The sequence below is a fragment of the Paraburkholderia sp. GAS33 genome (assembly GCF_050436645.1).
GTDB classification, from domain to species: Bacteria; Pseudomonadota; Gammaproteobacteria; order Burkholderiales; family Burkholderiaceae; genus Paraburkholderia; species Paraburkholderia phenazinium_B.
The window spans coordinates 519,043-634,385 of the sequence record NZ_JBNDMP010000004.1 but is presented as its reverse complement, the minus strand read 5'-3'; the positions used below and the strand labels follow the sequence as shown (position 1 = coordinate 634,385).

The window sequence follows — 115,343 nt, the reverse complement described above, 5'->3', positions numbered from 1 at the left end:
GGTATGGACGCGTACCGGGCGCTCGCCGCCGAAGCGGAACGCGATTACGAAGGCTTCTGGGGACGTCTCGCGAAAGAGACGTTGAGCTGGAACAAGCCCTTCACCAAGGTACTCGACGAGTCGAAGGCGCCGTTCTATACGTGGTTCGAGGACGGCGAACTGAACGCGTCGTACAACAGCCTTGACCGCCACGTCGAAGCCGGTAACGGCGAGCGCGTCGCGATCGTCTTCGAGGCCGACGACGGCACCGTCACCAACGTCACCTATCAGGACCTGCTGCAGCGCGTGAGCCGCTTCGCCAATGCGCTGAAAAAGCGCGGCGTGAAGAAGGGCGACCGCGTGGTGATCTATATGCCGATGTCGATCGAAGGCATCGTCGCCATGCAGGCTTGCGCGCGGATCGGCGCGACGCACTCGGTGGTGTTCGGCGGCTTCTCGTCGAAGTCGCTGAATGAGCGTCTCGTCGACGTAGGCGCCGTGGCGCTGGTGACGTCTGACGAACAGATGCGCGGCGGCAAGGCATTGCCGCTGAAGAACATCGCCGATGAAGCGCTTGCGATGGGCGGCTGCGAAGCGGTCAAGAGCGTGATCGTCTACAGGCGCACCGGCGGCAAGATTGCGTGGAACGAAGGCCGCGACCTGTGGATGCATGAACTGACCGAGGCCGAGTCCGACCAATGCGCGCCGGAGTGGGTCAGCGCTGAGCATCCGCTCTTTATCCTCTACACCTCGGGTTCGACCGGCAAGCCGAAGGGCGTGCAGCACAGCACCGGTGGCTACCTGCTGTGGGCCACGCAGACGCTGAAGTGGACATTCGACTGGAAGCCCACGGATGTGTTCTGGTGTACCGCCGACATCGGCTGGATCACCGGCCACAGCTACATTGCATATGGTCCGCTGGCGCTCGGCGGCACCCAGGTGGTGTTCGAAGGCGTGCCGACTTATCCGAATGCGGGACGCTTCTGGGACATGATCGCGAAGCACAAGGTCTCGCTGTTCTATACGGCGCCTACCGCGATCCGTTCGCTGATCAAATACGCTGAAGCCGATGCGAAGGTGCATCCGAAGAGCTACGACCTGTCGTCGCTGCGCGTGATCGGCACGGTCGGCGAGCCGATCAATCCGGAAGCGTGGATGTGGTACCACGAGAACGTCGGTGGCGGCCGTTGCCCGATTGTCGATACATGGTGGCAGACGGAGACGGGCGGTCACATGATCACGCCGCTGCCGGGCGCGACGCCGCTGGTGCCGGGTTCGTGCACGCTGCCGCTGCCGGGCATCATGGCGGCGGTGGTCGACGAGACCGGCCAGGATGTGCCGAACGGGCAGGGCGGGATTCTGGTGGTCAAACGTCCGTGGCCTTCCATGCTGCGTAACGTGTGGGGCGACCCGGAGCGCTACAAGAAGAGCTATTTCCCGGAAGAACTCGGCGGCAAGCTGTACCTCGCCGGCGACGGCGCAGTGCGCGACAAGGAAACCGGCTACTTCACGATCATGGGCCGTATCGACGACGTCCTCAACGTGTCGGGCCACCGGCTCGGCACGATGGAGATCGAGTCGGCGCTGGTGTCCAATCCGATCGTCGCGGAAGCGGCGGTGGTGGGGCGTCCGGACGATACGACTGGCGAAGCCGTGTGTGCCTTCGTGGTGCTGAAGCGCTCGCGTCCGGAAGGCGAGGAAGCGGCGAAGATTGCCAACGAACTGCGTGCGTGGGTTGGCAAGGAGATTGGACCGATCGCCAAGCCGAAGGACATCCGATTCGGCGACAATCTGCCGAAGACGCGCTCGGGCAAGATCATGCGCCGCCTGCTGCGCTCGCTGGCCAAGGGCGAGGAGATCACGCAGGACGTATCGACGCTGGAGAACCCGGCGATTCTCGATCAGCTTGGCGAGTCGCTGTGAGTGTAGTGTGAGCTTCTGAGGACACCGCGCGGACAACCCCGATTGCCTGCGCGGTTCCTTTTTGATACATAGGCGCATGGCCGCGCCGCATCCCCCCTCTCAATCCGCGCTTCATCCGCTTCCCGAACCGCCTCCGGTCTCGGCGGCGATGGCGCGCGCGCATCGACGCTACTGGCGTTTCAACCTGCTGTCGATCGGCGTATTGATGGCCCTCGGCTTTCTCGTTTCGTTCGTGGTGCCGCTGGCCGCGCCTGCATTGTCGAAGGTCCGTTTCGCCGGTTTCAGCCTGCCGTTTTACGTCGGCGCTCAAGGGGCGATCCTGATCTACGTGGCGTTGATCGTCGTCTATATCGTGCTGATGCAGCGTGCCGATCGTACGCTGCAACGCGCGTTCGATGCGGACGCAAACGTCGACCCTGGCACGACGCCGGCCAGCCCCACCACAGCGCGAGGAAACTGAGCCGATGACGCTCACGCATCGGCTCATCCGCTCATACGCGTTCTACACGCTAGGGTTTCTGGCCTTCATTTACGTGATGTGGCGCATCGAGAACGTGACGGGGCCGGGCGTGTGGATCGGCTATGTGTTCCTGTTCGTGCCGATCGCTGTGTATGCAGTCATCGGTCTGCTGTCGCGCACCTCCGATCTGGTGGAGTACTACGTCGCGGGACGGCGCGTGCCGTCCGCTTTCAACGGTATGGCGACTGCGGCGGACTGGTTGTCGGCGGCGTCGTTCATCGGTCTCGCGGGTTCGATCTACGCGACGGGCTACGACGGTCTCGCGTATCTGATGGGCTGGACCGGCGGCTATTGCCTGACCGCGTTCCTGCTCGCGCCGTATGTTCGCAAGCTGGCGCGCTACACGATTCCAGACTTTCTCGGGACGCGCTTCTCGAGCAACGCAGTGCGCGGACTCGCTGCGCTGTCCGCCATCCTGTGTTCGTTCGTCTATCTGGTGGCACAGATCCAGGGCGTGGGACTGATTGCGACGCGCTTTATCGGGGTCGATTTTGCGGTGGGGATTTTCTGCGGACTGGCGGGCATTCTGGTGTGCTCGTTCCTCGGCGGCATGCGCGCGGTGACGTGGACCCAGGTGGCACAGTACGTCATCCTGATCTTTGCGATTCTGATTCCCGTATCGATGATCGCGCATAAGGATGGCCTCGGCTGGGTGCCGCAATTTAACTACGGACGACTCATGTCGCGTGTCGAGATTCTGGAGCGCCAGGTGCGCGACTCGCCGCTGGACCAGAACGTACGCGAGAACTACCGGATGCAGGCGGCGCAGTTGCAGACGCAGATCGACAGGCTGCCGCAATCGTTCACGGAAGCGAAGCAGCAACTGACGCAGCAGGTGGCTGACTTGCGCCGGCATAACGGTCCGTTGCGCGACATCAACACCGGCGAGCGGGCGCTTGAACTGTTTCCGCGCGACGCCGATGCCGCGAGGATCGTGTGGACGCAACAGCGCGAGGCGTTGCTGATGCGCGCGTCGTCGCCGGTGCCGATGGCCGAGCCGTTTCCGGCGATCAGCGCCGAAGACCGGCAGACGCATGAGCGCAATTTTTTGTCGCTGCTGCTGTGTCTGTCGCTGGGGACGGCGAGCTTGCCGCATATCCTGACGCGCTATAACACGACCACGTCAGTGGCCTCGGCGCGACGCTCGGTCGGTTGGACGCTGTTCTTTGTCGCGCTGTTTTATCTGACCGTGCCGGTGCTATCGGTGCTGATCAAGTACGAGATCCTCGCGAATCTCGTGAATCATCCGTTTGCCGATTTGCCGCAGTGGTTGACGCAGTGGCTGAGGATCGAACCGAACCTGATCAGCGTCGCCGATACGAATCACGATGGCCTCGTGCAGTGGAGCGAGATCCAGATGCAGCCGGATATGGTGGTGCTGGCGGCGCCGGAGATTGCGGGGCTGCCGTATGTGATGTCGGGCTTGATCGCGGCGGGGGCGCTGGCGGCCGCGCTTTCGACGGCGGATGGACTGCTGTTGACGATTGCGAATGCGCTCTCGCACGATGTCTACTATCACATGGTCGATCCGGCAGCGTCGAGCCAGCGGCGGGTGACGATCTCGAAGATTTTGCTGCTGGGGGTGGCGCTGTTTGCGTCGTACGTGGCGTCGCTGAATACGGGGAATATTCTGTTTCTGGTGGGGGCGGCGTTTTCGCTGGCGGCGTCGAGCCTGTTTCCGGTGCTGGTGCTTGGGGTGTTCTGGAAGCGTACGACCCGGCTTGGGGCGGTGGCAGGGATGGTGGCGGGGCTGGTGGTGTGCATTTACTACATCGTCTCGACATATCCGTTTTTCACGCAGATGACGGGGTTCGTCGGGGCGCGGTGGTTTGGGATCGAGCCGATCAGCTCGGGCGTGTTTGGCGTGCCGGCGGGGTTTCTGGTGGCGATTCTGGTGAGTCTCGTGGATCGGAAACCGGACGCTTATACGCGGGCGCTGGTGGACTATATCCGGCATCCGTAAGGCGGCTGGATCGGCCTCTGGCGGGCGTTTGAGCGGTGTTCGAGGTCCGTTTCAGGACAGGGGTGGCGCGGGCTCCGGATTTTGCTATAATTCGGCTCCCGCCGGAGAGATGGATGAGCGGTTTAAGTCGCACGCCTGGAAAGCGTGTATAGGTTAATAACCTATCCGGGGTTCGAATCCCCGTCTCTCCGCCAGAATGGAACATCAAAACCCTGTAAGTTCAATGGCTTACAGGGTTTTTGTTTTTTCTGGCCCATCAAATGGCCCATCATCGGGCAGTGTTTCACGGCTGGCCAATGATGCCACTCGGCGTTTGACGCCCGTCTCTCATTCGTCACTCTCCTCCAGAATCCGGCTATGTCCGGTGCGCGACGAGGGAGGCCGTAACGAGCAAGCGGTGGTGAGCAGACGATTCTTGCGAGACCGCCCAAAGCCCACTCAAGATTGGCCATCCAGGCTCGTCCGCTGTTGGACAGCGCTTAGTGATTTTGCCTTGACAACAAATGACAAATTCTGTGCCTCTGACTCGTAGAATCGGGACGGATCGCGCGGTAAAAACCTTCAGGGGTTGAACTGGCCTCGCATCGCGGCCTACCAATCTAAGCAGTCCTGATGCACCGCAGGCCGCGCCTCTAAAAACAATCATCGAGGAGGGCAGCCTATGGCGGACTTGCAAGACGCGCCGCAAGCCATACCAGGCAGACAGGCGTATCACCTCACCGTGCCGGGCGCAGATAGCGCGGTGGTGCTGTCGGTCGTGTCGTTCACCGCGACCGAAAAAATGGGCGCACCCAATGAGGTGCGTGTCATGTTGACCCACCCATTGCAGCTTGCGCGTGCTGACTACCTGAACCGCGAAGCGTCGTTTTCAATCGAGGCAGACGACGGGACCATACGCAGGTTCTCCGGGTTCATCGCGCGCTTTTCGACGTTGCAAACCACGAAGGATTTCGTCGCGTACGAAATCGTGCTCAGGTCGCATATCGCGCGGCTTGAGGCCGTCACGCGTAACAGGATTTTCCAGCACGGCACGACGCCGGACATCCTGAAGGCCATCGCGCAGGGCCAAGGCATGCGGCCCGAGCAGATGTCGTTTCGCTTGCGCAGGCAGTATCCCCAGCACGCGTTCCGCATGCAGTACGGAATGTCGGACGCGGCCTACGCCCATATGCTGATGGAAAAGGCGGGTATCTACAGCTATATCGTCGAAACGGAATACGGCGACCAGACGGTCTATGGCGACGACATCGACCACTATATCTACGACCCGCAGTTGATCGTGCCGTACCGCGAGGCAGCCGGACTTGAAGCGGGCGGCATCGAGGCGGTCACGTCGATCAGTACGCATACCTCGACAGTGCCGAGGTCGTTCATGGTCGCGGACTACAATCCGGATGCGGCTTGGGAGCGCTTCAGGGACGAAGCCAACATCGCGCCGCAGGACGACACGACCTATGGCCAGGCCTATGTCTATGGTACGCACCATCTTGACCAGGCGGGCGCGCAGTGGGAGGCACAACTTCGCCACGAAGCGGCCATCGCCCGCCAGGTTGTCTACGAAGGCGAGAGCAACGTGCTTGCGTTGCAGTGCGGCCGTGTGCTGGAAATCGATGCGGTCCTGGTCGATGCGCCAAAGGGCATGGTCATCATCGAGATTACGCACAGCGGCGCGCGTGACAAGGCTTATTCCAACACCTTCAGGGCGATTCCCGCCGACCGGCGCTTCAGGCTCGAACTGAAGCCGCAGACGTGGGCCAAAGTGAGCGGCACCCTGTCGGGGCGAATTTGCAGTCCGGACAGCTACACCTATTCGTACATCAACGCAGACGGGCGCTATATCGTTCGTTTCGATTCAGACTTCGAGACGTGGCCCAATGGCGGCGAGAGCGTACCGCTGCGCCTGGCAAAACCGTTCGCGGGCAAGGGGCGAACCGGCATGCACTTCCCCGCGCTTGACGATGCCGAAGCGGTGATTACCTGCCGTGATGGCGATCCGGATAAGCCCGAAATCAGCGCCTTCCATCACCATAGCCAGGCGCGCGACCTGGTGACGAGCGACCGGCGCTGGCTCTCGCGCAACATGATCCGCACGCAGAAGAATAACAAGCTGCGTTTCGAAGACTGGTCGGGCCAGGAAGGGGCCAAGCTGAGCACGGAACATTCGGGCAAGTCGCAGCTGAATCTCGGCTACCTGGTCAATAACAAGCTGGAATACAGGGGCGAAGGCTATGAGCTTCGCACTTCGGGTTACGGCGTGAACCGCGCGGGCAAGGGAATGATGGTCACGACCTATGACCGCCCTGGCGCGACCGGCCAGCAACTGGACATGCAGGAAACCATCGCGCAGCTTGAGAGTGCGCTGGTGATCGCGAAGGCGCTGGCCGCTTCGGCCGCGAGCGCGAAGGCCGAGCCAGCAGACACAGACGCCCAGCAGCAGATGAAAAACGACCTGGACGGCCTGAAGAAGCCGGGCCTGCTGATGAGCACGCCCACCTCCACTGCCATTGTCGCGGGCCAAGGCATGCAGTTCGCGGCGCAGGAGAACATTAGCGCCGTCGCGGGGAAGAATGCCGACACGAGCGTGCTGAAACGCTTCACGGTCGCAGCGGGCGAAAAGCTCTCGCTGTTCGCGCAGAAGTTCGGCATCAAGATTTTTGCAGCCAAGGGTCCAGTCGAGATTCAGGCGCAAAGCGGCCCGATGTCTTTTATTGCGGACAAGGACGTGAACGTCGCCAGCGTCAACGGCAAGGTCGACCTGTCCGCCGCGAAGGAAATCATCCTGGAGTGCGGCGGCGCGTTCGTGCAAATCAAGGACGGCAGCATCACCGTCGGCGGTCCCGGCGATCTGTTCCTCAAGACCATTACCGTGCAGAAGCAGGCCAAGGCGTCGATGAATACGCCCATGCCGTCCCTGCCCCGCTCCGCGCCCGCTGTCACCGATCTGGAATTCCGGCGCATCTATCCCGATGGCTCGCCGGTCGCGGGATGCCGCTATGTGGCGCGGCTCGACAATTACCGCCAGCAGCGCGGCATGCTCGACGCGGACGGGTATGTGCGCTTAAGCGGCCTGTCGGCAGGAACCGGAGGCCGTATCCGGTATCTCGACGACCCGAACCCCCATAGCAGTATCCATACCGTCGCCGTTGACGACGACCTGGCCGAACTGGTGTCATCGGCCGGGAGGAAGGCATGAGCGTGTTGGGGGATGTATGGGATGAGGCTGTAGGCACGCTTGAATGGCTGAAGTCGCTGACGCTTGGGGAGTTCGCAGAAGACCGGCCCACAAGTGTGATCGTGACGGACATGCTGGTAGCCATCGCGGTTCCGGGCGCGGTGGTCGTCACAAGCGCGCGCGATCTGGCGGCGGTGAGTCTGCGGCTCGGCAAACGGTACGACGGTGGTTCGACCGATGCGGAGAATGCCGCGCATCCCGAATGGCAGGAATGGGTGATCCTTGTCGCGTCGGCGCTGGGCGTGTTCGGTCCGGCGCTCTGCGCGGCGGTCGGCGGCCTGGCGGGCGCGATGGTCGGTGACGAGGCCGCAGCGGTGATCCGCGCGGTGTGCCTGTTGCTGATCGAAAAGAGTGGCCTGGTGCTGGAAAGGGTCGTTGGCTTTCTGGCGCGCTTCACGAAAGGCAATATCGTCAAGCTGCTGGCGAAGATACGCTTTGCCGACTACGGCGACCCGCTGGTGAAGAACCTCGACAAGTTTTTCAAGTGGGTGCTGGCGAAAATCCAGTATGCGCAGGCGCTTCTGAGCCGGATCGAGTACATCGGTCGGGCGCGCGAACTGCTTGCGGAACTGGAGCGCATGGAGAAGCGTTTCTATGCGGTGCAGGTCAATGCCGTGAAGCAGGTTCCGCAGGCGCTGGCGAAGCTGGACGAGGCGTTGCAGAAGCTGCTCAAGGAGACAATGCCGCCGACGTATCATCCGGCGTATGCGGGCGTCCCCGCGCCGAAGCCTGAAGTGGTTGCGCCGCCGAAGGTGCGCGTGAGTCCGGGCATTGGCGAGCCGCCGAAGGTGCTGCCGATGAAGCGCGACGGCGCGGAGGGTGTTGGCGGTGGTGGCCCGTTGCCCGAGCCGCAGGAGGCGGTGCCGGGTAGCAGCAACGTCCATCGCGACGACGTGGCGGAGATGAGCCGAGCGCAGAAGGGTATCTTTGGCGAGAAGGTGAGCGATGATTTCATGACGGTGCGGCGGTACCGGTCGGAACTGTCGGCGAACCGCCAGATGCGGCTGCTGGAGCAGCAACCGATGGGCCGCGGCATCGACGGTGTATACATGAAGCCGTGGAGCGAGCCGCCTCCCCCTTACGTCGTGACGGAGACGAAGTTTCGGACGGGCGGCAAGTTCGAGGCCAAGAATCTGCCGAATACTCGATCCGGCAAACAGATGAGTGATGACTGGGTCGAAGACAGACTTGTCGACGCGGTGGGTCGGAAGACTGCTGCCGATATTAGCAAGGCAGGATACGACAAATGGCTGATGGTTGTAGATGAATCGGGCACGGTCGTGGACATTGCCAAGCTGGATAGCAATGCCAACGCGATTGGCAAAATACCCATTTGAGGCAGGACATGAGTGAATTGTTTGATCAGGTGAAGCGCGAGCCATTGCTCCCGAAGAGCCACTACGATGAGACGTTGGATTTCTACGAAAACCTTCTGGTCGATCCGGAAATCGATCAGATTCTGGCCGACCCGACAAAAGACGAAGGGCACAAAAAACGACTGTCTTGGGAGCGAACCGGTACATCGCTTCGAATATTGATTGCGCGTTACTCGGCCGGCGAGGATGTGGCGTCGCTCAGACCCTACACCGTGCGCATGTTCGAATTGTACAGAGTGCATCGTGAACGGTTTGCTACGTACAACAAGTTACGGCTGTGGGAACCCGACGCTTACCAGTACACGATGTGGCTGCTGTCGCTGGCGGTGCTGCTCGGGCTGAAGGAATGGGTGCCGACTATCGCGACGTGGATCAGCACCGATCGCGAGGACGGCCAGGACGTGCTGGTGAGCCACCTGTTTGGCCGCCTGGGCGTTTCCTTGCCGGGTGAATCGCCAATCCATGAGAAGCCGTATGCCGACCTGTTGCGTGCTACCGAAACGCAGGGTGAAGCACAACAAAAGGCGATGGCCGACTACCTGAAGCGCTGGTATGGCGGCATGAAGGATTGCTACTGGCACGACCGGCATAAGCGCCTGAATGGGTTCTTCTTTGGCTACTGGGCCTTCGAGGCTGGGCTCGTAACGCTGCTCTGGAACATTGACGACCGCAGCTACCGCGACATGCGGTTCTATCCGAAGGACCTGGTGGATTTCGCGCGCAAGCAGGCGACCGCTCCGCAGGGTGAAATGCAAAAGCCACACATCTCGCGAAAGACCGGCGAGCGATGCCCGTACGCAGGCCGCTGGGGTGTGCTCGAGTCGCCGGGCGCGTTCGTGCAGGAGCGCATGTTCAAGGAGGGCGACGTGTTCCCCGAGGGCATTGGTCGCGACCGTATCGAAGGACCGGTCACATGGATCGTGATGTCCCGCGAGGATGGCGGACCAACCCGCGAAGCGTAAGCGAATGATCGAGGGCAAATCACGGCACCCGGACGCGATGCCGTTTTTCGTTTCACGCCAGCCAAGGCTGTTACGGTGCCAGTGAATTGAACGGCCCTGATGGGAAATCCACACAAAAGGAACGGCTACCAAAATGAGTGAAGCATTCGACAAACTGAGGCGTGAGCCTTTGCTTCCAGAGCATCACTACCGAGAGAAGTTGGAGTACAAGGAAGGCCGGTTAGTGAAGCTTGAACAGATGCTTGTTGCTCCAGAAAAATTCCCTGGCCACAAGCGCGGTCTATCTTGGGACAGGGGCACTATTTCGTTAGAGATTCTGATTGCCCGCTATTCAGCCGGTGAAGCCGTGGTTTCACTCAAAGCTGACATGACCCGTTGCATGGAATTGTTCAAGTCCCACTATGAGTCATATCCAGACTACGGACGACTGCGCCTTTGGGAGCCCGACGCTTACCGATACGTGATGTGGCTGCTGTCGCTAGCGGCGCTGCTCGGACTCAAGGAATGGGTGCCAACTATTGCGACGTGGATTAGCACTGATCCCGACGACGGCCAGGACGTGCTGATGAGCCGCCTGTTTGACCGCTTTGGCGTTTCCCTGTCGGGCGCTTCGCTGATACACGCGAAACCCTATACCGACCTGCTGCGCGCAACCGAAACGCAGGGTGAGGCACAGCAACAAGCAATGGCCGACTATCTGAAGTACTGGTATGGCGGCATGAAGGATTGCTATTGGTACGACGGTCACAAAAGTCTTGGCGTGTTCTTTTTCGGCTATTGGGCTTTCGAGGCCGGGCTGGTAACGCTGCTCTGGAACATTGACGACCGCAGCTATCGCGACATGCGGTTCTATCCGAAGGACCTGGTGGACTTTGCCCGTGAGCAGAAAGATGCCCCGCAAGGGGAAGTGCAAAAGCCACACATCTCGCGAAAGACCGGCGAACGCTGCCCGCACGCAGGCCGCTGGGGTGTGCTCGAATCGCCGGGCGCGTTCGTGCAGGAGCGCATGTTCAAGGAGGGCGACGTGTTCCCCGAGGGCATTGGTCGCGACCGTATCGAAGGACCGGTCACATGGATCGTGATGTCCCGCGAGGATCGCGGACCAACCCGCGAAGCGTGAACGAATGATTGAGAGAAAATCACGGCACCCGGACGCGATGCCGTTTTTCGCTTCACCGCCAGCGTGGGTTCTCGTTCACGAGGCCGCGCGCTTCGCGCAGCTAGGGCAGGCGTATCACGTCATGGCCGCCGCGCAACTCGCGGCAGCCTGTTTCGGGACCCGATCATAGTTGTGGCCGACAACTCAACCTGCGACGGGGCGGGACTGTTTGACCCGGAGTTCGGACAGTGGCACGTTGTTACCCCTCCTGAGTGTTGAGCTCATCGGATGATACGGATACCCTCAACCGCTTAACACCGCAGCACCCTTATCCGCATACGCCTGCAGCAGATGATGGGCAATAGCGAACGGCTTCGGCGCCGACAGCCCGCTCGCGCTCGTACCCGCGAGCATCGCCGCGACCTCTGAGCGCGAAAACCAGCGGGCGTCTTCGAGTTCCTCTGTATCGACCACGATCTGGGTATCGCTCGCCTGCGCAAAGCAGCCGATCATCAGCGATGAAGGGAATGGCCACGGCTGTGACGCGAAATAGACAACCTGTGCGCACCTCACGCGAGCCTCCTCCATGACTTCGCGCCGCACGGCGTCTTCCGTGGTTTCCCCCGGTTCGACGAACCCGGCAAGCGCCGAATACATCCCCGGGGCGAAATGGCGCTGGCGCCCAAGTAAGCATCGTTCACCGTCAATGACGAGCATGATCACGACCGGGTCCACCCGCGGGAAGTGGCGTGCGCCGCAAACATCGCAGATGCGTTGCCAGCCGGCCGCCGCGATGCGGCTCGGCGAGCCGCAGTTTGCGCAGTAGGAGTGGCGGCGCTGCCAGTCGAGCATCGACTTCGCCTGACCGAGCATTCCCAGTGTCGCAGTGCCGACAAGACCCTGCAGCGCGATAGAGCGAAGCTCGATGCGCTCGTGGAGCGTGTCTCCCGACGGATCGTCCGCGGCGGGGTTGAGTGTGAAGCCGAGCGCAAAGCGTCCGCTGCCGTCGCTTTCCTCGCCGAGAAACACGCTGTGAAGCGGCTCGCCGAAGGCCGCCGTTTCACTCGCGATGTACCACGGGTCATGCTCGGTGCCTCGCTTGAGCAAGGGAGCGTCTCCGTCGAAGACGAGAAATCGCGTAGCCGGGTTGTTGCGTAGCGCTTCGATGAAGGCGTGATCGTCGCGTCTTTCGGAGCGGCGCTCGAGCGTATTGTGGTTAAAACCGATGGACGTGGAAGAGGTGGTCATCGTCAACAGGAAATATGGGCCATATGTTCGGGAAGTATGGCACGGTGTTCCGCTTGATGTATCGGACCACGATCCGGAAAGCCGTCGTTGGCTCATTGACCGAGGGAACCGCCCATGGCCGGTTTGGCTAGAATGAAGCTTGTGCAGATTTTTCTTGGCACGCGATACCGAAGTCATGATCGCCTCGTACGGCGAACCCAGCGGCACGTCGCTTGCGACCGCATGCAAGACCGTCACCCCCGAACCTATCCCTGTCGCCATGGCCAAGCCCTCACGGTCCTCCACTCCCAAGCATTCGGTTGATCTTCCCGAGTCGTCCACTTTTGTGCCGCGCGGCTTCGTCCAGGTTCGCGGCGCGCGGGAGCACAACCTGAAGAACGTCGACGTCGACATTCCCCGCGATGCGTTGGTGGTGTTCACCGGCGTGTCTGGTTCCGGCAAGTCGTCGCTTGCGTTCGGCACGCTGTACGCGGAAGCGCAGCGGCGTTATTTCGAGTCGGTCGCGCCATACGCGCGGCGGCTGATCGAGCAGGTCGGCGCGCCCGATGTCGATGCGATCGAAGGCTTGCCGCCCGCGGTCGCCTTGCGGCAGCAGCGCGGCACGCCGAGCGCGCGTTCGTCGGTGGGTAGCGTGACGACGCTGTCGAGCCTCGTCCGCATGATGTATTCGCGAACCGGCAGCTATCCGCCGAAGCAGCCAATGCTGTATGCGGAGGACTTCTCGCCGAACACGGTACAGGGCGCCTGCCCGACTTGCCACGGGCTCGGCCGCGTCTATAGCGTGACCGAACGCTCGCTGGTCCCCGACGATTCGCTCACGATCCGCGAGCGCGCGATCGCCGCATGGCCGCCCGCATGGCACGGCCAGAATCTGCGCGATATCCTTGTCACGCTCGGTTACGACGTCGACACGCCGTGGCGCGATCTGCCGAAGAAAGACCGCGACTGGATTCTGTTTACCGACGAACAGCCCACGGTGCCGGTCTACGCGGGCTTCACGCCGAAGGAGACACGCGCCGCCCTCAGACGCAAGGCAGAGCCCAGCTATCAGGGCACGTTCACCGGCGCGCGCCGGTACGTGTTGCATACCTTCGCCAATACGCAGAGCGCGTTGATGAAGAAACGCGTGTCGCAGTTCATGCTCGGCAGTGAATGCCCATCGTGCCACGGCAAGCGGCTGAAGGCGGAAGCGCTCTCGGTGACGTTCGCCGGTATGGATATCGGCGAGCTCTCGCAGCTACCCATCGCACGGCTGGCTGCCTTGCTCGAACCCGTCTCGCGCGGCCAGTGGCCGTCTTCCAGCACGTCCGCTGATGGCGAAGTTATGGACAAGGCCAGCCGGCGCGAAGCGGTCGCGCGCCGTGTCGCGGCCGGCGGACAGGCTCACCAGGCTGCCCCTGACGTGCGCCGTACGCCCAACCTGTCCGACGAGAAGCGCGTGGCCGCGCAGCGGCTTGCGATCGAACTGCTCGAACGTCTGAAAACCCTCATCGACCTCGGCCTCGGCTATCTTGCGCTGGACCGCGCGACGCCGACTCTGTCCTCCGGGGAGCTGCAGCGGCTGCGGCTCGCCACACAGCTGTCGTCACAGCTGTTCGGCGTTGTCTACGTGCTCGACGAGCCGTCTGCCGGACTGCATCCCGCGGATGGCGATGCGCTGCTGGAAGCTTTGCAGCGCCTGAAGGACGCGGGCAATTCGCTGTTCGTGGTCGAGCACGACATTAGCGTGATGCAGCGCGCCGACTGGCTCGTCGACGTGGGCCCGGATGCCGGCGAGGCGGGCGGACGTGTGATCTACAGCGGACCACCCGCAGGCCTTGCGGATGTCGAAAGCTCGCGCACACGCCGCTACCTGTTTGCGCAGGGCGAGTCAGACGCTCAGGCGAGCGAGGCCGCGCCCCGTCCGCGCCGCGAGCCCCGCGGCTGGCTGCGGCTCGAAGGCGTGACGCGCAACAATCTGCACAAGCTTGCGGCGGATTTTCCACTGGGTTGCATGACCGCGGTGACGGGCATCTCGGGATCCGGCAAGTCCAGCCTGGTGAGCCAGGCGCTGACGGAACTCGTGGCGGAACATCTCGGGCGCGTACCCGATCTTGCCGAAGACGACGAAGTCGATCCGCTTTTTGCGGCCCCGCCTGTCACGACCGACGGCCGGATCACAGCCGGCATGGACAGGATCAAGCGCCTTGTGCGCGTCGACCAGAAGCCGATTGGCCGTACGCCGCGCTCGAATCTCGCGACCTATTGTGGCTTGTTCGACACCGTGCGCAAGCTGTTTGCCGCCACTCCCGCTGCACGCAAGCGTCGCTACAGCGCCGGCCGGTTTTCGTTCAACGTCGCGCAAGGACGCTGCCCGACGTGCGAAGGCGAAGGCTTCGTGATGGTCGAGCTGCTGTTCTTGCCAAGCGTCTACGCGCCTTGTTCGACGTGCCATGGCAGCCGCTACAACCCGCAGACGCTCGAGATCCGCTGGCGCGATCGCAACATCGCTGAAGTGCTGGCGATGACCGTGGACACCGCATGCGACTTCTTCGTCGACGAAGCGCAGGTGATGCGCTCGCTGACCGTGCTTCGCGACATCGGCCTGGGCTATCTGCGGCTGGGACAGCCGGCCACGGAGCTATCCGGAGGCGAGGCGCAACGCATCAAGCTTGCGACCGAGCTGCAGCGTGCGCAACGTGGCGATACGCTGTACATCCTCGACGAGCCGACTACGGGTCTACATCCCGTCGACACCGATCGCCTGATGGTGCACCTGCATGGCCTTGTCGATGCTGGCAATACCGTGGTGCTGGTCGAGCACGACATGCGCGTCGCGGCGCAAAGCGACTGGATCCTCGATGTGGGCCCAGGGGCTGGAGAGGAGGGTGGCCGGATCGTTGTGAGCGGCCAGCCTGAGACGGTGGCGCTCGCCGAGGACAGTCGTACCGCGAGCTATCTGCGGGCCGTATTCGACGCCAGGTCGAAGAGGCCGCCACTCAAGAAATCGAATACCGGTTCTGCGGACCGCTGACATACCGCTTCCGGGCGATCTCCAGAAGCTTTTCCCGAAACTGGTCGAACGCCCCGAGTATCGACCGCTCGTCGGAGCCCGCACCCGGCTGCAGATTCCTGATCACCGCGTCATCCACCAGGAAGGTGATTTCGCGCGAATTGTCGTATCCCCAGAAACACACACAATGCCTCGCGGCATCGTAGCTCCGGCTGGGATTGGGGAATTCAAGTGCCACGATCAGCCCTTTACGCTTGCAACTGAGTAACGCCATTTACTGGCATTCGAATCAATTGAAGCAAAACTGACGCGTCTCTGTTCCGCGCGCAGCGCATCGGCTGTTTCGAGGACAAGGGCGTGCGTCCTGCGCTCGAGAGTGTACGCACTCGAACCGCTGGTGACTGTAGAAGCTGATTTGGTCTGTACTGGCATGATGGATCCCTGAGCACGCGGCCGCGAGACGCAGCCAGCCGTCTCCCCACTGTATACCCTTCGCGAGCCGCCAGCGTCTTTTATTCCGCGGGGTCTTCGCGGACCTGCCCGCGATTCGCTTTCCTTTCCTGCTCAAAACGCCCGATTCGTATCGCAATGTATCTGGTCGCCACGGTGATACACGACGTTGCAATCGGCCCGTTTTCCGACACAAGCCAGATACGTCGCCGGGGCTTAATGCATCAACGCCGGATGACAGACTCACGCACCGCCGTAGATCCAAACGTAAACCGAGGAAATAACCATCATGACCCAGCTCAAGAAAGTGCTTTACACAGGAAAAACCCATACTGCCGGTGGCCGGGACGGAGCGTCCCGCAGTTCCGACGGCCGGCTCGACGTCAAACTATCGGCGCCCGGTTCATCCGGCACCGGCACGAATCCGGAACAGCTGTTTGCGGCAGGCTGGTCTGCCTGTTTCATCGGCGCGATGCGACGCGCAGCTGCCAGCATGAAGATTGCGCTGCCGGCAGACACCGCCGTCGATGCAGAGGTGGACCTGTGTGTAACTGACGACGCTTACTCCTTGCAGGCTCGTCTGAACGTCAGCCTGCCGGGCGTGGAGCGTGAAGTTGCCGAAGCATTGGCGAATGCGGCACACCAGATCTGCCCATACTCCAAGGCCACACGCGGCAACATCGACGTCGTGATCAACGTGGCCTAGGTCGGCCCAGATTCGGCCAGTCGACACGGGGAAGTGGATCGCAGACAATCGCAACCAGAGGCCGGGGCCTATGACGCCTCCGGCCGGTTGCGATCCGCCTTGACCGAAAGTCAACGCGCATAAAAGCAAAAAGACCGACCGATGCTCATTACTTACGATACTTGAAATGCGCCATTTCCCCGACAACCTGGGTCTCGCTACCGATCTGTTGCTGCACGCAGAGACCGGGATCGTCGAGTCGCGGGATGACTACATCGTCGTCCGCACCCCCGATGCACCCGAATACTTTTTCGGCAATATGCTCGTCTTGCCGCGGCAACCCGCGGGAAGTGACCTGAAACGGTTGGAGCATGACTTTGCCCACCTCGTCGGCAAACCGCCTTCGATTGCACACCGCACGTTTACGTGGCCGGAGAGCGTCGACAGCGTCGTCACCCTCGACGCATTCGTCGAGCAAGGCTATGACGCGACGGTCTGTCGTGTGCTGGCGGCGCATCCTGATGACCTGCGTCCGGTCGCGACAAGCGCGCTGGTTGAAGTGCGCCCGTTTGCCGTCCAGCAGGATTGGGACGACTGGTCCCGAATGCAACTCGCCGACATGCCCAATCCCGAGGAGATCACTTCACAACGTTACATGGCGCATCAACAGACGGCCTACAAAACGCTGATCGACCGCGGTCTGGGAAACTGGTGGGGAGCTTTTATTGGTGACGAACAAGTCGGAAGTCTGGGCTTGTTTTTTCTGGACGGGATCGCGCGTTTTCAGTCAGTGATCACCGCGCCTCAACATCGAAACCGGAATGTCTGCAAGTCCCTGATGGCCGAGGTTATCCGGCGCACCGCTGGACGATCGCACCAGTTTGTTATTGTTGCAGATGAGGCTTACCACGCGGGCGAAATATACGAGGCAATGGGTTTTCAGCGACAAGGGCGCGTCGCCAGTTTGTGTCAGGAGCCGCGTAACATAACTGAGCGCTGAGCGCATACAGAACGGTCTAATCTCCTGAGAAATGCCCTCGGGGTTCTCACACATACGCAGGGACACATCATGTCAAGCGAGTGGACGCGCCGCGCCAAGCTGTTTATCCAGCGTTTCTGGCAACCTACCAGCGCATGTATGACCTGCATGCCGGGGAGTTGGGGCAACGTCATGAGCCTTGGCCACTGGACGATTGCATTCCACACCGGTCTGCTCACGGGTCTTCTCGCTGTGCTGCTCACGTTCACACCTGCTGCGAAGCTTTACACGAATCGGTATGGCAATGCGCTTATCGTGGGAGTCCTGACCATGTTAGGCGACGTCTACTCACACACGAGTCATTATCGTATTCCCTACCTCGAACACATCATGACGGGAGTGATTTCAGGCCTGCTGACACTCGTCGCTTCATATCTCTTCGAAGATCGTGCGCGACGCATTCGGACAGCATGGGGACGTGTTTTCGGGTAGTTCGCGGCCCGACGGGTCGCCCGCAGTCTTGGCGTTGACCACCGCCGAACTCCGGTTGGCGTCTATCACCTCATCCGCAAAACGCGCTTCCTGTTAGAAGCGAGAAGAGCGCGGCGGGCGTAAGGTAGCCCACGAAGCACACTGCCACGATCGCCAGCCCAAGGAGTGCGGCCACGCTTGCGATCAGAGCCTTCCGAAGAGGTTTCGGCGAGTTCATCAAAGCTCTCGTGATGATCCTTAGGCCCCCCATACTTCTCACACCGGCTGCGCAAGCGGCCTGGCGAGACGATCGACTCGTTCATCGTTAATTGGCAAGTGCAAGAGGCCCGCGATGACGCCAAGCGTGATCGCCCCATACCAAAGCAGATCGTAGGCGTGGGTCGCGTCGTACACGATGCCGCCGAGCCAGACACCGAGAAAGCTCCCCAACTGATGTCCGAAGAACACAAAGCCGAACAGCGTTGCGATATAACGCACTCCGAAGACCTGCGATACGAGGCTGTTTGTCAGCGGCACCGTGCCGAGCCAGATCAGGCCCATCACGAACGAGAATGCGTAGACGCTTGCCGGCGTGAGGGGCGCGAAAAAGAACGCCGCCATCGCCGCGGACCGGATGAAGTAGATCGCCGAGAGCACGTACTTCCGGCGCATGAAGTCGCCGACATATCCGCACACGTACGTGCCGATCACGTTGGCAAGCGCGATCAGGGCTAGCGCTGCGCTCGCATTGCGTGCGCTCAGGCCTTTGTCCAGCAGATACGCCGGCATGTGCGCGGCGATGAATGCGAGCTGGAAACCGCATGCCAGAAAGCCGAAGTTCAACAGCCAGAATCCTCGATGCGAGAGCGCTTCGCGAATCGCCGCGCCCATCGATTGCGCGGACGCGTCGCCGGGGACATGGCGCACGGGGCGATCGCGCAACCAGGCCGAGAGCGGCGCGAGCAGGACCATCACCGTGGCCAGCACGACGAGCGTCGAAACCCAGCCGATGCCGCTCATCAGGTTTTGCACGAACGGCACGGTGCAGAACTGGCCAAGGCCGCCGATCGCGCCCGTGACGCCGAGTGCCCAACTGCGATGCCCGGCGGGAAAGATCCGCGAGAGCGCGCCGTACACAGCGCCGAATGCGGAGCCCGAGAGTCCGACGCCGACCAGCACGCCGGTGCCGAGCGTATAGATGCCAGGAGTACCTGCATACGCCATGACGAGGAGGCCGAGCGCATAGACAAGCATGCCGGCGAGTATCACCCGGGCGGAACCGAAGCGGTCGGCGATCATCCCCGCGAACGGCTGCGCGATGCCCCAGAGCAGATTCTGCAGCGCTAGCGCCAGACCGAACGTTTCGCGCGACCAGCCGTGGTCGATCGTGACCGGTGTCAGGAAGAGCCCCTGCACGTGCCGCACGCCCAAAGCGGCGCCCATTACAACGCCGCCGGCAATCACTGGTTGCCAGCGGTTTCGCCAGATGTCCTGTTGTCCGCTCACTGCCGCTCCTCCGCGTAGTGTGGGTGGCGCGCTTGCTGCTCATCGCGCCTTCGCTGCGGGCGCCGCACGGCGCGGCCCCACGTGACGTTTGCGGATGTCACGCGTCCGCATACCATGCAGGGCATTAAATGCCGGCGAGCGGCGCGCTTCAATCAATGTTTTGGACGCGTTCGCATGCATGCCATGCATGCGAGAGGAAACGCTACACGCCGGTCTGTGCCGCCAGCGCCTCCTTGACCACTGCCTCCACGGCGCGGGCCTCCGACCGGATCCACTCGACGACGTCGAGCACGTCCTGACGCGGTTGTGTCTCAGCCTGATAGAGCCAATAACCGTACGTACTCGTGCGCACGGCGGCGCCCTCGGCAAGCGCGACGAGCCGTCCGTCGGCGAGGAGCGGCTCGATCAGCGCGATGCGGCCCAGCGCGATGCCCTGGCCGGCAAGCGCCGCGGCGATGACCTGGTCATACTGGTTGAAACGGAGCATTCTGACCGGCTGCGCGTGGGCGAGTCCCATTGCGGCGAGCTGATCGGACCACCGCAGGAGCGGCCTGCGCGGCCCCTCGAATTCGAGCAGCGCCTGAGGCCCCAGTAACGCGGCCTCGTCGAGCCGTACGAGCCCGAGCGAGGGATGCGCGACGGGCACGACGGCCTCCTCGAAGAGGCGCACGGCGCCCGGAGGCGCATTCGTGGCCGGGCAATAGCGGATGCCGAGATCGATCCCTTCGGCGCGCAAATCGACGTTTCTGTCGATCGCCGCCATACGCAGGTCGACATTCGGGTAACGTCTTTGGAATCCGTTGATCCGCGGTAGTAGCCAGAGGCCCGTCACGCCGATACTGGCGGTGATCGTCACGGGCAGCCCTTCCTGAGCGTGGCCCAGGACTTCGAAGACTTCCTGCAATTGCTGGACGGCGGCATCGGCGGTGCGAAAGAGGCGTTCGCCTTCGGGCGTGAAGGAAATCGACCGGTAGCCGCGCTGAAACAGCACGAAGCCGAGCCAATCCTCGAGCGCGCGAACCTGGCGGCTCAACGCCGACTGCGTGAGGCACAGGTCCTGTGCGGCGAGCGTGATGCTCATGCGGCGGCCGACCGCGACAAAGCCGCGAATCAGGTCGAGCGGCGCGAGTTTGACAAGCGGTACTGGCATGCATGCACCTCATGCGAAAGATGCGAGAAGGTTGGTTGAGCCGGGCGCATGAGTCAAGTGGAATGTGGATGTACACGAATTCGGGCAATCGGAAATCGACTCATCTGGAGATACGATGCAGGACACGAAAACCACCGCACTCGAACCTGAGGCAATCGCGCTCGTTGCCGCGGACGGCTGCCCGATTCGCGGCTTCGTCTGGCGTCATGGCGAACGCCATGCTGGCGACTGCGGCGTCGTGCACGAATCCAACGCAGGCGTGCGGCCGGTGGTGATCGTCAACGCGGCGACCTCAGTGCGTTGCCGTTACTACTTCCGGTTCGCGGCATTCCTCTTCAGCCACGGTTACGACGCGATTGTCTACGACTACCGCGGCATCGGCGAGTCGCGGCCGCGGTCGCTACGCGGCTTTAGCGCGTCGTGGCTTGACTGGGGGCAGCTCGATTTCGAGGCGGTGTTGCAATACGCGGCGCGCGAATTTCCGGGCCAACCGGTTGACGTCGTCGCGCACAGCGTCGGTGGTGTCGTCGTCGGGCTCGCGCCGTCGAACGAGATGATCCGGCGGGTCGTCACGATGGGCGCGCAGTACGCACATTGGCGCGACTACGCGCCGGGCCGCAAGCTCGCGATGCTGTGGCGCTGGCATGTGCTGATGCCGGTTCTCGCGATACTCGCCGGCTATGTGCCGGCCAGGCGTCTCGGCTGGATGGAGGACACCCCCAAGGGCGTAGCTTTATCGTGGAGCTGCAGCAAGGCGCGTTTCGAAGACACTTTCAGGCGCGGGGCGTTCGCCCTCGGCGAGGCAGAACGCGCGCGGCTTGTCGCACAGTTCTCGGCGGTGCATGCACCGATCCTCGCGATTAGCGTTACCGACGACGAGTTCGGCACCGTGCCCGCAATTGAAAGGCTGCTTCGCTATTTCACGGGCAGTGCGCTCACGCATCTGCGCATTGCGCCGAGGCAGATCGGGCAGCCGGCGATCGGGCATTTCGCGTTTTTTCACAGCCGCTTTGAAGACAGCCTCTGGCCGATTGCGCTCGCGTGGTTGAAGTTGGGGGCGTTGCGGGAGGGAGGGCCGGGCAGCGTCGTATTTCGGTGCGCTGGGAGTTCGACGCACTGCTAAGGGCAGGGAAGTCCTTCTTGAACGCAGATACGTCGTAGTCGAAGCGGTTCAATATCAGAATCCACCTAGCTGGCCGAATAAATATTCGGCCGATGCACCTCCATGTACTTCTCCGGATGCGCAAGCTTGTCAAACCCATACCGGCGATACAGACCGTGTGCATTCGAAGTCACAAGCACGATGCGTCGGAGTCCCTGCAGCACGTCCGAATCGACGACGTGCTGCATCAATAACGCCGCATAGCCGCGCGACTGGAATTCGGGCAGCACGAACACGTCACAGAGATAGCCGAACGTGACGAAGTCGGTGATGACGCGCGCAAAACCAACCTGCCGTTTGCCGAGATAGGCGCCAAAGCACAACGAACCTTCGATTGCCCGCTCGACGGTATGCCGCGCGATGCCGATCGACCACGGCGCCTGGTCATGGAGGAATGCATGAATCATGTCGAGATCAAGTTCATGCTTGTTTGTCGAGATGTGCAGTACGTCGGTGTCCACGGCTACCTCAGATTTTCTCGCGATCGATTCGCGATCGTAACGTCTAGCTCCGTCCTGTTGCAAGACGTACGTGTTTGAGGTGCTTGATCGCTCGCCGGCTAACAGCCGAGGGTGAGTTAGTATTCGAAAATTGCGGCTATTCCTCACCATTTCGAATCACCCTATCGTGGAGGAGAGACGATGCGTGGATTCAGTCGACGGGACCTGTTGAAGATCGCGGCAAGCGCCGCTGCCACCGCGGCCGTTCCCGCACTGACGGCATGCGCGACCAACGCCGGAGCCGCTGGGGATAGAGCGATGCGGCGCCGCCGCCCGTCGGATGCGGACTGGCCCACGGAGAGCGATTGGGCCGCGCTCAATGATCGAGTCGGCGGCCGGCTGAGCCGGTTGTCGGCGCCGCTCTCCGTCTGCCAGCAGGCGCCCGACGGTACGACTTGCCAGGGACTGCTTCACGAACTGAAGAACCCGTACTACCTCGGCGATGAACCGGCGCTGACGCAGACATCGGGCTGGGTAGACGCGTGGATGTCCACGCCGAGCGCCTATGCTGTCGCGGCCAGCGATTCGCGGGACATTTCCGAAGCGATCAGTTTCGCTCGCGAGCGCAACCTGCGGCTGGTGATCAAAGGTGGTGGACACAGCTATCAGGGGACATCCAATTCGCCCGACTCGCTGTTGATCTGGACGCGGCACATGCGTGCAATCGAAATGCATGACGGATTTACCCCTCAAGGCGGAGAGGGCCGGCAAGCAGCTCGGCCAGCAGTCACCGTGGGAGCAGGGGCCATCTGGATGCACGTCTACGATGCGGTGACCACACGCGGTGGCCGATACGTTCAAGGGGGAGGCTGCGCGACGGTCGGCGTCGCCGGACTTGTCCTGGGCGGTGGTTTTGGAAGTTTCTCAAAACGCTACGGGAGCGCCGCCGGATCGCTGCTGCAGGCGGAAGTGGTGACGGCCGACGGCGCCGTCCGCGTCGTCAACGCTTATCGGGAACCGGACCTGTTCTGGGCGCTGAAAGGCGGGGGCGGCGGAAGTTTTGTTGCTGTCGCGAGTGTGACGCTCGAAACCCATCCGTTGCCCGAGTACTTCGGCGTGGTCTTTGCAAACATCAACACGCACTCGCCGGAGGCGTTCCGGCAACTGATTGCGAGGTTCGTTGCTTTCTACGCACAGACTCTCCTGAACGAGCATTGGGGCGAAACGGTGTCGCTACGCGCAGATGGCACTTTGCGAATCTCCATGATGTTTCAGGGGCTGAGCCGCGATCAGGCGGCGGCCATGTGGCAGCCATTCTTCGACTGGGTATCCAGCGCCGCCTCGGGATGTTCATTGGCTTCCTCGCCGCAGATCCTCGCCGCGCCGGCACAGCGGCTATGGGATCCCGCCTACATCATGCAGCACGTGCCCGGCGCGATGATGACCGACGACAGGCCCGGTGCCACCGCCGGCGATGTGTTCTGGTCTGCGAATCAGGGCGAGGCGGGACAGTTTATCTATGGCTACGAATCCGCGTGGCTGCCGGTATCGTTGCTGACACAGTCCGCGCAAGCCCAACTCGTGGATATGCTGTTCGAAATCACCCGTCACTGGTCGATCGGTTTGCACTTCAACAAGGGACTTGGCGGCGGATCTCCTGAGGCACGTCAGCGGACAGCGGAGACCGCCATGAACCCGGCCGTGCTCGACGCCTTTGCGCTCGCGATTATCGCGGGCGAAGCCGCTCCCGCGTTCAGGGGCATGCCTGGGGATGGTCCCGATCTCGCACGGGCCCGGCAGGCCTCGGTGAGGATCCGTGAGGCGGCAGACGTGCTACGGCGCGCGGTACCGAATGCAGGTGCCTACATTTCAGAAAGCAGCTTTTTTCAATCCGACTGGCAACATGCGTACTGGGGAACGCATTACGACCGGCTCCGCGAGGTGAAGCACCGATACGATCCCGATGGCCTGTTCTTCATTCACCGAGGCGTGAATTCCGACGCGTGGAGCGCGGACGGCTTCACGCGGCTGGCGACGTGAACATCAGCGTGGCCGTGCAGCTGCCGCGCGAGTAACCCACAACATCAGTGACGGACGTAAATCGAATTCAGACCTACGTCAGCGGCGGGATTGAATCCAGCATCGGAAAGTGTGCTTGAGTGCGAGCCAACGGGATCGCTCAGCGTGCTGCTGTGGTCCTGCACTGCCGCGGAATCCGGACCGGCAGCCTCGTACGCGACCATCTCAACCTGGGTTTCATCGACCTGCATGACCGATTGCGCAAACGCCGCTGTGGGCAAGACGAATATAGCGGCAAGCAGTGCGGAGCGAAAAAGTGTGTTCATGGCAATTCTCCTGAGAGTTATCGAGCTTCGTTGCGGGGCAGAGGACGTGACCCATGAAAGCGATGGTAGGCAGGGAGAATTAGGTCAAAATGAGCGCGGCGCGCCGCTATGTTTTGGCCAGGAGTTTTTTCCAGGAAGTCCCTCATCTTGACGACATAGCCGTGCCTGGCAGTTCGCAATATCTGGGAATTTTTTCAGGGCGGTTTGCCGACGGAAACTGGCGCCATCCGCCGTTTAACGGGAGCGTAGGAGATGACTATCGTCATCTTCTGTCTAAACGTCGCAACCGTTAAACGAGAAAGGGACTGGACAATGCTACAAGGCGTCAAGGTAACCATAGGCTGCATTCTGGCGTTGACGTGCGCAGTGGCTCAGTCGGACGCGGTGTTCTCCGACACCGGATATGCTGCTGACGCTTACGGTGCCGCAGACCACTATCCCGTGCCCGCACCGGGGCAGTCGAGAACACAAAGGCAGTTTGTCGGCTACTACAGTCACTTTGACGAAGTTCATCCAGCTGATCCGATTGCCAGGGCCGGTGCTCCGTCCACACTCAAAACCTCCGCACACGAACTCACCCTGAACTATCCGTACGGAGGTCAGTACCGCAACATTAACGATTATCTCGATCGCAACCCGGTGACCGGCCTGCTGATCGCGCGCGACGACACCATTCTTTACGAGCACTATCGCTACGCCCGTACGGACGCCGACCGGTTCATGTCGCAGTCTATGGCGAAGACTTTCGTCGGAATGCTGATTGGTATCGCCATATCGGAAGGCGCGATTCACTCGATTGACGATCTCGCGGATGCCTATGTGCCGGAGTTGGCTAACAATGCTTATGGGCAAACTTCAATTCGCGATTTGCTGCATATGTCTTCCGGTGTCCATTTCTTTGAAGACAGCAATCCCGGCGACGATCGCGACAAGCTAGGTCATGACCTTTTGAGCACGCACGGCGTAGGGGCAATCGAAGCCGTCAAGCGCTTCGACAAACGCGAGCGCGCACCTGGCACGCATTTCAGCTACGCAAGTATCGAAACGGAAGTGCTGGGCCTGGTTTTGAGCCACGCAACGCATATGTCCGTGGCTCAGTACGCGAGTGAGCGCATCTGGAAGACGATGGGCATGGAGTCGGATGCGTCATGGGGGCGCGATCCAACCGGACAGGACATTACCTACTGCTGCGTAAGCGCGACGCTGCGCGATTGGGCGCGGCTGGGTCTGATGCTCGCGCACGACGGCGCGTGGAACGGCAAGCAGATCGTCCCGCGCGACTGGCTTTTACAGGCAACGACGGTCGAGTCATCGTCGAGCTTTCTCGCGCCGGGAATAGCCAATCCGATCTTCGGCTATGGATATCAGGTTTGGATACTTCCGGGTGAGCGGCGCATGTTCGCATTACAAGGCATGGATGGCCAACGAATCATTGTCGATCCGCGTTCGAAACTCGTACTTGTGCAAACGGCGGTATGGACCAGCGATCACGATCCAGGCATGCGGGAAATCTACGCCTTGTGGTACTCGCTCGTCGCGCAATATGGATGAGTGCGGGCCACACCGTCGACCTGGTGTTAGTTCGCGCGATCTTCGAACACGGAAACAATACCGTCAATCATTGCCGCAATGCGCGCGGTATGCCGAAGGTCCTGATGCGTGACGAGCCAGATTTCATAGACGGCCCCACGTGCGGGTTCAGGCCATATCTGCACGAGGCCGTCGTGTTCAGCCAGATGTATCGGAAGCTCACCGATGCCGATGCCGGCCTTTACCGCGGTACGCAGCATGAGGCTGGAATTGAAGGTCGATACGGTGCGCCCCGCGTGTATCGGTTCGCCGGCAAGCGTTGGCGATCGATTGCCGGTCCAGTTGCCCTGATAGACGACGAGATCGTGGCCCGCAAATGCAGAGCCAGGGACGGGCTTGCCGTGCTGCTGGAGATAAGCATTCGATGCAAAGAGCGCCATGGGCCAGCGAGCCAGGCGCCGCGCGACAAGATCGGGATTGTCCGGCCGCACTGAGCGGACCGCGATATCCGCTTCACGCTTTGCCAGATTCAGCATGCGCGTCGACGTGTCCAGCAGGACGCGCACTTCGGGATGCGCAGCATGCAGGCGTTCGATGGCGGGCAGCAAAAATTCGAGCGCGATCGAGTCGGTACTGGTGACCCTGACGTCCCCCGCAAGCCGTGTGTCCGTGCCTTGAGTTCGTCTGATGAGTTCGTTTGCGGAGTGTTCCATTTTCTCCGCTGATTTCAGCGCAGCCTCGCCCGCGGCGGTCAACGCGTAACCCTCGGAAGTGCGCAGAAAGAGCGTGGCACGCAGGGCGTGCTCCAGTGCCGCAATCCGTCTGCCGACCGTCGCCTGATCGAGATTGAGTGTCCTGGCTGCGCCACGGAGCGTTTTTTCGCGCTCCACCGCGAGAAACACTCGCGCGTCATCCCAGTTCATCGTGCCGCCCTCCTGATGCAAATTTGCATCTATCGACGTGAATAATGCTGCACATATGCAGCAATGTCGAGACCTATACTGAGCGCAAGAGTTTCTCGTTCAATGATCCTCCCGGATCAATCGAGCCTCATCTATAGAAGGAATGGTATTCATGTCTGCCTCAACTTATCGTGTGCCGTCGTCCATGACGGCCATTGAGATCAAACAGCCCGGTGGTCCCGAAGTCCTCGTGCCGACTACGCGTCCGGTGCCGATGCCGGACGCCGATCAGGTTCTGATCCGTATCCACGCAGCGGCGGTGAACGGCCCGGACGTCTTCCAGCGCAAAGGGCTGTATGATCCGCCCGCTGGGGCTTCGGACATTCCGGGGCTGGAAGTGGCCGGTCAAGTGGTTGCCGTCGGCTCCAACGTGTCCCGATTCCGGATCGGCGAACTCGTGTGTGCATTGATTCCTGGCGGCGGCTACGCGGAGTATGCAGTCGCGCACGCCGACAACGTGATGCATATCCCCAAAGGCCTGACGTTGGTGGAAGCGGGGGCCATGCCCGAAACGTTCATGACGGTATGGCTGAACCTGTTCCAGCGCGGCAAGCTGGTTGCCGGCGAATCGGTGTTGATCCATGGCGGCGCGTCGGGCATCGGTACCACGGCGACCATGCTGGCGAAGGCATTCGGCGCTGCGAAAATCATCACGACAGTGGGCTCGCAAGCGCATCGGGAGGCCAGCGTGGCGCTAGGCGCAGACCTCGCGATCAATTACCGCGAGGAAGATTTCGTCGCCGAAGCGAAGCGGCTTACCGATGGAAAAGGTGTCGACGTGATCCTCGACATCATCGCAGGCGACTACGTGGCCAGAAACTATGAAGCCGCAGCCATGGACGGAAGGATTCTGCAGGTGGGCGTGATCAAGGGGCCGGCAAAGAATCTCGACATCTTGCCGATGTTGACGAAACGTCTGACGCATATGGGGTCGACATTGCGATCACGCTCATCCGGGGACAAGGCGGCTATCGTCAAGGAACTGGAGCGGGAGGTCTGGCCGCACATTGAGAGCGGCAAGGTCAAGCCGGTTGTCTACAAGACCTTTGCGCTTGCCGACGCTCGCGGCGCTCATGAGTTGATCGATTCAGGCGCACACTTTGGAAAGATTGTCCTGACGACGGGCGCGGATCTTATTGGCTGAAGCCTGGCTTGCCGCATGCCATGTCTGAGGTGTCATCTGCAGACGGTAGCCACAGCGGACGCGACCGCGCGCCAGGAAAAAAATAGTCAGCCGCGCTGTAACCGCGCGTCCTTCTCCAACGAACTACAAAGAGAGCGCGGCGATGCAGTCCCTGGCTGCGTTGCCCGCTGTTCTTTGCTAACGTCCGTCCGGAGACCCTTGCGCATGAACACTGCACGACACCTGCTTCGTTTCACCGATCCCGCCCAGCTGACCCACCGCTGGGGTCTCGCGCGATGGACCCCGTTGCCACTACGGCTGATCACCGGTTACGGATTCATGGAACACGGCTACGCAAAAATCGTCAAGAACCCAGATGTGTTTGCCGGGATTTTGCATACGCTCGGCGTGCCGGCACCTCACTTCATGGCGTGGGCGACCATTCTCACTGAACTGGTCGGTGGCATTGCGGTCATGGTCGGCGCATTCGTGCCGCTCGTCAGTCTGCCAATGATCGCGGTGCTGATGGTGGCGACACTGACCGTGCATCTTCAGTACGGGTTCTCGTCGATCAAGCTGCTGGCCGTCACGTCAGCCGGTGCGCAGTTCGGGCCGCCTGGCTACGAGACCGATCTGCTTTATCTCGCGTGTCTTGCCGCTCTGGTGCTGGGCGGATCGGGACCGTTCGCCGTCGATGGCTGGCTTGCCCGTCGCGGGCGGAAATAGGGGAGGGTGATGGCAAGCGAGGGGCGAACGGAGCAGGCATCTCGCAACTGAAGACAGCGGGTACCGATGCTCGGTAGACTGTGCTCTTTTCTTGCAACAGTTTCCACGAGGGGGACCGCATGGACCGCATGACGGCGATGGAAACGTTCGTGACCGTGGTGGACGCGGGTTCATTTTCTGCCGCCGCTCGCCGGCTCAAGTTGGGCCAGCCGGCAGTCTCGAAGGCCATTGCGCAACTGGAAGAGCACCTCGGCGCGCGGCTTCTGCTGCGTTCGACACGAGGCCTGGCGCCGACCGATGCAGGGCAGCGATTCTACGAGCACGCTCGCCGTGCGATCGATGAAGCGGATCAGGCCGAACAGGTCGTGCGCGAATCGTCGGACGGTCTATCGGGGCGCTTGCGGATCAGTGCGGCCGTCACGTTCGCGCGACTGCATGTTCTGCCCGCGCTCAAGACCTTCCTCGACCAGCATCCGAAACTGAGTATCGACATCGTCCTCGACGACCGTTCTATCGATCTGCTCGAGCACGGCGTCGACGTGGCGCTCCGTATGGGAGCGCTCGACGATTCGACAATGACCGCGAAACGCCTCCTGCGAGGAAGGCGACTGGTGGTCGGGACGCCGCGCTACTTCGCGGAGGCCGGTATTCCCACGACACCGGCAGACCTGAGCCGGCACCAGGCGATTGTCTATTCGTTGCGCGGCGGCGGCGAGTCCTGGTCATTCCGCGGCAACGACGGTACCGAAGTCTCTGTAGCTGTGTCGGGGCGGGTCAGCGTGAGTGCCGCCGAGGGCATGCGCACGGCGGTGCTGGGGCACATGGGTCTCGCGGTCGCATCGGAATGGATGTTTTCCCCTGAGCTTGCCGACGGCACCGTGCAAGCCGTTCTCACCGAATGGACTTTACCGACCATCGACGTCTGGGCCGTCTTCCCGTCCGGCCGCATGGCGACAACGAAGGCGCGTGCCTTCGTCGCGTTCGTCGAGCACCTGCTGGGTGAGAACGGCGGCATTGAGACCCAGAAGGGCGTTCAGCGGCGATAACACCTATTCCTCGCAGATGACTACCCTGCCTCGCGACGGTGGCGGACGATACGCATCAACCAATGCATGAATGTGTTGGCACATATGCAGATCGTTCAAAACTCACTATCGAGGTAATCATGACTCAAGCTCTGAAAGGCAAACTGGCACTTGTGACCGGCGCTTCCCGTGGCATCGGCGCTGCCATCGCAACGCGTCTTGCGCGCGATGGCGCATCGGTCATCGTCCACTACGCGTCGAGCTCGGCGCGTGCAGAGGCCGTGGTCCAGGCGATTCGCGATGCAGGTGGCGACGCGGAAGCAGTCGGCGCCAATCTGGCGAAGCCCGAGGGTGTCACGGCGTTGATCAACTCGCTGAACGGCGTCTTCGGCGGCCGCTTCGAAGGCCGGCTCGACATCCTCGTCAATAATGCAGGTACCGTCGAATACGGACCGTTCCTCGACTCGTCAGAAACGTCGTATGACACGCATTTCAATCTGAACGTGCGCGCGCCGATCGAACTGGCGAAGGACGCCGCGCAGCGCATGATCAAGACCGGCTGGGGCCGCATTGTCAACGTGGGTTCGGCTTTCGGCGAGGCAGCGCCGCTGCCGGGCGTGACCCTTTATATCGCCTCGAAATTTGCCATTCGAGGCTTCACGCGTGGTCTTTCGCGTGAACTCGGGAAGTATGGCGTGACCGTCAATGCGGTTCAGCCCGGTCCGATCGACACCGAATTGGCTCCGCAACCCGGAACGGAAGACCACGCAACGATGACGAAGCTCGCGAGCGTGGGTCGCTTCGGCAAGCCCGAAGAAATTGCCGCGGCAGTCTCGTATCTGGCAAGTCCTGAAGCAGGCTACACCACCGGTGAAAGTCTGACGGTCGATGGGGGATGGATTGCCTGAGTAAGCCGGCAAGGCGCTTCCGCGAGCACGCTGTGCGCCTGCTGTCTCATCCTGGTCGTGCATGTCATGAGCGATTCGTTCAAATGGCAGCGTCACGACGCCAGCTAGTTCGACGAACGGCAACGATGCATTTTTCTGTCCGGTCGACTACAGTTGGCATTCGCTACGATCAGGGGAGAAAAACATGCGTCTCGCACGAAGGGGCTTTCTGGCGCTACTTTGGCTGTGCGGTACTGTGACCGGTTCCGCATCGGCCTCCGATGCTCCGCAATCCCAGGTATTCCCGCTTTCGATCGTCGACAATCGCCCCTTCATTGCCGTGCAGGTCGATGGCAAAGGGCCGTTCTCTTTCATCGTGGATACGGGTTCGTCCAGCTCGACCGTCAGTACCGCACTGGCGGCAAAGCTGAAGCTTGCGCCCACGAGCGCCGGCACCGGAACGGGCGCCGGCGAGCAGCAACTGTCTTTCAAGATCGTTCACCTTAACGATCTGGGCGTGGGTCCATTCTCGGTCGGCGCTCTGGATATCCCGGCAATGGACACGAGCCAGCTCAATCGTGTCATCGGATTTCAGCATTTCGACGGCGTGCTTGGGACGGAGATATTCCGGAAGTATGTTTTAACGTTAGATGCCGCCCGAGAGCAGGTGACCATCCAGGACGCGGATCGATTCAGGCCGGCGGCGGATGCGATACCGATCCCCTTTTCGCTCGACGAGAACGACATGCCCGTTGTGACAGCGTCGGTGGCAGGAATAACCGGGATGTTTCAGATCGATACGGGTGACCGGTTCAGCCTGACGCTGTTCGGCGCCTTCTGGCGCGCCTATCGATTGGACGGGCAAATGGGGACTACCGTCGAGGCGATGACCGGCTACGGCGGCGGAGGCCCGATCCGCGGCATCGTGGGGCGGCCGACGCGCTTTTCGATCGGCGATCTTGCCGTGCCGGCACCTGTTACGCGTTTGTCGCTTCAGAAGGCAGGTGCTTTCACCCGGGGTGATCGGGCAGGGAGCATCGGCATGGGAATCCTGAAGCGATTTACGGTCTCTTTCGATTACGGCCATCATGTGATGTGGCTCTCGAAGAGCACCGGGTTCGACGCTCCCGAGCCCTATGACCGGAGCGGCATGTGGTTAGGACTATCCGGACAGCGAGGGCTTCGCGTCATCGACGTGACGGCGAATGGACCGGCGGCACAGGCCGGCATCCACGCCGGTGACATCGTTATCAAAGTTGGCGCGCTTCCCGCTGAGGCGAGCACCTTGTTCAGGATACGAGCGCTGCTTCAGGAGCCGGGCAACGCGAGCGTTCCCATCCTCGTGAACCGGGCGAGCGGCGATCAACGAGTGCGTCTGGTACTTCAGGATCTGATCTCGCCGTAGCAACTGACAGCTGACAAAACCCCTCGATCAGAATTCGGCAAACGCCCGCGCGGTCGAGGCTGCATTGCAGCAACCCTGCTTTTTTGGCAAAGGAGGCGTCGGAATCTATCACTTGTTACCCCGTTTTTGAATCCATACGATCGGTTCGAACCGTCGGGAATGGCGTTGTCGTCACGATGCACGCCGCTTCAGGCCTGCCGCGCCCAGGCAGCCGCCCATCAGTGCTCTTACCGGATCTGGACAATGATTGCTGGAACTGAACCCCGCACCAAACGGACGCTGGTTTTTATCCTGCTCTATGTCGGCTACTGCATTTCTTACATAGACCGGTCGGCCGTATCGTTGTCGCTGGTACATATCGGTGGCGATTTCCATTTGAATCCGGCGCAACTCGGCGTGATCCTCAGTGCGTTCTATCTGAGCTATTCGATCATGCAGATTCCGGGCGGCTGGCTCGCCGACCGCTTCGGCAGCAAGGTCGTGGTGGTGGTGTCGATAGCGTTCTGGTCCTTGTTCACCGCGCTGACGGGCCTTGCGTGGTCTCTGGCGTCGCTGGTTGCGATCCGTTTTATCTTCGGTCTCGGTGAAGGCGGCTATCCGGCGTCGGCGGTCAAAGGCGTGGTCGAAGCGTATCCGCGCGCCGAACGCCCCAGGATGTCGTCGCTGCTGATTTCGTCCAACTACGTAGGCAGCTTTATTGCGCCCCTGGTCATTGCGCCGCTGATCCTGTATCTCGGCTGGCGTCATGCGTTCGTCGCGATTGGCGTCGCCGGTGTGGTGTTCGCGCTGGTCTATCTGGTATTCGTCAAGGCGCCTCGCATGAGTCGCGACGAGGCGACCGCGCAGGCGCTCCTGAACAGCGGCAAGGGTGGGAGGGGCGGCACCAGGGATCTGCTGAAGATGCCCTTGATGTGGAAGATATTGACGGTGTGGTTCGGTCTGAGCATCGTCAACAAGGGGCTTGACGCGTGGATGCCCGCGTATCTGCTGACCGCGCGCCACCTCGATCTGAAAGCGGTCGGAATGCTGACGCCACTGCCGTTCATCACCGCGAGTATCGCGACCGCCATCGGCGGCTGGGTCATGACCCGCTTCTTCGACGGACGCGAAAAGTATCTGATGATGAGTTGCTGCGCAATCACTGGCATGTTCCTGTACCTGATGTACACCGCGCAAACGGTGGCCGGCGTGATTACGTATCAGTCGATCGTCTACTTCTTCAAGTCGTTCGTGTTCGCCACTGCATTCGCACTGCCAACCAAGATTCTGCCGCAGCGCCTCGTCGGAACGGGTGTCGGGATGGTCAACTTTGGCGGACAGGTGGCCGGGTTCGTTGCGCCGCTCGTGATCGGCTTGCTGGTCTCGCACTATGACAGCTACGACGCTGCGTTCATGTTCCTGATTGCATCCACGGCGATGGCGACGCTGGTCAGTCTGACCATCAATGCGTCGAGAATCCGCGACGTGCAACTTGCGAACGAAGCGGAAGCCTGAGCACGGCGATAGCGCTGGCCCACAGTCTCCGGGCTATCATTGAGCGGTCGATCACTTGTCCCGCCGCCCAATGAACCCGCGCATCCTGCAAGAAGCCGCCGTCCGCTATTTCCTCGAAGTCGTCAATACCGGCTCGATCAGCGATGCCGCGGCCAAGCTGCACGTGGTGCCCTCAGCGGTCAGCCGTCAGATCAGCTGCCTCGAAAGCGAGCTGAACGCGACGCTGTTCGAGCGCCAGTCGCGTGGCATGGTGCCGAGCCGTGCAGGCGAATTGCTGGCTGCGTATGCGCGACGTTCGCTGCTTGACGCCGAGCACGTCAGCGCCGAACTGGACGCATTGCGCGCCGATACCGAGACCACCATCCGCATTGCCTGCACTGAAGGCTTCGCCACCGAATTCCTGCCGCGCGTGATGACGCAATTCCGTCGCGACCATCCGTCGGCGCGCTTCAACCTGGCGGTGGCGGCTGCATCGGTGGTCACGCGCCAGGTCCGCGAAGCCGAAGTCGATCTCGGCTTGACGTTTAGCCTCGGCCCGGCCCGCGATATCCACGTCAAGTATTCCCAACCTGCGCCGATGCTAGCCGTCGTCGCGCCCAGCCATGTGCTCGCGCGGCGCAGCGAAGTGTCGTTGCGCGAACTGTTCGAACATCCTCTCGCTTTGCCCGGACCGAATTCGACGCTGCGTCAGTTGCTGGACATCTATTGCAGCCGCGAGGGCATCAATTACAAGAGCGTGCTCGACAGCGAGACACTCGAAACGCTGCTCAATTTCTCGCTGTCCGGCGAGGTAGTTACGTTCTCCGGCGAACTGTTTCTGCGCAGCCGTCTCGCTCGCGGTCAACTGGTGGCGTTGCCTGTGCCCGAACTGCATGTCAGCGATCGCAATATTGAAGTGCAAACATTGGCCCGCCGCGATTTGCCCCCACTGATGGAAGCGTTCATCGCAACTGTTAAGGTATGGTTGCCGGCGCCTTCCGCGCAATAAACCGGCATACAGTCTGCTGTTGTCCAAAAGGGAAATCGCCTTTCTATATTCGTCAATAGCCGCGTACGCACGACTCGGCTACATTCATTCGCATCGTTCTTCAACGCAGCGAAAGGTAAGCGAACCGTGTCCCATACAGACGAGCTGGTGAGTCAAAGTGCAGTCGAATTGAAAAAACGTCTCGACGCCCGCGAGATATCGCCGGTTGAACTGCTCGACGCGTGTATCGAGCGCATCGAGACGCTGAATCCGAAGATCAATGCGTTCTCGGCGACCTGTTTCGACCGCGCGCGTGCCGAAGCGCGCGAGGCCGAACGCGATCTCGCGAATGGCAATCGCCAGGGCATTTTGCAAGGTCTGCCTATTGGCATTAAAGACCTCGAAGAAACCGCAGGCGTGCTGACCACGTACGGCTCGCCGCTGTTTCGCTCCAACGTCCCGTCAGAAGACAACACCCTGGTGCAACGCCTGCGTGGCGCAGGCGCGATTGTCGTCGGCAAGACCAATGTGCCGGAAATGGGCGCGGGCGCCAACAGCTTCAATCCGGTCTGGGGTGCGACCGGCAATCCGTTCAACCCGGAGCTGAATGCAGGGGGTTCGTCGGGCGGCTCGGCGGCGGCGCTGGCAGTCGATATGGTGCCGTTGTGCAGCGGCTCGGATACGGGCGGATCGCTGCGGATTCCGGCGGCGAAATGCGGCGTGGTCGGTCTGCGAACCTCGCCGGGGTTGGTGCCGAGCGAGCGCAAGCAACTCGGCTGGACGCCTCTTGCCGTAGTCGGTCCAATGGGGCGTGACGTCGCCGATACATGGCTGCAACTCGCCGCCACCGCCGGCGCATCCGGCACGGATCCGCTGAGTTACCCTTTCACGATGCCGCCGTCCATCGACAGCGCACGGCCCGCCGATCTGTCGCGACTGCGAGTCGGCTACACGGAAGACTTTGGCGTCTGCGAAGTGGACGACGAGATCCGCGCGGTATTTCGCAAGAAAATCGACGCACTGCGCAGCGCTTTTGCGGTCTGCGAGCCTGTCGAAGTGCAGATGAAAGACGCGCACGCCTGTTTCGACGTGCTGCGCGCGGAAGCCTTCGTCATGAGCTTGCAGAAAGCCTATGACAAAGATCCCGACCTGCTCGGGCCGAACCCGCGCGCGAACTATGAAATGGGCGCGAGCCTGAAGTTGAAAGACTGCGTGCGCGCACATAACGAACAGACGCTGATCTTCCGCGCATTCCAGAAGCTGTTTGATCGCTACGACGTGATCCTGTCGCCGACCACGCCGGTGTCGCCGTTTCCGTGGACGCAACCGTACCTCAAGTCGGTCAATGGCGTCGCGCTCGAAAATTACTACAGGTGGCTGTCGCTAACGTACGTGGTGACGCTCGCGACCAATCCGGCGCTATCGCTGCCGGTCGGCACAGATCATCGCGGCATGCCGTTCGGCCTGCAGATGATCGGCCGCTTTCGCGGCGACCTGGAATTGCTGCTCGCAGCGCATGCTGTCGAGGCGGTGTGCGAAGGCTCGCCCGAGCTGCGTCGTCCGAAGCCGGATTTGCAAGCGCTGTCCAAAACCCAGGTGGACTTGCGGGCGATCGTCACGCATCCGCCGGTGCTCGGCGCGTCCGCTGCTGCACATGGCGAGCGTCCTGCCGTTTGATTGCTCTGCGATACGATTGATTCCGACACCTGACATGACTGAAACGCTCTACGGCAAGCCGCTTTCGACGTGGCGAGCCGAATTCCCGCTGCTCGAACCTTTGATGCAACATCGACCAGTCGCGTGGTTCAATCCCGCCATTGCACCGCTGGCCGACGCGCTCGCCGACATCTCGCTGAACGCCGCTGACGTTCGCGATGCAAGCGATCGCCTGACGCGTTTCGCGCCGTTCATTGCCCAGGCGTTTCCCGATGTAGCGCCTGCGAACGGCATCATCGAATCGCCTTTGACGCCGGTTCCCGCCTTCGCGGACGCCGTACGCGCACGTTACGGCGTCTCGGAGCCGGTACGAATGCTGTTGAAGAAAGACAGCCATCTGCCGATTTCGGGCTCGATCAAGGCTCGCGGCGGCATCTATGAAGTGCTGTTCCATGCGGAAAAGCTCGCCCTCGCACAGGGTTTGCTGAAGCTCGACGACGACTACCGCGTACTCGCCGACGCGCCGTGTCAGGCGCTGTTCCGTGCGCACAAGATTGCGGTCGGATCGACAGGCAACCTCGGGATGTCGATCGGAATCGCCGCGGCGACGCTCGGCTTCGAGACTACAGTGCACATGTCTGCCGATGCACGGCAGTGGAAGAAAGACCGGCTGCGTGCGCATGGCGTCAACGTCGTCGAATACGCGGGCGATTACGGCGAAGCAGTCGAGAGCGGTCGCCGCCAGGCGGCCGCCGACCCTTCCTGTCATTTCATCGATGACGAGAATTCGACCACCTTGTTTCTCGGCTATGCGGTTGCGGGCGAACGCCTGAAACGCCAGCTCGAAGCGGCAGGCACGCGCGTCGACGCGGATCATCCGTTGTTTGTCTATCTACCGTGCGGTGTCGGTGGCGGCCCTGGTGGCGTTGCGTTTGGACTCAAGCTCGCATTCGGCGACGCCGTGCACTGCATTTTCGCGGAACCGACGCACTCGCCGTGCATGTTGATGGGGGTCTACACCGGTTTGCACGACCAGCTTGCAGTGCAGGACTTTGGCATCGATAACGTGACGGCCGCCGACGGCCTTGCGGTCGGCAGGCCATCGGGCTTTGTCGGACGGTCGATGCAACGGATGATCGACGGCTATTTCACCGTCGAAGACAGCGAGTTGCTGGCGCTGCTCTATCTGATGGCGAAGACCGAGGACATACGCCTGGAACCATCGGCACTGGCGGGCGCATCCGGATTCGCGCGCGTGCTCGCCGAGGTCGATGGCTATCACGCGCGCATCGGTCTCGACGCGACGCGAAGGGCGGCCGCTACGCATATCGTCTGGGCGACAGGCGGCGGCATGGTTCCGCGTGAGGAGATGGACAAGTACGTTGCGGAAGGTGAGCGACAACTGGGCAGCGCAGAACGCTGCGCAGTTGTCGCCAGAGCATGAATCGATTTTTGAACCCGCGACCTGTTCGCTAGCTGGGAAGGCGAGGCCTTACTGGGAAACGGTTTGATTCCAGTTGCCGTTACCGGCGGGGTACTGTCGCCGCAGTTCAGGCGGCGTGTACATCTCGTCATCTGCCGGGTAAGCGGGCGGGCGGCCCACGACGACGACCTGCTGCGCCGAGGCCTGAGCGGGCGGCCGAGGGACGTAGCCGGACTGCGCGTAAGCCGGTTGGTACTGCGCAGGCGCGTACTGGTTAGGCGGAACGGTTCGAGACGGTGGCGGGGGCGGCGGCGTGTATTGCCGTCCGACGTACCCGCCTGGCTGCTGATACTCTGTCGATACCTGGTTATAGGCCGGCGCCGCCGCGTATTGCTGGGGCTGTCGACTCTGATATTGGCGAGGTTGCGGGTTCTGCGCCGCCTGAGTTCCTTGCTCTGCGGCGTATTGCGATTCCTCATCGGTCTGCCGATACTGCGGCGCCGCCCGCTGGGTGTTCTGCGCATCGCGGCCCGGCGTCACCTGCGCGTCGTCGTCATTGTCGGATTTGGATTCGGGCAATGACGTCACGGCTTGCGTCGGAATCAGGATCGGCGGCTCGGACTCGGCACCAAACAGCTTCGGTGGCGTGGTCCGGGTAGAAACCTGCTTCAGGGATGCAGTTTCCACTTCAGCCCGCTTGGGCGGCGTGACCTGCACCGAAGCCTGCTTCAACGGCACGACCGGTACAGAGACCCGTCTCGCCGGCACAGACTCGACTTGCGCATAAACGTGTTTCTGCGGTACGGGCGCCACCTGCGCGGGAACGCGCTTGAGCGGCACAGGCGCAGCCTGTGCAACGACCTGCCTGGACTGCGTGGCCCGCGCGGCGACAACCCGCTTCGGCGATGTGACCGGCGCGGGTACCTGCTTCGTCGATGCGGCCGGCACGGATACTTGCTTCAACGGCGCGGCTTGCGCCACGGGGCGCCTTGGCGGCGCAACCCGTTCGGCAACTGGTTTCGGCGTTGCGGGGGGCAGGGGCGCCGCGGCAAGCTGCTTCTGCGGATGCTTTACCTCGTCGCCCAAAGTCGCATAGGATTTCGAGTCTTCCCTGGCGCGCGCGTTGTAGCCGATGAAATACGCGTAGCGCAGGTCTTTCAGTCGGGCCTGATTGTCGGCATCGGCAGAGACGCGTTCTTCGCCGGGATCGAGGGATGCGTCGACGGTCGAGTCTTCGTAGGCTGAAGCTGCAGCATCAGCGGCACGGGCGGATTCGGGATGCAGCGCGCCCACGGAAGACATCAGCGCGGCGGCCACCGCGACGAGCACTTTTTTTTCCATACTTTCACCTCGGGATTCCGTGCGACAGTCCGCGTGGGATTCTCCAATCTCCGGACCGGACCTTCAGTCGCCCTTCCGGGATATCGACTCTTTTTAGCATGTCCTGAAGGGCCCAGGATAATGTTTCCGGGTATAACCCAGGCGAAAGACTATATGTATGCCGAACGATCGTAGCCGTACGAGGTCGTGGGTCGGGAATTTTTGCCTGGTCAGTGGCAACGCTCGCAGGGGGCAACCGTGGCGGTTGATATTACATTGTAAGAAATGCTTTGCGTTGGCGGGGAAACAGAGACGAGCGGCTTTTCTTCATGGAGACTTTTCAACGGAGATATGAGCGATGACCTCGAAAAACATCCGTAGAGAAAATGAGGTATGCCAAACTCAGTGCGACGAAACGTACGTCGCGTTCTCGAACGCAGCAGGAATGGCGAAGCTCTCGCGCATACGCTTCGTTTCCGCCGCCGGCGTCAGGCCAAAAAGCCGCTTGAACTCTCTGCTGAACTGGGACGGGCTCGTGTAACCCACCGCGTGGCTTGCCGCCTCCGCGGTCAGTTCCTGGCGGACCATCAACAGGCGGGCCTGATGCAGGCGCGTCGACTTGACGTACTGCATCGGTGAAACCTGCGTGATCGACTTGAAGTGGCTGTGGAAGCTGGGAACGCTCATTCCCGCTTCCTCAGCCAGTTGCATCACGTCCAGCGGCTGCGCATAGCCGGCGTGGATGAGGCGTAGCGATCTGCCTATCCGCCCGAACTGTCCTCTCATCGCCAAAGCCTCGCGCATCGAGCTCCCTTGCGCTCCGGTTAGCACGCGGAAATACAGTTCGCGCAGTAAGCCCGGGCCCAGTACCGCGGCTTCGAGCGGTCGCTGCATCGCCTCGAGGAAGCGCAACACGGACGCCTGCATCGTGTCATCCATCGGCGTCGACATCATGCTCTGGGGCGCTTGTACGTGCTCGGTTGCGCCGTCACGGTCGATCTGTACCGCCAGGTCGGCGGCCAATGTGAAATCGAGGTGAAGGTACAGCGCGAGCAACGGGCGCTCCTCGGTTGCGTCGGTTTCCATGCTGAACGGAACCGGCACGGACACGGCCAGATAGTGATGCTCGTCGTACAGATAGAGCTGGTCGCCGAAATAACCGCGCTTGCGACCCTGACAAACGATCACGATGCCAGGGTCGTAGAGAACCGGCGTGCGCGACAACGGCCGGTTTGAGCGCAGGATGCGAACGCTCGGCAGCGCCGTGAGGTTGTAGCCCTCATCGGGCGCCAACGCGTGGAGCAACGCAATCATGCGTTTTTGGTTTCCCGAGGAGAGGTCGGGATCGGGGGTAGAGGCCCGCCTGGCGTTCATAGTTTTAGGCAATAAAAATAGCGGAATCTGGCTTAGATAGCTTCATCCTTCAGACTAGTATGCACTTTCCAGTCAACATTCGGGAGAAGCTTCAATGGCATCCAGCAAAATTCTGCTCATCACGGGCGTCAGCAGCGGCTTCGGCCGTGCGCTCGCACAGGAGGCATTAGCGGCGGGGTACAAGGTCGTCGGTACCGTGAGAAGTGCGCAGGCAAAGCGTGATTTCGAGTCGCTGTCTGCGGACGCGGCTTTCGGACGTGTACTTGACGTAACCGACTTCGATGCTATCGACGGCATCGTGGCCGAAATCGAGGCGAGCGTCGGACCGGTGGACGTCCTGGTCAACAATGCCGGCTATGGCCACGAAGGCGTTATGGAAGAATCGCCTTTGTCCGAGATGCGCAGACAGTTCGATGTGAATGTGTTCGGCGCTGTCGCCATGATAAAAGCCGTGCTGCCCTTGATGCGTGAGCGCAGACGTGGCCACATTCTGAATATCACGTCGATGGGCGGCTATATCACCATGCCAGGGATTACTTATTACTGCGGAAGCAAATTCGCGCTGGAGGGCATCTCCGAGGCGCTTGGCAAAGAGGTCAAGCCTTTCGGCATCGCCGTGACAGCCGTCGCGCCAGGCTCGTTCCGCACCGACTGGGCGGGGCGTTCGATGACGCGAACGCCCCGTTCGATTGCGGATTACGACCAGGTCTTCGATCCCATCCGCAAAGCGCGCGAGGAGAAGAGCGGCAAGCAATTGGGCGATCCGCAAAAGGCCGCACGCGCGATGCTCGCCGCAATCGCCGCGGATTGCCCTCCTACGCATCTCCTGCTCGGTAGCGATGCGCTCGGGCTCGTGAGGGACAAGTTGTCCGCGTTGGAGAGTGAGATCCGGGAATGGGAGGCGGTCACGGTGTCGACGGACGGCTGAACCGACTCACCCCATCGACGCAATCGCTTCGAACAGTGCGAGGTTCAGGAGCTTGAGCTCGTCGCTGGTCGGAACGGGCTGTGACGAGAATTTGGCGATCACCGTCTCGCGCAGCGGATCGACATACAGCCACTGGCCATGAATGCCGATCGCAAAGCACGCTCCGCTGGCGTTGCCGACCTGATACCACTTGTTGCGATACTTGCCGTTCGGCAGCCAGCTTGAGAACTTTCCTTGTCGCCATGCCTCTGTGCTGCCGCCCGTAAGCGTATCGGTCATCCAGTCCGCCGATATCAGCCTGCGCCCGTTGACCGTACCGCCGAGACGCACCAGTTCGCCGATTCTCGCCAGATCGCGCGCGGTCATGCACAAGCCGCCGCCTGAGCGCGCTGTGCCCGCGATGTCCACGGTGACGCAACCGTCTTGCTGCAACCCCAGCGGTTGCCAGAGACGCGTGGCCGCGAAGTCGGCGTAGCGCTGTCCCGAGGCGCGCTCGATCACGAGGCCGAGCACATCCGAGTTGGGCGAGCAGTAGTGGAACGGACCACCATGCTCGCCCGCACCTTTGGTCAGGGAAGCGAGCAGGTCGAGCACCGTCTCCGGCGGCTCGCCTTCGCGGCGCGGGTCCAGCAGGCCGGCCCGCCGATAGCGCGCGTAGATGCCGTTCGGATCGAGATAGTCCTCGTTGAACGCGAGGCTGGTTCGCATATCCAGCACGTGCCTGACGCTGGCGTCGCCGAAGGCCGAACACGCGAGTTCGGGCACGTATTGCGCCACTGGCGCGTCGGGGTCCAGCAGAGCATCGCCGACCAGCATGCCGGCGAGCAGTCCCGCGACCGACTTGCTGGCCGAGAACAGAATATGGCGGCTTTGCAGCGTAAAGTTAGGCGCATGAAAATCGGCGACGAAACGTCCGGCTCGCATCACCGTGAGGGCATCGGTCGAGGTCCGCTGCAGGATCGACGCGATCGTGTGGTGTTCGCCGCGGACCACGAGTGCGTGTTCGGTCAGCGCGTCGGCATTGACCTTGGGTTCTTCGGCAAGACCCGGTGTGGCTGGAATTCGCGCTGTCGGGATGATTTCGTGGACATGGCGAAAGGCCCAGACATTCCATGGTGCTTCTCGCCAGTTGTCGTGCCGGACACTGTCCCGGCGAAAGCCGTAAGCGTTTTCAAAGTGCGACGGGATCATTTTGACTGCAGACTCCTATGGCGTGCGAGCGTGAAGTGCAAGGCCATCAATGAACATGTTGAAGAAACTCGCGGAAGCGTTCCCCCGGCGGCGTGGACAGCATTTCCAAGGGGTTGCCGTCGTGCACAACGCGGCCGCCTTCCATGAAGAGCAGGCGCGAGCCCACGCGCTGCGCGAAGCCCATCTCATGCGTGACGACGACCATGGTCATGCCCTCACCGGCGAGCGTCTGCATGACCTTGAGAACTTCCTGACGCAGTTCCGGATCGAGTGCCGAAGTCGGTTCGTCGAATAGCATCAGCTTTGGCCGGACGGCGAGTGCCCGCGCGATCGCCACGCGTTGCTGCTGACCGCCTGAAAGCTGCGACGGATAGTGATGCATGCGTTCGGAAAGACCTACTTTGTGCAGCAGCGCGGCGGCGATCTCGCGCGCTTCGGCCTTGCGTTGACCGCGAGCCCGGATCGGTCCGAACATGACGTTCTGCATCGCCGTCAGGTTCGGAAACAGATTGAACTGCTGAAACACCATGCCCGCTTCGAGTCTGATGCGCCTGACGTCGCGTGCGGAGCCTAGCACGCTGATGTTGTCGACGAGCAGGTTGCCGGAACTGATGGTTTCCAGTCCGTTGATGCAGCGGAGCATGGTCGATTTGCCGGAGCCGGAAGGCCCGACGATGACGGCGACTTCGCCAGCCGAGATCGCGAGATCGAGCGGCTGCAGAACGACATGCTGGCCGAATCGTTTGGAGGCCTGCTGAAATTCGATCATGCTCATGGCAAACGTACTCTCCGTTCGAGCACTCGCAGACCCAGCGCAAGCAGGCTGATCACGAGCAGATAGATGATCGCCACTGCGGTCCAGATTTCCACGGCCCGAAAGTTCTCGGCCATGATTTCCTGTCCCCGGCGGGTCAGTTCACCGACGCCGATGACGAGAAAGATCGAGGTGTCCTTGACCAGGTTGACGAACTGGTTTCCCATCGCCGGTAGTGCGCGCCTGAACGCGATGGGTGTGATGACATGCGCCAGCACGGTATGAAAACGAAGGCCCATCGCGAGGCCCGCCTCGCGCAATCCACCTGGAACACCGTCGAGCGCGCCCCGGATGATTTCCGCGTTATACGCGCCAGAATTGACGATCAAGGTGATGATGGCGGCGCTGGTGGCGCTAATGCGTATATTCATCATGATCGGCAGCGCGAAGTAGACGAACATCACCTGGACCACGATAGGCGTGCCGCGGATCAGGGCCACGTAGACCTGCGCCGGCAACGCTGCGAGCCGGCTGCCGTAAGTCAGCGTCACGCCTGCCAGAACCCCGAGCGCGATGCCTCCGAGCAGCCCGGCCAGAGCGATCAGGAGCGTGAGCCGAAGACCCAGCAAGAGGTCCGGCAGTGCGGCAACGACAGCCGCCCAATCAAAGCTCATGACGACGCCTCGCCGAACCATTTCTGGTTGAGCGCCTGAAGCCGGCCGTCTGCCTTCATGGCGGCGAGTTGGAGGTTGACCGCTGCGACCAGTGGGCTGCCCTTCTGGAAGCCCATGCCGACATCGAGCCCCTCGAGAGGCGGCACGATCACTCTGACCTTGTTCTTCCCGGCGGTGTTGGCGTAGTAAAGCAACAGGGGCTTATCGTAGACGACCGCATCGGTGCGGCCGGCTTCCAGTGCCAGCAGCGCATTGTTGATACTCGGCAATTGCTCGAGCGTAGCGTCCTTGAAGTGATCCTTGACGTAGCCGACCGCGACCGTACCCGTTTCGGTGCCGATGTGTTTGCCATCGAGATCGGCCGGGGTGTGGATGGTGGTGTTGTCGATGCGCGTCAGCGCAATCAGGCCGCTTTTATAGTACGGCGTGGAAAAGTCGATAACCTGCTGGCGCTCGGGTTTGATAAAAAGCTGCGAGACGATCACGTCGAGGTTGTGCGTCTGAAGTGCCGGGATCAGCGCGCCGAACTCCATCGGTTGGAGGCGCCATTTACGGTTCATGCCCTTGGCAACTTCGCTCCAGACCTCGACGTCAAAGCCGGAGTAACTGTCGCCCTGCTTGAACGCGAACGGCGGGGCGCCCACGTTGGAACCGACCACCAGTTCGGCGTCGGCCGCCTGAATGGCACGGGATAACAGGATGGCGGGGCCGGCCGCAAGGCCGAGTTGCAGCAGTTGACGACGATTCATGGTGTTCTCCGAGGTAAATGATCGTGCGGATCTGCCGGTTTCAGCGGCGATCCCGCGTCTTGTTATGGCGTGCGTTGGTGTGCGTCGGTGTGTTGTGGCCCGGCTTCGCTGGGGTTGCCGGCGCCTTCCTGTGCGTGAACGGACTCGCGCGCGAGCGCGACAGTGAGTTCGATTTCAAGGAGACCGCCGCCCGGCAGGCCGGCGACGCCGAGTGCCGATCTTGCGTGCCGGCCGCTTTCGCCGAAGATTTCATGCAGCAGCGCGGAGGCTTCATCCATCACCTGGCTGTGGTTCACGAAGTCAGGCACGGCATTGACGAAGCCACGCAGGTACAGAATGCGTTCGACCGTGGTCGTGGACGGCAGCGCTGCCGCAAGCGCGCTCAGCGCGCGCAGCACGCAAGTCCGCGCCGCATGACGGATCAGCTCGGGCGGGGTGGTGCGATCGACTGGCCCGGCGATGATTTCGTCGCCGACGCGGCTGACCTGGCCGCTGACATAGGCGATACCGTCGTGGATCACCACGCCCACGTAGACGCCCCGCGGCGATGGCGGAGGCGGCAGAGTCATGCCCAGCTGCGCCAGCCGGTCCGCGATAACAGTCGTCATGACGCCCCCACGGCACGCGTCTCAAAGCGAACCGGGCCGCCGAGCCAGCAGCCGTCGGGGTGGCCGGACGCGGCACCGTCCTCGAAGCTGAAGCGCACCGAGATTTGCGACGGGCGTTTCATCGCGCGCCCCTGGCGGATCGTGATGGTCCGCGTGGACGCCTCGATCAGGCCATTGGCGAGCAGACCGAACGACAACGCGGAGGCAGCGATTCCGGTTGCCGCGTCCTCCGGATAGCCTGAGGCGCGCGGAAACTGCCGGGCATCGAAGATTTGCCGGCTGGTGTCGAAGCTCGCGTAGGGGTAGAGACCGGTGGAACCGATCCGCTCGCACAGCGCCTCGATTTTCTCGAAGCGCGGCCGAAGCGCGTCGAGATCGGCCGGGCTGGCAAGTGGAATCAGCGTTTTGACGCGACTGGTGCAGGCGTTCTGGATCGGCAGCGGCGCGAGTTGTGCCTCGGTGATGTCGAGCGCGTCGAGTATCTCGTCGCGGCTGAGTTGCGCCTGCGGCAATGGTTCGACCCGGCCCATGGGTTGGGAGATTTCGACCGCGGCGCCCTCGGCCGTGTAATTCGTAATACGAATTCCGACCTGGCCGCTGCGGGTCTGGACGGTTAGCCGGTCACGTTGTAAGCGCCCGGTTTGATGGAGCAGCCAGACTGCGCCGACCGTGGCGTGGCCGCACATCGACATCTCATGATTCGGGACCCAGAAGCGAAACTCGTAGTCGCAGCCGGAGCCGGGCGGCGCCGGCAGGACGAAGCCGCTTTCGTGGCCATAGCGCCGCGCCACCTCCTGCATTTGCGTGTCGGACATGCCGGCTGCGTCGACCACGATAGGCGCCGGGTTGCCACCGCCGGGGCCGGCGGCGAATACGCTGACGAGTTCGACCTGATGACGTGAAGACATGACGGCGTGAGCCCCGCTGACCGGGGGATGTGTTTCCATCCGGTCAATTTACGGGGATCGACGCCAGGCCGCGCGTTCGAACGGGCCTTACCTTTTGACCGAACGGGCCATCGTCGCGCGCAGATCGGACGGCGAATGGTCGCCGATGCGGCGCATCGCGCGCGCGAGGGCCGCGCCGCTTTCAAAGCCGACCCGGAATGCCACTTCGCCGATCGGCAGGTCCGTGTCGGTAAGCAGGCGACAGGCGTTTTCGTACCGCTTGCGCTGCTGGAATTCGCCGATCGAGAGTCCGGTGCCTTCGCGGAACAGACGCGTAATGTGTCGGCGGGAAATGCCGAAGCGCTCTTCGAGCGCGTCGAGCGGAATATCCTGGTCCGCGTGGCGAGTCACGAAGGCTTCGAGGTCGGCGACGAGTGCCATGCCATGCTCGCGCGGTGAGGTCCCCGGCTCTGTTTTTCCAGAAATGACTTCGCCGATGCACTGCATCAGCAAGGCCGCCGACAGGGCCTGGCGCGTGGCCGCGCCGCCATAGGCTCCCATGTCGTTGCGCAACGACAGGTCTTGCAACGCACGAATCGCTGCGGTCCGGCGCACGAGGATGGGAGTGCGCGTGCGACGGCGGAATTCGCCAAGCGAGCCGACCCCGGTATCGAGCTTGCGCAACGCGTCGCCAGTGACGTAGACGGCGACGTGCGTGTGAGTGGCGCATCCGGCGCGGGTCTGGTGGGCCTGCCCCTGGGGTACGACTGCGAAGCGATCCTGCGACAGCCAGGTGCCCGCGCGGCGATCTTCGTGGCATAACTCGACGGCGCCGTGACTCGGCAGGATGAACATCAGGCAGTCGTGCCAGTGCCATGGCATCGCGTAGGTGCCGCTGCCGGTGAGCGTCGCGTGTCCGTCATCGGCGGCGACTAGCAGGGCCTTGTTGGCGGGCTGACAGAGCTGGGTGAACGTTCGTAGCATGGCTGTACTCCATGCGATTCAGAAGAGTTTCATATCTTGACCGGGTTGCGGCTGAAGCGCGTTGTGCGGCGCGGAATCGCGAAAGGCCGGACGGGCTGGCATCTAAGGGATGTTGGGCAGGATAGCACCGCAAAATACGGCTGGGTGAATACCTACCCGCGCCCCGCGTTGCCGCAAGATGACCTTCGAAAACAATGGCGCCTGGATTCAGGCGGGGCAGTTGGCCTGGTTCGGCCGTTCACTGGCAGTCACAGCACCATGCCACCGTCGATGGTGAGGCTGGAGCCCGTCATATAGCCTGACTCCTTGCTGGCGAGGTACGCAACCAGACCGGCAATCTCGTCGGGATCTGCCGCGCGTTTGAGTGGAATGAGCGGCTTGATCCTCTCGATATGATCGACTGTCATATCCGTAACCGTAGGCCCGGGCTGAATATTGTTGACCGTGATGCCACGGCCTGCGAGGTCGATGGCGATGCCTTTCACCATGACTGCAACTGCAGCCTTCGTCATCGAGTAGACGCTCGAACCCGGATGCCCGCTTCGTACCGCAGTGTTGCTGCCGATCGTAATGATCCGGCCACCGTCAGCGAGACGCGCAGCCGCAGCCTGGATGGAGAGGAAGACGCCACGCACGTTGACGTTCAGCATCCGGTCAAGATTTTCCACGCTCACCGTCGCAACGTCGCCAAGCAACAGGATGCCTGCGTTGACAACTGCAATGTCCAGTCTCCCAAAGCGATCCACGGCCTGCGCGACAGCCGCCTCGATCGCTGCCGGATCAGCACTGTCTGCCTCGATGGCAAGGCCGGTCCGTCCGGCGGCCTCTATCGCCCCAACCGTTTCTGCCGCTCGCTCCGGCGCCGACACGTAGGTCACCGCTACATTGGCCCCGTCGTTTGCCAGGCGCCTTGCTGCCGCCGCACCAATGCCTCGCGAACCGCCAAAGACAATGGCAACCTTTCCCGTAAGTTTGCGATTCTCGTTCAATTCTGTCTCCGTTTTTGACAGATCAGTCCATAAATTGGCGCGCGGAAACTGCGCCAGTTTTTTCTTTACCTAGCGCGATTTAAGGCGGTTGATTGCAAATCTGGCCAGCATGCGCAGGCTCTTCGCGTCGCCGCCCGCGCGGGCGCCGAGTTGAATGCCTTGCATCGTCATCTGTAGAAAGGCGGCGGCTTCGCGGGCGTCGATGGCGGGATCGACTTCTCCGCAAGTCTGTCCCTCACGGATGCGTTCAGCCAGGCGCCTGGAAAGCTTGGGTCCCACTTTGCTCCGGAGCATCACAAGCTCCGGATCTGCAGCCCCAAATTCACCGACAGCGCCGACACCCATACACCCAAGTGCGCGAATGTTCTCGTCCTCGGCGATGAGGCCAAGCAAAAGCGCTTCCATACCGCCTACCGGCGATGCTGCGCCGTTCAAACGCTCCAGGTGGCCCGTGGTGCTTTCCCGTTGATAGCGTTCCAGGGCTTCCAGGTAGAGTTTTCGTTTGTCGCCGAATGCGTTGTAGAGGCTCTGTCGCCCGATTTCCATCGCAGCGAGCAGGTCCTCAGTTGAGGTCGAGGCGTAGCCTTTCGCCCAGAACACGCGCGTAGCGCGGTCCAGTGCCTCTTCCCGATCGAACTCTCTAGGTCTAGCCATGAGCCGAGATTATTTGTTCTGGATCAATCTGTCAATAACTATCCAAGGCGAGTGGCATCGCGGACGAAGGTGAGGGCGCTGCGGGCATTGTTCAGCGTGTGGTCCTCACCGTGATCGAATTCCTACGCGGGTAAGAGTCCAGCCTCCCGATAGCTCTCGATCAAGGCATCAAAGAGTTTGATATCGGAACGGCCTCGCGCCATCAGTTGTGCGCCTGAGACTGCGGCAAATATGGCGCGGGCCCGCTTCTTGGCGTCTCTGGAGCTGACAATTCTCGCTGCCACAAGCATCTTTCCAAGCCACGCAACATTGACCTCAACAAAGGCCTGGACCTCCTTCTGCACGACCTCGGGCAAATCGTCATATTCAGCGGTCATGAAACTGGCCAGACACATGCGGTTGTCGTTCTCCAGCGCCTCGCGAAACGTCCCCGGGTATCTGCGCAAACAGTCAGCCGCATCTGCAGTCGTGGCCGATAACGCTTCCAGCGCCGCCGCAGCATCTTCCCAGTAACGCCTGGCGACGGCGGCGGCCAGGTCGGCCTTGCTCGGGAAATGGTGGTACAGGCTTGCAGCCTTGATACCCACTTCCTGCGCAAGGGTACGGAGGTTTAATCCACCATAGCCGTGCGCCTGCGCGATCTTCGTCGCGACAGCCAGGATCTTGTCACTGGAACTGGTGCTTGCCTGGTTCGCCACGAATCTCCCCTCATTGAACATGAACCACCCCGCAATTACAGAGGTGGCTTAGCTTAGGTTGCAGGCCTCACGACAGCAGTATTGCTGAGTTGCCGACAGTAGTTTGCCTCAGCTTCTGCGGATGGGGTAGGGGCGCGTGATTCCATCAGTCCGCGATGACCGCCGCGCTTGCCGTTGCCAGAGCCTCCGCCCATTCCTTGCGGTTCAAAGAGTGTTGACGAGACGAAGTATAACGCCCAATCTTCTAACTAACAAACGTTCGGTAGTCTAAAAACCTGGCCTTGTTCGCTACTTATCCAGGCTGCCGATCGGAGTGCAACTGGTCTCGCCGTGGATGGCGGAATCTACGCTTCTGCATCTGGCTTCGCTGCTGGAAAGCGTGAGCCCGGTCCGCAATCTACGTCCGGACTTGTCCGGCATGTAATTCAGGTCAAGCGGATCGAGAAGACCTAAGCCGGCGCCGATGAATTCTGTTTCGAACAGGAAGCGATCGGCGTCCACCATTCATCGCAATGAGCGGGCGAATTCAATGTGCATCGGGCGGCGGAGCGGTATTAGCGACCGGTTGCGTGAAAAACGCACTGATGAGCCCCACGCAGAAGCACAACGCGACGGCAAGAAAGGCGTCGGCGAATGTCAATGTGAGCGCCTCCCGCATCAAGAGCGCATACAACTCACCTAGTCCTGCATTGGCAGCGTTCAGCGTATCGCCCGCCACTTCGGAGATGTGACCGGTCTTGCTTTGCAAAAACGCTCCGACAACCGGACGTCCGATGCTGACATGTTCTGCAAGCCGTTCATAGTGGAAGTTCAGGCGATCGTTGAGCATGGTGCTCGCCACCGCAATGCCGATCGCGCCACCGAGATTGCGCATCAGATTGAACAGGCCGCTCGCGGATCTCAGCCGGGAAGCCGGCAGCGAACCCAGGGCCATGATGACAATGGGTGGAATGGCGAGTTGCTGGCCAAAGCCTCGCAGCGCTTGCGGAAGCAGCAACTGCTGCCAGCCCCAGTCGCTTGTCAGGGGCTCGTAGAGGTAGCAGCCGAGGCCGAACATCGTCAGTCCCAGTATCAACAGGTAGCGCATGTTGATGTGCCGCGCGAACACGGTATAGGCGATCATGCCGAGCAACTGGAAGCATCCCACCGACAGTAGTGCCACTCCCGTCTGGAGCGAATCGAAACCTCGTACCCGCGCGAGAAAAACCGGTGTTAGATACACCGTGCAAAAGATGCCGATGCCGATGATGAACGACAGCACGCTGCAGATCCCGAAGTTGCGCACGGCAAGTGCGCGCAGGTCGATGATCGGCTCGTCTGCTGTCAGTGCGTGCACGATAAACAGGAAGCCACTCACAACGCTGACCCACGTGCACAGGAGAATGGCCTCGTCACCGAGCCAGTTTTTGCGTGGCCCTTCTTCGAGCACGTATTCCAGGCAGGCAAGGCACGCCGACATCAACGTGATACCCACATAATCTCCTTTCTTCAGCAGCGACAGATTGGCATGATCGAAGTTGACGTACCGCGGCACGAAGAGCGTGACGATAATGCCAGGCACGACGTTCAGGTAAAACAGCCAGTGCCACGACCACTCGGATGTCACCCAACCGCCAATAACCGGCCCGATCGTCGGTGCGAGCGTCGAAAGCGCGCCAATCGTGGTGGCAGCAATAATTCTCTGCCTGGGTGGAAAGATCACGAATACCGTTGTGTAGACCGTTGGAATCATTGCAGCCCCCATCGCGCCCTGGAGACCGCGAAACAGGATCATCGAGTCGATATCCCACGCGAGCCCGCAAAGCATGCTGGTGATCGTGAATCCAAGCGCTGAAAAGGCGAAGACCCAGCGTGTCGAAAACACTCTCGTGAGCCACCCCGACATTGGAATGACGATGATTTCCGCAATCAGATAAGACGTCTGGACCCATGACAGTTCGTCCTGACTGGCCGAGAGCCCGCCTCCGATGTCCCGAAGTGATGACGCGACGATCTGAATGTCGAGCGTGGCCATGAAGAAGCCGAGACACATGATGCCGAAAGCGACGAGCTTCGTGCGCGCCGGCAAATCCATCGGATCCGGCAGTGGAGTGGCAGTAGAGGTATTCATGTTCGCGGGTACGGCTAGTCGTCGGTCAGATCGAACAGTTCACTCCGCAGCGCTCTTATTCGCTGGCTTCCAAAACGTTCTTCGAATTCGGCTTGCGCTGTAGCCCAATAGGGGCGGGCCTTTTTCAGACGCGTGACGCCTGCTTTCATCAGGGCTATGGTCGACTCGCGGCCGCCATCCCTTCGGCTCTCGAGGAGACCGTCACGCTGCATGGGTTTGAGCGCGCGCACGATGCTCGTGCGGTCCATGACCATGGCCATGGAGAGCTGGTGCATGGTCATGTCTCCATGCCTATGCAGACGGTCGAGGATGGAGTATTGCGTCGTCGTCAGGCCCACATTTGCAAGATGCTGACCGTAGATCTGAGAGATAAAGCGCGACGCCTGGCGCAGGGCAAAGCAATCGTCGTCGGGCAGGTTTTCCATTGATCGTGCGCCTTCAAAAGTGCATATGCATGCAATTGGGTAAAAATAAACGTGCATACGCACGTTTTGATGCCAAAAAAAAGCGGTGCAGCTAGCGTCCGCTCGCCCGCCGCGACCCGCCGATATTGCTGTTGGGTTGTGCGCCGTGTGTCAACAGGAACAGTTCACGACGAAGTGCTGTCGTGCGTTCCTTTCCAAACTTGCGTTCGACTTCGTCGTGTGCATTGCGCCACGCCATTTTCGCCTGCTCGTACACGTGTTTCCCATGCTCCGTCAGGGTCAGCAGATGAACCCTGGCATCATCTTCGTCGAGCTCGAATCTGATCAACCCTTCTCGTTCCAACGGTTTCAGCGCACGTGAAACCGTGGTCCGGTCCATCACCATTTCCGTTGCAAGGCTGGCAATCCTGACTTCGGACTGACTCGCGAGCTTGCCGAGAATCGTGAACTGGGCCGCTGTCACTCCAGCACACTGGAGATGCCGGTCATAGAGTTGAGTCATGTACCGCGCCGCCTGACGCATGGCGAAGCAATGACATTCATCGTGACGGAGTGAACGGTTCATGGGTGCAGTGTATCGATGCATATGCACATATTCAAGTATTTTTTTGGCGATTTCGTTCGCATCTTTATTAGGGGCGGTTCGACCGCCAACCCGTCTTTTATCTCCCACATCGCTCAACTTGATCGATTGAAGGCCTGCTATCTTGCGGCGCGCGCCGCCGATCGCCGTCAATCGGCGATTGGACTGGGCGAGGTCTGACGCGACAGGCACGGCCGGTTTGAGGCTTGCGATCTGGGGCAGGTTGTTCGCTTCACGCGGACTGGATGATCGGTGTAAATGATGCGTCCCAAAACGGAGCGACGTTCGTCGGCCCATCCAGCACACCGATATGCGCAAACACGTTTGCAACTTCCTGATGCCCTGAAATCACATCGGGCGTGACGGCCAGAAGCCCGAAATCGTCGCTACGTCTATTAAACATGGCCACCAGATCGTCGACCGGTACGCGTGTTTCTGCGCTTTGTGCACGGGCATAATCAATGAAGTGTGGATTTGCCCACGCATATGCATGCCGCAGCCGCACGAGCAGGTCACCGATCGCAGCGCGGCGGCGCGCATCGTCGAGTGCCCGCGGATTCGCGTAGATCGGGAAATTGCCCGACAGATACCCTTTACCTGTTGCCAGTTCGCGTGCGCCATAGCGGTTGCGTGCAAGTTGACCGTTATAGCCGTATATCGCCCAGGCGTCGATGTCCCCGCCGGCGAACGCGGGCAGGCCGTCCGCAGGCGCGAGGTTGATTGCGTGGATGTCGTCAAAGGACAAGCCCGCTTCGGTCAACTGCCGGTACAGGAAGTAGTGTGACGTGGTCGCACGCACATACCCGACGCGCTTTCCCTTCAGATCGGCGATCCGCTGGATAGGCGTGTCTTTGCGGGCGAGCGTCGCCTGGTTGTTGAGATCCTCGCGGGTACGTGCAATGAACTTCACGTTTGCATTCTGGCGCGCAGCGAATACTGCAGGAATTTCGCTGCCCGAACCGATATCGAGCGCGTCCGCGTTAATTGCCTCGATATGTAAGAGGCCATTGTTCAACTCGTGCCACTCGATGCGGTATGGCGTATCTGCAAGCCCGGAAGCGGCGAGCAGCGGCGTCCAGCCGCCTTTATAGGTGGCGACGCGCAATGTGACGCCGGCAAGCGCCTCGGCATTTGCCGGTGCGGCGGACGCGAACGCGAAGCGAGGCGTAAGCGGGACCGCCGCTAACGCCACGCCGAGCTTGAGCAAACGGCGGCGGGATGCCGACAGTGTGTACATCGAAGCGCTCCTTCGGAAACCGCCGTCGGCGCGAGATTTTTTTCTGTCCTCGGCGATCGGCGGGCCATTATAGGAAGCGTGGCTCGCGCAAGGCCAATATCGAATTGGAAGATCTAAATCGGTTCAGAGGTGAATTGCATAGGTTGAAAGAGCGGGGTGCTTGCTGTATCGCTTCTAGTGACGGGGCGGCGGGCATCGCTGATCATCGTCAGGCAATGACCGGCCACAAACGGTCACTCGACGTTCTCTGTAAATTCGTCAACGGTCTGGCGGTTTTTCGATGGAATGACTGGCGCGGTCAACGTTGTATCGCATGGCGTACGCATGATGCGCGTGCTAGCAAAACGAGAACCGCTCTCGGTACGCTTGCGGAGCGACCCGCAGGAGTCGGACGAAGCTGCGCCGCATGCTTTCTTCGCTACCGAATCCACAGCGAGATGCGATGCGTTTGACCGGCCATGAGGTCTCGCCGAGTAGTCGCTGTGCTGCCTCGACCCGGAGTTGCTCAACCGCGCGCGCCGGCGTGCGGCCCGTTTCCGCCTTGTAATGACGCATGAAGCTTCGTTCGCTCATGTGGAGTCGTCTGGCGAGCATAGGGACGGACAGGTCCGAGGCAAGGTGTGCCACCATCCATGCATGCAGGTCGCCGAATCTGTCGTCCGCCCCTTGCATCGACAGCACGGCACTAAACTGGGACTGGCCACCCGGTCGTTTCAGAAAGACGACGAGTTCGCGAGCGACTTGTAATGCGATCGAACGGCCGAGGTCTGCTTCCACCAGCGCAAGGGCGAGATCGATTCCTGCGGTCACACCTGCGGATGTCCAGATATCGCCATCGCGAACGAAGATTGGATCAGTTTCTACGCGCAGCTTTGGATAGCGGTTCGCCAGTTCGTCGCAACGGCCCCAATGCGTGACCACGCGCCGCCCATCCAGCAATCCGGCCTCTGCCAACAGGAACGCTCCTGAACACACGGAGGCGATGCGCCTCGATCGGCTGGTCTGACGCCGTATCCAACGGGTCAAGCGCGCATCCTCCGATGCCGCGGAAACGCCGCGGCCACCCGGAATGATGAGCGTGTCGATGAGCCCTTTCACTGAACTTATGGAATGGGCCAGCAGGGCCAGGCCGGAAGATGAGGTCACGAGCCCGGCTTCGGCCGCAACAACTCGAGGTGCGTAGGGTTCGGCGAGCCGCTGCTGCGCTGCCAGTTCATTGGCGGAGGCAAAAACCTGCAATGGCCCGCTGACGTCAAGGAGTTGAACGTCCGGGAAAGCAAGCAGCAATATGGATCGCGCTTTGGTTGACATTACATGGCAGAAAATGAGGGGTAAATGGCAATCTTGCCAAAGGCTACCTGCATAGAATCGATCCGTCCACCTCGAAGACCGTCGCTGGTGAAAATCGCTTATACATTTGACAAGGTATCCTCATGACGCTCCAAATCGGATTTCTGGTATTTCCACAAGTACAACAGCTGGACCTGACCGGTCCCCACGACGTACTCGCATCGCTTCCCGGCGCAACGACCCACTTGATCTGGAAAACACGTGACCCCGTGACATCTAGCAATGGATTGCTCCTTACGCCCACAACGACCTATGGGGATTGCCCGCCACTCGACGTGATTTGTGTTCCCGGTGGAGGTGGCGTGACGGACTTGATGCAGGATATTCAAACGATCGAGTTTGTTCGCAAACAGGCCGGCGGTGCCCGCTACATCACATCTGTCTGCACCGGCGCATTGTTGCTTGGTGCTGCAGGGTTGCTTCGCGGACGGCGTGCCACAACTCATTGGGCCTTCCACACATTGCTTGAGCCACTTGGTGCCATTCCGACGCACGGTCGGGTAGTCCGTGACGGCAACCTCATCACCGGCGGAGGTGTGACCGCGGGCATCGATTTTGGATTGACGGTGGCTGCAGAATTGGCTGGGGTAGAGGAAGCGCAGGCGATTCAGCTCGAACTCGAATATGCTCCGGCGCCGCCATTCAATGCTGGTGGGCCAGATGTCGCACCGCGGGCGGTCGTGGAGCTAGTAAAGCAACGGTCCGAACAGGGGTTCGCCGCGCGACAACGAATTGTCATGGAAATCACCGCAGGTGGAACCTGAGTTGCCGCTTCGCGTCGCGTGCCGTCGATCGGCGGCTTGCCAGTAGCAGGCAGCGTGTGCCGATTGCATTGGGTGGCCGGGTAAATCGAAGGTGACTTATGGGTCGACTACTCAGTGTTGACAACCCGGATTGTAACGCATATTGTAAACCTAACGAACGATAGGTAGGTATGCAAGATTGTCGTTCGCTACGACACCACTACAAAAGGAAAGCCAAATGAGTGCTATCGCAACGAGTATCAATGACAATCACTTGTCGACGATGACGGTTTATGACTTCCCGCAAGGGCCGTATCCGACGCGTGTGCGCATTGCGTTGGCGGAAAAGAATCTGCAATCGCGAGTGCGGTTCGTGCTGGTCGATCTGTACGCGGGCGAGCACAAGAATCCCGAATTCATGGCGAGCAAGAACTACTCGGGCACGCTGCCGGTGCTCGAACTCGATGACGGGACCTGTATTGCCGAGTGCACAGCCATCACGGAGTACCTCGACGGACTCGATGGCGTGCCGACTCTGACTGGCAGGGCGCCGCTCGAAAAAGGGTTGATCCACATGATGAGCAAGCGTGCCGAACTGGAATTGCTCGACGCCATAAGCGTGTATTTCCATCATGGAACGCCGGGATTGGGGCCGCACGTTGAGCTGTACCAGAACGCGGAATGGGGATTTAGGCAGCGCGACAAGGCCCTGCGCGGAATGCATTACTTCGACGCTGTTCTTCGAAATCAGTCGTATGTCGCCGGCAAAGAATTTTCAATGGCCGATATCACCGTAATCGGCGGCCTGGTGTTCGCTTCTATCGTCAAGCTGCCAGTGCCGGCTGAGTGCACCGCGCTCCTGGCATGGTACGAAAGAATGCAGGAGCGGCCCAGCGTAAGCACGCAGCCGGCGTTCTCCGTACCAGCGGCTGTATGAAAAAATTTCATTTCTAAAGCTAAGTAGTCCTACCAGGCGACGAAAAACCCGTCGATTTTTGGCTGGATTCGCAAGGTGGTCGAAGAACTGACGGGAACCCCGCCTATGACTGTTGAGGCGTTCATTCGGAAGCACGCGGCGGTCTTCGCAGACTGACCAGTCGACAACGGGTCGAACTGCGACACCCCCCCTCACGCACTACTCGAAACCAACCCCGTCGTCTGACCGCTAGCCAGCATCAACTGCGCGAGGGCGCCTTGCGCGCTTTGCAGTTGACTCTCGATCTGGCTGAGTTCACTGGTATTCGAACTCTGCAGCGCTTCGCTCAACGAGCTTTGAGCACTTTGCAACTGGGCTTTGATCTGGTTGATCTGGCTGGCGTCAGCGCCTCCCGCCGAGCCGCCGGCGGACGATACTTGCGCCAGCTGGGCTTCGAGCGAAAGGGCGAGCGCATTCATTTCGTCGAGCTCGGTCGAGGAACTGCTGGAAGACACCGATCCGCCGCCGCCACCTCCGCCACCCCCTGCGCCGCCCGTACCTGAAGCGGAAGCGGAGGAGGTCGACCCGGACGAAGCTGCGCCCGATGCTTCACTCGATGACGTCGCCCCAGGCGAGGCGACCGCGCTAGCGGACACATCACCAGCCGCGGCTGACGAGGCGGCAGTGCGAGCCTTCGAAGCGGACGGCGCGTCACCCGAGGTGGTCGCGGTGGTTGTACCGGCGGTGAAAGCCGTGGCGGTGGTGGTCGGCTGGATTTGCATGGAATCCCTCGATTGGCTCGAAAGCAATGCGACGCGGCTTTGGGGCTGACTGGCCAACACCAGAGAAGCGCCCGATTACCGGCCTATCCTCGTGATAACGGCAGGCTGAAGCGTTTCTTGAGCCGATTTCCTGAAATATTTTCGTTTCGAGATCTTGCGCGAGGCGCCTGTCGGCGTGACTGCCAGGCCTTCGACGAAATTGCCAGTCTGGCAGCGGCACTATGCCGAACCCCGGCGGCAGCGGTGAATTTCATCGAAGACGGCCGTCAGCATTTGCCCTGAACGCGTTCGCCGCCAGAGTCCGGCAAATGGGGGAAGGGTGAGCGCTCGTCGCGACGAGCGCTTTAACCTCGAGTGTTTCCGCGGCGAACGATCGACCTTAACCAACGCAGCAACTAGACAAACCGCGCTTCGTTGAGATCGGCAATCAGTGTCGGACCAGTTGGGTGCCAGTTCAGCAGCGCCTGGGTCTTGGCACTCGAGGCCGGCATATCGAGGCCGACGAACATGCCCATCCAGCCAAAATGTGCCGCCGCCTCATCTGGGGAGATTGAAACGGTGGGCAACTTCAGACCGCGTCCAAGCGCCTCGGCGATCTCACGGCTACTGACGCCTTCTTCGGCGACGGCATGATAGCGCGCACCCGGTTGGCGCTTTTCTATGGCGAGGCGGTAGAGCAGCGCGACATCGGAGACATGGCATGCCGGCCAGCGGTTGCGGCCCTCGCCCACGTACGCGGAGACGCCTTTCTCGCGAGCGATGGCAACGAGCGGCGAGATGAGACCCTGCTTGTACGGGTTGTGAACCTGCGGCAGTCGTACCACCGACAGGTTGATGCCTGCCTCCAGCAGCCCATTTCCGGCCAGTTCGGATGCGATGCGCGGATTAGGATGGCTGATATTGAAGACATCTTCCGTCGCCGGTTCACCATGTTCACCGCTGCCTATGCCGGTTCCGGAGGTAATGACGAGAGGACGATCGGAGCCCGCCAGCGCCGACCCTAGTGCGGCAATCGCACGTTTGTCCTTTTCGCAATTCTCCACGAAGCGGGAGAAGTCGTGATCGAATGCCGTGTGGATGACGGCATCTGCTTTCTCCGCGCCGCTGCGAAGCGTGTCTGGATCCTCCAGCGTTCCGCGATGCACCTCCGCTCCCGCGTCGATCAGCGCTTGAGCGCCCGCGTCGGAACGCGTCATGCCGATTACCTGATGTCCAGCCTTGATGAGTTCGGGGACCACGGTCGCGCCAATAAAGCCTGTCGCGCCGGTTAGAAAAATACGCATACTGAAACCTCCCTGGTTGTCTCCTCTACTATCCGGCCATTTCCCGTTCCGTAGCAGTAGTGACGTCATCATAGTAAGAGCACTAACAGGATCCGGATGGCGAGGAGGCTGGACACGCTTTGCTACCGCCAGCGGCAGCGCATTGTCCGGCAAACCCGGATTGTGTTTCGCCGCGCCGGCCCCTTCTGACATGCGATGTCATTGCGCACAATGGCTTCGACGGCTAACCGGCCGGTGAGCGCTCGCATCAGCCAAACCAGGGGGCACATCTTGCAAACGAAACTGATTGAACGTGAGTGGATCGATCCGGACGAGGTGCCGGGAGAGACGCGCAGGGTCACCGATCTGACCGATGCAGCGGAACCGCAGTGGGCCGGCATCGTAGATTTCGGCCCCTCGGCGACGTACACGCTCGATGCGGGGAAGCGGCACGATCTGTATGTATTGCGAGGCAACGTTGCGATAAACGGCCACACATTCAATGCCGACGACTTCCTCATTCGCTGCGACGCACCCCTCATGCAAGCGGGCGACGGTGGGGCACGTCTGCTCATCTATCGCGAAGCATCCGCTTCCCGCTGTGATCCAATCGTTCGCAGTGCGAGAGCGCGAGTGTGGCGCAATGGAGTCAATCCACGGATGCATATTGCTCCGCTAGCGAGCGGCAGGCAGCACGTCAGCCTGGTCGAGTTTCACCCGGGCGCGCAGACCCACGATCACACGCATCCGAGTGGCGAAGAAATATTCGTGTTGAGCGGAGAACTTAGGGATGCGAACGAACACTATCCGGCTGGAACTTGGCTGCGCCTCCATCCTGGCGCTCGGCACGCGCCATTCGCCGAAGTGCCGACGGTCATCCTGCTTCGTCACGGTCATCTGCTTGCGACGCGTGAATGATCCTTGAGCATATCGATCAACGCCCGGACTTTCGGCGCGGTATGTCTGCCCGGGGGGAGCAACGCATGAATCGTCATGGGCGCAGTTGACCAGTCTGGATACACACGTACGAGCCGGCCCGCGGCAATATCCGCGCGAACCGAGAAGTCGGGCAGCAGGCCGATGCCCGCGCCTTCCGCGATTGCCGCACGGCACGCGTAGACAGTATCGGCAAACAGACCGGTAACGAATTCGATCTCGCGTGAATCCCCAGCGGCGCTGCACAAGTCGAAGCGTGACGGCTGTGCGAGAACCGAGAGTCCCACGAAGGCCAGCTTCGCCGCATCGCCAACGTCTTCAGGAAGCGCATTGCGCACGACAAAGTCGGGACCGGCGACCAGCCACTTCGAATATTCGCCGATGCGCACCGCGCGATGGCTCGAATCAGTCAGTTCACCCAGGCGGATGGCGACGTCGACGCCTTCCGCGATCAGATCGATAGCGCGATCCCCGGATACGATCTCGAGGCGCAGCCGCGGATGCGCGCTTCGCATGCGCGCAAGCACCGGAGCAAGAACGATCGCGCTGTACTCGACCGAAGACGCGACCCTCAAGGTGCCGCGCAGGTCATCCTGAGAAGGGCTGGCCAGGGACATAGCCTCTTCGGCAAGGCGCACGATCTCGCGACACGTTTCGAAGAACGATGCGCCTGCTTCCGTCACACTGATACGCCGCGTTGTCCTGACAAGGAGCGTGGCGCCCAGCTCGAGTTCCAGTCGCTGGATGCTGTCGCTGACCGTCGTCTTCCCGACGCTGCGCCGCTCTGCTGCCCGCGTGAACGAACCGGTCTCCACTACCGCGATGTAATTCAGAAGATGTTCGAAGGTCAGGTTACGCAGATCGGACATGGCGGATGCGTAGCTACGCAATATGGTGGAGGAGGGTGAGCGCAAACATGATCGTCGCCGCGACGCCGGCCAGGAAGGCGAGGGTGCGCAAGACGGGAACCCCGGCAGCATAGACGCAATAGTGGACAAGTCGGGCGACGAGATAAAGCTTTGCCGCGAGGACGGTCGCAGGCGTGCTTACGCCGATGAGCGCTGCGGTGAGCACCATAGGGGCGAAGACGGCGAGGTTCTCGATCGCATTGGTGTGAGCGCGCCGTGCCCGTTCGGCCCAGGCGGGGTCGGGCGGCAGCGAAGGATCGGGATTGCCCAACGTCGGAATCAACCCGCGCGTCACGATCCTGGCGAGCGTGTAGGGAATCCACATCAGGATCGTGGCCGAGGCGACGAGCGTGAGGAAATAGAGTTCGGGCGTGAGTTTCATTGAGCGGTGCTCCGGCGGATCGGTTGTTCGGCCAATCGAATTGCCATGGCCGCATTGCTCCGCAGTCTAGCCGTCGCTTCTGCGAGGGGCTATAGTCGCTAATGACATTAACGGGTTCATTTGTGACATGCGACTGGCTATATTCGCTCTTGATGGCGTATTCGACACCGGCCTGACGGTTCTGCTGGATACCTTCGCGACGGCCAACGAACTGGCAGCGGCACAAGGATTCGCCGCGCCACCCTTCGACGTGAAGATCGTCGGATTCGGCGGACAGGTCCGTACGGCGCTCGGTTTGTCCGCCGCGGTCGAGCCGGTTAGCAGTATTGGTCAGACGGATTGGGTGGTGGTCCCCGCGCTGAATACCAAACAGCCCGAGCGGTTGCTTGCAGCGCTGGAACGATCCGACGTGCGCGACGCGATCGCGTACCTTCGTGCCTGGCATGCAGAAGGCGTCGGCATCGCGGCGGCGTGTCTCGGGACCTTTCTCCTCGCGGAGGCCGGGCTGCTGGACAACGTTGCGGCAACTACAGCGTGGCCGCTGGCCCCGCTCTTCCGTCAGCGCTATCCGGCGGTTACGCTGGACGATTCGCGCATGGTCGTCGCAGCAGATCGCGTCGTGACCGCGGGCACCATGATGGGCCACCTCGATCTCGCGCTGTGGCTGGTGCGTCAGGCCAGTCCTGATCTGGCTGCGTTCGTCGCCCGCTTTATGCTCATCGACAAGCGGTCGTCGCAGGCTCACTACATCATTCCAGATTATCTCGCCCACGCCGATCCGCTGATCGCACGCTTCGAGCGTTGGGCTCGCGACCATCTGGCACGGGGGTTTTCGCTTCAGGATGCGGCGAGCGCATTGTCCGTCGGCACACGCACCTTGCAGCGCCGCACCGAGGCCGTGCTCGGCAAGTCGCCGATGGCGTTCTTCCAGGACCTGAGAATCGAACGGGCGAAGCACCTCGTTTCGATTGGTTTCGACGTCGAATCCATTGCGAGCGAGGTGGGCTATGCCGACGCCGCGACATTGCGGACCTTGTTGCGTCGCAAGCTCGGCCGAGGGGTGCGGGAACTGCGCGCGGAGATGCGTTGATACAACGCGCTTGTCCCGATCCTGGGCTGATTCGATGTACCGTTGTTGGGCGAGCGTTCCGCTTAGGCAGGCCCAGGCTTCTGCTGCGATAGTGCGTTTCGCTCTGCCGATAACTCAGCCATGAGCTTCTCGAGGTCCGGAGCCGGCAACCTGCCTTCCTTCATTCCGAAATCGCACCAATGCGAGTAGGGGTCGAAGCCGGCGTTCCTGACGTCCTGGTTCCGCTCCGCATACCACTGGCTGCTTAGGGCTTCTCTCAACACCTTGGACCCGGGAACGGCGATCGTGCCAATGATTTGAGTGACCACCGGATTTCCTTTGGCCGGTGAACTCACGGTCTGCGCGACAGGAATTTCTTTGGCGGCGGGCTCACTCAATTTCTTCGCCAGAGAATAGACGATTCTTGTCAGCATGGACACTTCCCGTTCGAGCTTCTCGACGGGGCTCAAATCCAGCACATCGTTTTCACCTGGCGGCGGAAAGAGGGCAGTGTCGGAAGGGATCTCCGGGAAGAATGTCGTCTTTACTTTTTCATTGCTCCCGGCGTAAGCATCCAGAATTCTCAGCCGTGTTGTTCGATCGAAAAGATAAGGCTTCGATTTCTTTGGACGGTTCTCCTTGCCGAGGACGCCGTTCATGACGTCGTAGAAAGACGTGTCGTGGATCGACGAGAACTCGTCCCGCACATGGTGTGCCAGAGCGATCAACCGCTCGTCATTGCTTTCATTGATGACGCCGACTCTCTTATGACCTGCGTCGACAGGCAGACCGGTGATGGTGATGAAATCGTCGACAACGTCTGTGTTGTACATGGACTTTCGATCGAACCGGCGGACGTGAACCCGGTCCCGGCCGAAGTCTCGCAACCATGGGCTTAGCATGGCGTACCAGTCGCCGTCGACCGGAACACGGGCCGCGAGGTATTCGTCGATACTCTCGTAAGCCTTTACGTACCATTGCCCCCATGCAGACGAGAGATACTCGTCCTGACGCCGGATGTAGGCAACGATATGCACATCGAAATGTGCTTTCTCTTCCGCAAAGAGGCTCGAAAACGCGTGCTGGTCGGACAGGTTCTCGGCGCTGATCACCAGCGTGTGCAGATTGCTTCTGACCATCTCTTCCTTGAGTGCGGCCAGACGTCGCCGCACGATGGACACCGCGTCCAGCCGGGTAGGCTGATGCGGAGCCTGAGCGGACGGCGACGCGTTGACCAGATTCAGGAAAAAGTTGATTTGCTGACCGGCGATGCTCGCGTTCATCGTCAGGTCGAGGCCAGGAATCAGTACGCCTTGCGCTCTGAGCGATGCCGCGTTGGCACCGAGATAGGCCTGAATCGCAGAGCTGCCGCATTTGCCTGCGCCAATATGAATGATGAGCTTTTGCATGCGCGTGAAGGGGGTATCGAACAGCGGTAAATCGGACCTTGCGTAGGATACCCCGGAAGCGGCCAGCGAAAGAAGTCCCCGCGACCTCACGCGCCGCCGCGCCGCGTGCGCCTACCGAACAGATACGACAGCACCGCGGAGACGAGCAGCGTCGCGCTGACGAAATACAAGCCGAGCGAGTAGTCGCCGCTCATATCGCGCAACCGGCCGATCACCATCGGACCAATCGTGCCGCCGATCAGGCTGCCCATCGCATTGATCAGCGCAATGCCCGCCGCCGCGGCGGAGCCCGACAGGAACTGCGTCGGCATGCTCCACAGAGGCGGCTTTGCCGCATTGATGCCGAAGTTCGCGATCGACAGTCCGACGATCAGCACGATCACCGTGCTTGCGTGTCCAGACATCAGCATCCCGATCCCGGCCGCGAGACACGCGATCGCAACGTGCAGGCGGCGTTCGTTGGTGCGATCCGAATTGCGCGCCCACAGCACCATCGTGACGACCGCGAAGAGATTCGGAATCGCGTTCACGAGACCGAGTTCGAAGTAGCTGAAACCGAAGCGGTGGATGATCATCGGCGCCCAGATGCCGATCGCGTACAGTCCGGTCGAGGTGCCCGCATAGACAAGCGCGAGCAGCAGCACGCGCGGATCCTTCACCGCGCTCCAGACGCTCGACTTGCTCTGCGCCGCCTTGCCATCGCGTCCGCGCTGCATCTCGCTGCTCAGCCATTGGCGCTCGGCGGGCGCAAGCCACTGCGCTTCCTCCGGCCGGTCGGTCAGGAAGAAGAACGAGACGACGCCGAGCAGCACGGTTGGCGCGCCCTCGACGAGGAACAGCCACTGCCAGCCGTGCAGATGGGCGAAACCTTCGAGGCTCATCAATGCACCGGAGATCGGCGAGCCGATCATGTTCGACAGCGGCGCCGCCGTCATGAACATGGCCGTGACGAACGCCCGATGGCGCGCCGGAAACCAGTAGCTCAGGTACAGGATGATGCCGGGGAAAAAGCCTGCTTCCGCGAGACCGAGCACGAAGCGCAGCGTATAGAAACTGTACGGACCGCTGACGAACGCCGTGGCCGCCGACAGCACGCCCCACACGACCATCAGCAGTGCGATCCAGCGGCGCGCGCCGATACGTTGCAGCGCGAGATTCGACGGCATGCCGGCAGCGATATAGCCGACGAAGAAAATCCCCGCACCGACACCGAACATGGCCTGCGTGAGGCCGATGTCGTGATTCATCGTGAGGCCTGCGAAGCCGACGTTCACGCGATTCAGAAAGCTCAGGAAGTACAGGACGATGATGAACGGCGTGATGCGCCGCGAGATCTTTCTGACGACGCGAGTCTCCAGCGCGGCGTCCTCCTGCGGATGGACTATGGTGGTGCTCATTCTCGTCTCCTATTTAGCGCTATCGAGCGTGCCTGGCGCCTGGTCTTATTTAATGGTGATTCTGCTGCGCCGGCAGATCGATACGGCACCACGGCTGCGCTGCCCAGTGGCGCGTCTCAAAGGCGTCGATCGCCTTCTCCTCGCGCAGCGTCAAGCCGATCATATCGAGCCCCTCCACCAGCATCTGCTTCTGGCGCGCGGGCAGCGAGAACCGATAGCGCTGTCCCGAAGGCGTCTGCACGACCTCGTTCTCAACGTCGATCGATACGTGCTTGTCGCTGCCGTTCTCGAGTTCGGCGACGAGCGCCTCGATCTGCTCAGGCGGCAGTGTGACAAGCAGCAAACGGTTGTTGGTCGAGTTGAAGTAAAAGATCTCGCCGTAGCTCGGCGCGATCACCGCTTCGAAACCTCCCTGCTGCAGGCCCCATACCGCGTGCTCGCGGCTCGATCCGCAGCCGAAGTTCGCACCGCCGATCAGGATTTTCGCGCCCTTGTATTCGGGGCGGTTCAGCACGAAATTCTCGCGCACATGGCCATCCGCATCGAGGCGCAGGTCGTGCAACAGGCCGCGCGCGAGCCCCGATTTGTCGATACCGAGCAGAAACTGCTTCGGCATGATCTGGTCGGTATCAAGGTTGTTGACCGGCAGCGGGGCGGCGGTGCCCGCGATCATGAACGGCTTAGCCATGAGTCAGTTCCTTGCGAATGTCGACGATGCGTCCGGCGATCGCGGCAGCGGCGGCCATCGCGGGGCTCATCAGATGGGTTTTGCTGTCGCGCCCCTGGCGCCCTTCGAAATTGCGGTTCGTCGTGGATGCGCAGCGCTCGCCCGGTGCGAGCACGTCGTCGTTCATCGCCAGACACATCGAGCAGCCCGGCTGGCGCCATTCGAATCCGGCATCGATCAGCAACTGCGCGATGCCCTCGCGCTCCGCCTGGTCACGCACCATGCCCGAGCCCGGCACAACCATCGCGCGCACCGTCGATGCCACTTTACGGCCTCGCACCACGGCGGCGACCGCACGCAGATCTTCGATCCGCGCATTCGTACACGAGCCGATAAACACGCGATCGATCGCCGTGCCTTCGATCGGCGCGCCGCCAGGCAGTCCGATGTAGTCGAGCGCCTTGCGCATCGTCGCGACGTCGAGACCGGAGCCGTCCGCGGTGTCGGCGCTGGGAATGCGTCCGTCCACCGGAATCGCCTGATCCGGGCTCGTGCCCCACGTGACATAGGGCGCGACGCGCGTTGCGTCGAACCGGTGTTCGACGTCGAAATGCGCATCGGCATCCGAGTGCAGTTGCGACCACGCCGTGCGGGCGGCTTCGAGCGTTTGCGCATCGAGATCGCGGACCTTGCTGCAGACATAGTCGAGCGTCGTGCGGTCCGGTGCGATCAACGCGGCGCGCGCGCCGGCTTCCACCGTCATATTGCAGAGGGTCATGCGCGCCTCGGCGGACAGTGCGGCTATCGCCTCTCCTGCGTATTCGACCGCGTATCCGCGCGCGCCTTGCGCGCCGATCTGCGCAATGATGTGCAACACGACGTCCTTCGAAGTCGTGCCCGGTTGCAGCGTGCCGTCCACGACGATACGCATGTCTTTCGCGACGCGGTAGACGAGCGTCTGCGTGGCCAGCACGTGCTCGACCTCCGAGGTGCCGATGCCGAATCCGAGCGCGCCGAGTGCGCCGTAGGTGGTCGTGTGGCTGTCGCCGCACAGCACGACCATGCCGGGACGGATTAGTCCGATCTCGGGCGCCACGACGTGCTCGATGCCCTGCATCGCATCGTTGACGTCGAACAGATGAATGCCGTGCTCCGCACAATTGCGCGTGAAATTCGTAGCCTGTTTTGCGGCGTCGACGACCTCGATCGTGCGCGCGCGAACCGGCACCGGCCGCGTCGGAATCACGTGATCGACGATACCCATCTGCTGATGCGGACGCCGCACGCGCAGGCCTTTCTCACGCAGCCCCGCGAATGCCTGTGGGCTGGTGTACTCGTTCATGATGTGCAGATCGGCGTAGAGCACAACGTGCTCCGCGTCGATAATCGATACGGTATGCGAATCGACCAGTTTCCGGTAAAGCGTTTGTGAGGACATGATGAAACCTGACTGGTAAGGATCAAACGTGCGGATCAGGAGCGAATCAGCGCTGAAGAAATGCCAGCACGCGTTCGAGGAGTAACGCCGGCACTTCTTCGGCAATGTAGTGACCGCAAGGCAGCGCCTCGCCGCTGACGTCGGCGTTCCAGTGGCGCCATTCCGCCAGCGGATCGAAGCACTTGCCGACTGCGCCGTCCGCGCCCCATAGCGCGAGGAACGGTGAGACGATGCGCTTGCCTGCCGCAAGATCCGCGCGGTCGTGCTCGAGGTCGATGGTGATCGAGGCCCGGTAGTCTTCGCAGATCCCGTGCGCGGTGGCCGGATCGGAGAGGCAACGCAGATAGGCGGCGTAAGCCTCGGACGTGAACGGCTTGAGCCCCGCGCTGCGGGCACCCATGGTCTGCTTCAGATAGAGGTCGGGGTCGGCGCGGATCAGCGTTTCGGGGAAGGGTGCGGGACGTACGAGAAAGAACCAGTGCCAGTAGGCGCGCGCAAATTCGAATGAGGTCTGTTCGTACATCGCGACGGTCGGCGCGACGTCGAGTGTTACGAGTTGCGTCACTACATCCGGATGGTCGATCGCCATCCGTGCTGCGACGCGCCCACCGCGATCATGACCGACGACCGCAAACGACGTGAATCCATGCGCGCGCATCAGTTCGACCTGGTCGAGCGCCATGCGGCGCTTCGAGTAGTTGGCGTGGTCGTCGGCGCCTTGGGGTTTGTCGCTGTCGCCGTAACCGCGCAGATCGGCGGCGATCACCGTAAAGTGCTCGGCCAGGGTGGGCGCGACCTTGTGCCAGATCGCGTGGGTTTGCGGGTGACCGTGCAAGAGCAGCAGCGCGGGGCCGCGTCCGCCCTTGATCGCGTGAATCCGGACGCCGTCGACGGTTGTCGATGCGTCGCAGAACGCTTCGAACATGGTTGTCTCCTGAAGTTGTTTGCAGTCTAATTCATGCCATGGGCGATTGGGTTTCCACAAAAGCAATCCAGTCGTAACTTTAAGGAACGAATGAGCCTGGGCAGGGAGTGACGCGATGGATGGCTTTTCCGATCTGAATCTGTTTGCGCTGGTTGCGCGCAACCGCAACCTGGCGGCTGCGGCGCGCGAGCTAGGCGTGACGCCGCCCGCCGTCAGCAAGCGGCTCGCGCAACTGGAGCAGCGCCTTGGCGTGCGGCTGATGAACCGGACAACGCGGCGTCTTTCCCTCACGCCGGAAGGCGAGCTCTATCTCGCCAACGGCTCGCGCATCCTCGACGACCTGTCGGAACTGGAGCATCTCGTCACGCGTAGCCGTGGCGAACCTACGGGTCTGCTGCGGGTGAATGCGTCGTTCGGTTTCGGACGGACACATATCGCACCCGCGGTATCGGAGTTCGTCGAGCGCTTTCCGTCGATGAAGATCCAGTTGCAACTGACTGAGCGGCCGCTCAGTCTGCAGGAAGAAGGCTTTGACCTCGGCATCCGGTTCGGCGAGGTCCCCGACGCGCGTATCAACGCTCGACTGTTGCTGAAGAACCGGCGCATCGTGTGCGCATCGCCGGCGTATCTGAAGCGGCATGGCCAGCCCTCCGTGCCGCACGACCTGACCCGCCACTCGTGCATTGTGCTGCGCGAGAATGATTCGGCGTACGGAACATGGCATTTCTCGCGGGGCAAGCGTGCGGAGACGGTGAAAGTCGATGGTTCGCTGTCGAGCAATGACGGCAGCATTGTGCTGCAGTGGGCGCTCGATGGACGCGGTATCGTCGTGCGCTCGCAGTGGGAGATCAGCGGCCATATCGAACGCGGAGAACTGGTGCCGCTGCTCGTCGAATGGGCCCTCCCGAACGCCGATATTCACGCGATCTACCTCGAACGCAACAGGCTGTCTGCCAAGCTGCGCACGTTCGTCGACTTCCTGGGCGAGTACCTGCGAAGTGCGTTTGACGGGGGAGTAGTAACAGGCGGCGTGGAGACTTCCAGATGAGATCTTTGGTCGCGTGCACTTCGCTTTGTACACCCAGGCTATTATCGACGCTCATGCCAACTGTTCCGTTGGCGTGAGTGTCAGGATGCTGCCCTCAAAACCAGTTGGTGCTGCTTGTTTCTGAAAGGAGATTGCGATGACTGAGCTCGTAACATGCTTGTGGTTCGATCAAGGTAAAGCGCGCGAAGCGGCAGAGTTTTACGCCGCCCACTTTCCGGACAGCCATGTCGACGCGGGTCATGTCTCGCCCATACCGGGCATCGGACAAGGCGCGGAGTTGATGGTCGACTTCACTGTGCTCGGCCAGCGCTTTCTTGGCCTGAACGGCGGCTCCAATTTCAAGCCGAACGAGGCGGTCAGTTTCATGATCTACACGGATAGCCAGGAAGAGACCGACCGGTATTGGAATGCCATTGTCGACAATGGCGGAGAGGAAGCGCCTTGCGGTTGGTGCAAGGACCGCTGGGGCTTTTCGTGGCAAATCACGCCGAGGCGGCTAATCGAGCTTGTCGGCGGCAGTGATCGTGATGCGGGACGGCGTGCGATGGAAGAGATGATGAAAATGAAGAAGATCGATATCGCTGCCATAGAGCGCGCAGCGGCAGCTCGAGAATGAACGCGCATCCTTCCAGGCTACGGGCCCGTCACGCGCGCATCAAGGCGCGTCTCGTGTTCAAATGCAGTTTTCATGGAGACACGCATGGTTGCTGACGATCGACAAAAGGGTAGCGGTAATGGTGGCCCGGCCAAACCTGGGCCGGCCAGACGCTACGCGGTGCGAGACTTCTTTCGCAAACCCGACAAGCATTCGTTCACGATCGCTCCCGATGGAAAGCATCTGTCCTTTCTTGCGCGACACGCCGGTCGCCAGAATGTATTCGTGCAGGGCATCGATGCTGAAGGCAATCCCATAGGCGAGCCGCGTCCGTTGACCAGCGAGACAGAACGGGACGTGCCCGGCCACGCATGGAAAGGCAACGACCACATTCTGTTCGTCAAGGATTTTGGCGGGGACGAGAACTTCCACGTGCTGTCGGTGCCGATCGACGGTGGCGAGCCGCGCGATCTGACGCCGTTCGATGGCGTCAAGGCCGACATTGTCGATGACCTGAGGGATGACGACCGGCACGTGCTGATCCAGATGAATCGTCGCGATCCGCAGGTCTTCGATGTTTTTCGTGTTGACGTCATAACAGGCGATTTGACACCGATCGCCGAGAATCCCGGCAACGTCATGGGTTGGCTAACTGACCACCAGGGGCGGTTGCGCGCCGCGATCGCATCCGATGGTGTCAACCAGACGCTGCTTTACCGTGACACCGAGGCAGAGGCTTTCCGGGCCATTCTGACGACGGACTTTCGCGAGACTGTCGCACCGCTGTTCTTTACCTTCGACGACAAACGCTTATACGTGTTGTCGAATCGGGGGCGCGACAAAGCCGCATTTTTCGAGTTCGATCCGCAGACGGGTGAAGAGGGTGCGTTGCTGTTCGAAACCGCGCATGTCGATGTGGGCGATCTCGCGTATTCAGAACATCGGCGCGTGCTGACAGCTGCGTCATACATCGACGATCGGGTTCATCGTCACTTTTTCGACGACTGGGCGCGAGACGTCATGGCCGATCTTGAGCGGCAATTGCCGGATCAGGAAATTAACATCGCGAGTATCACGCGCGACGAGTCGCGCGCGATCGTGCGTACCACAAGCGATCGGTCGGCGGGCTCCGTGTGGATCTACGACGTCGCGCGTCGACAGCTAGCCAGGCTTGCGGACATGATGCCGTGGCTCGATCCAGCCGATATGGTCCCGATGTCGCCGATCCGCTTCACGGCACGCGACGGCCTTCCACTCAGTGGATATCTGACGTTGCCCGCGGGATTCGAGCTGGGGCAGGATGTCGCCGAGCGCTTGCCGCTGGTCGTCAATCCGCACGGCGGTCCCTGGGCGAGAGACATGTGGGGCTTCAATGCCGAAGCGCAACTGCTTGCGAATCGCGGCTATGCGGTGCTGCAGATCAATTTCCGCGGTTCCACGGGATACGGACGCGCTTTCTGGGAGGCCAGTTTCGGGCAATGGGGCCGGGCGATGCAGAACGATATCGACGACGGCGTCGATTGGCTCGTGTCACAAGGGATCGTCGATCCGGCGCGAATCGCGATCTACGGGGGCAGTTACGGTGGCTATGCGACGCTGGCGGGCGTCGCGTTTACGCCGGACCGATATGTGGCGGCCGTCGATTATGTCGGGGTATCGAATCTCTTCACGTTTCTCGAATCGATGCCTCCGTACTGGAAGCCGATGCTCGATATGTTGTACGAGATGATCGGCGACCCGCGGACTGAAGAGGGCAAGCAGGCACTGCACGATGCGTCGCCGCTGTTCTTCGTGGACCGGATCGTGACGCCGCTTCTTGTTGCGCAAGGCGCCAACGATCCGCGAGTCAAACAGGCCGAGAGCGATCAGATCGTCGACGCATTGCGGGCCCGTGGTGTGGATGTCAAATACATCCTCAAGGAAAACGAAGGGCACGGTTTTCACAACGAAGAGAACATGTTCGAGTTCTATGAGGCGATGGACATGTTCCTTGCCGAGTATCTGGGCGGAGCCGCGAAGAAGTGAGCGGATCTGCAGCGGGACAACCACGGCGTCGCCTCAGCACCGAGGCGCGCGAACAGCAGATCGTGGAAGGCGCGGTGCAGTTCTTCTCCGAGCAGGGACTGGGAGGGCAAATGCGCGACCTCGCCAAAGAGATCGGCATCACGCATCCTCTTCTTTACCATTACTTCCCGACCAAGCAGGCGTTAATCGAACGGGTCTATGAGGAAGTTTATCTAGGCAGATGGAAGCGCGAATGGGAGCAGTGGGTGGTCGACGCCGAGGTGCCGCTGGAGCAACGCCTGACGCGTTTCTATATCGACTATGCCCGCACCATCCTGACGCGCGACTGGGTCCGCATCCTGCTGCTGTCGGGCATGAATGACAGCTACATCCCCAGGAAGTATCTGGCCTTGCTCAAGCGTCGACTGTTCCCGCTCATCATTCGCGAGACGCGCGTCCATCTCGGCCGTCCCTCCTCTCGAAAGCTCGACGATGCCGAACTCGAGCATCTGTGGGGACTGCACGGCGGCATCTTCTATATTGGCATTCGCGTGTTTATCTATGGGCAGCCTTTTCCGCGGAACCTGAACCGGACCATCGGCGATCGTGTGCATGCGTTCATGAAAGGCGCCGGCGACATTTTCATTACCTAGAAGCGCTTACCGTCCCCAGTGCGATCAATATTTTTTCGGGCGTAATCGGATGGGACGTAAGCCGGGCATTGAACGGCGCGAGTGCATCGTTTATCGCGTTCATGACGGCCGCTGGTGCGCCCGCCGTGCCCGCTTCTCCCGCTCCCTTGGCGCCAAGCTGTGACGTTGCCGTAGGCGTTTCGATGTGCGCGACCTCGATGTCGGGCATCTCGGCAGCCATGGGGACCAGATAGTCGGCCATGTTGCCGTTGCGAAGCGAACCGCCCGCGTCGTAAAGACATTCCTCGAACAGCACGCCGCCAATTCCCTGCACCACGGCACCGCGAATCTGCTCGTCCGCCAGCATCGGATTGAGCACTCTGCCGCAGTCTTCCACTACCCAGTGCTTGAGCAGTTTGACCATGCCGGTTTCCACGTCCACTTCGACATGCGATACGTGCACGCCGTTAGTGAACACAAAGGGATAGTCGCGCTGGGCGTAGTGCCGCGTCGCTGACAGTTCCGGATGAATGCCGGGCGGCAGGGTGTCCGGGCGGAAGTATGCCTGGGTAGCGAGGTCGGCGAGGCGCGCAACGGTTTCGCCCGTCGCGGTGTCCACGACAGCGCCGTCTGCCAACGTGAGGCCGGTGCGCTCGCGCTGATGGAGGCGGGCCGCAAAGTCGATCACCTGTGCGCAGAGTGCGATCGAAGCCTGCAGCACCGCTTCACCGCCGATGCCCGCGCCTCGGGAGGCCCAGGTGCCACCGCCATAGGGCGTGACGCCAGTATCGCCGGTGACGACCCGGACGGACCCGATGGGCATCGAGAGCGTATCCGCCGCGATCTGCGCGAAGATGGTTTCCGTACCCTGGCCCTGTTCGCCCACACTGACCAGCACGCTAATTCCGCCCCCCGCATCCAGCCGTACCGTGGCTCCGTCCTGCGCGGCAATCCGTGCTCCGCCTACGCCGTAGAAAGCCGCGCCAGGGTTAGTTAGTTCCACCATGCTGGCGATGCCGATACCCCGGTATACGCCTTGCGAACGCAGCGTGTGCTGTTCCTCGCGAAGCCGCCCGTAATCGATCATCTCCTCGATCTCATCCAGACATGCCTCGTGTGACAGACCCTCGAGCTTGATGCCCGAAGCGGCGGTGCGCGGATAGCTGTCGTCGCGCATGACGTTCATGCGCCGCAATGCCAGCGGATCGATACCGAGCCGCTGGGCCGCAAGATCGACGATGCCTTCGGTCACCGCACACGCGATGGGGTGGCCGACCCCGCGGTACTGGCTCATCGGCGACTTGTTCTGAAAGACGACGCGCAGGACCGCACGGTAATGTTCGTGCTGATACGGCCCGCCGGTGATATTGAGCACCTGGTTTCCCTCGATGCCGCTAGTCCTGGGATACACGGAGTAGGGCCCGACACCGCTCAGATCGTCGATTTCGAAGCCGACAATGCGCCCGTCGGCCATCGCGGCGAGCCGCGCGTGAACGCGATGCTCGCGCGCATGGATGTCGCTGGCGAAGGACTCCAACCGGTCCGCAACGAACTTGACGGGCCGCTTCAGGATTTTGGCTAATGCCACTGTCGCAAAGTCGTCGGGATAGGAATGGACCTTGATGCCGAAAGAACCTCCCACGTCCTTGCAGATAACGCGCACCGATCCCTCCGGCAAATCCAGGTGCCGGGAGTAAAGATCCTGCATCATGTGCGGTGCCTGGTGCGAGTGATATACGGTCAGGGTGTTGTCCGCGGCATTGAAGTCCGCGAGCACCGAACGCGTTTCCATCGTGACGCCGGTATGACGGCCGAAATGGTAGGTCTCCTCGACAACCAGGTCTGCGCTCGCGAAGGCCGCGCTCACATTGCCCGTGTCGATGGTGCGGCTGAAGCAGAGATTGTCGCCAAGCTCCGGATGAATCACGGGAGCATCGGCGTCGAGGGCGTGCTCCATGTCTGCCACGACCGGCAGCTCCTCCCATTCCACCTGCAGGTACGGCATGGCATCTTCCGCTTCACGGCGCGATTCGGCCACCACCGCATAGACCGGCTCGCCTTGCCAGCAAAGATGGCCCGGTGCGAGCGGGTACTGGACCGCCGACTTCATCCCCGCGAGGTGCGACAACGTGGCCACCCACGGCTTGCATACGCCTTCCAGATCGCTCGCCTGATAGATGCCGATGATGCCCGGCATCATGCGCGCGAAGCTGCTATCGAAGGCGGTGATACGCGCATGAGCGACGGGGCTGCGCCAGTAGACCACATGCGCCATGCGCGGCAGCGCGATGTCGTCCACGTAGGTGCCGCGTCCCTGCAGCAGCCGGCGTGCATTCGGCCGGGCGACTGCGCTGCCGATATAGCGACGCTCATCGAGCCCGATGTCGTTCTGCTGGCGTTTTCTCAGCATGATGGCACCTGTGCCGCGTTGCGCTGCAGGCGTGCTTCGAGAACGTCCGCGATGGCGTCGACGATTGCCTGGTATCCCGTACAGCGGCAGTAATTTCCGGACATGAATTTGCGGATCTCGTCGCGATTGGCGTGCGGTCTCTGTTCGATCAGTTCGGCCGCGGCGATCAGCATGCCCGCTGTGCAGAAGCCGCACTGCAAGGCATTTCTCGCGTGGAACGCGGCCTGTAGCTCGGCGAGGTCACCGCGGTCGCTGGCGCCTTCGATTGTTTCGACGCGCGCGTTCTGCGCCTGTACCGCGAGCAGGAGACAACCGCGCACCATCCTGCCGTCGAGCCGGACCGTGCAGGCCCCGCATACACCATGCTCGCAGCCGACCCGCGCGCCTTTGATCTGCAGCGAGTCCCTGAGAAAGTCGATCAGGTGCGTACGCGGTTCGACCTCGCAGCTAACCGCGCGACCGTTCACTTCAAGCCGGATAGTCATGCGCTCAGGCATGTTGGTCTCCTTCGTGCCGAACTTCGATGCGGGCCTCGGCGAACTTGTGCAGCAGGCGTTTCAGGACCACGCGGGACAAATGCAGCTTGGTTTGCGCGGAGTGGTAGAGATCGGCGGCCGGATCGATGTCGAGCGCGTCGGCGAATTGCGCAGCCGTGTCGCGGGTCAAAGCGGTCGTTTCCAGTAAAGCCTCCACGGCATGGGCTCTTTCGGGGACATTGCCAGTGCCCAGAAAGACCACCCGTGGATTTTCAATCAGCCCGTTGGCCGTCATGCTACCCGTGACCGCTGCGCCGACGATGGCGTAATCGCCATGACGCCGGACCAGTTCGTCAAACTGATGATTCGATGCCGCAGTCGCCACTGGCACTTCGCAGGCAAGGATGACCTCGCCTGGCTGCAAGGCGGTGGTGTACAGGTCGAGGAAGAAGTCGTCGGCGTGGATCCGCCGCTCGCCAGTGGCGCCGGAAACGATCACCCAGCCACGCAGCGCGACCAGACAGGTGGGCCACTCGGCGGCGGGGTCAGCGAATGCGATCGAACCGCCGAACGTCCCGAGGTTGCGGATCGCCCGGTGAGCAACGTGCGGCGCAACTTCCGAGAGCAGCGGCGCGTGGCGCCGCACGAGATCCGAGTCTTCGATTTGTGCATGAGTGACAAGCGCGCCGATCCGCAAGAGATCGCCGGAAACGCTGATGCCGCGCAGTGCGTCGAGGGCGCCGATATCGATCAATAGCTGAGGTTCGGACAAGCGCATGTTGAGCGTTGCCAGCAGCGTCTGCCCACCGGCAATGATCCGGGCCTCATCGCCGTACTCTTCGAGCAGTGCAAAAACCTGGGCTATTTCCCGAGGGCGTACATAGTCAAACGCGGCTGCTTTCATGAGCGAGTCTGCCTTTACGCAAGATGCGTCAGGAGAAGCGTTGTGAGCACACCGAGCGCAAACCATCCGGCCCGCGCCAGTTCGGGCGCGAATCGCCCTTCAGGCCATAGCGACGACGGCGAGGTGTTGGGCCGGCGTTCCGGCGAGGGGGGCGCGTTCGTCGGGCGAGCCGCGGCTTCGGCGACAAGCGGGGCATCATCGGCAATCGCGCCTCCGTTGAGTTGCCGTTGCAGGCCGGCGAAGAACTCGTCGGCCATTTTTTTCGCGGACGAATCGATCAGCCGCCCGCCGATCTGTCCCAGCTTCCCGCCGACGGACGCTGCCACCGAGTAGGTCAGCCGCGTGCCACCGGCCTCATCCGACAACTCGACGTTCGAAGAGCCCTTGGCCGACCCCGCGCCACCGCCCACGCCTTCGAACGAAAGCTTGCAATGCCTGGCCGGATCGACGTCGGACATGAACATCTTGCCGGTAAACCTGGCGCGCACCGGACCCAGCTTGACCAGGATCCGCACGTGCGTTTCTTCATCCGAAACCCGGGCGACGTCCTCGCATCCGGGGATGCAGCGCTGCAGGACCGCCGGGTCGAGAAGCGCTTCCCATACGGCGCTTCTCGGCGCCGCCATCAACTGGTTGCCGGACAATTCCATCTGCCGCCTCCTGATATAAACCCCAATTTCATGCGCTATTCTGCGCCTTATTAACCGGTTGGTAAATATGGGAGTGTTTTTAGACGCGCTGCCGGATCATGTGAAATCGCAGCGCGACGCCCGTTTAACGGGGGATTTGATGGGGTCGGGATGGCCCAAACGAGGGCAGTGGGGATGCCAGGTGCGCGGTTCCGGCGCCGGTAGTACGCGCCGGGTCGAGATTGCCGACCTTGAAGCCCGCCACAGCGTGACGCAGTTCCTGAGCCTGATCGGCCATCGACTGCGCCGCCGCCGAGGCCTCTTCGACGAGCGCAGCGTTCTGCTGGGTTACCTGGTCCATTTGCGTGACCGCCCGGTTGACCTGCTCGATGCCAGTGCTCTGTTCTTGCGATGCCGAGGAGATTGCGCTCATGATCTCGGTCACGCGCTTCACGGCATGGACGATTTCTTCGATCGTATTGCCGGCCTCTTCGACCAGCCTGGCGCCGGCTTGTACCCGATCCACTGACTCGCCGATAAGCGCCTTGATTTCCTTGGCGGCGGTCGCGCTGCGTTGCGCGAGATTGCGTACCTCGCTGGCAACCACGGCGAAGCCGCGGCCTTGCTCGCCGGCTCGCGCTGCCTCGACCGCCGCGTTGAGCGCGAGTATGTTGGTCTGGAACGCGATGCCTTCGATGACGTTGATAATGTCGGCCACTCTGGCGGAACTGCTGGAGATCCCGTGCATCGTCTCGACGACGCGTCCCACGACTGCCCCGCCACGCTGCGCGGTATCAGAGGCGCTATTGGCCAGCGCGCTCGCTTGCAGGGCGTTTTCCGTGTTGTGATGAACCGTGCTCGTCAGTTCTTCCATACTCGTGGCAGTTTCCTGGAGCGACGCGGCCTGTTCTTCGGTCCGCTGCGAGAGGTCGAGGTTGCCTGCCGCTATCTGCTGCGAGGCTGTGGCAATCGAGTCGGCAGAATTTTTAATCGTGCCGATGGTTCGCGTGAGGTGGTCCTGCATGAGTTTCATTGAAAACAGCATGCTCGAGCGGTCACCCGGCGCGGTATCGACTACCGCGGTCAGATCGTTATTGGCAATCCGGTTGGCGATTTCAGCGGCGTAGGACGGCTCGCCACCCAGGCTGCGCCGCACGTTACGGCTGATGAGCAGCATCGCCGCCGAGACCAGCGCGCCGATTGTGAGAACGATCAGCAGGTATTGCAGCAACATGGCATGAAACAGGTCGTCGATGTCGTTCAGATAGAGACCCGATTCGATATACCAGTCCCATGGTTTGAACCGCTTGACGAAGGTGAGCTTATTCGCGGCGACGTAGCCTGAGGCCTTCTGGATACGCCCCAGATACTCGACGTAGCCTTGACCATGCGCCTGCGCCGTCTGCACCATATTGACGAATACCAGCGTGCCGTTCGGTCCCTTGAACGCGCTGACATCCTTGTTGCGTAAATCAGGCAGGGTGGGATGCATGAGCACGACGGGACGCGAGTCGGTGACCATCACGAATCCGTCCTTGCCGTAACGCATCGACTGCAGGCGGGCCAGCGCCTGCTTCTTTGCCTCTTCCTCACTGATTGCATGCGTCGCCGCCTGAGCGGCGAGATCGTCGACTACACCGGTTGCTGCTTCAACGATGTTCTCGATGGCGCTCTTGCGATCGTCGAGCATCCTATGGCGCGATTCCCACGCCGTGGAGCAGGCTAGCAACAGTAGCCCGATCCACATGATGACGAGGACCGACCATAGTTTCGCATTCAGGCTCAGGCGGCTCATGGGTGTCTCCTGCACAGCGACCTGTGGAAAGGAACTTCTTTTTGTTAGCAGCGTCTTGCGCGCGCCGTCACGACAATCAAGCCGGTCTCGTACCCAACGTTCAGACCTGATCCGGCGAGGCGTGCACGAGGCGGTGTACCGCTTCTACGACGGCTTCCGGGCTTGCCTGATTGAGGCCGGCGATATCCAGCGCGCTACCGTGCGCCACCGAGGAAAACAGGATGGGCGTGCCGATCGTCATGCCTGCCGTCCGGTTGGTAGCCAGCAGCTTGGCGGCGATATGCCCTTGATCGTGGTACATCACGATGAACGCGTCGTAGCCGGACTTCTTGAACATCGTATCGGCGCCGAACGGACCGTCGACATCGATGCCGCGCTCGCGTGCCGCTTTCAGCGCGGGCTCGATGATGCGAGCCTCATCGTCGCCAAACATGCCGCTTTCGCTGGCGTGCGGATTAAGACCCGCGACAGCGATCCGCACGGGCTTGCCGTGGCGCGCGAGCACCGCATGCGTCGCCGTGATCACGCTCAGGACGCGTGCTTCGGTAATCAGATCCAGGGCATGGCGCAGACTCACGTGCAGCGTCGTATGCACGATGCGCGTGGAATCGAAGCACAACATCAGATAGGCATCGTCGACGGGCGTGCCCGTGCAACGCGCGACAAACGACGGATAACCGTCGAACTCGATGCCCGCCTCCTTGATGGCGTACTCGGTCTGCGGGCAGGCGACCACGGCGCGAACGTCGCCCGCCATGGCCACTTCGATGGCGACGCGTGCCGACTCGATAGCCGAGCGTCCATGCGCCGCCGCGATCTTGCCGACACGCAGCGGTTCGGCCGAGAAGTGGTCGAGCGCCATGAGCGTGACATCCGAGGGACCGGTAATCGCCGGCTGCTTCGCCGACTGAACCGAATGAATGTGAGCATCGATCTGGCTGGCCTTCGCGTGATAGGCCAGTGCCTGAGCATCGCCCACGAGGATCGGTTCGCAGATTTCCAGAACGCGTGGGTCAAGCGCCGCTTTGAGCGCGATTTCCGGGCCAATCCCGGCGGGGTCGCCTAGTGCGATGGCAATTTTGGGGCGGCTCATTTACTCGGACTCCACCAGTTCGATTCCAACCTCATCGTTTTCCACATAGGTCTTGTACGTCTTTAGCGGGATCATGCATGGCGGCGCCACTACTTCACCCGTGCGGATATTGAAGGCGCCATTGTGGAAGTCGCATTCCACGACTTCCCCATCGATACACCCCTCCGACAGTGAACCTGGGCCATGTGTACAGGCGTCGTCCGTGACCAGATAGTCACCGGCGACATTGAACACGGCGAGCGTCAGGCCTTGCTTCTCGATCTTGATGGCCTTCCCGGAACTGACATCTGAAACTTTACAAAGCCCCATGCGGGTACACGACTGCGGCATCGGAAATCTCCGTTTGACAAAGGATTCGAGCGGATGATAACTTTGTTCTATTGAAAAGAACACTGTTCCTACATATGGAACAATTGAAATTTGAGGTCCTACTGGCACGGCGCCGGACGGAAGAATTGCTATCAAGAACGCAAGGGCAAAACATGTTGAGGAAAGAACAAAACGATCTGCTGACGCAAACGGGTAATGGCACGCCGATGGGCGAGTTGTTCCGCCGTTACTGGTTGCCGGCGCTGCTGGCCGAGGAAGTTGCGGAAGCGGGTGGGGCGCCGGTCAAACTGCAGTTGCTGTCGGAGCGGATGCTGGCGTTTCGCGATTCCGAAGGACGTCTCGGCCTGATCGACGAGTTCTGTGCGCACCGTGGCGTATCACTCTGGTTTGGGCGTAACGAAGAGGGCGGCATTCGCTGTCCGTACCACGGCTGGAAGTACGACGTGAACGGCCAGTGTATGGAAGTACCGTCGGAGCCGGCTGAAAGCGGCTTTTGCAACCGCATCAAACTCAAGTCGTATCCGCTGATCGAGCGCGGCGGCATTGTCTGGGTGTATATGGGTCCGCCGGAAGATCAGCCGCCCCCGCCGGAATTCGAGTTTGCGACGTTGCCGCTCGGTCGCAGCTTCATTACCAAGCGCTTTCAGGAAACCAACTGGCTGCAGGCGCTCGAAGGCGGCGTCGACTCGAGCCACGTCTCGTTTCTGCACAGCGCCAGCCTGCATCACGACCCCTTGTTTAAAGGGGCAAAAGGTAATCAGTACAACCTCAGCGACCTAAGCCCGGTGTTCGAAGTGGTCGACACGGAGGGTGGCCTTTTCATCGGTGCGCGCCGCAATGCGGAGAACGAGCAGTACTACTGGCGCATCACGCCGTGGGTGATGCCCTGCTTCACACTGGTGCCGCCGCGCGGCGACCATCCGGTGCACGGGCATTTCTGGGTGCCGATCGACGACGAGCATTGCTGGGCCTGGAGCTTCGATTACCACCCTACACGCGACCTGACGCAGGGGGAAATCCAGGCAATGAAGGAAGGCCACGGCATTCACGTCAAATACGTGCCGGGTACCTATCGTCCGCTGCAGAACAAGGACAACGATTACTTGATGGACCGCGCGGCGCAGAAGGCGGGTCATACATACAGTGGTGTGGAAGGCATCGGCATGCAGGATGCGTCGCTGCAGGAAAGCATGGGAGCGATCCAGGACCGCACCCGAGAAAACCTCGTATCGACCGACAACGGCATCATCATGGTTCGCAACCGCTTGATGAAAGCCGCCCGTGCCCTGGCCGAACAAGGGCAATTGCCGCCGGGCCGTGACGCCGCGGCGCAGAGCATCCGTTCGGTTGCCACGGTGCTCGCACGCGATGTTCCGTTCAAGGAAGGCGCGAAAGACGCACTGCGCGCCGAACCGGGCAAGTCCCATACCACGGTCTGATTCCGGAAAACGGCAAAAGCGTCCACCGATGCAAACAGGCGAATCCGAATCCAGGCGCGCTCAGGCGCGATCCTCTTCCTCCGGCTGGCCGGAAGCGCGCTTCCGGATACGGGCAGCGAATGCGTCGCCCCGCACGGCTCGGGTAATCTTCCTGAACGGGGCAGACCCGGAGATGGCCTTGTGCCGCTCGCGGGCGCCGTCGGCGCATGTGCGAGTCTCGGGGCCGGCGGAGCTTCATGCGTTCGCCGAGCCTGGCTCCGGCTCCGGCTCGACAGCGGCCGAGCGCCTCGCGCAGTGGGCGGGTCCGGTGGACCTTGTCCTCATCGTCGGCGACGAGGGGGATGATCCGGCCGCAGGTGTGCTGGCCGCGCGTGCTTACCGCGGCCGGTCTGTCACGATCTCAGGGCTGATCCGCCGGCGTCCCGGTACCGCGTCGACAGACTCGCGGACCTCGGACACGTTGCGGCCTTTGTGTACGACGATGATGCTGGTGAACGACACCGGCTATCTCGACGATTTGCTGGACGCACTGGGCGTCGGCGAATAATTGTGGAGTGAGACTTGAACAGTAAAGAATTGAATCGATGGTGGACCGTCGTAGGCGGCGCCATCTGCCTCTCGGTGGGCGCCGGGGTGATATCGGCGTTCATGTTTGGCACCTTCATCCGTGCCATCGCCGCACAGAATCACTGGGGACGATCGGAGGTATCGCTCGGCCTGACCATTTTCGAATTCGCGATGGGGCCGGGCACGATCGTGCTCGGCTCGCTGGTCGACCGCTGGGGTGTGCGCAAACCCACGCTGCTGTTCCTGACGTTGTTCGCACTTTCGATCGCGCTCGTCAGTGTGATGCCGCCATCGGTGCCGCTGTTCTGCCTCGCGTTCGTGCTGGTCGGTTTCTTCGCGCCCGGCAGCAATGCATTGCCTTACGCGAAGGTCGTCTGCGCGCGTTTTGACCGTCATCGCGGCCTTGCTCTCGGCTTGACGGTCGGCGGCACTGCAGTGGGCGGCGCGCTGATGCCGCAGTACGCAGGCTATCTGCTGCGAAATTTCGGCTGGCGTGTCGGCTATCTCGGCGTCGCGGTTGCGGTTGCCGCGTTCTCTCTACCCGCGCTGTACTTTCTCGTGAAGATGCCCCGTGATTCGCAGCTCACGCCGCGTACCCGAAAGAACAATGCGGACCTGCCGAAGCTTTCGCAGATCGCGCGGACCAGCCGCAGCTTCCGTCAGCTGGGCCTGGCCATCTTCTGCATGTCGGGGGTGATGCTCGCGCTGCTATCGCAACTGGTGCCGATGATGATGGACCGCGGCGCGACGATCCGTGTCGCAACCAGCATGCTATCGATCGCTGGCCTGTCGTCCGCGGTCGGGCGTTTGCTGGCCGGGTATCTGATGGACCGCGTGCATGCGCCGTATGTGGCTGCGGTGTCGTTCTCGATCACCATGATCGGTGTGCTGATTCTGGCGAACGGCGCTACGGGGACTTCGGCGATGGTGGCGGCCGGTTTGATCGGCGTGAGCATCGGTGCCGAAGCCGACATCATCACCTTCATCGTCAGCCGCTATTTCGACCTGAGACTGTTTGGGCGCGTCTGCGGCGGTATCTGGGCCTGCTGGGGATGGGGCGCCGGCATCATGATCTTCCTGACTGGTCTGTGCTACGACCTGCTGCATTCGTACCACGTCGCGCTGTGGGCTTTTGTCGGGCTGACTGCCGTATCGATCGTGTCTATTTGCCGCCTCGGGCCGTACGTTTATCCCGAGCGGCGGGACGTCTACGCGGCGTATGCACCTGTACCTAATGACGATGCGGGGGTTCAGGAACCCGTGCGCTAGGCAGAACAGAAGAGCAGTACAGATGTTCGCGCGGCACGGTGAATTCTCTCCGTGCCGCGCGTTTTGCTACATACGCGTCAGATCTTAGATCTTGAACGACTCGAACGTCTCGGGTGCGAACAGGTCTTCCGGCGTCAGGAGTTTCCTGGAAAGACCTTGCTCGTACGAATAGCGCAGGAACACTTCCAGATTCGCGCGATTCTTCTGCAAGCCGTACGGCCAGAAGTCGTCGCCCATCTCTTTGCGGACTTCCTCGACGTGCGAGTTCAGCCACGGCAGCATCGCCTTTAGCGCAGCAGTCTCGTTGAGATCTTCGTAGGTTCGGCGTTGCGATTCTACGAGCGCCTTGTAAAGCGATTGTGCGACCCAGCGGTTCGCCTCGTAAATCTCGCGGCGCACGACGACCGTGTGCATGATCGGGAAGAGCCCCGTTTCCTTGAAGTACTCGCGCTCGACATCGACGTAATTTTCGAACAGCCGCGTCACCTTGCCGTCGCCCTTCCGGTACGAAGAGGGCATACGCGCTGTGTAGAGCGCGTCGATTTCGCCGTCGTAGAGCATTTGCGACAAGGTCTTGTCCGGGCCGATCCGTTCCACGCGGATGTTGTCCGGCAAGTCGAGCTTGAGCTTTTCCGAGCGGTTCGGTTCTTCTTCGCCACCGGTGAAGTAGGTGACGCTGTCGACCGGCACGCCGTAATGGTCGGACAGGATGCCACGAATCCAGACCGGCGCCGTCATCTGGTATTCAGGGTTGCCGATGCGCTTTCCAATCAGGTCCTTAGGACTCTTGATGCCAGAGTTCGCGTTGACGTAGATGCATGAGTGCCGGAAAAAGCGCGAGGGAAACACCGGGATGGCAATGAACGGCTGCGGATCCTTGAAGCACGACATGGTGTACGACGACAGCGACATTTCCGCCGCATCGAATTCACGGTTGCGCAGCATCCGGAAGAAGGTCTCTTCGACCGGCATGTTCAGATAGTTCAGATCGATGCCGTCGGGTTGGACAGATCCGTCCATCAGCCCGCGAGTGCGGTCGTAGTTCCAGCAGCCGAAGGTGAGTTTAAGCTTTGACACGTGGTCGCTCCTGAGGCCTGCGCAGCGCGCGCGACCGACGGCGCGCGTCGCCGTTGCGCAGTGGGTTCAATAAAACTGATCGAAATGCACGCGATCGAAGGAAATCTTCCGGGCAAGCAACATGCGCTGGATGGCTTCGCCCATTGCCGGCGGTCCTGCGAAATAGATCTCCATGTCGCGAAGGCTGTCGCCGAGCAATGTGTCGGCCAGTTCATGCACGAAGCCGGTGTAGCTGGTAGCAGCGTCAGCAACGCCTGGTTCGGGCGTCGAGACCACCGCATGAAACTGGATTCGCTCGCCGAAACCGGGCAGAACTTCGAGCATGTCGCGGCCGCAGATGTCCTTGCTGGTGCGGGCGCCATACAGGAAGTGCAGTTTGGTGTCCTGAAGATTGGGGTCGAAAGCAAAACCACGGGCGATCGAAATCATCGGTGCAAGACCTGAACCGCCGGCAATGCACACAATGTCGCGCTGCGCATCACGCCGCAGATAGGCGCGGCCATAGGGGCCGTCGATCTCGATACGCATGCCGGGCTGCAAGCCCTCGAAGAGCGCGGCGGTACCTTTTCCGCCCGGTACGCGACGCACCTGGAACTGCAGGGTCAAGGCCGGCGCTTCAGCGACATTGCTCATCGAATACGCGCGCGCGCCGGTCACGCCGGGCAACGACAGCAGTGCGTACTGGCCGGGTTCGAACGGCAGCGGTTCGTCGAGCGAAAAGTGGAATTCGTGAATGTCGTGCGTAATGGGCCGGCTTTGCGTCAAGGTCGCCGCCACGCGGCGCGGCCGATGCACGGGCGCGTAGAGCGCCGAAGGCCTGACCTTGATCGTGCAGGCGGAGCCAGGCACCGACTGGCAGCCCAGAAAACGGCCGCGTTCGCGGTCCTTGTCGCTCCAGGCCGGTGCTTCGGCCCAGCGTTGCTGAAGCTCGCCGTCGACGAGCTGGAACTTGCAGTTGCCGCAGGCGCCCACATTGCATTCATAGGGAAAGGCAATGCCTGCGCGCAGCGCGGATCGGAGAATGGTGTCGTCGGGCGGGCAAGAAAATGTGACGTCGCCGCCTTCCAGGGTAATGCAATGAGTCAGTTCAGACATGGATCCACTATTCCCCTTCCGGGCAGGAAACAAGATTTATGGGCGCCGGTATCCCAGTCGGGTCGAGATACCTTCGGCGGCGTTGATCAATAGCGGAGTGAATCCGCGCAATGCTTTTTTGGTCAGACGTTGAGTCGGACCACCGACGCTGATGGCGGCTACAACCTGTCCGGTCAGATCGCGAACGGGCGCGGCAATGCCACGCATACCGGCTTCCGACTCTTCGTCGTCCATCGAAAAGCCTTCGACGCGAACCTGTTCGAGCACCTTGAGCAGGGCGGCCGAACTCGTATTGGTGTTCAGCGTGCGCGCCACGAGACCTTCCTTGATGACCCGGCCGACCACGTCGGGCGCGCTATGCGCGAGCAGGACGAGACCTTCGGACGTGCAGAAAGCGGGCTTGCGCACTCCGATGTATGACCGCACCCGGATGGCCTGATTGCTCTCGAGATTGAACAGATAAATGATGCTGGTGCCGTCGAGGATGGCGAGGTGAACAGTCTCATCGGTCTTCTCTCTCAATTCGTGAAGGAACGGCAGCGCCTGGGTGGACACGGTGAGGCGCCGGCGCACGAGCGCGCCGAGCGCGAACAGTTCGATCCCCAGCCGATAACGGCCATTCTCCAGGTTCTGCTCTAGCAGCCCCTCGGCAAGCAATGTCGTGGCAAGCCGGTGCGCGGTGCTCTTGGCGAGTTTCAGCCGCTTGGCGAGCGTGCTGATACCGATTTCCGGCTCTTCCTCCGAAAATGCCTTGAGCACGCGGACCGCCGCGGTGACCGATGACAGCCGCCCCTCTGCAGGACTTTCAACCGCCACTTCCTTCGGACGCGACGCCTCAGATGCATTCGTTGCCATAGACTTTACCTCAAAAGTTATTGAATGGAACATCGTTCCGCATACGAGAACATTGTGCAGTTTTTGACAGGATCTGTCCAGTAGCGGACGTGACTGCTCACGAAGACGAAAGTGTTGCGGCATGCCAAATGATATTCGCTCCACGGCGGCCTGGCGAATTGGCGAAAGGCCTCCCACAACCGCACGGCGCATGGCTCTGACTCGAAAATGGAAGTGCCGCTAGAAACGCTCTCAGGGCTTACCCTGGCTGAATATTTCTTGACACAGATCAATGGAGATTGCCAAATACCACCGCTCGCAAACAGGAACGACGTTCCGTATAAAGGAACGTCAGGCGAGCGGTGCGGAGCGATGCCGGCCGACGGGGACGGCGCGCGTCTAGCGTGGGTGGTGGCGGCGAGCGGTAGGGATGCCAGCTTGCGAACACCGTCTGACACAGGTTTGTTCGGCGCAGTTGCATCAAAAAAACACGAGGAGATAGCAGGATGCGAGCAGGACTGTTGGGGCTTTTCGCAGCACTGGGTTTGACCTTTACCGGTGCCGCGTATGCGCAAAGTAGTGTCACGCTGTTTGGCCTGATGGACAACGGCGTCAGCTATATCAGCAACGAGCACGGGCACGGCCTCGTCAAGGCCAATGACGGTGTGTTCACGCCGAACCTGTGGGGCATCAAGGGTATCGAGGATCTGGGCGGCGGACTCAGGGCGATCTTTCAGTTGACCGACCAGTTCTCGGTCAACACGGGCAGCATCACACCTGGTCAGCAACTGTTCTCGAAGACGTCGTATATCGGCTTGCAGGACGACCGCTACGGAACGTTCACGATGGGTAGCCAGTACGACTTCATGGCGATGTCGCTGTGGGCGTCGGGTATCGATACGGCCGACGACGGCGGCTTCTTCTTCGGCTTTCCGGCGGGCCCGTTCCAGCGTCTCGGCATTCCGAACAATCCCACTGGCGAACTCGACTGGGATCGCAGCGAGGGCACGGCGATCGCCAACACGGTCAAGTATCTGAGCCCGTCGTTGGGCGGTTTGACGGTCGGCGCCATGTATGGCTTCGGTAATGTGGCGGGGTCGGTCGGCACGGGCAATTCATCGAGCTTCGGGCTTGACTACCTGGTGGGCAATCTGAAGCTCGGTGCGGCCTATACCGATGTGAAGTATGTGGTCACGGGCGGCCCGCAGGTGAGCGTACGCAACTGGGGTGTGGGCGCCTTGTACACGTTCGACAACATCACGCTGCACGGACTGATCACGACCGTACACAACATGGGTAACGGTGCTGCCGCGGCTGAAATGTCAGGGGGCGTGCGCTGGCAATTCACACCGACCTGGATGTTGAGTGGCGAGTACATGTACCTGAAAGGCAATACGTTTCTCGACAACAATCACGCCAATCAGGTCGGCGCAACACTGTTCTATATCCTCTCGAAACGCACGACAGTCTACGTGAGTTCGATCTATCAGATCGCCAATGAAGGCGCTTCGGCGGAAATCAGCGGCATCACGGATACCGGTCCCGGTTCGAGCAGCAATAGCCAGACCGTGTTCCGCGTGGGTATTCACACGGTGTTCTGAGCGGTGGCTTGAAAAACCTCGCGCAACGCCTCTTTGGGTTGCGCGAGCTCGTCGCGTATTGCCCTGGTTTGAAGACGCCCGTGTCAGACCCGCAACGCCGCGCGCAACTTTTCCGGCGATAAAGGCAAATCCCTGAAGCGCTTTCCGGTCGCGTTGGCAATCGCATTCGCGAGTGCCGCTGACATAGGCCCTTGCGATGCTTCGCCAACGCCGAGAAACGGCGTGCCCGGCCGGTCGATCAGATCGACATCGAGCACTTTCGGCACGGAAGAAAAGCGCAGGATCGGATAGGCGCTCCAGTCGAAACTCGTGATGTTGTGCTCGTTGAAGGTCGTGGCTTCGAACAGCGTCCAACTGGCCGATTGCAGGATGCCGCCTTCGATCTGATTGCGCACGCCGTCGGGATTCACGATCTGCCCGCAATCGAGCGCGCTCGCGACGCGTTCTATCGTCACGTAACCGGTCTCGCGTTCGATCGAGATTTCGATGGCCAGTGCACAGTAGGCCATCAGGTTCTTGTACTTCGCGAAGGCGAAACCGACGCCACGCGACGGTGCGCCCGAGTGTGCGAGATGCGGCCAGCCGAAACGTTGCGCCGCGCGCTCGATCACGGCATGCGCGCGCGGATCGTCCAGATGCTTCAGCCGAAACGCGACCGGGTCGGTATGCGCAGCAAGCGCGAGTTCGTCGATGAAGCTTTCGATCGAAAAGATGTTGTGATACGCGCCGAGCGAACGCATCGCCGACACACGGATCGGCATGTCGGGCAAAAAATGATGCTGCACGTACAGGTTGGGCACGCGATACAACGGAATGCTGTTGCGGTCGCCACCGCCTTCCGGCATCGGAATCGGCTTCGGTGGCGCGGGCGTGAAGGGTTTCGAAAGGGACCATGTCGGCATGAAGCGCCCGGCATTTTCGATGCGGTTGTTATGCGTGTTGCTCCAGAGTTCGTACTTCCAGTCGACGATCTGCCCGTTCGCATCCAGCGACGCAGAAATGTTGCTCGACATCGCCGGTCCGAACGGCTCCCACGTGTGTTCCTGCTCGCGCATCCATTGCACGCGCACCGGTTTGCCCGGCACGGCGCGCGCGATCAGCGCGGCGTCGGCGGCGACATCGTCGGCACCGTTGTGTCCGTAGCAGCCGGAGCCTTCGACATGGATGCAGCGCACGCGCTCAGGCGGCATCGACAGCATCTCGGCCAGCCCTTTGCGCATTGGGAAGACACCTTGCGTGTGAGTCCAGACCGTCATCTGTCCATCGTTGAGCCACGCCACGGCGCACGACGGACCGATCGAACCGTGCGTCAGATACGGTTTGGTAAAGCGCGCGTGCAGTGTCTGCGCTGCGGGCGGCGCCGCGCCCTGCGTGTTGGCAACCGGGATTTCCTGCGCGGGCAGTTTCTCCAGCGTCTCGTGAATCGTCGCCTGTGCCGGTAGCGGCGGCCCGCTTTGCCATTGCGCGAGCTCCGTCAGCGCGCGCATGGCGGTGATGGCGCGCCATTCATCGTCGGCCACGACCGCGAGATAACTGCCGTCCTGCACGACGGCGATCACACCTGGCATCGACCGTACCGACGTCACATCTACCGGCTTCAACGTTGCACCGTACGACGGCGGCCGCACCACGCGCGCGTGCACCATGCCGGGCAGCTTCATATCCTGCACATAGCGCGGAGCGCCGGTTACCTTGCCCGGAATGTCGACACGGTGAAACGACTGACCAATCACCTTATACGTACTGGGATCTTTGGTCGGCACGCCGGGCTGGGCATTGCGATGCAGATTGACGCCGCTGACAGCTTCGCCGAATGTGAGACGACGGCCATCGGCGGCGACGATTTCGCCGTTGTGGGTCGTCAACGTGGCAACGTCCACGTTCAATCGAGCGGCCGCTGCCTCGAGCAGGAGCGCCCGTACCTGAGCCGTGGCGTTGGCGATTGCGGTGCCGCTGTCGGCCGTCGAATGGCTGCCTGCGGTGTAGCCTTCATCCGGCGTCGAGTGGGTGTCCGCGGTCACGAGCGTGATGTGTTCGGGCATCACGCCGAACTGTTCGGCGGCGATCTGCATGAATGCAGTGCGAATGCCGGTGCCGAGTTCCGCCTTGCCGGTAAACACGCTGATGCGGCCCGTCTCATCGATCTTGACCCACGCGTCGAGCATCGGGGCTGTTTTCAGACTGCCCGGCAGGCTCGGCGCGGACGCGGTGAAGGTGCCGGCTTCGGTGGTGGTGGTCTGCGCGAGCGCGCGCGCCGCAGGCAGCAGCGTGAAGCCGACCATCACGCTGCCCGCCGCGAGAAAGCGGCGGCGGCTGACGCTGTCGGGTGCGGTGGATGCGTCGTTGCTCATGCGTGTTGCCCCGCTTCACGGATCGCGGCGAGTATCCGCATATGCGTGCCGCAGCGGCACAGGTTCGGCTCCATGTGTGCGCGGATCTGTTCGTCGGTGGGTGAGGGCACCCGTTCGAGCAGCGCCTGAGCCCGCATCACCATGCCGGCGATGCAGTAGCCGCACTGCGCTGCCTGCCTGTCGATAAACGCCTGTTGCAGCTTGCCGGGCTTGTCCACGGTACCAAGTCCTTCGATCGTGCGTACGGGACGTGTGCCGACCGCTGCGACGGGCAACAGACACGAGAACACCGGCTCGTCGCCGACGATCACCGTGCACGCACCGCATTGGCCGAGACCGCAGCCAAACTTGGCGCCGTGCAGGCCGAGCTGGTTGCGCAAGGCGTAGAGCAGCGGCGTCGATGGATCGATGTCGAGCTGATGCGGTACGCCATTCACGACGAGTGTCATCATGGTTCGCTGGTCTCCTGGCGCAGTTTCTCGACGTTGGCTGCGTCGAGGTTCCATGCGGGTTGGCTGCTGAAGTTGGCACGCAGGTACGCGGCGAGATCGGCAATCTGCGCGTCGGTCAGCGTGCCGGCGAAGGCCGGCATGTACGGGCCGCGCGTGCCGCGTTCGTTAGGAATCCCGTCGAGAATCAGCCGCAGGGCATTGCGTGGGTCTTGCGCGTTGACAGCTGTGCTCAGCGCGAGCGATGGCCGGTCGCCAAAGGTCGTCATCGGCGCATGGGCTGCGTGACATGATGCGCACGTGGCGCTAAAGAGCACGGCGCCATTTTGCACGTGTATGGTGTCGGCCGGGGTGGTTTGCGTTTGCGCTTGTGCTTCTTGCGGTGCCGCGTCTGTTGATGCTGTAGCGCTTGCTGTCTGCAGCGAGAGCAGATAGGTGGCCATGGCGTCGACGTCGGCATCGGAAGCATCCGCTAGCGACTGCGTGACCGGCCGCATTGGCCCAGCCGACGCGCCATGTTGATCGGCTAGGCCGGTACGGAGATACGCGGTCAACTGATCGTGTGTCCACGGCTTAGGCGCGCGCAGCAAAGTGGTCAGCGCGGGTGCTTGCCAGCCTTCGATCACGTTTCCGTCGAATGCCTCATCGCGCTTTTCGGCTCCGAGCAGATTCATCGGCGTGTGGCACGCTGCGCAATGCGCTGGCCCATCGATCAGATATCGGCCGCGCAATAGCTGTTCTTCGTGCGATGCGGTTGGCGTCGAGGTTGACGTTGCTGCAGCAGCAAAGGACGCGCCATCCGGTTCGACGCCTCGGTTAAGGAAGAACAGGTTCCATACCGCGATCAACGGACGAAAGCCAAGCGGAAACATCAGACGGTTGGCAGGCGCGGTGGCCTGCACCGCATCGCGCGACATCAGATACGCGTAGACCGCGGCGATGTCGGCATCCGTCATATGTGTGAAGTGCGGGTACGGAAAGGCTGGATAGAGCAGATGACCGTCGCGGGAGACACCGCGCCGCATCGCCTGCTTGAAGTCGTCGAGGGACCAGGCGCCGATGCCGGTCTGGCGGTCGGGCGTGATGTTGGTGGAATAGATCACACCGAACGGCGTATCGAGCGGACGGCCGCCCGCGAAGGGCGCATCATGCTTCGCGGTATGACACACGACGCAGTCGCCGATCGCAGCCAGTTCCGCGCCGCGTTTAAGCGTGGCCGTTTCATCGGCCGCCGGCGATGCTATGGGCGCTTCCGCGACAGCCGTTGCCGCGAAGAGCGGATGCACGAACCAACACGACGTCGCCGCGACGAACGCGGTGCACGCCAACACGCACAGCCATGCCGACAACCCGATCGACCTCGTCTTCATTGCGTCTCTGTCGTTATGTTCGACCCGTCGGCATGTATAGCACATACACCGCGCACAAATAACATCATCGCGTGCGGTTCGGACTTTTGACACCGATGATGGCACGAGAATGGCGCGCAGGTAACGCGAAGGTGACATACGCCAGGCGATCGACCTGCAGCCGATAGGATTATCATCTCGCTGCGGACGCTATCCGCTGCGAGCACGAAGCGTCGCGACCTGATTTCTCTGAACAGATATGAGTTCATCCTCCACAAGCGATCCCTCCAGCACGCGCGATGACTTGTCGACAGCGCATCCGGACCACGCAGCACGATTCACGGACGCGCTCGCGAAGGTGACGCCGCTGCTCGAGATGGAGCCGCCGTTAGCGGAGCACCAGCTTGCTGAGGCGTTGCAGATCGCAGCGGTCAGTTCGCTCGGTCTGGGCCGGTTCGACGATGCCGAGTCGTATTGGCGCCGTTCGATCGCTGCGAACCCAGGCTTCGCGGATGCGTACTTAAACCTCGCCACGCTGCTGAAGAAGCTAAACCGCTTGCCTGAGATGGAGGCACTGTTTCGGCAATTGCTGCATGTCCGTCCCCATCTCGCGGATGTCCACAACCAGCTTGGTTCGTTGCTACAGGACCAGGGGCGCTTCTCCGAAGCTGAGGCGGCTTATCGGCAGGCGGCGCTGCTTCGCCCTGACCGCGTCGAATTTCATTACAACCTGGGCGTCGTGCTGAGGCCGCTTGGCCGTTGGCGCGAAGCTGCACAAGCGTATCAACGGGCAGTCGAAACGAACCGGGGCTTTGTCATGGGCTACAGCAACCTCGGCAATGTATTGAAGGAGCTGGGCCGCCTGCCGGAAGCCGAGGATGCCTACCGCGATGCACTTGCTATCCGCGGCGATTATCACGTTGCGAAGTTTGCCTTGGCCACACTGCTGATCAGCATGGGACGCTTCGAAGAAGGATGGCAGCTATACGAGGAGCGTCACGAGGACCCCAACTCCATCCAGCACAGGACGCAGAAGATCATTGGCCGTCCGCGCTGGCGTGGCGAAGCATTGGCGGGAAAAAGGCTGCTGGTCTGGCAGGAAGGTGGTCTTGGCGATGCGATTCACTTTGGGCGCTACTTTTCGCTGCTGAAGGCGCAAGGAGCGGCGGAGGTCGCGTTTGTCTGCGGGCCGGCGCTGCAGCGGCTCTTCGCGAGGGCTGAGGGCGTCGATGCGGTGCTGAGTCACGAAGCGGGACGGGCCAAGGCGGCGCGTTACGACTACTGGACGAGTCCCTTGAGCGCGCCGCTGTATCTGGGTACGACGCTTGAAACTATTCCGTCTCCTATGCGGCTGAAGCCGGACCCGTCCCTCGTCGAATCCTGGCGTGTGCGCCTCGCGGGGCTGCCGCCGGGTCGAAGGATTGGTCTCGTATGGAAAGGCAACGCCAAACATCAGAACGATGCGCACCGCTCGCTGCGATCGCTTGCGATGCTGGCTTCGCTCTGGAGTGTGCCGGGAATCAGTTTCGTGAGTCTGCAGAAGGGGGAGGGCGAGGATGAAGCTGCCGCACCACCGGTCGACCAACCCCTGTCGCATCTCGGCTCCGAGATCGCGGATATGGCCGACACCGCCGCGATCGTCGCGCAACTCGATCTTGTGATCTGCGTGGATACGTCGATCGCGCATCTCGCGGCATCAGCGGGAACGCCTTGCTGGGTGATGCTGCCGGCAGAGGAGGTCGACTGGCGCTGGATGCACGAACGCAGTGACTCGCCCTGGTATCCCGGGACGATTCGTCTGTTCCGCCAACCTTTGGACGGACAGTGGCCCGCGGTTATCGAACAGGTGCGGCAAGCGTGTGCGGAGCGGTTCCCGGAATATGACCTCAGTCGAACTTTGTCAGGTCCTGGAAAATGAGTTGTGCCCACGTATTACCGCGAGCCTGAACGAGCAGACCGCCTTCGCCGATCTTGCCAAGCTCGATGGGGGCGAAGCCCAGGCGATCGACCAGGGCCGCCACCGAGGTGCTCGCGTCGTCGTGATCGCTGGAGATGAACACGACCCGCCGGCCGCCTTGCCGTGTCGTCGCCCCTTGGGCCAGGGTGGCAGCAGGCAGATGGTTGAAGGCCTTCACCACCTTCGCTCCGGGAAACGACTTCGCCACCGCAGCGCTCGACGGCAACCCGCCAAGTTCCTCGGGAGGCACGCCGTACGCGTTCATTGCGTCGATTACGATCTTCCCTTCCCAGTTGGCGGCAGCCCGCCCGATGTCCCGGTGATTGCCGAAGGGCACGGCCAGGATGACGACGTCCGCCTTGACCGCGTCCTCGATTCACTGGGGCACGAGTAACGGACCGATCTTCGCCGCGAGCGCATCGACCGGTCGTCTCCCTGCCACGATTACTTCGATGTCCTGATGGGAAAATGCCTGGGCGATGGCCGTGCCGATCTTGCCAAGCCCGATGATTGCGTAGCTCATTGAAATCTCCTTGATGTATCGAAGCGCCCTGGCGGCGCTTCTCTGGTGTCAGACCTGACCGATCCCGCCATCGGCCATCAGATCCGAACCCGTCACGTAAGAACTCTGATCGGACGCGAGGAATAGAGCCGCGCTGGCAATTTCCTCGGCCTGGGCGAGTCGACCGAGCGGGATCATGCCCTGGTACATCTTCACGAGATTCTCGCGAGTGTCCGACTGCGAATCGAGAATCGGAGTGTCGGTAGCGCCGGGGCTGAGCATGTTGACGCGGATGCCGCGATCCTTGAATTCCGCAGCCCAGGTGCGGGCATAGGAACGCAATGCCGCCTTGGTCGCCGCGTAAGCGGTGTGGCCAGGAATACCCATCTGATGCATGGCTGACGAGACCAGAATGATCGATCCGCTGCCTGTCATCATCGGCAACAGCTTCTGCACCATGAAGACGGGGCCGCGGGCCATGAGGTTGAACGCCTTGTCGAAATGCTCGGGCGTGAGGGTGTCGATCGGAGCCTGCTCCGTAAAGCCCGCGTTCGACACGATGATGTCGACGACACCCTTTCCTTCTTTGACTGCCGCAGCGACACGGTCGAGGTCATCGAGATTCGCAGCGTCGGCCTTGATAGCCGTCACGTTGCGACCGATCAGTCTGGCGGCCTCGTCGAGCTGCGCCTGCCGACGGCCGAAGATAAACACGTGAGCGCCTTCAGCGACAAAGCGCCTGGCCGTCGCCAGACCGATACCGGTCGTTGCGCCGCTAATGACGGCGATCTTGCCTGCAAGTGTGGACATCGGAACCTTCTGCCTGTTCGTGATTGACAGGTTCATGGTAATTGTCATCGCCGGCGATGATAATCCGCCGATTTCCCATAAGATCCATTCTCAGAGAGAATGGGTTAAACGGGAGAGATGCAATGGACCGGTTTCACGAATTGAACGCCTTCATCGCTGTTGTCGAAGCGGGAGGCTTTTCCGCCGCGGCGCGTCGAACGGGCGAATCGCAGTCCGCCATCAGTAAGGCTATCGGTGCGCTCGAAAAGCGCCTCGGCGTGATGTTGTTCAACCGCAGCACACGCAGCGTGACGCTGACGGACCAGGGGCAGAGATACTACGATCGGACCAAGCCGCTGGTCGACGAGATGGATGAAGCCGATAGCGAACTGACCAGCAGCACGCTCAATGCATCCGGCCTGATCAGGATCGCCGCGTCCGGAACTTTCGGACGTTTACATATTCTTCCGCTTATCCCCGACCTGCTGGCGCTGAACCCGGGCCTTCAGGTCGATCTGATTCTTTCGGACTTCGTACGAGATATGGTGGAAGACCGGATCGATCTGGCGATTCGTGTGGGCCCGGTCGACGACCCTGATGCGGTGGTCAGGCGCGTGGCCAGCACTCCGCTCGTATGCGTCGGCTCCCGTCGTTACTTCGAGCAACACGGAATGCCGAAGACCCCCGCCGAGCTCGTCGATCACAATTGCCTCTTATATGGAGGCCTGATCGAATCGGCGAACTGGCCGTTCGTCGGGCCGCAAGGCCGGTTCAGTGTGGCCGTCCGTGGAAATCTCTCGTCCAACAGTGTCGAAACGATTCGCTCGGGTGTGCTGGCCGGGGTTGGAATTGGCCTGTTCGCCAAAGTCTCTCTTGCCGATGAGCTCCTGGATCCGGACGTGATCACCATTTTCGACGAATTTATAAGCGATGTCCGGGATGTGAGCCTCATCTGGCCGAAGCGTCGATTTGTGCCTGCACGCGTGCGTCGAGCGACTGATTTTTTTGCTGCGGCTTTGGCGGAGCGACTTTAGACCAATGGAACCAGCCGGAGCGCGGGGTGTCGTCTCTGCGGATGTGGGCAGTCGCGATGGACGTTGGATTGCCGCGCACTGGCTTGTCACAAACGATTTTTGGTCGCTTAGCCTTCACGCAACATCGAATTGTCTTCCTCCAACAGACCATGACCGGAGAGCAGGGTATCCATGACAGTGATCGCGCAACTTTCAGATATTCATGTTCGACCGCGAGGAATGCTCTACCAGGATCTCGTAGACTCCAATGCGATGTTCGCGCGCGCGATCGAGACGCTCAACCGGCTGCATCCCGTTCCGGACCTCGTGCTGATTACTGGTGATCTGACGGACGAGGGATCTCCCGAAGAATATGAGGCGCTGCGTGAATTGCTCGCGCCGTTAAAGCATGCGTTTGCCGTCATGCCCGGCAATCACGATGACCGGGACCATTTGCGCGCCGCCTTCGACGATCACTTGTGGTTGCCTGCCGAAGGCGAGCTTCACTTTGGCATCGACGTGGACGCAGTGCGGATTCTCGCGCTCGACACGAGCGTGCCGGGTCTCCACCACGGTGAACTAAGCCACGCGTCGCTCACGTGGCTCGAACGGGAACTTGCTGGAAACTTGCATAGACCGGTCGTCATCGCGATGCATCATCCGCCGTTCATCACCGGCATACCGTATCTCGATCAGTACGGCCTGCGAAATGTTGGCGCCTTCGCCGAGCTCGTGTCTCGGTACGGCAATATCGACCGTATCGTCGCAGGCCACGTTCACCGCTCGATGCAGACGCGCGTCGGATCTGTGCCCGTATTGACGTGTCCGAGCACGACGACGCAGATCGCGCTGCGCGTCGAACCGGACGCCGAGCCGGCGTCCTATCTTGAACCGCCTGCATTTATGTTGCATCGCTGGGCAGGCCCGGCGGGCTCCGTGGTTTCGCACTTGTGCTACATCGGGCGCTTTGAGGGACCGCTGCCGTTTGCCTAGACTTCACTAAAAGGACGGCCCCCCACTGGCCGCCTGGCATGTAGGTGCCAGTAACCTTCAGTTTCGGGCTTGAGAACTCCGTGCACATCGAACTCGACGAATACATACCTCACACATGTCCTTGCCAACCCCGACGCTGCATACCGCCCGCCTGCTATTGCGCCCGGACGCTATCTTCGCGCTGCAAAGCAGCCCGCGCGTGCTACGTTACTGGGACGCGCCGGCCTGGAAGAATCGCGCACAAGCGGAGCGCTTTATCGCCGGTTGCAGGCAGATTGAGCAGGAAGGCACCGGCGCGCGGCTGGCCATCGAGAGGGCCGCCGACGGTGTGTTCATCGGCTGGTGCTCTCTGGGCAAATGGGATCCGGTCTATCGCAGCGCGAAGATGGGCTATTGCCTCGATGACGTGGCATGGGGCCAGGGCTTCGCCACTGAAGCAGCGAACGCTTTGTTGCAATGGGCCTTCGAGACGCTGGACCTGAACCGTGTTCAGGCCGAGACCGATACGCGCAACACGGCATCGGGCCGCGTGCTAGAGAAACTCGGGTTCGTGCACGAAGGCACGCTGCGTGAAGATTGCATCGTGGACGGCGAGGTGTCGGATTCCTCGGTGTATGGGCTTCTCAAACGGGAATGGAAGCCGTTGCCTCGCCGCTGAAGCGTCGCCGCAAAAGCGACCGCCTCAGCCCCCAGCTCTTGACGCACCCGCCGGATTAAACATGGACATCCGGCTCACCATCCACTTCAGCACTTCATCTGCCGCGGCACTCAACGGCCGCCCGCCCCGGATCAGCAAACGAGCCTTCGCCGATGCAAACAGCGGGTGATCGATCGGCAACGCAACCAGCTCGCCGCTGGCGATTTCACGCATTGCCGCGAATCCCCCAATCAGCGTCGCGCCATTGCCTTTCTTGACGAAGCGCTTCATCACCGCCAGCGAGTTGGTGGAAACCGTTGCCCGGATGGGGATATTTTCGGCGAACGCGAGCATTTGCACGGCCTGGCCCAGTCCGTACGCGGGCGGCATCAGCGCGAGTGGACACTGAAGCATTTCGCTGACGCTCACGGGTCCGCCACGCAGCGCGAGCGGATGGCCGGCGTGGACCAGCAACTCCACCCGCTGTGACGACGTCGCACGATACTCGATGTCCGGATGCGTCGGCGGGTTGTAAGCCAGCCCGATGTGCGCGCGGCTTTCCACCACTTCGCCGACCACATCGTTGACGGGCAGCGCGTCGACCGTGATGTCGAGCTGCGGATACTGCGCGCAGAAGTCGGTGAGCACTTCGTCCATCAGGCCGTCGATATACCCTTCGCTTATTGCGAGCCGCACATGGCCTTGCTGCAAGCCCTGAAGTGCTTGTAACCGCTGTTCGAACTGCTCCTGCTGCGCCTGGCAGCCACGCCAGAACTCGACCAGATGCAGCGCCGCTTCGGTTGGCGCGACGCCGCGAGCACGGCGCTCGAACAGCGGTGCGCCGATTTCCTCCTCCAGCAGCCTGATCTGCCGCGTAATCACCGAAGCCGCCGTATTCAGCCGGTCCGCGGCGCCGCGGATCGAGCCGTGGGTCAGCACTTCATGGAAGTAGCGTAGCCGGCGCTGATTGATCTCTCGCATTGTCGGGTCCTTTCCTGACTGTTGCCCATTGAGCAACGTTACTTCACATTAGTTGCTCTTGCTATCCCGTTTTTGGCTGCCGACCATGATTCGGTGCCTCAGCCGTCCCCTACGACCCTTCTCCGGAGATCGTCCGTGTCCGCCATTCCATCGAATCCGAGCGCAGACCAGACCACGGCGCTCTACAGCAGGCTCAATCTGCGTCTGCTGCCGTTTCTGCTGATCTGCTACCTGTTTGCCTGTCTCGACCGCCTCAACATCGGCTTTGCGAAACTGCAGATGCAGACCGATCTGAACTTTTCGGACGCGGTCTATGGCGTCGCCGCGGGCATCTTCTTCCTCGGCTATGTGCTGTTCGAAGTGCCGAGCAACCTGTTGCTGCCGAAACTGGGCGCGCGTAAAACGATCAGCCGCATTCTGGTGCTGTGGGGCCTTACATCCGCATCGATGCTGTTCGTCCACAACGTGCCGATGTTCTACGGGTTGCGGTTTCTGCTTGGCGTATTCGAAGCCGGCTTCGCGCCGGGGATGATTTTTTACCTGACCTACTGGTACGGCGAGGAGCGCATGGCGCGCGCGATCGCGACCGTGATGATTGCCGGCCCGCTCAGCGGCGTAGTGGGTGGGCCGTTGTCGGCGTGGACCATGACGACCTTCGCCGGCGCGTTCGGGCTCGCCGGCTGGCAATGGATGTTTCTCGTCGAAGGCTTGCCTTGCATCGTGCTCGGTGTGGTGGCGTGGTTCTTCCTGGTCGACCGGCCGGGCGATGCGAAGTGGCTGTCGGCGGAAGAGAAGAGGGCGCATACCGCAAGCCTGGGTACGCCCGCCGCCGCGCATCATTCATTCGCTCAGGTGGCTCGCGACCCCCGTGTGTACCTGATGGCGCTGGGCTATTTCTGCGTGATCTGCGGCATCTATACGGTCAACTTCTGGTTGCCGACCATCATCAAGGCCGACAAGGTGACGGACACCATGCAGATCGGCCTGTACTCGGCGATTCCCTACATTGCTGCCGTGATCGGCATGTATTTAGGAGGACGTAGCTCGGATCGCTATCGCGAACGCCGCTGGCACAGCGCGGTGCCGGCGCTTGTCGCGGCGATCTCACTGGCTATCGCGACGCTGGCGAGCGGTCAGCTTGCGTTGTCGCTCATTTTCATGACCATCGCCACGGCGGCGATGTGGGTCTCCTACACGGTTTTCTGGGCCATTCCGTCCGACTATCTGAAAGGCGATGTCGCCGCGGGCGGTATTGCCTTGATCAATACGATCGGCTTGCTCGGCGGCTTTTTGAGCCCGACCATCATCGGCTGGGCCAAGACCGCGACCGGCAGCCTGCAGGCTGGCCTGTATGTGATGGTCGCGTTGCTGGCGCTCGGCGCGGGCCTGCTGCTGGCGATCCGCTTGCCGTCGCGCACGGAGGTCGTCGCTCAGCGTGCCCGGGCCTGATCCCTTGCACACGCTGGTGCGCTGTCTTTAATGGAGAGTACGAACTTGGCATACAAGATCCTGATTGCTGGCTTCCAGCACGAAACCAACACGTTTGCGCCGTCCCCGGCGACCTACGAAAGCTTCGTACGTGGCGAGGGTCATCCGCCGATGGCGCGAGGCGACGCTGTGCTCGCGATACGCGATGTCAACCTGCCGATCGGCGGCTTTATCCAGGCCAGCGAGCGGCAAGGGCACACGCTGCTGCCCATCATCTGGACCGCCGCGAGTCCTTCCGCGCAGGTGACGGAAGACGCCTATGAACGCATCGTCGGTGAGATCGTGGCGGCAGCGGGCGAGGGCGGCTTCGACGCGATCTACCTCGACTTGCATGGTGCGATGGTGGCGCAGCATGTGGACGACGGCGAAGGCGAACTGCTCGCACGCATCCGTGCCAAGGTCGGTCCGTCTGTGCCGGTCGTCGCTTCGCTCGACCTTCATGCGAACGTGACCGAGCGCATGCTTGCCAGCGCCGATGCGCTCGTCGCCTACCGGACTTATCCGCATGTCGACATGGCCGACACGGGCGCGCGGGCCGAGCGCCTGCTGGTGCGCTTGCTCGACGAGCGCAAGCCACTTGCACGAGCCGCCCGTCGTCTGCCGTTCCTGATTCCGATCAATGGCATGTGCACGATGCTCGAACCGGCTCGCTCGATGTACGAAGCGCTCGGCACGCTGGAGCAGGGACCGGTCGTCTCGCTGTCGTTCGCGCCGGGCTTTCCCGCCGCTGATTTTCCGGAATGCGGGCCTGTCATCTGGGGCTATGGTGAGGAGGCCTCAGCGATGCGCGACGCTGTCGATTCGTTGTACGACACGATGCTGCGCAACGAAGCGCAATGGGCGGTGCCGTTCCTGTCTCCCGACGCTGCCGTGGCTGAAGCGATCCGCCTCAGTGCAACGGTGCAGAAGCCCGTGGTGATCGCGGACACGCAGGATAACCCCGGCGCCGGCGCCGATTCGAACACGACCGGCATGCTGCGCGCGCTGCTCGACAACGGCGCACAGGATGCCGCGCTCGGCCTGATCTGGGACCCTGAGGCGGCCGCGCAGGCACACGCAGCGGGCGTGGGCGCAACGCTGGAGCTGGCGCTGGGAGGCCGCTCGGGAACGCCGGGCGATGCGCCTTTCATTGGCACATTCGAAGTCGTCGCGCTTTCCGACGGCCGCTGCCGCTACGATGGTCCGATGATGCACGGCATGCAGGTAGAGCTGGGCCCGGTGGCCTGCCTGAAGATAGGGGGCGTGCGCATCGCCGTGAGTTCGACCAAGGCGCAGATGCTCGATCGCAATCTCTATCGGGTCGCGGGTATCGAACCGGAGCAAATGAAAATACTGGTGAACAAGAGCTCCGTGCATTTTCGGGCCGACTTCCAGCCGATCGCGCACACGGTGCTGGTCGCGAAGGCGCCGGGTCCAATGACGGCAGATCCCGCCGACTTGCCATGGAAGCGGCTCGCGCGAGGTATCAGGATTCGGCCTATGGGAAAGTCGTTTGGCAGCTGAGGGCGCCTTGAGCCTATGCTCTCGCCGCAACCAGCGTGTGCATCGGAGGCACGGTCGCCTCCGAGCAGAGAAACTCGATTAACGCGTCGAGCTTGCGATGCCGGCGCGTCGGTCCGCGCCGCAGAACGAAGCACCACGACGCCGGCCGGGAGCGGTCGGGAAACAGCCGCACCACACGTCCGCTGCGCAATTCCGCGTCGATCAGCGGCGAGCGCCCAAGCGCGAGTCCCGCACCGCCGACGGCAGCACTCAGCACCTGACTGAAGCTGCTATAGCGGACGATTTTGGTTTCGAAATCGCCAGGCAGCCCGAACTCCGCTGACCAGTTGCGCCAATCGATCTCAGGGAAATCCTCGTGCGTTTCCTGCAGCAGACGGCAACGGCAAACTCTCGTGGAGGCGAACTCATACAGATCGGGACTGCAGACCGGAAACACCTCTTCGCGGAACAGCACGATGTCATCGGGACGTAGGGCGCGTTCGGATACGTGCAGGATGGCGAGGTCGATGCTGTGGCGGGCGAATTCTGGTTCGCCATCCTGAATGATGGCGTTCAGCGGGGCATCAGGATGGCTGGAAGAAAACTCGGCGAGACGGCGCGCCAGCCACATTGTCGAAAACGATGCGTTAGCAGAGACGGTCAGTCGTCTGGAGACCCCCTTGATCTGCGAACAGGCGTCCTCGAGCAGCGCCAGTGCGTTGCTGACCGAGGGCATCAGGTTCGAACCTGCCGGTGTCAGGCGAATTCCCCCCAGCCCCGTGCTGCGTTCGAGCAGACGGGTGCCCAGCGATTCTTCCAGGCTGCGGATCTGGTGGCTCACGGCGCTGGTCGACACGCTCAGTTCGACCGCCGCGCGGGCAAAGCCGCCGAGCCGAACCGCCGCCTCGAACGCACGCAACGCCGACAGTGGAGGGATATTGGACATAGGAGGGTATTGTAGGATATTCAACACCCCTTGAAAAACCATCTTTTGCCTGCCGGTCCGGCGCTTGGTAACGTCGCATAAACCCGAATATAAAAAGCAACGTTGCGCTGAACCGACCGGAGAAACGGATGTATTTCGATAGCAGGTTATGGATGATGATGGCGGGGCTGCGGTTACGCGTGGCCGGCGCGGTGGTGCTGGGCTTGCTCGCTATGGGCTTTGGCGTGATGCGCTTCGTCTTTCTCGGCCGGGTTCTCGCGCTCGCGTTCAAAGGTGCACCACTGCAACAGATTGCGCTCGCCGCAGCCGCTACGGTGGCCTGCATGCTGCTGCGGGCCGCACTCGATCATCGCCGCGTCGTGCTGGCCCAGGGCACGGCTGGACGAGTGCAGTCGGTGCTGCGCGCACGCCTGTTCGACCGCATCGCCGAGCTTGGCCCCGCCTGGTTCGGCGCCGAACGCACCGGTGGCGTGATGCTTGCCGTCATCGACGGCGTGGAGCAGTTGCAGACTTTCTTCGGCGCTTATGTGCCGCAACTCGTTATCGCAGCTTGCGCGCCGGTGGTGATCTTCGCGGTGCTGGCCTGGTGGGACGTGCCCACCGCCGCCGTGCTGCTGGTCGCCGCGCTCGCGACGCTCGCACTGCCGATGCTGGTCCACAACGCCGACAAGCGCGCGGCCATCGCTCGCGCGGCGGCGTTCAAGGCGTTCGGCGAAGAGTTCCTCGATGCGGTGCAAGGTCTGCCCACACTCAAGGCATTCGGCCAGAGCGGTGCCTTCGCGCAAAAGCTCGCGGGTCACGCGCGAGCCTTGTCCGGAAGCACGTTCTGGGTGCTCGCCCTGGGTCTGCTGACCCGCTTCTTTACCGATCTCGGCACCGGGCTGGGCGCGGCGGCTGCCATCGCGGTAGGCGCCTGGCGGGTGCGTCACGGCGAGATGAGCCTTGAAGCCTTGCTGATCATCCTGATGGCCGGCACGGAGATCTTCCGTCCGCTGCGCGATCTGCGGTCGGTGCTGCACTCGGGCATGATCGGACAGTCGGCGGCGAACGCTATCCACACGTTGCTGGAGGCCCGTAGCGATGCTCCGGCTGCGCTCGGCGCGCAGGTCCCGGACCTGACGCCCAGCATTGCATTCGACAGCGTCGGCTTTGCCTATCCGGGCCGCCGAGCCGATGCCCACGCCGGGCTGAGCTTTACGATTGCCGCCGGCGAAACGGTGGGCATCGTCGGGCCGAGCGGGGCGGGGAAATCGACCATCCTGCGCCTGCTGTTACGCCAGCACGATGCACAGGCCGGCACAATCAGCATCGGCGGTCACGACATTCGCACGCTGAATCCCGACCAGGTGCGCGGCATGATTGCGATCGTCGCTCAGGACACCACGCTGTTCGACGGCACGATCGCCGATAACCTGCGGCTCGGCCGGCACGATGCCAGCGACGCGGACATGATCGCCGCAGCGACTGCGGCCAATATCCACGACTTCATTAGCGCGCTACCCGACGGTTACGCGACGCGCATCGGAGAGCACGGCGCCACCCTCTCCGGCGGACAGCGCCAGCGCATCGCGATTGCCCGGGCGTTGCTGCGCGACGCGCCGATCCTCGTACTCGACGAGGCGCTTTCCGCAGTCGATGCGGAGAACGAAGCGGTCATCCAGCAAGCGCTCGACCGCTTGATGCGCGGTCGCACGACGCTGATTCTCGCGCACCGGTTGTCGAGCGTGATCGGCGCCGACCGGATTCTCGTGCTGGAGCAGGGGCGCGTGGTGCAGAGCGGCACGCATGCCGAGTTGATCGATCGTCCGGGGGCGTATCGCCGTCTGATGGGACCGCAGGTCTCAGCGAGAGGCGAAGCGCCGGCTGTGATCGAGCGGGTACGGACCGCGGCAGTTTCGTCGGGGCCGCAAGTGCGAGCGCTCGCCGAGGATGCCGCGGCGATCGGTTGGGGCGATACATTGCGGACCTTGTTGCGCTTCGTTCGACCATGGCGCACGAAGCTGACGCTGACCGTGCTGTGCGGCATCGGCCGTGTCCTGAGCTTCATCGGGGTTGGCGTGCTGGCTGCGCTGGTTGTGGCCGGCGTCTCTTCGGGGCGGCCAGTCCTCGCGTTGACCATCGGACTGCTAATTGCTGCGCCAGTTGCGGCGACGCTTCACTGGCTGGAATCCTGGCTCGCCCATGACATGGCTTATCGTCTGCTGGCGGAAATGCGCATTGCCTTGTTTGCGAAGCTGGAGCGTCTCGCGCCCGCGTATCTGCTGCGTCGCCGTTCCGGCGACCTGGTGGCGCTGGCCACTCAGGACGTGGAGACCGTCGAATATTTCTATGCCCATACCGTGGCACCGGCATTCGTCGCAGTGTTGATTCCCGCTGGCGTGCTCGCATTGCTCGCATGGGCGGCCTGGCCGCTCGCGCTCGTGCTGCTGCCTTTCCTTGCGTGGGCCGGTCTCACTCCGGTCTTCGCGCGCAGCAAGATCGACCGTCTCGGTGGCGAGGCACGCGCTGCATTAGGACAGCTTGGCGCGCATCTCACGGAGACGATCCAGGGCCTCGCCGAACTCGCCGCTTTCCAGGCCACGGGGCGCCGCCGCGCAGTGTTTCTCGCGGACCTTCAGGCTTACCAGAAACAGCGCTCCGCTCTGCTTGACGATCTGTCGCGTCAGAGCGCCGCGCTGGAAATCGCGACCGGCCTCGGTGGACTCGCCGTGGCCTTGCTGGGCGCCGTGCTTGCTTCGCGCGGCTGGTTTGCCCACGAGTGGCTGCCGTTGCTGGTGCTGGTAGCCGTGGCCGCCTTCATGCCTGTCGCCGAGATCGGTCAGGTGGCGCGTCAGTTGGCCGATACGATCGCCTCCACGCGCCGCTTGCATGTAGTCGAAAGCGAGAACGAACCGGTGACCGACGGCGACCTCCCGGTGCCGGCGAACCCGCCCATCCACATCGAAGCGTTGACGTTCTCGTACCCGGGACGCAGCGTGCCGGCGCTGGACCGCGTGAGCTTCGCCGTACGTCCGGGCAGCACTGTGGCGCTGGTGGGTGCATCGGGGGCAGGCAAGTCGACGGTAGCGAATCTGCTGTTGCGTTTCTGGGATCCGCAGCAAGGCGCAATCAAGCTGGGCGGCACCGATTTACGCCAGCTGCGCCTTGACGATCTGCGCAGCCACATTGCGCTGGTGGCGCAGGACACCTATCTGTTCAACGACACGCTGGAGGCGAACATCCGTCTCGCGGGACGCGACGTATCCGACGAGGATGTGCGCCGCGCACTGGATCGGGCAGCGCTGAGCGAGTTCGTGGACCGCTTGCCGGAGGGACTTGCAACCCGGGTGGGCGAACGCGGCGTGCAGCTGTCTGGCGGTCAACGTCAGCGGGTGGCGATTGCGCGGGCATTCCTCAAGGACGCGCCGATCCTGATCATGGACGAGGCGACTTCGCATCTGGACACGATCAGCGAGCAGCAGATCCGCGCGGCGCTGGAAGAGCTGATGGCGCACCGTACCTCCATCATCATCGCGCATCGTCTGTCGACCATTCAGAACGCGGACACCATTCTCGTGATGGATGGCGGACGCGTGGTCGAGGCCGGTAGTCATGACGAACTGCTGGCTGCGCGCGGTGCCTATGCAAGGCTCGTCGCGCACCAGTCGGGCGTGGTGGCCGCTTAATTGGACGTATGCGCTGGCATCAGGATGCCAGTACAGCGGTGTAGGGCGGTGGCCAGCGACGCGCGCCCGCAAACGGGCGCGCGTCCGGCCTTAATGCGTTATAGATACCTTGAAGGCAGACTCGTAAGTCAACTGGACGTGCTCGTGGCGCGCCAATGAATTCATCACGGTGACGAGATCCGGCTGGCTCACCTTCACGGACTGCGCCGTGCCGGTCCGGTCGGCAATGGTCAGGAGATTCAGCTTGCTGTTGATCGCCGTGACTTCCACCACCCCGTCATAGGTTCGCACTGCGCGAAAACCGTCCTGGCCGGAATCGGCTGCCGATTGGGTCACCTTGACGCTGTGCGTCAAGCGCGTGAGTTTGGCACCCTTCATGGGAGTAAGCGCGGTGACGTACGGCTCCAGATAGGCGATGGCGACTTTGTTGCCTACGCTAACCCGGTCGAGCACGTCGCTATGGTCCTTCGCGTTCAGACTCAGTTCGCGGCCGCTTTTGAGCGTCACGACAATGATCGAATTCTTCTTGTCGATGAAACTCACGGTGCCGTTTGCGTGGTCAACGGTTTTGTCGCTTTGTGAACTGACGGCCGCTGCCGAAGCGGCTGCCGGTTCCGAAGCCGTGCTGTCGGCCGCGGCGCAGATTGAAAGCCACGAGGACAGACCTAGTACGACCGCGATTGCTGCGGATCGCCGTGCTACGGAAGAACGATCACTGGACTGATAAAACATTAGTGCCCCCCTATCTATATGCGTTTCCGGTCCACGAAAGACGCAGCATCGATACGTCTCGCGCTTGACCCCTGAAATGCAGGTTCGAAATGTCAATTCCATCCTGACGGCACCGGAAACGTTTCATGCCGGCTTCTTGCGCCGCAGGATGCGGTGTAACGGTACCACGTTCCGCCAGCGGGCTTACCAATCGAAAGCTTGTCAGGTGCTCGATAACGACGTGGTGGAAGGGTATCTGGAGTGGTTCAGATCAGAGGCAAGCGAGAAAGGGCGGACGGAGGTCGGCAAGGACGACGGCATCGTGATCGACCGGCTGTTCACCTGAGGTTCGCGATCTATATCACAGCGTGAAAAAACCTTCACGTGTCCGAAGCCGGAACGACACCTCTTCCTGCCTATTCTGAATACGCAACTTCGGCAACGGTCCAATTCCATCGCGACACAGGCCGTCTTGCCGCAGGGCAATATTAGACACTGGAGGAAGACACCATGAAGACCCCGTTGAAGTACGCATTGCCCCTCGGGCTGATGATGGCCAGCGCCTGCGCGATGGCCTCAGGCCAGCTCACGCCGCACGAGTGCAACTCGTATCCATTCAAGCACACGCAGGGAGAGGTGACGCACCGCGACATGATCCGGGAACTGCGCGAACTGGAGTCCGTCGGGTACCGGCCTTCGACTGACAACTATTCCCTCGATATCACCGATGCGCGGGCGCGTTTGATGGCGAAGTACGCTACGGACTGCAAACCAGATCAGAACGCCACGGCGGTACCGCCGTCGAACAGCTGATTCGTTTCAGGCTGCGGGTAAGGGCGTCGCGCCAGGCGTTCGATGCCTGCGCGCGCTTACCGCGTTCGTGTCAGGCGCCTGCGTGCTCCATCCAGCCAGCGATGGCGTCGACCACCTCGCCCTCGATCCCGTAGTAGCCGTGTGGTGACAGCGAGGCACACTGGTTCGACGAATGCGCCGTGCCCCCTTGCACGAATATCACGGTGCTGTGCGTATTGCGCATCGACTTTGCAATCGCGTCGGCCATCGAAGGTGGTGCGACCCAGCACTGATCGTCCTTGTTCGCGACCACGAGCGCGGGTACGTGCACGTCATCGGGATGCGCGTCGAAGACGGTCTCGTGCGAGGCGCCGAGGATCGACACCGATTCGGTCAGGATCACGCCCGCAAGTCGCGAGCCTTTCTCGTGTGAAGCCGCGTTCATCGCTGCAATCGACCCCTGGCTCGTGCCCATCACCCAGACGGGGACGTTGGCCTGCTCATGAGCGAAGGCCACGATCTCCCGCGTTACTTCAGCGTAGGCAGCGGTGCTGCGCTTGCCGCGCATCGACTCATGGTCGATCGCGTCCACCAGCACGACGCCATAACCCTTGGCTTTCCATAGGTCCCGCGAGCGAACGACGAAATTGTCGCCGTGTTTGATCACGCCATCTTTCTCGATGCCGATGTCGTCTGCGCCGCCCGGAAACATCACGATGATGCCGCGCGGTTCCGAGGGCGGTGCGTCGTATAGGACCCGCTGAAAGCCACCGTCTGCAAGCGGCAGGTCCCGCACGAGGACACCGCCTTGCGACGCTGCGCTGATGGCCTCCTCGTTCGCCGGGTGGGGGTGATGGGTCTCGAAGGTGGATGCATCAGCGGCAACGGACAGCGTGCAGAGAACGGCAGCAACGAGGGCCGAGCGAAGGCGGCCAGTTTGATGTGAGAACACGCAAAGCCTCTAGGTCGGGTATCTTCAGGACTTCCTTGCCATCCCGTGGATGACACATGCGAGGATACGAGACAGCGCGCCAAATTGAAAATACATGTGAACGACGGTTGCCATATTTTCAGTGTATGGCAATCTGGCGCAAAATAGACTCAAGACAATCAGCCCGCCTATCATGCACTCACACGAATCTCTTCAGAAGCTGGACATTATCGAAGCCGATCAGCTCGCCGATCATCTGCCGGCGCAGGTCATCGCTCATTTGCCACCTAATGGTGTCGTCGTATTCGCCGTCAGCGACGACGCCTCGGATACGGCCGCGTTCAGCGAGCGTTATGGTTTCGGCCTGGAAGACTGCGCGAATACCATCGTGATTCGCTACAGGAAGGATGGCGGCGAGCACTATGCTGCGATTGTGACGCTCGGCTCGTTGCGGCTCGATATCAACGGTGCGGTCAAGGCACACCTCGGCGCGCAGCGGCTCTCGTTCGCCAGGCGGGAGGTTGCGGTCGAACACAGCGGCATGGAATTCGGCGGCATCACGGCGTTTGGAGTGCCTGACGACTGGCGCATTCTCGTCGATGCTGCGGTGATGGAGCGTGAGCAGGTCGTGATGGGCGCCGGTGTGCGCGTGGCCAAGCTGTTGTTGCCGCCAGCGGTGTTGCGCGGTTTGCCAAACTGCGAGGTTGCGCAGTTGACGTTGCCTGCGGAGTAGGCGCCGTTGGCTGCGGCTGCGTGGTTACGTGCTCACGAGATGAGCGCGGCGACGATCTGTCTGCGCAGCGCCTGGTCGGGATAGTCACCGATACCGGCGTGCACGTTGTCAATCATGTATTCGGGGCGTCCAGTGCCGGGGATCACGCAGGTCACCGCCGGATGCGCCAGCACGAACTTGAGCAGAACCTGGGCCCATGAGGTGCAGCCGATTTGCGCGGCCCATCCCGGCAATGGGCGCCCGTGCAGTTGCGCGAGCAGGCTGCCGCCGCCGAACGGCTGATTGATCACCACACCTATGCCTCGCTCGGCTGCCAACGGCAGGATGCGTTCTTCAGCGGCGCGATCGTCTGCCGAATAATCGATTTGCACGAAATCGAGTTTCTCGCTGCGCATGATGGCCTCGACTTCGTCGAACGCACCTGAGGTGTAGTGTGTGATGCCGAGATAACGGATCCGTCCGCTGGCTTTCCAGTCGCGCAGCGTTGCCAGTTGCGTGCGCCAGTCGAGCAGGTTGTGAATCTGCATCAGGTCTATATGCGGCTGCTGCAGGCGCCGCATCGACTCTTCCATTTGCGCAATGCCTGCTTCGCGGCCTTGCGTCCATACCTTGGTGGCGACGAACGCTTTCTGGTGGGCGGCGAGTTGGGTCAGCAAGGTGCCGGTTACCGCCTCGGAGGTGCCGTACATGGGCGATGAATCGATGACGGAGCCGCCGGCGGCGAACAGTATGCGGAGCACTTCGGCTAGCCGTGCCTGGGCGGTGAGGTCGTCGCCGACGTCGAAGGTGCGCCATGTGCCGCAGCCGACGACGGGGAGTGGTTCGCCGGTGCTGGGGATTGGGCGTGTATGCATGGATGGGGTGGGTTGCGCTTTGAGCAGGGTGCTAAGCGGCGCGGTCAGGATGGTGCCTGCGGCGAGGCGCAGCAGGGTGCGGCGGGTTGGGTGTGGGGTCGTTCGTGCTGGGGTCACGCCTGCCTCCTTGCGTCCGGGCGTCGTTCGCACGGTAAGTTGCGCGACGCCATACCTGATGCTCTCACGAAACGGCCGCCCATGACGGGAGGTGCCCGTGCGCGCGGCACCTGCGCAACCTCCACGCGCCTCATAAATCCTCCACCACATCAACGGCTTGCGAAGTTTGCCCGGTAGTTGTCCACATCCTTATGAACGGTTTCTGTGGAGAACTTTGTCGCGCAGCGCACCGGTCCCGCAAGCGTTTGATCCGGGCTACTTCATCCCCCGTCAACGTCCTATAGGACAACTCCGATTTGATGTGATTCGTTGTTTTCGGCTCAAGAACGGCGGCCCGTTTGACCCGGGTTGTTTCATCTGGCGCTAGATTACGCGGTCGTTAAAAGCGGCGTGCGGAATAGACCTGATGAACAAGAAAAACTTTCGACTTGTGTATAACCGCCTGCGCGGAATGCTCGTGGCTGTCGAGGAAACCGCTGCGGCATCGGGAAAGGAAACTGGGCAGACCACGGCACGCAGTGAAGAATCACAGGGCGTGATTTTTACGCTGCGACAGGTCGCGTTTGCCGCGCTTGCCCTGCTTGGCACGCTGCCTTCCTGGTCGGGTGCGCAGATCGTTCCGGGTGGCGCTAACGCTCCATCCGTCATCCAGACACAGAACGGTTTGCCGCAGGTCAACGTCAACCGGCCCTCGGGTGCGGGTGTCTCGATGAACACCTATGGTCAGTTCGACGTGCAGTCGAAAGGTGCGATCCTGAACAACTCACCGGTGATCGTGCAGACGCAGCAGGCGGGCATGATTAACGGCAATCCGAACTTCGGCCCCGGCCAGTCGGCGCGCGTCATCGTCAATCAGGTCAATAGCAGCGCGGCGAGCCAGATCAACGGGCATCTTGAAGTTGCGGGCCAGCGCGCAGAGGTGGTCATTGCTAACGGAAGCGGGATTTCCGTGAACGGTGGCGGCTTCATCAACACGTCGCGGGCCATCCTGACCACCGGCACGCCGAATTTCGCGCCGGACGGCTCGCTCGCGGGCTTTAACGTGACGGGCGGCAACATCAGCATCCAGGGCGCGGGACTGAATGCGGGCGACACCGATCAGGTCGACCTGCTGTCGCGCGCCGTGCAGGCGAATGCCGCGATCTACGCGAAGAACCTGAATGTCGTGACCGGTGCGAACAGCATTAGCCATGACACGCTCAATGCAACGCCGATTGCGGGCGACGGTCCGGCGCCGGGTGTCTCCATCGACGTGAGCCAGCTTGGCGGGATGTACGCGAACCGGATCGTGCTTGTGGGCACGGAGAATGGCGTCGGTGTGTCGAATAAAGGCGTGCTGGCGGCGCAGGCGGGTGATCTGGTATTGAGCGCCAATGGGCTGCTGACGCTGGCCGGGCAGACCAATGCAAGCGGCAACATGGCGCTCGCGGCGGCGGGCGGCATCGACAATAGCGGGACGACGTATGCGCAGCAGGGCGTGAGCGTCAACACGTCTGGCGCGCTGACGAACAGCGGTGTGCTCGCGGCGCAGCAGAACACGACGGTCAACGCGGGCAGCGTGGCATCGACCGGCACGCTCGGCGCGGGCGTGAACGGCGACGGCAGCCTTGCGCAGACGGGCGATCTGTCCGTGACGGCGGGCGGCACATTGACCGCGACCGGACGCAATGCGGCAGGCGGCAATGCGTCGCTGAACGGCGCGGCGGTCAATCTCGCCGGCAGCAGTACCTCGGCCAATGGGTCACTCCAACTTGCAGCCAGCGGCGGCGACCTGAACCTGTCGGGCGCGACCCTGACGGCGGGCGCCGCGCTGGACGCGCGCGCCTCTGGGACGCTCACGAATGATGGCGGTGTCCTGTCCTCGGGCGGCGCACAGAGCGTCACGGCGGGCGCGCTGTCCAACCGCAACGGGCAGATTGTCTCGGGCAGCACGCTTAACGTCGCGGCAACAAGTGACTTGCAGAACCAGGGCGGCACATTGCAGGCAGCCGGCGCACTTTCGGTTAGCGCCGGCTCGCTCAACAACACAGGCGGTCATGTTGCTGCGCTGGGCGCGGACGGCCTCACGCTGACGGCGGTTGGTCTGCTGAACAATGGCGCGGGCGGGACCATCGGCGGCAACGGTAACGTGAACGTGCAGGCCGGACAGATCGCGAACGCGGGCTCGATCACGGCGGTGCAGTCGCTGATTGCCAGTGCCGTGCAGACGCTGTTCAACAACGGGACACTCGCGGCGAACGATAACGTGACCGTGTCCGCAGGCTCGACGCTGACCAACGCGAATACCATCGCGGCGGGCCATCTGGCCACGCTCACTGCGGCATCGTTCGACAACAGCCACGGCAGCCTCGGTGCGGACCAGATCGCACTGCATGCGGCGAACCTCGTCAATCATGGCGGCACTATCACGCAAACCGGCAACGGCGCGACGACCATTGATGTAACGGGCACGCTTGAAAACTCGGGCGGCACGCTGCAGACCAACAGCGACGGCCTCGCGCTTGGTCCTGCTGTGCTTGTGAATGACAACGGCACAATTGCCAGCTCCGGCACCGGCACGCTGTCGATCAATACCGGAACACTGTCGAACAATGGTGGCACGATCGCGACGAATGGCGCGCTCGATGTCCACTCGGGTGCGGCTTCGAACCGGGGTGGCACGCTGGCCGCGCAGACAGATGCGACTTTGCACGTCGCTTCACTGGACAACAGCGCGGGCGGCTACCTCGGCGCGCAGACCGTTTCGCTCACAGACTCGGGCGCACTGAACAACGCAGGCGGCACGATCCAGGCGAACGATGCGCTGTCGGTCTCCGCGCAGTCGGTCGCCAACGATGGCGGCTCCATCGCGAACGGCGGCACCGGTGCGACGACGGTTGCGGCAAGCGGCTCGGTCACGAACACGGCCAACGGCCTGATTGGTGGCAATGGCGACGTGTCGGTGTCGGGCGGCAGCGTCGGCAATGCGGGCGGCACCGTCACAGCGGGTGGCGCGGCCACGGTGCAGTCCGGCAGCATGCTCGATAACCGGGCTGGCCTGATCCAGGGCACGGACATCGTGTCGGTGTCGGCTCTGGGCGCTATCGACAATACCGGCGGGCAGATCGAGGCAGGCGGCACGGCGGCCACGCTCGCGGTCACAGGCGCGTCGCTCGACAACACGAACGGCCGCATCGCCAACACCGGATCGGGCGCGACGACCATCAGCGCGGCCACCATCGCGAACAGCAATACGGGCGGTGTCGCTGGCGCGGGCACCATTGGCGGCAACGGCGACCTGACCGTGAATGCGGCCACGCTGTCGAACACGAACGGCGCGCAGCTCGTGTCGGGTCACGACCTGACGCTGAACATCGCGCAGCTCGCGGACAACACGAGCGCCACGCTGTCGGGTACAAATAACGTCACGCTGAACGGCCCCAACGCAGGGGTCATCAATGTGGGCGGTTCGATCCACGGCAACGGTGCGATTGCGCTGAACACGGCCTCGCTCGACAATACCTCGGGCCGGATCGGCAACGATACCGGAAGCGGCGGTTCGATATCCGTCAATGCCGGTACGCTCGCGAACCAGGACGGCGCAATCGGCAGCGACCAGAACCTGAGCGTCACAACCAGCCAGCTCACGGGCGATGGCAGGATCATCGCCGGTAACGACGGTACGGTCACGGTCAACGGCGATTACACGCTCACCGGCGGCAACCAGATCCAGGCCAACAACAACCTGATCTTTACCACGGGGGGCGCTTTCACGAACCAGGGCACGCTCGGCGCGGTGAACGCGCTGACGGTGAACGCGGCGAACGTGGACAACCAGGCGGGCGCGGACCTGAATTCGTCGGCTACGACGGTCAATGCGGCGAATGGGATCACCAACGAAGGCCGCATCGAAGGTGACAATGTGACGACACATAGCGCGTCGCTGACCAACACCGCAACGATTGTCGGCAATACGGTTACGCTCAATGCCGGTCTGATCGCCAACACGGGCGCTGCCGCCGTAATGGCCGCAGCTTCGCAACTGAATCTCTATTCGCCCGGCGACATTTCGAACACGGGCGGCGCGAACCTCTTCAGCCTCGGCGACATCAATATCGCGGCGGATGGCACGCGCGATGCCAACGGACTGCTCGCCAACCGCAGCAATTCCGTCACCAACGACCAGTCCACCATCGAGGCGCAGGGCAACATCGAGATTGCCGCACAGACGCTCACCAACGCGCGCCCCGCGCCGACGGTGGAAACGGTGACAACCGATGTCGATACCGTCCACCAGACCAAGCGAAGCAAGTACATGGCCTGTACGACAGAAAACGCCGACAAGAGCTACTGCACGCAGGCCATGTGGGACGACGGCTACATCGCGCCGATCAACGCGACCTTCTCCAGTTCAGACGTCGTGTCGCAGACCACCGGCCCAAACGCGACGGACAAGGTGCCGGTGGTGAACGTCAACGGCCAGCCGCAGACGATCTACTACAACACGCTGACGACCAACACCGACGGCACGATCACCGTCAGCTACTGGGACGGCTACGATCCGAACGTCAATTACGATCCCGGCACCGAATACGCTTCGCGCAACGACGCCCACAAGGGTTACCAGCGCGTCGAGATCGCACGCGACACGACCACCACCACGCAGCAGGACCAGGTAACCGGCCCGCAGGCGCAGCAGGCGCAGATCATGGCGGGCGGCAACATGGTGCTCGCCAACGTTGGCACGCTGAACAACGCGTATAGCGCCATCGGCGCGGGCGGCTCGATCCAGATTGG

The 115,343-nt window shown here is 61.7% G+C and carries 100 protein-coding genes, 1 tRNA gene and 1 pseudogene (2 of these 102 only partly in view); 49 read left to right on the top strand and 53 right to left on the bottom strand.

Annotated features, from left to right (window positions below):
- From acs to P3T24_RS16310, 8 genes are all read left to right on the top strand, one after another.
- Positions 1-1,902 carry the 3' portion of an acetate--CoA ligase gene (gene acs / locus P3T24_RS16345; RefSeq protein ID WP_429436101.1) on the top strand. It extends 81 nt beyond the left edge of the window, so the window shows 1,902 of its 1,983 coding nt (coding positions 82-1,983); its start codon lies beyond the left edge, outside the window; the stop codon is at positions 1,900-1,902.
- 76 nt (positions 1,903-1,978) lie between these two features.
- The gene (locus tag P3T24_RS16340) at positions 1,979-2,362 is read left to right on the top strand and encodes a DUF4212 domain-containing protein (RefSeq protein WP_429436098.1); all 384 of its coding nucleotides are present in this window, start codon (positions 1,979-1,981) and stop codon (positions 2,360-2,362) included.
- 4 nt (positions 2,363-2,366) lie between these two features.
- Entirely contained in the window at positions 2,367-4,385 is a 2,019-nt protein-coding gene (locus tag P3T24_RS16335) for a sodium:solute symporter family protein (protein WP_074265248.1), read from the top strand.
- Between the two features lie 103 nt (positions 4,386-4,488).
- Positions 4,489-4,579: transfer RNA gene (locus P3T24_RS16330), tRNA-Ser, on the top strand.
- A gap of 467 nt (positions 4,580-5,046) precedes the next feature.
- Positions 5,047-7,578, top strand: coding sequence for a type VI secretion system Vgr family protein (locus P3T24_RS16325; protein ID WP_429436095.1), 2,532 nt, complete (start codon positions 5,047-5,049; stop codon positions 7,576-7,578).
- A complete protein-coding gene (locus P3T24_RS16320; protein WP_429436092.1) occupies positions 7,575-8,954 on the top strand; it encodes a hypothetical protein in 1,380 nt (459 codons plus the stop codon). The genes P3T24_RS16325 and P3T24_RS16320 overlap by 4 nt, the downstream gene beginning before the upstream one ends.
- Positions 8,955-8,962: 8 nt before the next feature.
- The gene (locus P3T24_RS16315) at positions 8,963-9,955 is read left to right on the top strand and encodes a PoNe immunity protein domain-containing protein (RefSeq protein ID WP_429436090.1); all 993 of its coding nucleotides are present in this window, start codon (positions 8,963-8,965) and stop codon (positions 9,953-9,955) included.
- A gap of 133 nt (positions 9,956-10,088) precedes the next feature.
- A complete protein-coding gene (locus P3T24_RS16310) occupies positions 10,089-11,075 on the top strand; it encodes a PoNe immunity protein domain-containing protein (protein ID WP_429436087.1) in 987 nt (328 codons plus the stop codon).
- A gap of 282 nt (positions 11,076-11,357) precedes the next feature.
- Here P3T24_RS16310 and nudC read toward each other — a convergent pair whose 3' ends face one another.
- On the bottom strand, positions 11,358-12,302 hold the full coding sequence (nudC, locus tag P3T24_RS16305; protein WP_429436085.1) for an NAD(+) diphosphatase: 945 nt from the start codon (positions 12,300-12,302) through the stop codon (positions 11,358-11,360).
- A gap of 259 nt (positions 12,303-12,561) precedes the next feature.
- Here nudC and P3T24_RS16300 point away from each other — a divergent pair, with 259 nt between their 5' ends.
- Positions 12,562-15,315 (top strand): excinuclease ABC subunit A, encoded by a 2,754-nt coding sequence (locus P3T24_RS16300; RefSeq protein ID WP_429436175.1) that lies wholly within the window; start codon positions 12,562-12,564, stop codon positions 15,313-15,315.
- On the opposite strand, the gene P3T24_RS16295 is transcribed toward P3T24_RS16300, so the two are convergent.
- The gene (locus tag P3T24_RS16295; RefSeq protein ID WP_074265238.1) at positions 15,281-15,568 is read right to left on the bottom strand and encodes a DUF1488 domain-containing protein; all 288 of its coding nucleotides are present in this window, start codon (positions 15,566-15,568) and stop codon (positions 15,281-15,283) included. The genes P3T24_RS16300 and P3T24_RS16295 overlap by 35 nt on opposite strands.
- Positions 15,569-16,033: 465 nt before the next feature.
- Here P3T24_RS16295 and P3T24_RS16290 point away from each other — a divergent pair, with 465 nt between their 5' ends.
- The 3 genes from P3T24_RS16290 (at position 16,034) to P3T24_RS16280 (ending at position 17,900) form a co-directional block, all read left to right on the top strand.
- Positions 16,034-16,450, top strand: a complete 417-nt coding sequence (locus P3T24_RS16290; RefSeq protein WP_429436082.1) for an organic hydroperoxide resistance protein — start codon at positions 16,034-16,036, stop codon at positions 16,448-16,450.
- Positions 16,451-16,616: 166 nt separating this feature from the next.
- Complete coding sequence (locus P3T24_RS16285) at positions 16,617-17,429, top strand: GNAT family N-acetyltransferase (RefSeq protein ID WP_429436079.1); 813 nt, start codon at positions 16,617-16,619, stop codon at positions 17,427-17,429.
- A 69-nt stretch (positions 17,430-17,498) separates the two neighbouring features.
- On the top strand, positions 17,499-17,900 hold the full coding sequence (locus P3T24_RS16280; protein ID WP_429436076.1) for a hypothetical protein: 402 nt from the start codon (positions 17,499-17,501) through the stop codon (positions 17,898-17,900).
- A gap of 255 nt (positions 17,901-18,155) precedes the next feature.
- Here the strand turns inward: P3T24_RS16280 and P3T24_RS16275 are convergent, their stop codons facing one another.
- Both P3T24_RS16275 and P3T24_RS16270 read right to left on the bottom strand, forming a co-directional pair.
- Positions 18,156-19,385, bottom strand: a complete 1,230-nt coding sequence (locus P3T24_RS16275) for an MFS transporter (RefSeq protein WP_429436073.1) — start codon at positions 19,383-19,385, stop codon at positions 18,156-18,158.
- Positions 19,386-19,587: 202 nt separating this feature from the next.
- Positions 19,588-20,535, bottom strand: a complete 948-nt coding sequence (locus tag P3T24_RS16270; RefSeq protein WP_429436070.1) for a LysR substrate-binding domain-containing protein — start codon at positions 20,533-20,535, stop codon at positions 19,588-19,590.
- 115 nt (positions 20,536-20,650) lie between these two features.
- Here P3T24_RS16270 and P3T24_RS16265 point away from each other — a divergent pair, with 115 nt between their 5' ends.
- Positions 20,651-21,658 (top strand): alpha/beta hydrolase family protein, encoded by a 1,008-nt coding sequence (locus tag P3T24_RS16265; RefSeq protein ID WP_429436067.1) that lies wholly within the window; start codon positions 20,651-20,653, stop codon positions 21,656-21,658.
- Between the two features lie 65 nt (positions 21,659-21,723).
- On the opposite strand, the gene P3T24_RS16260 is transcribed toward P3T24_RS16265, so the two are convergent.
- Complete coding sequence (locus P3T24_RS16260) at positions 21,724-22,158, bottom strand: GNAT family N-acetyltransferase (protein ID WP_429436064.1); 435 nt, start codon at positions 22,156-22,158, stop codon at positions 21,724-21,726.
- A gap of 180 nt (positions 22,159-22,338) precedes the next feature.
- On the opposite strand from P3T24_RS16260, the gene P3T24_RS16255 reads away from it, so the two are divergent.
- Complete coding sequence (locus P3T24_RS16255) at positions 22,339-24,177, top strand: FAD-binding oxidoreductase (protein ID WP_429436062.1); 1,839 nt, start codon at positions 22,339-22,341, stop codon at positions 24,175-24,177.
- Between the two features lie 44 nt (positions 24,178-24,221).
- Here the strand turns inward: P3T24_RS16255 and P3T24_RS16250 are convergent, their stop codons facing one another.
- The gene (locus P3T24_RS16250) at positions 24,222-24,482 is read right to left on the bottom strand and encodes a hypothetical protein (protein WP_429436059.1); all 261 of its coding nucleotides are present in this window, start codon (positions 24,480-24,482) and stop codon (positions 24,222-24,224) included.
- A 312-nt stretch (positions 24,483-24,794) separates the two neighbouring features.
- Here P3T24_RS16250 and P3T24_RS16245 point away from each other — a divergent pair, with 312 nt between their 5' ends.
- Positions 24,795-26,033, top strand: coding sequence for a serine hydrolase domain-containing protein (locus P3T24_RS16245; protein ID WP_429436056.1), 1,239 nt, complete (start codon positions 24,795-24,797; stop codon positions 26,031-26,033).
- 26 nt (positions 26,034-26,059) lie between these two features.
- On the opposite strand, the gene P3T24_RS16240 is transcribed toward P3T24_RS16245, so the two are convergent.
- Positions 26,060-26,935 carry a LysR family transcriptional regulator gene (locus P3T24_RS16240; RefSeq protein ID WP_429436054.1) on the bottom strand — a complete coding sequence of 292 codons (876 nt, stop codon included), beginning with the start codon at positions 26,933-26,935 and terminating at the stop codon, positions 26,060-26,062.
- A gap of 151 nt (positions 26,936-27,086) precedes the next feature.
- Between P3T24_RS16240 and P3T24_RS16235 the strand changes: the two genes are divergently transcribed.
- The 9 genes from P3T24_RS16235 to dsdA all read left to right on the top strand — a co-directional run bounded on the left by P3T24_RS16235 (position 27,087) and on the right by dsdA (position 37,701).
- Positions 27,087-28,118 carry an NAD(P)H-quinone oxidoreductase gene (locus tag P3T24_RS16235; protein WP_429436052.1) on the top strand — a complete coding sequence of 344 codons (1,032 nt, stop codon included), beginning with the start codon at positions 27,087-27,089 and terminating at the stop codon, positions 28,116-28,118.
- Positions 28,119-28,322: 204 nt separating this feature from the next.
- Entirely contained in the window at positions 28,323-28,823 is a 501-nt protein-coding gene (locus P3T24_RS16230; RefSeq protein WP_429436049.1) for a DoxX family protein, read from the top strand.
- Positions 28,824-28,942: 119 nt separating this feature from the next.
- Positions 28,943-29,869, top strand: a complete 927-nt coding sequence (locus P3T24_RS16225; protein WP_429436047.1) for a LysR substrate-binding domain-containing protein — start codon at positions 28,943-28,945, stop codon at positions 29,867-29,869.
- Positions 29,870-29,988: 119 nt separating this feature from the next.
- Entirely contained in the window at positions 29,989-30,756 is a 768-nt protein-coding gene (locus P3T24_RS16220; RefSeq protein WP_429436045.1) for an SDR family NAD(P)-dependent oxidoreductase, read from the top strand.
- 235 nt (positions 30,757-30,991) lie between these two features.
- On the top strand, positions 30,992-32,140 hold the full coding sequence (locus P3T24_RS16215; RefSeq protein ID WP_429436042.1) for an aspartyl protease family protein: 1,149 nt from the start codon (positions 30,992-30,994) through the stop codon (positions 32,138-32,140).
- 243 nt (positions 32,141-32,383) lie between these two features.
- Positions 32,384-33,634, top strand: coding sequence for an MFS transporter (locus P3T24_RS16210; RefSeq protein WP_429436040.1), 1,251 nt, complete (start codon positions 32,384-32,386; stop codon positions 33,632-33,634).
- Positions 33,635-33,704: 70 nt separating this feature from the next.
- The gene (locus P3T24_RS16205) at positions 33,705-34,622 is read left to right on the top strand and encodes a LysR family transcriptional regulator (RefSeq protein ID WP_429436038.1); all 918 of its coding nucleotides are present in this window, start codon (positions 33,705-33,707) and stop codon (positions 34,620-34,622) included.
- Positions 34,623-34,748: 126 nt separating this feature from the next.
- Positions 34,749-36,278: an amidase gene (locus P3T24_RS16200; RefSeq protein WP_429436036.1), complete on the top strand. Its 1,530-nt coding sequence runs from the start codon at positions 34,749-34,751 to the stop codon at positions 36,276-36,278.
- Between the two features lie 34 nt (positions 36,279-36,312).
- On the top strand, positions 36,313-37,701 hold the full coding sequence (gene dsdA, locus P3T24_RS16195) for a D-serine ammonia-lyase (RefSeq protein ID WP_429436033.1): 1,389 nt from the start codon (positions 36,313-36,315) through the stop codon (positions 37,699-37,701).
- A gap of 48 nt (positions 37,702-37,749) precedes the next feature.
- On the opposite strand, the gene P3T24_RS16190 is transcribed toward dsdA, so the two are convergent.
- Both P3T24_RS16190 and P3T24_RS16185 read right to left on the bottom strand, forming a co-directional pair.
- A complete protein-coding gene (locus tag P3T24_RS16190; protein ID WP_429436031.1) occupies positions 37,750-39,021 on the bottom strand; it encodes a hypothetical protein in 1,272 nt (423 codons plus the stop codon).
- A 381-nt stretch (positions 39,022-39,402) separates the two neighbouring features.
- Entirely contained in the window at positions 39,403-40,374 is a 972-nt protein-coding gene (locus P3T24_RS16185; RefSeq protein ID WP_429436029.1) for an AraC family transcriptional regulator, read from the bottom strand.
- 94 nt (positions 40,375-40,468) lie between these two features.
- On the opposite strand from P3T24_RS16185, the gene P3T24_RS16180 reads away from it, so the two are divergent.
- Complete coding sequence (locus P3T24_RS16180) at positions 40,469-41,302, top strand: oxidoreductase (protein WP_074265215.1); 834 nt, start codon at positions 40,469-40,471, stop codon at positions 41,300-41,302.
- A gap of 6 nt (positions 41,303-41,308) precedes the next feature.
- On the opposite strand, the gene P3T24_RS16175 is transcribed toward P3T24_RS16180, so the two are convergent.
- The 15 genes from P3T24_RS16175 to P3T24_RS16105 all read right to left on the bottom strand — a co-directional run bounded on the left by P3T24_RS16175 (position 41,309) and on the right by P3T24_RS16105 (position 55,156).
- Positions 41,309-42,493 carry a serine hydrolase domain-containing protein gene (locus tag P3T24_RS16175; RefSeq protein WP_429436027.1) on the bottom strand — a complete coding sequence of 395 codons (1,185 nt, stop codon included), beginning with the start codon at positions 42,491-42,493 and terminating at the stop codon, positions 41,309-41,311.
- A gap of 46 nt (positions 42,494-42,539) precedes the next feature.
- Positions 42,540-43,268: a glutamine ABC transporter ATP-binding protein GlnQ gene (gene glnQ / locus P3T24_RS16170; protein WP_429436025.1), complete on the bottom strand. Its 729-nt coding sequence runs from the start codon at positions 43,266-43,268 to the stop codon at positions 42,540-42,542.
- Positions 43,265-43,921 (bottom strand): ABC transporter permease subunit, encoded by a 657-nt coding sequence (locus P3T24_RS16165; protein ID WP_429436023.1) that lies wholly within the window; start codon positions 43,919-43,921, stop codon positions 43,265-43,267. Before P3T24_RS16165 ends, glnQ begins: the two co-directional genes overlap by 4 nt.
- Complete coding sequence (locus P3T24_RS16160; RefSeq protein WP_429436021.1) at positions 43,918-44,670, bottom strand: transporter substrate-binding domain-containing protein; 753 nt, start codon at positions 44,668-44,670, stop codon at positions 43,918-43,920. Before P3T24_RS16160 ends, P3T24_RS16165 begins: the two co-directional genes overlap by 4 nt.
- A 62-nt stretch (positions 44,671-44,732) precedes the next feature.
- Entirely contained in the window at positions 44,733-45,278 is a 546-nt protein-coding gene (locus P3T24_RS16155) for a RidA family protein (RefSeq protein WP_429436018.1), read from the bottom strand.
- A complete protein-coding gene (locus tag P3T24_RS16150) occupies positions 45,275-46,186 on the bottom strand; it encodes a PhzF family phenazine biosynthesis protein (RefSeq protein WP_429436015.1) in 912 nt (303 codons plus the stop codon). Before P3T24_RS16150 ends, P3T24_RS16155 begins: the two co-directional genes overlap by 4 nt.
- Positions 46,187-46,273: 87 nt before the next feature.
- Positions 46,274-47,149: a helix-turn-helix domain-containing protein gene (locus P3T24_RS16145; protein WP_074265209.1), complete on the bottom strand. Its 876-nt coding sequence runs from the start codon at positions 47,147-47,149 to the stop codon at positions 46,274-46,276.
- Positions 47,150-47,397: 248 nt separating this feature from the next.
- A complete protein-coding gene (locus P3T24_RS16140; protein WP_217272810.1) occupies positions 47,398-48,138 on the bottom strand; it encodes an SDR family NAD(P)-dependent oxidoreductase in 741 nt (246 codons plus the stop codon).
- 69 nt (positions 48,139-48,207) lie between these two features.
- Complete coding sequence (locus P3T24_RS16135; protein WP_429436013.1) at positions 48,208-48,792, bottom strand: TetR/AcrR family transcriptional regulator; 585 nt, start codon at positions 48,790-48,792, stop codon at positions 48,208-48,210.
- Positions 48,793-48,914: 122 nt separating this feature from the next.
- Positions 48,915-49,490 carry a TetR/AcrR family transcriptional regulator gene (locus tag P3T24_RS16130; protein WP_429436010.1) on the bottom strand — a complete coding sequence of 192 codons (576 nt, stop codon included), beginning with the start codon at positions 49,488-49,490 and terminating at the stop codon, positions 48,915-48,917.
- A gap of 526 nt (positions 49,491-50,016) precedes the next feature.
- Positions 50,017-51,600: a DHA2 family efflux MFS transporter permease subunit gene (locus tag P3T24_RS16125; RefSeq protein ID WP_429436007.1), complete on the bottom strand. Its 1,584-nt coding sequence runs from the start codon at positions 51,598-51,600 to the stop codon at positions 50,017-50,019.
- Positions 51,601-51,614: 14 nt separating this feature from the next.
- Positions 51,615-52,025 (bottom strand): MarR family winged helix-turn-helix transcriptional regulator, encoded by a 411-nt coding sequence (locus tag P3T24_RS16120; protein ID WP_429436005.1) that lies wholly within the window; start codon positions 52,023-52,025, stop codon positions 51,615-51,617.
- 91 nt (positions 52,026-52,116) lie between these two features.
- Complete coding sequence (locus P3T24_RS16115) at positions 52,117-52,590, bottom strand: MarR family winged helix-turn-helix transcriptional regulator (protein ID WP_429436172.1); 474 nt, start codon at positions 52,588-52,590, stop codon at positions 52,117-52,119.
- 250 nt (positions 52,591-52,840) lie between these two features.
- On the bottom strand, positions 52,841-53,845 hold the full coding sequence (locus P3T24_RS16110; RefSeq protein ID WP_429436002.1) for an ABC transporter substrate-binding protein: 1,005 nt from the start codon (positions 53,843-53,845) through the stop codon (positions 52,841-52,843).
- Positions 53,846-54,181: 336 nt separating this feature from the next.
- A complete protein-coding gene (locus P3T24_RS16105; protein ID WP_429435999.1) occupies positions 54,182-55,156 on the bottom strand; it encodes a GlxA family transcriptional regulator in 975 nt (324 codons plus the stop codon).
- A gap of 122 nt (positions 55,157-55,278) precedes the next feature.
- On the opposite strand from P3T24_RS16105, the gene P3T24_RS16100 reads away from it, so the two are divergent.
- Both P3T24_RS16100 and P3T24_RS16095 read left to right on the top strand, forming a co-directional pair.
- Positions 55,279-55,959, top strand: coding sequence for a DJ-1/PfpI family protein (locus P3T24_RS16100; RefSeq protein WP_429435996.1), 681 nt, complete (start codon positions 55,279-55,281; stop codon positions 55,957-55,959).
- A 217-nt stretch (positions 55,960-56,176) separates the two neighbouring features.
- Positions 56,177-56,875 (top strand): glutathione S-transferase, encoded by a 699-nt coding sequence (locus P3T24_RS16095; protein ID WP_429435993.1) that lies wholly within the window; start codon positions 56,177-56,179, stop codon positions 56,873-56,875.
- Positions 56,876-57,066: 191 nt separating this feature from the next.
- On the opposite strand, the gene P3T24_RS16090 is transcribed toward P3T24_RS16095, so the two are convergent.
- Together P3T24_RS16090 and P3T24_RS16085 are read right to left on the bottom strand one after the other, a co-directional pair.
- The gene (locus tag P3T24_RS16090; protein ID WP_143787534.1) at positions 57,067-57,636 is read right to left on the bottom strand and encodes a hypothetical protein; all 570 of its coding nucleotides are present in this window, start codon (positions 57,634-57,636) and stop codon (positions 57,067-57,069) included.
- A 395-nt stretch (positions 57,637-58,031) separates the two neighbouring features.
- Positions 58,032-58,919, bottom strand: a complete 888-nt coding sequence (locus tag P3T24_RS16085) for an SDR family oxidoreductase (RefSeq protein WP_429435990.1) — start codon at positions 58,917-58,919, stop codon at positions 58,032-58,034.
- A 270-nt stretch (positions 58,920-59,189) separates the two neighbouring features.
- Between P3T24_RS16085 and P3T24_RS16080 the strand changes: the two genes are divergently transcribed.
- A complete protein-coding gene (locus tag P3T24_RS16080; RefSeq protein WP_429435987.1) occupies positions 59,190-59,816 on the top strand; it encodes a cupin domain-containing protein in 627 nt (208 codons plus the stop codon).
- Here the strand turns inward: P3T24_RS16080 and P3T24_RS16075 are convergent.
- Positions 59,792-60,703 carry a LysR substrate-binding domain-containing protein gene (locus tag P3T24_RS16075; protein WP_429435985.1) on the bottom strand — a complete coding sequence of 304 codons (912 nt, stop codon included), beginning with the start codon at positions 60,701-60,703 and terminating at the stop codon, positions 59,792-59,794. The two genes, P3T24_RS16080 and P3T24_RS16075, sit on opposite strands and share 25 nt — an antisense overlap.
- Before the next feature lie 13 nt (positions 60,704-60,716).
- Positions 60,717-61,124, bottom strand: a complete 408-nt coding sequence (locus P3T24_RS16070; RefSeq protein ID WP_429435983.1) for an MAPEG family protein — start codon at positions 61,122-61,124, stop codon at positions 60,717-60,719.
- 127 nt (positions 61,125-61,251) lie between these two features.
- On the opposite strand from P3T24_RS16070, the gene P3T24_RS16065 reads away from it, so the two are divergent.
- A complete protein-coding gene (locus tag P3T24_RS16065; protein ID WP_429435979.1) occupies positions 61,252-62,214 on the top strand; it encodes a GlxA family transcriptional regulator in 963 nt (320 codons plus the stop codon).
- A 62-nt stretch (positions 62,215-62,276) separates the two neighbouring features.
- Here the strand turns inward: P3T24_RS16065 and P3T24_RS16060 are convergent, their stop codons facing one another.
- The 5 genes from P3T24_RS16060 to P3T24_RS16040 form a co-directional block, all read right to left on the bottom strand.
- Positions 62,277-63,602: a hypothetical protein gene (locus P3T24_RS16060; RefSeq protein WP_074265188.1), complete on the bottom strand. Its 1,326-nt coding sequence runs from the start codon at positions 63,600-63,602 to the stop codon at positions 62,277-62,279.
- A gap of 86 nt (positions 63,603-63,688) precedes the next feature.
- Entirely contained in the window at positions 63,689-64,999 is a 1,311-nt protein-coding gene (locus P3T24_RS16055; protein ID WP_429435976.1) for an MFS transporter, read from the bottom strand.
- A 49-nt stretch (positions 65,000-65,048) separates the two neighbouring features.
- Positions 65,049-65,687, bottom strand: a complete 639-nt coding sequence (gene leuD / locus P3T24_RS16050; RefSeq protein ID WP_429407784.1) for a 3-isopropylmalate dehydratase small subunit — start codon at positions 65,685-65,687, stop codon at positions 65,049-65,051.
- Positions 65,680-67,104 (bottom strand): 3-isopropylmalate dehydratase large subunit, encoded by a 1,425-nt coding sequence (leuC, locus tag P3T24_RS16045; RefSeq protein WP_429435973.1) that lies wholly within the window; start codon positions 67,102-67,104, stop codon positions 65,680-65,682. Before leuC ends, leuD begins: the two co-directional genes overlap by 8 nt.
- 46 nt (positions 67,105-67,150) lie before the next feature.
- Positions 67,151-68,029 carry an alpha/beta fold hydrolase gene (locus P3T24_RS16040; protein ID WP_074265184.1) on the bottom strand — a complete coding sequence of 293 codons (879 nt, stop codon included), beginning with the start codon at positions 68,027-68,029 and terminating at the stop codon, positions 67,151-67,153.
- Positions 68,030-68,144: 115 nt separating this feature from the next.
- Here P3T24_RS16040 and P3T24_RS16035 point away from each other — a divergent pair, with 115 nt between their 5' ends.
- The 4 genes from P3T24_RS16035 (at position 68,145) to P3T24_RS16020 (ending at position 72,329) form a co-directional block, all read left to right on the top strand.
- Positions 68,145-69,077: a LysR family transcriptional regulator gene (locus P3T24_RS16035; RefSeq protein WP_429435971.1), complete on the top strand. Its 933-nt coding sequence runs from the start codon at positions 68,145-68,147 to the stop codon at positions 69,075-69,077.
- 136 nt (positions 69,078-69,213) lie between these two features.
- Positions 69,214-69,693 carry a VOC family protein gene (locus tag P3T24_RS16030; RefSeq protein ID WP_429407779.1) on the top strand — a complete coding sequence of 160 codons (480 nt, stop codon included), beginning with the start codon at positions 69,214-69,216 and terminating at the stop codon, positions 69,691-69,693.
- Between the two features lie 84 nt (positions 69,694-69,777).
- Entirely contained in the window at positions 69,778-71,697 is a 1,920-nt protein-coding gene (locus P3T24_RS16025) for a S9 family peptidase (RefSeq protein WP_429435968.1), read from the top strand.
- Positions 71,694-72,329, top strand: a complete 636-nt coding sequence (locus P3T24_RS16020; RefSeq protein WP_429435965.1) for a TetR/AcrR family transcriptional regulator — start codon at positions 71,694-71,696, stop codon at positions 72,327-72,329. The genes P3T24_RS16025 and P3T24_RS16020 overlap by 4 nt, the downstream gene beginning before the upstream one ends.
- Here P3T24_RS16020 and P3T24_RS16015 read toward each other — a convergent pair.
- From P3T24_RS16015 to P3T24_RS15985, 7 genes are all read right to left on the bottom strand, one after another.
- Positions 72,322-74,718, bottom strand: a complete 2,397-nt coding sequence (locus P3T24_RS16015; RefSeq protein ID WP_429435963.1) for a xanthine dehydrogenase family protein molybdopterin-binding subunit — start codon at positions 74,716-74,718, stop codon at positions 72,322-72,324. The genes P3T24_RS16020 and P3T24_RS16015 overlap by 8 nt on opposite strands.
- Positions 74,712-75,215, bottom strand: coding sequence for a (2Fe-2S)-binding protein (locus P3T24_RS16010; protein ID WP_429435960.1), 504 nt, complete (start codon positions 75,213-75,215; stop codon positions 74,712-74,714). Before P3T24_RS16010 ends, P3T24_RS16015 begins: the two co-directional genes overlap by 7 nt.
- On the bottom strand, positions 75,208-76,098 hold the full coding sequence (locus P3T24_RS16005; protein WP_429435958.1) for an FAD binding domain-containing protein: 891 nt from the start codon (positions 76,096-76,098) through the stop codon (positions 75,208-75,210). The genes P3T24_RS16010 and P3T24_RS16005 overlap by 8 nt, the downstream gene beginning before the upstream one ends.
- A gap of 14 nt (positions 76,099-76,112) precedes the next feature.
- Positions 76,113-76,748, bottom strand: a complete 636-nt coding sequence (locus P3T24_RS16000; protein WP_429435955.1) for a CoxG family protein — start codon at positions 76,746-76,748, stop codon at positions 76,113-76,115.
- Between the two features lie 124 nt (positions 76,749-76,872).
- Positions 76,873-78,522, bottom strand: a complete 1,650-nt coding sequence (locus P3T24_RS15995) for a methyl-accepting chemotaxis protein (RefSeq protein ID WP_429435952.1) — start codon at positions 78,520-78,522, stop codon at positions 76,873-76,875.
- 100 nt (positions 78,523-78,622) lie between these two features.
- Positions 78,623-79,615 carry a PdxA family dehydrogenase gene (locus P3T24_RS15990; RefSeq protein ID WP_429435950.1) on the bottom strand — a complete coding sequence of 331 codons (993 nt, stop codon included), beginning with the start codon at positions 79,613-79,615 and terminating at the stop codon, positions 78,623-78,625.
- Positions 79,616-79,945, bottom strand: coding sequence for a non-heme iron oxygenase ferredoxin subunit (locus P3T24_RS15985; protein WP_074265173.1), 330 nt, complete (start codon positions 79,943-79,945; stop codon positions 79,616-79,618). It abuts the gene before it with no gap.
- A 152-nt stretch (positions 79,946-80,097) separates the two neighbouring features.
- Here P3T24_RS15985 and P3T24_RS15980 point away from each other — a divergent pair, with 152 nt between their 5' ends.
- From P3T24_RS15980 to P3T24_RS15970, 3 genes are read left to right on the top strand one after another with little or no spacing between them, the layout of a single operon-like run.
- Positions 80,098-81,384 carry an aromatic ring-hydroxylating dioxygenase subunit alpha gene (locus tag P3T24_RS15980; protein WP_074265172.1) on the top strand — a complete coding sequence of 429 codons (1,287 nt, stop codon included), beginning with the start codon at positions 80,098-80,100 and terminating at the stop codon, positions 81,382-81,384.
- Positions 81,385-81,412: 28 nt separating this feature from the next.
- Positions 81,413-81,931 carry a hypothetical protein gene (locus tag P3T24_RS15975; RefSeq protein ID WP_429435948.1) on the top strand — a complete coding sequence of 173 codons (519 nt, stop codon included), beginning with the start codon at positions 81,413-81,415 and terminating at the stop codon, positions 81,929-81,931.
- A 14-nt stretch (positions 81,932-81,945) separates the two neighbouring features.
- Positions 81,946-83,220: an MFS transporter gene (locus P3T24_RS15970; protein WP_429435945.1), complete on the top strand. Its 1,275-nt coding sequence runs from the start codon at positions 81,946-81,948 to the stop codon at positions 83,218-83,220.
- Between the two features lie 84 nt (positions 83,221-83,304).
- Here the strand turns inward: P3T24_RS15970 and P3T24_RS15965 are convergent, their stop codons facing one another.
- The 3 genes from P3T24_RS15965 to P3T24_RS15955 form a co-directional block, all read right to left on the bottom strand.
- Positions 83,305-84,297 (bottom strand): 4,5-dihydroxyphthalate decarboxylase, encoded by a 993-nt coding sequence (locus P3T24_RS15965; protein WP_074265171.1) that lies wholly within the window; start codon positions 84,295-84,297, stop codon positions 83,305-83,307.
- Positions 84,298-84,363: 66 nt separating this feature from the next.
- Entirely contained in the window at positions 84,364-85,392 is a 1,029-nt protein-coding gene (locus P3T24_RS15960; protein WP_429435942.1) for a 2Fe-2S iron-sulfur cluster-binding protein, read from the bottom strand.
- Positions 85,393-85,428: 36 nt separating this feature from the next.
- The gene (locus P3T24_RS15955) at positions 85,429-86,247 is read right to left on the bottom strand and encodes an IclR family transcriptional regulator (RefSeq protein ID WP_429435939.1); all 819 of its coding nucleotides are present in this window, start codon (positions 86,245-86,247) and stop codon (positions 85,429-85,431) included.
- Between the two features lie 485 nt (positions 86,248-86,732).
- Here P3T24_RS15955 and P3T24_RS15950 point away from each other — a divergent pair, with 485 nt between their 5' ends.
- Complete coding sequence (locus P3T24_RS15950; RefSeq protein WP_074265168.1) at positions 86,733-87,827, top strand: porin; 1,095 nt, start codon at positions 86,733-86,735, stop codon at positions 87,825-87,827.
- An 83-nt stretch (positions 87,828-87,910) separates the two neighbouring features.
- On the opposite strand, the gene P3T24_RS15945 is transcribed toward P3T24_RS15950, so the two are convergent.
- The 3 genes from P3T24_RS15945 to P3T24_RS15935 are packed head-to-tail and all read right to left on the bottom strand — an operon-like array spanning position 87,911 to position 91,997.
- Positions 87,911-90,178 carry a molybdopterin cofactor-binding domain-containing protein gene (locus tag P3T24_RS15945; protein WP_429435935.1) on the bottom strand — a complete coding sequence of 756 codons (2,268 nt, stop codon included), beginning with the start codon at positions 90,176-90,178 and terminating at the stop codon, positions 87,911-87,913.
- The gene (locus P3T24_RS15940; RefSeq protein WP_074265166.1) at positions 90,175-90,630 is read right to left on the bottom strand and encodes a (2Fe-2S)-binding protein; all 456 of its coding nucleotides are present in this window, start codon (positions 90,628-90,630) and stop codon (positions 90,175-90,177) included. Before P3T24_RS15940 ends, P3T24_RS15945 begins: the two co-directional genes overlap by 4 nt.
- Positions 90,627-91,997, bottom strand: a complete 1,371-nt coding sequence (locus P3T24_RS15935) for a cytochrome c (protein WP_429435933.1) — start codon at positions 91,995-91,997, stop codon at positions 90,627-90,629. Before P3T24_RS15935 ends, P3T24_RS15940 begins: the two co-directional genes overlap by 4 nt.
- A gap of 238 nt (positions 91,998-92,235) precedes the next feature.
- Between P3T24_RS15935 and P3T24_RS15930 the strand changes: the two genes are divergently transcribed.
- Positions 92,236-93,894: a tetratricopeptide repeat protein gene (locus P3T24_RS15930; protein WP_429435930.1), complete on the top strand. Its 1,659-nt coding sequence runs from the start codon at positions 92,236-92,238 to the stop codon at positions 93,892-93,894.
- Here the strand turns inward: P3T24_RS15930 and P3T24_RS15925 are convergent.
- Positions 93,863-94,456, bottom strand: a pseudogene (locus P3T24_RS15925) (NADPH-dependent F420 reductase). The gene P3T24_RS15930 and the pseudogene P3T24_RS15925 overlap by 32 nt on opposite strands.
- Before the next feature lie 48 nt (positions 94,457-94,504).
- A complete protein-coding gene (locus P3T24_RS15920) occupies positions 94,505-95,245 on the bottom strand; it encodes an SDR family NAD(P)-dependent oxidoreductase (protein WP_429435927.1) in 741 nt (246 codons plus the stop codon).
- A gap of 122 nt (positions 95,246-95,367) precedes the next feature.
- Between P3T24_RS15920 and P3T24_RS15915 the strand changes: the two genes are divergently transcribed.
- The 3 genes from P3T24_RS15915 (at position 95,368) to P3T24_RS15905 (ending at position 97,888) form a co-directional block, all read left to right on the top strand.
- Positions 95,368-96,258, top strand: a complete 891-nt coding sequence (locus tag P3T24_RS15915; RefSeq protein WP_429435925.1) for a LysR family transcriptional regulator — start codon at positions 95,368-95,370, stop codon at positions 96,256-96,258.
- Positions 96,259-96,429: 171 nt separating this feature from the next.
- A complete protein-coding gene (locus P3T24_RS15910; protein ID WP_429435922.1) occupies positions 96,430-97,230 on the top strand; it encodes a phosphodiesterase in 801 nt (266 codons plus the stop codon).
- 115 nt (positions 97,231-97,345) lie between these two features.
- Positions 97,346-97,888: a GNAT family N-acetyltransferase gene (locus tag P3T24_RS15905; protein ID WP_429435919.1), complete on the top strand. Its 543-nt coding sequence runs from the start codon at positions 97,346-97,348 to the stop codon at positions 97,886-97,888.
- Positions 97,889-97,912: 24 nt separating this feature from the next.
- Here the strand turns inward: P3T24_RS15905 and P3T24_RS15900 are convergent, their stop codons facing one another.
- Positions 97,913-98,848 (bottom strand): LysR family transcriptional regulator, encoded by a 936-nt coding sequence (locus P3T24_RS15900; RefSeq protein ID WP_074265158.1) that lies wholly within the window; start codon positions 98,846-98,848, stop codon positions 97,913-97,915.
- 135 nt (positions 98,849-98,983) lie between these two features.
- Between P3T24_RS15900 and P3T24_RS15895 the strand changes: the two genes are divergently transcribed.
- A complete protein-coding gene (locus tag P3T24_RS15895) occupies positions 98,984-100,297 on the top strand; it encodes an MFS transporter (RefSeq protein WP_074265157.1) in 1,314 nt (437 codons plus the stop codon).
- A gap of 45 nt (positions 100,298-100,342) precedes the next feature.
- Positions 100,343-101,839: a M81 family metallopeptidase gene (locus P3T24_RS15890; RefSeq protein ID WP_429435916.1), complete on the top strand. Its 1,497-nt coding sequence runs from the start codon at positions 100,343-100,345 to the stop codon at positions 101,837-101,839.
- A gap of 13 nt (positions 101,840-101,852) precedes the next feature.
- Here P3T24_RS15890 and P3T24_RS15885 read toward each other — a convergent pair whose 3' ends face one another.
- The gene (locus P3T24_RS15885; RefSeq protein WP_074265155.1) at positions 101,853-102,764 is read right to left on the bottom strand and encodes a LysR family transcriptional regulator; all 912 of its coding nucleotides are present in this window, start codon (positions 102,762-102,764) and stop codon (positions 101,853-101,855) included.
- 128 nt (positions 102,765-102,892) lie between these two features.
- On the opposite strand from P3T24_RS15885, the gene P3T24_RS15880 reads away from it, so the two are divergent.
- Positions 102,893-106,429: an ABC transporter ATP-binding protein gene (locus P3T24_RS15880; protein WP_429435913.1), complete on the top strand. Its 3,537-nt coding sequence runs from the start codon at positions 102,893-102,895 to the stop codon at positions 106,427-106,429.
- A gap of 90 nt (positions 106,430-106,519) precedes the next feature.
- Here P3T24_RS15880 and P3T24_RS15875 read toward each other — a convergent pair whose 3' ends face one another.
- A complete protein-coding gene (locus P3T24_RS15875; RefSeq protein WP_429287501.1) occupies positions 106,520-106,972 on the bottom strand; it encodes a hypothetical protein in 453 nt (150 codons plus the stop codon).
- Between P3T24_RS15875 and P3T24_RS15870 the strand changes: the two genes are divergently transcribed.
- The 3 genes from P3T24_RS15870 to P3T24_RS15860 all read left to right on the top strand — a co-directional run bounded on the left by P3T24_RS15870 (position 106,956) and on the right by P3T24_RS15860 (position 107,953).
- Positions 106,956-107,153: a hypothetical protein gene (locus tag P3T24_RS15870; RefSeq protein WP_429435910.1), complete on the top strand. Its 198-nt coding sequence runs from the start codon at positions 106,956-106,958 to the stop codon at positions 107,151-107,153. The genes P3T24_RS15875 and P3T24_RS15870 overlap by 17 nt on opposite strands.
- Positions 107,154-107,225: 72 nt before the next feature.
- Positions 107,226-107,486, top strand: coding sequence for a hypothetical protein (locus P3T24_RS15865; protein WP_429435907.1), 261 nt, complete (start codon positions 107,226-107,228; stop codon positions 107,484-107,486).
- Positions 107,487-107,650: 164 nt separating this feature from the next.
- Positions 107,651-107,953 (top strand): DUF4148 domain-containing protein, encoded by a 303-nt coding sequence (locus P3T24_RS15860; protein WP_429407736.1) that lies wholly within the window; start codon positions 107,651-107,653, stop codon positions 107,951-107,953.
- Between the two features lie 70 nt (positions 107,954-108,023).
- Here P3T24_RS15860 and P3T24_RS15855 read toward each other — a convergent pair whose 3' ends face one another.
- Complete coding sequence (locus tag P3T24_RS15855) at positions 108,024-108,884, bottom strand: alpha/beta hydrolase (protein WP_429435905.1); 861 nt, start codon at positions 108,882-108,884, stop codon at positions 108,024-108,026.
- A gap of 172 nt (positions 108,885-109,056) precedes the next feature.
- On the opposite strand from P3T24_RS15855, the gene P3T24_RS15850 reads away from it, so the two are divergent.
- Positions 109,057-109,596: a YbaK/EbsC family protein gene (locus tag P3T24_RS15850; RefSeq protein WP_074266127.1), complete on the top strand. Its 540-nt coding sequence runs from the start codon at positions 109,057-109,059 to the stop codon at positions 109,594-109,596.
- A 32-nt stretch (positions 109,597-109,628) separates the two neighbouring features.
- Here the strand turns inward: P3T24_RS15850 and P3T24_RS15845 are convergent, their stop codons facing one another.
- The gene (locus P3T24_RS15845; protein WP_429435903.1) at positions 109,629-110,567 is read right to left on the bottom strand and encodes an aldo/keto reductase; all 939 of its coding nucleotides are present in this window, start codon (positions 110,565-110,567) and stop codon (positions 109,629-109,631) included.
- A 406-nt stretch (positions 110,568-110,973) separates the two neighbouring features.
- On the opposite strand from P3T24_RS15845, the gene P3T24_RS15840 reads away from it, so the two are divergent.
- Positions 110,974-115,343: the start of a hemagglutinin repeat-containing protein gene (locus tag P3T24_RS15840; protein ID WP_429435901.1), read on the top strand. Its footprint extends 4,936 nt past the window's final position; the window shows 4,370 of its 9,306 coding nt (coding positions 1-4,370); it begins with the start codon at positions 110,974-110,976; the stop codon falls past the right edge of the window.

Excerpts from the sequence above, each read along its gene's own strand:
- P3T24_RS16340 (WP_429436098.1), top strand. The coding sequence starts at position 1,979 with ATGGCCGCGCCGCATCCCCCCTCTCAATCCGCGCTTCATCCGCTTCCC.
- P3T24_RS16335 (WP_074265248.1), top strand. The coding sequence starts at position 2,367 with ATGACGCTCACGCATCGGCTCATCCGCTCATACGCGTTCTACACGCTA.
- P3T24_RS16325 (WP_429436095.1), top strand. The coding sequence starts at position 5,047 with ATGGCGGACTTGCAAGACGCGCCGCAAGCCATACCAGGCAGACAGGCG.
- P3T24_RS16320 (WP_429436092.1), top strand. The coding sequence starts at position 7,575 with ATGAGCGTGTTGGGGGATGTATGGGATGAGGCTGTAGGCACGCTTGAA.
- P3T24_RS16315 (WP_429436090.1), top strand. The coding sequence starts at position 8,963 with ATGAGTGAATTGTTTGATCAGGTGAAGCGCGAGCCATTGCTCCCGAAG.
- P3T24_RS16310 (WP_429436087.1), top strand. The coding sequence starts at position 10,089 with ATGAGTGAAGCATTCGACAAACTGAGGCGTGAGCCTTTGCTTCCAGAG.
- nudC (WP_429436085.1), bottom strand. The coding sequence starts at position 12,302 with ATGACCACCTCTTCCACGTCCATCGGTTTTAACCACAATACGCTCGAG.
- P3T24_RS16300 (WP_429436175.1), top strand. The coding sequence starts at position 12,562 with ATGGCCAAGCCCTCACGGTCCTCCACTCCCAAGCATTCGGTTGATCTT.
- P3T24_RS16295 (WP_074265238.1), bottom strand. The coding sequence starts at position 15,568 with ATGGCGTTACTCAGTTGCAAGCGTAAAGGGCTGATCGTGGCACTTGAA.
- P3T24_RS16290 (WP_429436082.1), top strand. The coding sequence starts at position 16,034 with ATGACCCAGCTCAAGAAAGTGCTTTACACAGGAAAAACCCATACTGCC.
- P3T24_RS16285 (WP_429436079.1), top strand. The coding sequence starts at position 16,617 with ATGCGCCATTTCCCCGACAACCTGGGTCTCGCTACCGATCTGTTGCTG.
- P3T24_RS16280 (WP_429436076.1), top strand. The coding sequence starts at position 17,499 with ATGTCAAGCGAGTGGACGCGCCGCGCCAAGCTGTTTATCCAGCGTTTC.
- P3T24_RS16270 (WP_429436070.1), bottom strand. The coding sequence starts at position 20,535 with ATGCCAGTACCGCTTGTCAAACTCGCGCCGCTCGACCTGATTCGCGGC.
- P3T24_RS16265 (WP_429436067.1), top strand. The coding sequence starts at position 20,651 with ATGCAGGACACGAAAACCACCGCACTCGAACCTGAGGCAATCGCGCTC.
- P3T24_RS16255 (WP_429436062.1), top strand. The coding sequence starts at position 22,339 with ATGCGTGGATTCAGTCGACGGGACCTGTTGAAGATCGCGGCAAGCGCC.
- P3T24_RS16250 (WP_429436059.1), bottom strand. The coding sequence starts at position 24,482 with ATGAACACACTTTTTCGCTCCGCACTGCTTGCCGCTATATTCGTCTTG.
- P3T24_RS16245 (WP_429436056.1), top strand. The coding sequence starts at position 24,795 with ATGCTACAAGGCGTCAAGGTAACCATAGGCTGCATTCTGGCGTTGACG.
- P3T24_RS16240 (WP_429436054.1), bottom strand. The coding sequence starts at position 26,935 with ATGAACTGGGATGACGCGCGAGTGTTTCTCGCGGTGGAGCGCGAAAAA.
- P3T24_RS16235 (WP_429436052.1), top strand. The coding sequence starts at position 27,087 with ATGTCTGCCTCAACTTATCGTGTGCCGTCGTCCATGACGGCCATTGAG.
- P3T24_RS16230 (WP_429436049.1), top strand. The coding sequence starts at position 28,323 with ATGAACACTGCACGACACCTGCTTCGTTTCACCGATCCCGCCCAGCTG.
- P3T24_RS16225 (WP_429436047.1), top strand. The coding sequence starts at position 28,943 with ATGGACCGCATGACGGCGATGGAAACGTTCGTGACCGTGGTGGACGCG.
- P3T24_RS16220 (WP_429436045.1), top strand. The coding sequence starts at position 29,989 with ATGACTCAAGCTCTGAAAGGCAAACTGGCACTTGTGACCGGCGCTTCC.
- P3T24_RS16210 (WP_429436040.1), top strand. The coding sequence starts at position 32,384 with ATGATTGCTGGAACTGAACCCCGCACCAAACGGACGCTGGTTTTTATC.
- P3T24_RS16205 (WP_429436038.1), top strand. The coding sequence starts at position 33,705 with ATGAACCCGCGCATCCTGCAAGAAGCCGCCGTCCGCTATTTCCTCGAA.
- dsdA (WP_429436033.1), top strand. The coding sequence starts at position 36,313 with ATGACTGAAACGCTCTACGGCAAGCCGCTTTCGACGTGGCGAGCCGAA.
- P3T24_RS16190 (WP_429436031.1), bottom strand. The coding sequence starts at position 39,021 with ATGGAAAAAAAAGTGCTCGTCGCGGTGGCCGCCGCGCTGATGTCTTCC.
- P3T24_RS16185 (WP_429436029.1), bottom strand. The coding sequence starts at position 40,374 with ATGAACGCCAGGCGGGCCTCTACCCCCGATCCCGACCTCTCCTCGGGA.
- P3T24_RS16180 (WP_074265215.1), top strand. The coding sequence starts at position 40,469 with ATGGCATCCAGCAAAATTCTGCTCATCACGGGCGTCAGCAGCGGCTTC.
- P3T24_RS16175 (WP_429436027.1), bottom strand. The coding sequence starts at position 42,493 with ATGATCCCGTCGCACTTTGAAAACGCTTACGGCTTTCGCCGGGACAGT.
- glnQ (WP_429436025.1), bottom strand. The coding sequence starts at position 43,268 with ATGAGCATGATCGAATTTCAGCAGGCCTCCAAACGATTCGGCCAGCAT.
- P3T24_RS16165 (WP_429436023.1), bottom strand. The coding sequence starts at position 43,921 with ATGAGCTTTGATTGGGCGGCTGTCGTTGCCGCACTGCCGGACCTCTTG.
- P3T24_RS16160 (WP_429436021.1), bottom strand. The coding sequence starts at position 44,670 with ATGAATCGTCGTCAACTGCTGCAACTCGGCCTTGCGGCCGGCCCCGCC.
- P3T24_RS16155 (WP_429436018.1), bottom strand. The coding sequence starts at position 45,278 with ATGACGACTGTTATCGCGGACCGGCTGGCGCAGCTGGGCATGACTCTG.
- P3T24_RS16150 (WP_429436015.1), bottom strand. The coding sequence starts at position 46,186 with ATGTCTTCACGTCATCAGGTCGAACTCGTCAGCGTATTCGCCGCCGGC.
- P3T24_RS16145 (WP_074265209.1), bottom strand. The coding sequence starts at position 47,149 with ATGCTACGAACGTTCACCCAGCTCTGTCAGCCCGCCAACAAGGCCCTG.
- P3T24_RS16135 (WP_429436013.1), bottom strand. The coding sequence starts at position 48,792 with ATGGCTAGACCTAGAGAGTTCGATCGGGAAGAGGCACTGGACCGCGCT.
- P3T24_RS16125 (WP_429436007.1), bottom strand. The coding sequence starts at position 51,600 with ATGAATACCTCTACTGCCACTCCACTGCCGGATCCGATGGATTTGCCG.
- P3T24_RS16120 (WP_429436005.1), bottom strand. The coding sequence starts at position 52,025 with ATGGAAAACCTGCCCGACGACGATTGCTTTGCCCTGCGCCAGGCGTCG.
- P3T24_RS16115 (WP_429436172.1), bottom strand. The coding sequence starts at position 52,590 with ATGAACCGTTCACTCCGTCACGATGAATGTCATTGCTTCGCCATGCGT.
- P3T24_RS16110 (WP_429436002.1), bottom strand. The coding sequence starts at position 53,845 with ATGTACACACTGTCGGCATCCCGCCGCCGTTTGCTCAAGCTCGGCGTG.
- P3T24_RS16105 (WP_429435999.1), bottom strand. The coding sequence starts at position 55,156 with ATGTCAACCAAAGCGCGATCCATATTGCTGCTTGCTTTCCCGGACGTT.
- P3T24_RS16100 (WP_429435996.1), top strand. The coding sequence starts at position 55,279 with ATGACGCTCCAAATCGGATTTCTGGTATTTCCACAAGTACAACAGCTG.
- P3T24_RS16095 (WP_429435993.1), top strand. The coding sequence starts at position 56,177 with ATGAGTGCTATCGCAACGAGTATCAATGACAATCACTTGTCGACGATG.
- P3T24_RS16090 (WP_143787534.1), bottom strand. The coding sequence starts at position 57,636 with ATGCAAATCCAGCCGACCACCACCGCCACGGCTTTCACCGCCGGTACA.
- P3T24_RS16085 (WP_429435990.1), bottom strand. The coding sequence starts at position 58,919 with ATGCGTATTTTTCTAACCGGCGCGACAGGCTTTATTGGCGCGACCGTG.
- P3T24_RS16075 (WP_429435985.1), bottom strand. The coding sequence starts at position 60,703 with ATGTCCGATCTGCGTAACCTGACCTTCGAACATCTTCTGAATTACATC.
- P3T24_RS16070 (WP_429435983.1), bottom strand. The coding sequence starts at position 61,124 with ATGAAACTCACGCCCGAACTCTATTTCCTCACGCTCGTCGCCTCGGCC.
- P3T24_RS16065 (WP_429435979.1), top strand. The coding sequence starts at position 61,252 with ATGCGACTGGCTATATTCGCTCTTGATGGCGTATTCGACACCGGCCTG.
- P3T24_RS16060 (WP_074265188.1), bottom strand. The coding sequence starts at position 63,602 with ATGCAAAAGCTCATCATTCATATTGGCGCAGGCAAATGCGGCAGCTCT.
- P3T24_RS16055 (WP_429435976.1), bottom strand. The coding sequence starts at position 64,999 with ATGAGCACCACCATAGTCCATCCGCAGGAGGACGCCGCGCTGGAGACT.
- leuD (WP_429407784.1), bottom strand. The coding sequence starts at position 65,687 with ATGGCTAAGCCGTTCATGATCGCGGGCACCGCCGCCCCGCTGCCGGTC.
- leuC (WP_429435973.1), bottom strand. The coding sequence starts at position 67,104 with ATGTCCTCACAAACGCTTTACCGGAAACTGGTCGATTCGCATACCGTA.
- P3T24_RS16040 (WP_074265184.1), bottom strand. The coding sequence starts at position 68,029 with ATGTTCGAAGCGTTCTGCGACGCATCGACAACCGTCGACGGCGTCCGG.
- P3T24_RS16035 (WP_429435971.1), top strand. The coding sequence starts at position 68,145 with ATGGATGGCTTTTCCGATCTGAATCTGTTTGCGCTGGTTGCGCGCAAC.
- P3T24_RS16030 (WP_429407779.1), top strand. The coding sequence starts at position 69,214 with ATGACTGAGCTCGTAACATGCTTGTGGTTCGATCAAGGTAAAGCGCGC.
- P3T24_RS16025 (WP_429435968.1), top strand. The coding sequence starts at position 69,778 with ATGGTTGCTGACGATCGACAAAAGGGTAGCGGTAATGGTGGCCCGGCC.
- P3T24_RS16015 (WP_429435963.1), bottom strand. The coding sequence starts at position 74,718 with ATGCTGAGAAAACGCCAGCAGAACGACATCGGGCTCGATGAGCGTCGC.
- P3T24_RS16010 (WP_429435960.1), bottom strand. The coding sequence starts at position 75,215 with ATGCCTGAGCGCATGACTATCCGGCTTGAAGTGAACGGTCGCGCGGTT.
- P3T24_RS16005 (WP_429435958.1), bottom strand. The coding sequence starts at position 76,098 with ATGAAAGCAGCCGCGTTTGACTATGTACGCCCTCGGGAAATAGCCCAG.
- P3T24_RS16000 (WP_429435955.1), bottom strand. The coding sequence starts at position 76,748 with ATGGAATTGTCCGGCAACCAGTTGATGGCGGCGCCGAGAAGCGCCGTA.
- P3T24_RS15995 (WP_429435952.1), bottom strand. The coding sequence starts at position 78,522 with ATGAGCCGCCTGAGCCTGAATGCGAAACTATGGTCGGTCCTCGTCATC.
- P3T24_RS15990 (WP_429435950.1), bottom strand. The coding sequence starts at position 79,615 with ATGAGCCGCCCCAAAATTGCCATCGCACTAGGCGACCCCGCCGGGATT.
- P3T24_RS15985 (WP_074265173.1), bottom strand. The coding sequence starts at position 79,945 with ATGCCGCAGTCGTGTACCCGCATGGGGCTTTGTAAAGTTTCAGATGTC.
- P3T24_RS15980 (WP_074265172.1), top strand. The coding sequence starts at position 80,098 with ATGTTGAGGAAAGAACAAAACGATCTGCTGACGCAAACGGGTAATGGC.
- P3T24_RS15975 (WP_429435948.1), top strand. The coding sequence starts at position 81,413 with ATGCAAACAGGCGAATCCGAATCCAGGCGCGCTCAGGCGCGATCCTCT.
- P3T24_RS15960 (WP_429435942.1), bottom strand. The coding sequence starts at position 85,392 with ATGTCTGAACTGACTCATTGCATTACCCTGGAAGGCGGCGACGTCACA.
- P3T24_RS15955 (WP_429435939.1), bottom strand. The coding sequence starts at position 86,247 with ATGGCAACGAATGCATCTGAGGCGTCGCGTCCGAAGGAAGTGGCGGTT.
- P3T24_RS15950 (WP_074265168.1), top strand. The coding sequence starts at position 86,733 with ATGCGAGCAGGACTGTTGGGGCTTTTCGCAGCACTGGGTTTGACCTTT.
- P3T24_RS15945 (WP_429435935.1), bottom strand. The coding sequence starts at position 90,178 with ATGAGCAACGACGCATCCACCGCACCCGACAGCGTCAGCCGCCGCCGC.
- P3T24_RS15940 (WP_074265166.1), bottom strand. The coding sequence starts at position 90,630 with ATGATGACACTCGTCGTGAATGGCGTACCGCATCAGCTCGACATCGAT.
- P3T24_RS15935 (WP_429435933.1), bottom strand. The coding sequence starts at position 91,997 with ATGAAGACGAGGTCGATCGGGTTGTCGGCATGGCTGTGCGTGTTGGCG.
- P3T24_RS15930 (WP_429435930.1), top strand. The coding sequence starts at position 92,236 with ATGAGTTCATCCTCCACAAGCGATCCCTCCAGCACGCGCGATGACTTG.
- P3T24_RS15920 (WP_429435927.1), bottom strand. The coding sequence starts at position 95,245 with ATGTCCACACTTGCAGGCAAGATCGCCGTCATTAGCGGCGCAACGACC.
- P3T24_RS15915 (WP_429435925.1), top strand. The coding sequence starts at position 95,368 with ATGGACCGGTTTCACGAATTGAACGCCTTCATCGCTGTTGTCGAAGCG.
- P3T24_RS15910 (WP_429435922.1), top strand. The coding sequence starts at position 96,430 with ATGACAGTGATCGCGCAACTTTCAGATATTCATGTTCGACCGCGAGGA.
- P3T24_RS15905 (WP_429435919.1), top strand. The coding sequence starts at position 97,346 with ATGTCCTTGCCAACCCCGACGCTGCATACCGCCCGCCTGCTATTGCGC.
- P3T24_RS15900 (WP_074265158.1), bottom strand. The coding sequence starts at position 98,848 with ATGCGAGAGATCAATCAGCGCCGGCTACGCTACTTCCATGAAGTGCTG.
- P3T24_RS15885 (WP_074265155.1), bottom strand. The coding sequence starts at position 102,764 with ATGTCCAATATCCCTCCACTGTCGGCGTTGCGTGCGTTCGAGGCGGCG.
- P3T24_RS15880 (WP_429435913.1), top strand. The coding sequence starts at position 102,893 with ATGTATTTCGATAGCAGGTTATGGATGATGATGGCGGGGCTGCGGTTA.
- P3T24_RS15860 (WP_429407736.1), top strand. The coding sequence starts at position 107,651 with ATGAAGACCCCGTTGAAGTACGCATTGCCCCTCGGGCTGATGATGGCC.
- P3T24_RS15850 (WP_074266127.1), top strand. The coding sequence starts at position 109,057 with ATGCACTCACACGAATCTCTTCAGAAGCTGGACATTATCGAAGCCGAT.